We start from the raw sequence: 115,343 nt of genomic DNA, 5'->3' as shown, positions 1-115,343 counted from the left end.
TTGTTGATCTCTTAGCCGAACAGGGGCTAGGGGTGACATGTAAGGAACTCCAAAGCTTTTGATCTGGACCATGTGTACGCCTAAACAAATAAAGGCTAAAATTACTCCATACAGCCCATAAACCCCCGCGATCATCATAATGGGAAAACGAAGAAGCCGGATTCCGATACTGCCGCTGTACTGCGGGCTTGCAAAGGACGCAATGGCAGTAAGACCAACAACAATAATTAGAAAAGCACTTACAACCGCCGCCTCGACAGCTGCTTGTCCAATAACCAGGCCGCCTACAATCCCAATAACCTGTCCTATCCCTTTGGGTAGCCGCAGACTTGCCTCACGTAATATTTCCAATGCCACTTCCATAATCAAAGCCTCCACAAAAACGGGAAAGGGAATCCCTTCCCTTGAGGCAACGATAGATATGACCAGCTCAGGCGGGATTAATCCAGGATGGAAAGAAATGAGTGCAACGTACAACGAAGGCAGGAATGTTGCAATGAACAAAGCCATTAAACGAAGCATACGGAAAAATGTTCCTAAAGGAAAACGCTCATAATAATCCTCTGGGGATTGAGCCAGCATCCAGAAGGTCATGGGAGCAATTAGGACAAAAGGGGTGCCATCTAGCATAATGACAACCCTCCCTGACATTAAGGCCGTTATCGCTTTATCCGAGCGTTCAGAGGCTTGAATCTGGGGAAACGGAGACCATGGATGTTCCTCGATCCATTGCTCAATAACCCCGGTATCAGAAGCATCATCCACATCAATCGTCTCGACTCTTCGCTTCACTTCCTGAACTAGCTCCGGATTTGCGATATCCGATATGTACAAGATTGCTAATTTACGGGAGGATCTCCTTCCTATGGTTATTTTGTCTATTCTGAAACTAATATCTTTGATGTGCCTTCTAACCATTGCCAGGTTACTTTCCAAATCCTCAATAAAACCTTCCCTTGGTCCTCTAACCAAAGTTTCGGTGCTGGGTTCATCAACACTTCGCGAAGGAAATTTGCCTGTAGAAGCAAAAAAAACATCATCCGTTCCTTCGATCAGCAGACAAGTATATCCCGATAATACTTTGCTTACACACGTCTCAAGGTCTGTCCCTTCTGTCATATCGATCGTAAATGCTGTCTGCTGTATCAACTCCTCCTTTATTTTCTCAGGATTAACTGGGGAGTGGTTTTCACGGACTCCAGTTAAAATGAGCGGCTTGACGATTTGTTCGTTAATCATACTTGTATCCGCAATACCGGAGAGATAGATCATAATGACATGAATTCCCGTTTGGCCTACATTCATTTTTTTGAAGACGACATCAGGAAGATGACCCAGGGTCTTTTTTAGATGGTCCAATTTCGCCTCGAGTGGTCTTGCCAATGACGTTTCCCCCTTCAAAAAACTTAAGCATGATATGCATGTAATATGTGTAAAATAGTGATAAATATTCATGAATCCTTTTGTACAGTACAAGAAAAAAACGAACACCTAATGGTGTTCGTCTCTAGTCATACATAACGTCATATGAACTTAATCAGAATGAGATCATTTTTTGAACTCGTAAAAATGTTCCTCCAGCATACTCAAAGAAAGCTCGGCTGTAGTGGCTACCACGATATCCGCACCTTGCATTTGCGAAGGCGTTCCTACACCAACTGCGAACATCCCGGCGCCCTTGATCGCCTGAATGCCGGCCTGTGCGTCTTCTATGCCGATACAATCGGCAGGCTGAACGCCCAAATTCGCAGCTCCGGCGAGGAAAATTTCTGGGTCAGGCTTGCCATTCCGAATGGACGTAACATCCACCACACTGTCAAAATAGTGTGCTAGCTCCAGCCGATCCAGTATAAACGCTGCATTTTTGCTCGCAGAGGCGAGCGCGATGCCGATTCGGGCTTCACGAAGCTCCTTCAGAAGCGCTTTAATACCGGGAAGAACGTCTGCGGGAGTTAAAGCTGAGATAAGCCGCTGATACTCGGTGTTTTTTTGCATGGCCAGTTCTTGCTTGCCTTCTTCTGATAACGTATCGGACAGGTTACCACGCACTAGTATTTTTTCGAGTGATTCCGTACGGCTGATTCCTTTTAACTGTTCATTAAATTCCCGATCGAAAGGGATGCTGAGCGCTGCCGCCAAGCTGCCCCATGCCTGAAAATGATATTCAGCCGTATCTGTAATGACTCCGTCCAGATCAAAAATAACTGCTTTCATATGCTTTCCCCCTGTCTGGTCCATTTATGAAGCACTGTTCGCCATTAACGATTGCCCACTGGTAATGTGCGTTGGCTGTCCATACAGCTCCAGCGTCAGCGGTTCTCCGTCCAGCAGGGTAATGATTACTTCACCCTCCTGTACGAGAATACTTAGCAAGCGGCCGCGATAGTTGATTTTAAACGTATATTTGTTCCAGTCCTTCGGTAGAAAAGGGGAAAAGCTGAGTGTTTCATTATAGGTTCTCATCCCGGCAAATCCCTGTACAATCGCCAGCCAGCTTCCTGTCATGGAGGTGATATGGAGTCCGTCTTCGGTGTCGTTATTATAGTTATCCAGATCCAGACGGGCCGTCCGTTTATACATTTCGACTGCCTTATCTTCCATTTTGAGTTCAGCGGCCAGCACGGCATGAATCGAAGGAGACAGACTGGATTCATGAACGGTCATTGGCTCGTAAAATGCAAAATTGTGTGCTTTTTCCTCCAGCGTGAACTGGTCTCCAAAGAAATAGAGCCCTTGCAGCACATCTGCTTGCTTAATGAAGCAGGAACGCAGGATTTTATCCCATGACCATTTCTGATTAAGTGGCAGATTGCTCGGATGCAAAGTGGATACAGGCTGCAAATCCTTATCCATAAAGGTATCGTGCTGTACGAAGACGCCTCGCTCTTCATCATACGGATAATACATGTTGTTGATGATATCTTGCCAATGTGCAAGCTCATCAGCTGTAACTGCCAGGCGCTGCGCTTTCTCAGTCGAAATTTGAGGCAAGACCGATAATGTATATTTCAGAACCCATGCAGCCAACGTATTGGTATACCAGTTATTATTGACGTTATTTTCGTATTCGTTCGGCCCAGTAACCCCGTGGATCATATACTGCTGACGACTGTTGGAAAAATGAACCCGATCGGCCCAGAAGCGGCTAATTTCGACCAGTACATCGATTCCGTATTCATGCAGATAAGTCAAGTCACCCGTATAATTGGTGTAATTGTAAATGGCATATGCAATCGCACCGTTACGATGAATTTCCTCGAAGGTAATTTCCCATTCGTTATGGCATTCCACGCCTGTAAAAGTGACCATAGGGTACAATGCCCCTCGAAGCCCTTGCTGGGCTGCGTTATGCTTGGCACCTTCCAATTGTTGGTGACGGTACAGCAACAGATTTCGCGTTACGTCCGGGTCTGCAAGCGCCAGGTACATAGGTACGGCATATGCTTCTGTATCCCAATAGGTGGCACCGCCATATTTTTCACCCGTAAAGCCCTTCGGTCCGATATTCAGACGGGCATCTTCACCGTAGTACGTAGAGAATAGCTGGAAAATGTTAAAGCGTATTCCCTGTTGGGCCTCCGTATCCCCCTCGATTTCGACATCTGCCTTGTCCCAGCGTCTGGCCCAAGCGTCGATATGCTCTTGCTTTAGAGAGGTGTAGCCTTTGTTCACAGCTTCCACGGCAATGCGTTCACCTTGCGGAATCAATGCATCCTTTTCCATATCGCGTGAAGTGGTGACGGCTACAATTTTTTGCAGTTGGATACGGTCCCCTGGCGAGACGTTATATTGATAGTGGCGTGCAGCATACAAAAAGCTCTCTTCCGTCGTCTGCTCATCCTGTCCCTCGGTTACAATACCCATGGTAGCGTTTACGGTAAAGCGCGGAATACCGAAGGGATTATCTATCGTCGTTGTGGACAGACTGATGAATTGCTCTTGAACCTCACGGGCCTCTTCCAGCCAAAATACCTCGTCATAGTTGGTGTCCTCATTTTTCGTATTGCCGTCCAAATAAGGAACAAGCTCAATGCTTAAAGGCTGATCGCTTATATTTTCGACCTGATAATCAATCAGGCATAATTCACGTGTAGTAATGCTCAGAAAACGCTCTGTAGTGATACGAACCTGGTCGTTCACAGTACAAGCGCGCCGCAGGATTCCCTGCTTCATGTCCAGTTCCTGCACGAAATCGCTGATGTGTGCCGCAAATAAGTCCACTTCCTCTTGGTTTACAATCAGACGGATGCCGATGAAATTCATGGCATTGATGACCTTGCCGAAATATTCAGGATAGCCGTTCTTCCACCAGCCTACCTTTGTTTTGTCAGGGAACCATATACCGGAGATATACGTCCCTTGATGATGATCCCCTGAATAAGTTTCTTCAAAATTGCCGCGCATGCCCATATAACCGTTGCCTATGGACGTTAAGCTTTCCTGTAATCGCATGTGTGTGCTATGTAGAGTGTGTGTTGTCAGCTTCCAACTATCTACGTCAAATAATCGGTTGTAAACCATGATTGCGTACCCCTCTCGGAAAATGAGATCGTTGTTTTAACGGAACCAATATATGAGCGAGTTCAGTATATAGTGCAACCGTTTGCCCTGTCAACGCAAAAAAACTGATTTTATGAATATCCACAAAATCAGTTCTTGTTCATTTCTTAGAGATTCATAGTGTCTGGCTTGATTTGCGCTCTACAATTCGGTGGGGAACAATGATGTGCTTGGTCAATTCTTTCGGGTCTTTAATTTTTTCGATCAGACTTTTGGCAGCCTGATAACCAAGGCTGAAGATATCAATATCCACGGAAGTAAGAGGGGGATTCATCAGCTCAGCCAGCATCAAGTTATTAAAGCTCACCATGGAAAGCTGCTCTGGCATGGATACGCCTAACTGAGCAAGCATTTTCTGTACGGCCATGGCTACAAGGTCATCGCTAACGATCATCGCTGTAGGTGGCGGGGAAGCCTGTAATAACGTGCGCATGTCCTCCAGATTAAAGGGCTCCCTAACCACGTATTCTTTTGGTAGAGGCAAGCCAGCCTCTCGTAGCGCATCTTGGTAGCCTCGGAGTCTTTCAAGATTTACGATGTGTTCCTGATCACCGCCAACATAAGCAATGCGCTCATGCTTCAGCCCCGTCAAATAAGTGACCACATCTTTGGCAGCCTGGTAGTTATCGTTGTCTACATGGGTAGTTTCACTGACAAACTGCTGAGGCTTGCCGATGACGGTATAGGGGATTTTCTCTTTATGAAGATACTCCACGATGCTGTCCTTTTGCTTGGAGTACAGGACAATGTAGCCGTCAACGCGTCCGGTCCGGGTCATCAACTTTACGCGGGATAGCAATTCATCACTCGTCTTGCCTGTGACAATCGACAGTGTATAGTTGTGCTCGTTTACCCATTCGCTGATCCCGCGTAGGCTTTCCGGAAAGAAAGGATTCTGAAAGATCGCCACGTCCGATTCAGGCATAATAATGCCTATCGACTGTGTGACACGGTTAGCCAGGCTTTGAGCGGAATAGTTGGGTTCATAGCCAAGCGCCTTCATTTCTTTGCGAACGCGTGCCTTGGTGGCTTCGCTGATTTTGGGGCTGTCTTGAATGACACGGGATACGGTGGAAGTAGCAACTTTAGCACGTTTTGCGACATCTTTGATGGTTACTGCCATCGTCTTCGTCTCCTTTTGCTATCTCAAGCAGAAAATATTATGTTCTATCATACGATATTGCTCCAATTTCAACAAATTAGCGGCTTTTTCGAGTATTTCTATCATCATTAACCAAGATATTTATAACTAGGGTATTGCCAATAGAAAGCGATATCATTATAATAATCGTGCAACCGATTGCATAATATTTTTTATTGAGCACTACCCATGCTATACATACTATAAGGGATGGAGACTGAACGAGCATGAAAAAACTTCTATCATTTGATTTTTGGCAAAAGCTTGGGAAGGCACTTCTTGTGGTTGTTGCTGTCATGCCAGCAGCCGGGATTATGATTTCACTTGGTAAAGTAGTGGCGATGTTGGCTGGCGATATTCATTTCTGGGTGACTGTCGGCGGGGTCATGGAGAATCTGGGCTGGGGCATTATCAACAACTTACACATCCTGTTTGCCGTGGCGATTGGTGGTTCCTGGGCTAAGGAACGAGCGGGCGGGGCTTTTGCGGCTCTAATTGCCTTTGTTCTCATCAATATTTCAACAGGAACGATTTTGGGCGTATCCTCGAAGATGCTAACCCAGGAAGGAGCAACCACTCATACCCTCTTCGGTGCAACGATTCCGGTTAGTGGTTATTTCACCTCTATTTTGGGGGCTCCTGCACTCAATATGGGTGTGTTTGTCGGTATTATCTCCGGCTTTGTCGGGGCCGTGGTGTTTAATAAATACTATAATTATCGCAAGCTCCCCGATGCTCTAGCTTTTTTTAACGGTAAGCGCTTTGTCCCTTTTGTCGTGATTTTATGGTCTGTAATCGTTAGTTTGATCATGTCTGCTGTCTGGCCATTTGTCCAAGGAGGGATTAACCAATTTGGCGTCTGGTTGGCGACTTCGGGAGAGTCGGCTCCTTTTGTAGCGCCGTTTGTCTATGGTACACTAGAAAGACTGCTGATTCCTTTTGGTCTTCATCATATGTTGACCGTTCCTATTAACTATACTCAACTTGGTGGCGTTTACACGGTGCTCACGGGTTCTGGAGCAGGAAGCGTTGTTGCTGGGCAAGACCCGCTGTGGCTGGCTTGGGCTAGTGATCTCAGTGCGCTTCGTGGTACGGATCCGGCAGCCTACAACAGCTTGCTGGGAGACGTAACGCCTGCCCGCTTCAAGGTAGGACAGATGATCGGCGGAGCGGGTATCCTTATGGGGCTGGCCGTGGCTATGTATCGCCGCGTAGATAAAGATAAACGCAGCAAGTACAAGTCAATGATTTTCTCTGCAGCAGCAGCCGTCTTTTTAACAGGGGTGACGGAGCCGCTGGAGTTCATGTTTATGTTCGTAGCGCCCGTGTTGTATGTAGTTTATGCTATTCTTACCGGAATCGCGTTCGGAATGGCTGATATCATACATCTGCGTTTACATTCATTTGGTATGATTGAACTGCTGACTCGATTGCCATTGTCTATAAATGCGGGGTTGGTACAGGATATAATCAACTTCGTGCTGACTTGTGTTGTGTTTGCGGTAGCAACCTACTTTATCGCGTATTTTATGATCGGTAAATTCAAAATGGCTACGCCAGGAAGACTGGGGAACTATACGGATGAGGAGCCCCAAGCGACTTCCGAGGCAGAGAGTACATTAACGGATGGTGTGGCAGCGGTTTCAACTCAAAATCAATTGGCTGCGGATATCATCAAGACACTTGGGGGTGAGCAGAACATTGTCGAGGTGGATGCTTGCATGACCCGTCTGCGTGTGACGGTGAAGGATACAGAAGCTGTCGGGGATGAAAAGACGTGGAAAGCGCTAGGCGCCTTGGGCTTAATTAAAGTAGATAATGGGGTACAAGCGGTTTACGGACCAAAGGCCGATGTGCTTAAATCAGATATACAAGACATACTCAATAGGTGATTAGCTTGAAATTGTTAACCTTAAATGCACATGCTTGGATGGAAGAAAACCAGCACGATAAGCTAAAGCAATTGGCTGCTTTTATTGATGAACAGCAGTTTGATATCATTGCTTTGCAGGAAGTGAATCAGTCCATGGAAGAGACTCCTTTGTCAGCGGACGATTTGGGCGCGTACTATAGTGCAGATCCTGAAGTTGTCATTAAACGTGATAACTATGCTTATGTACTGAATGGGCTATTGTCCGATGCCTATCACTGGACGTGGGCTCCTGCGCATGTGGGTTTTGCCAAATATGACGAGGGTTTGGCGATTCTGTCCAAAGCACCGATTACAGCTACGGTGAACGAATATGTTTCCTCGGTACAGGACTATGACAACTACCGCTCGCGTAAAATTGTGGGCATTCAAACGGTGGTGGACGGAGTGCAGGCCTGGTTTGTCAGTGGGCATTATAACTGGTGGAATGATGAGGAATCCTTCCGCGGACTATGGGATCGTACAATCGAAGTTCTCGCTCCTTTAGCTCCGGCTCCTATGTTTGTGATGGGGGATTTCAACAACGCGGCCGAAGTGCGCGGAGAAGGATATGACTATGTATTGCAATCCGGTTGGTCAGACACCTATCCGAATGCAGTAGTACATGATGCAGGACACACGGTCATCAAGGCTATTGCTGGCTGGGAAAGTAATGCGGAGCCGCTCCGTATTGACTATATCTTTTCCAATAAGACAGTACAGGTTCAATCCTCAACGGTCGTACTGAACGGGAAAACAGGACCCGTTGTATCCGATCATTTCGGCGTTGCAGTCGAGTTGGAACTGTGATGAACACAAAGGAGGCCATTTGCTTATGCAAGTGGCCTTTTTCTTATGGATTTTGATTTTAATCGAATAACATATTGAATAACAATCGCAATCAATACTAATATCATATTGTAATAAAAGGGGGTATTGAGGCTAAAACGGTCCATGAGCGCGCCTGCAATGATTGGAGACACAATGGCCCCCACTTCGGACAAAGATACGACGTTGCCGATAAATGAGCTTCTATTGTCTTCAGGAATAACATCTCCTAGCTGCGAGTAAAAGGAATCCAGATAGCTGGCTCCTCCTATACCTCCGATGAACATCCCTAAGTATACGATCCACGGTTCTGTGAACCACAGAAATAGGATGATTTCCATCATGATCAACAATAGACCGATGATACATAGCAGCAAGCGATCCTTGAGTATATCAGATATTTTGCCAATAAAGGGTGCTGATACAAAGGTTGATATGCCGATGATTGTAAAGGCTACGCTGATTTCTGCTGGACTCCAATGGAGCTTGTAGGTCGCATATACTGAGAAGTATGTTAAAAATATAGCAAATGCACTCATTTCAAGAAAATGAACGGTGGAATAAAGCAACAACTGTTTCGTTAATTTGATTCTTCTCTGCGATTTTTGAAAGGGGGGATGCTGTGGCTGTGGCTTTAAGAGAGAATTAGCGAAAGTCATTCTTGAAACGGCAACGAAGGATATACAGGCAAAAAAAGCAACGAAATAGAATGGAAAGGATAAAGAAAAATAAGAAACGATAACTCCACTTATAAGAGGGCCTAAAATCATACCAGCACCTTCACTGCTGCTGATATATCCATTGAGCGTGCCTCGATTCTCTGCGGTGCTCATATGGTTGATCGTGACTCTGACGAAGACGGTTAGCCCTATAGCCACCAAGCCTTGAAGAAGTCTAAGTATAGATAAAACAATGAAGCTTCCTGCAACCGGGAACAGAAGCATACAAACAATTTCGGCGATGAGTAAGCTCAACCCCAAGCGTTTTGCACCGATCTTTTCATATATTTGTCCTGCCATGCCTCCACCAAGAAATCTTCCCACATAAAACAAAGAAAATAAAATGCTCATGCCAAGTGTAGATATCCCGAATTGCTCTACATAAATAGCAAAGAGTGGAAGGATCATGCTTCCACTCATGTTAGCAATAAGGCTGATCACGATCATACAGGCAATATTACGATTTAAATATAAGTGTTTTACCATATCCTCGGAGCCTCTCTTTGAGCTTGCATTATGGGAACCGTTTTTCCGATGACTCCTGATTATGCATGAACGGCTTCCATTCGCTAGCGGGTTCCTTCATAGGATACGCAGGCGTACTCTACGCTGTGCCTAAATCCCAATGCCATTTTGGAGGTGTGACACGTATGGCAAGGGTAGGTGTGCCTTTAAGCAGGGAAGCCGCCTCCTGGTGGTGGCCAAGCTCCATAAATACGGCGCAGCAGTACAATTTCACCCAAATGATAGGAATTGTGGGAAGCGATATTTCGCAGCAATCCCGCTTTTGTTTCACCTGGGAAATGAGCCAGTGATTCATCCAGTTGCGCGGTTTCGGCAATTTGCACAGCCCGATCTACGCCTTGTAAAAATTCATTAATGACAGCCTGCCATGCCTCTTCGCTTTGCGGTCCAGTTTCTTCGGGCCAGCTTTCCATGACATTGCCCGGAAGCTGGGGCTTCCGTCCTTCCAAATGCTCCAACATAAATTGCTGCCAGTAAATCATATGTTTCAGTAGTTGATAAATGCTGTAGGGCATTTCTGCGTTTTTCTTCCCTGCTAGCTCGACGTTAATATCTGGCAAAGCCCGAGCCACGCGAATATGTCCACGTTCCCCGACCAGTGATTTAACCAGCGCTTGACCGAATAATTGGTTGGCATCCGACATGTAGGATCATCCCTTCTATGAGAGCTTGTTTCTAGCTTAGTCTTATTTTACGATTATACAATTATATTTTCCAAAATGTAAATGAATACGTGGTTTAAAGTAAAGGGCAGAAATCATTTTAATAAAGTAGTTGATAATTGTTCTCAATTAAATTACAATAATATTGTTTCAAGAGAAACAATAAACGACATTTATATGTGTTGTTTAGTATATACGGAAACGTTAAGGGGAGCTTTCTGTATATATATATTGTTTCTGTTGAAACAATAGGTGGTGGGAATAAAGTTTTTAGATAGGGGTGTGAACATGGATTACGAAGTGATTGTTGTAGGCGGCGGACCCGTTGGGATGTGGTTGGCTGCTGAGTTGGCATTGGCGAGGGTAAGCGTATGTGTAATTGAACGTTTGGAGGAGCCTATTCGCCAGTCGCGTGCGCTTACGCTACATCCACGGACACTTGAGATGTTTGATATGCGTGGATTGAAGGAGCGGTTTATGAAGCACGGCAGACCTATACGTACAGGTCACTTTGCAATGCTGGATACCCGCTTGGATTTTTCTGCGCTTGATAGTTCCTCCAATTATACATTGTTTATCCCACAGGTGATTACAGAGCAGTTGATTGAGGAGCATGCGCTCAAGCTGGGAGTTATCGTCCATCGTGGCATGGAAGTGGTATCTGTACGGGAGCAGGAGCAGGGCGTAGAAGTGGTGAGTGTACGCGCGTCTGGACCACAAGCCAATGTATCGGTGATGACTGCTGCCTATGTCGTAGGAGCGGATGGGGCCGGTAGCATCGTGCGGAAACAAGCGGGGATTGCTTTTCCGGGCACGGATACTACTCTGACTGCTGTATTAGCGGATGTAGAGTTAGCCAATCCGCCTGAAAATGGCGTACATTCCGAATATAGTAAACGAGGCGGGGTGATGATTGCCCCCGTGTCTTCAGGTATTTATCGGGTTATTTTGACTACACTTCGATTGATGGATGTCCCGAAAGACGCACCTGTAACGCTGGAAGAAGTGCGCACAGAGCTGTACGATCTGCTTGGTACAGATCTTGGCGTATCCAATCCTCGCTGGTTATCTCGATTTGGGAATGCAACGCGGCAGGCGCAGACCTATCGTAAAGGGAGAATCCTGCTAGCAGGTGATGCTGCGCATATCCACTTCCCGGCAGGCGGACAGGGAATGAATGTTGGCTTGCAAGAGGCTGCGAATCTGGGATGGAAGCTAGCAGGAGTGATTCGTGGCTGGGCTCCAGACACGCTGCTGAATAGCTATCATGACGAACGCTATCCGGTTAATACGCAGTTTTTACGGAATACCGAGGTTCAGACCCGCTTAATGGATTTTACGCCTGCTGTCTTGGCGCACCGCCAATTACATGAGGAATGGTTCCGCCATCCGGAAATTAATCGGTCTATGGCAGAGCAGATTAGTGCACTGGATGTATGTTATCCAGGGGCTGGCAATATACCGCAGCATCCGCTGAACGGGAAACGGTTTGCTGATTTTGAATTGCGGTTGCCTAACGGAGTGACATCGTATGCTTACGATCTTCTTCATGAAGGCCGATTTGTACTTCTCCATCTTGCACAGGATACTAAGGTATCGAATGAGTTTCGCCATATCTCACTTTCACATATTTCATATGTGGAGGCCATAGCTGAAGAATTGCCCGTTGGATGGAGAGATGTGCATACGGTTCTCATCCGTCCGGATGGGTATATCGCTTGGGCTGTTTCTGTGAAACAAACGGATATATTGAGTGTTATTAAGGATGCATTATCACGTTAATATAAAGGAAAAAGGTATGATCATGACCATATTGTTTCCTGCGAAACAAATGTGGGCTATAATGAAAGGAGGAGTATGCCAAAGGAGTGACTACTTGTTCGTATGGAGAAGGCGACATCGGTTCAGCATGTCTATGATTTGCTTATTAAGATGAATCACCAACTGGAGCAGCATCAGCAGAGAGAGGGCATGATCTTTCTCGAGGAAATCCGCGAGCACTTTGACGGAATGACTTCGCTCAATATGACGGATGTGCACGTTATGGATTGTATTGGGAGGCATGAGCCGATCAATGTTACAACCTTAGCGGAACGAATGGAGCTGAGCAAGGGGACCGTTTCGAAAGTTAGCACCAAGCTGCTCAAGGAAGGCTGGATTCGCAGAACCCAGCTGAACGACAACAAAAAAGAGATTTATTTTCGGCTAACCCCGTTGGGGAAAAAGCTCTTTCTTGTACATGAGCGGCTGCATGCTAAGGCACAGCATCAGTTATTTGAATTTTTAGATCGTTACAGCTCGGAAGAACTAAATGTCTTGAAGCGTCTGCTGTCCGATGGTGTAGGTTTCTTGGAAGCTATGGAGTAGCAGAAGATGAGTCTCAATTCCAAAGGACATTTAAATCATCGACAATGTGCACCTGTTTATTCTTCATGTGATAGCTACATGGAGAGATGCGGGTGCTTTTCTTTTAATGCAATAGCCGTTTTGCTTCCATATAGAGCACCTGCACGAACTTTTTCGTATTAATGCGGGCTTGAGATAGTGAAGGCTCCACATTGTTTTGCAGTTCCAACATTTTTTTGCGGATTTCTGTAAAATCAAAAAACTTGGATGCATAATTTTCAAACTTAGGATGGGTATAGTCGGTCAGCCCGAGCGATACAATATGGCTTAATGTCTGGAAAATAGCGCGGCGGACACGCTGCTCCGATGCCTTGATTTCCTTGCTTAGCTCTATTGCTGAAGCTGAGTCTCCTAATCGTTTCAACGCTATATTGGCAAATATATCCTTTAGCGAGGGAAACAGATAGGGGGATAGATTGCCTGTTTCCTCCTCATATTGGTCCAAGTATTCCAACATATCCAGTAAATCCACACTTCCGGCTTCGCCGATCATTCCCATTTCGGAGAGCAGAAACTGTCCCGAACTCACAATGTTTCGGGTCGGTTCCAGTGTCGCTGATGGGCCATTCGATGTGAACATCGACAGTCCTTGCAGTGTGCGCTGGATATCTGTAATCGATTGCTGCATACGCAGGCGTTCGGTTACTTTTTGGATAACTGCAATAATTTCCAGTCGGTTTAAAGGCTTGGCAATATAATATTCAATACCGAGTGAGTACGCCTCACCGATCATGTTTTTGGATTCAATCCGAGAAATCATAATGATTTTTCCGCTAAATTGATCACCGAGTGCACGCACGGTCTGAATGCCGTCACGAAGCGGCATCAGCAGGTCAATCAGCAATACATCAATTCGGTTCAGCTCCAGCAGGCCGCTATTCACGTAGGAACCATCCTCCGCTTCCCCAACAACCTCTCCTAAACCCTCGTCTTCAATAATGTCTGCCAGCATAGAACGAATCCCCTGATCGTCATCTACAATATAAAAACGCATCCGGGCTATCTTCCTTTCTCCGTCAGTTTCCGTAAAGGTAATATGATTCTAAAAGTGGTCTGTAATCTATCTGTATGCTCATCTTCATTCTGTAGTAGTTCAAGCGTTCCATCAAGACTCTCCGCGACTTCACGCACATAAAATAAACCCATGCCGGTCGAAGGCTGTCCTCCCTCATCATACTTGGTCGTGTATCCCGGTGTGAAGATCATTTCCCGTTTGCGCTGAGGAATACCTGGACCGTTATCGGTGACACTAAAGGATATTATATCCTCTTGTCCTGGTAGAAAATGAATCGAGACGTCAATCCTTCCACTGTCTTTCATCGCTTCTACTGAATTGGAGGTCAGGTTGTTAATTAGAGTGAGAACTGTATAAACATGCAGTTTGGGCAACAAAGGATCGAAATTCAGCGTGAAACGGATAGACTTGCCTAGCGATTGGGCGTATTTGCTGTTCGTTCGGACGATCAGCTCGCCGAGTTCCTGTGAGGTCATATAATGCACGTCGCTTTCCGAATCAATGAGCTTGGACAAACCGGCAAAAATCCGCTGGCTGTCTTTTTTAATCTCATGGACTTGTCCGGAAATACGAAGTGCCTGTCTGGCGTAATGTTCTCTATCTTTCAGAGATTCATCCTGCTGCAGCTCGCGGTATAGCTCATAGCTTTCACGGGTGATTTGCTCTGCATGTGACAAAGTTTTGCCTAACTGGACTGACTCCTCATACAAGTCCGATACCAGGAGTAAAATTCGCTCCGTTTGCTGTCTTTGTGCCTCTTCATGCTGAACAGATTGATTTAATCGAATCATATTATAGAACCCAAGCACAAAGAAGCTGCGGATCATGGCCATAAAAGCCACTTTGCTGATCTTAACGATGTCCCAGAAATCACCATCAATGCTTCGCCGTACACTAAGCTCCGCCACACTTGCGGCAACCTCAATTCCCACAGAGAGGATGCCCACACGCAGTGCGCGGTAAGGCTCAGCATTAATGTTAAGAACCTGAAAGAGCAGGCCATAAACCATATAATAAAAAAAGGTAGGTCCATGCAAGGTCATTAATTCTTCAAAGGAAGAGCCGGGATGAAGGTAATGATTGAGTGAAATACGAAATGCAACTACTGCTATCCCTGCAAACACTCCCGATAATGCAGGTGGAATATGACGTATAGATAACAGAAAGAAAAAAAATACGGGCGTACCAAAGCTGAGACGAAATGTATTATCGAACGGGTGAATATTCAACTCACCTGCTAGGGGTACAAAGATAAGCATCAGCAGGAAAAGAAGGGTATTTAGCTTCATCCATATTCACCTCCGGGTATTTGTTTCAGAAAGTCAATGTAAGATAAATTCACAGGCTTAGCATTAATACTTGTGAATTTATAGAAAAAAACAAATACATGTGTAGATAACTGTCGGTTTTTATAGTTCGGATTGTAGTATAAATAACATCATTTGAATATTAAGAGCTGCATACTGCAAAAATATACAAACCAGCCAGGGGGGACATGAAGTGAAAAAGATTAATTTAACAATGCAAATCTTTATCGGTCTGGCTTTAGGTATTATTGTTGGTGCCTTATTTTACGGCAATTCAGGGGTGGAAGTCTACTTAAAGCCGATCGGTGATATTTTCATCCGCTTAATCAAGATGATTGTCGTACCTATTGTAATCTCAACGCTCATTATTGGTGTAGCCGGCGTCGGAGATATGAAGAAACTGGGGAAACTCGGCGGGAAGTCGATTCTGTACTTCGAAATTGTAACGACCATTGCGATCCTGTTTGGTCTGCTTGTTGCCAATCTGGTTCGCCCCGGTGAGGGCGTGGACATGTCCCACCTGGCCAAGAGCGATATCCATTCCTATGTGGAGACTGCGGAAAAGTCAGGCCATAACTTTATAGATACGATTGTGCACATTGTACCTACCAATGTTATTCAAGCCCTGGGCGAAGGAGATATGCTGGCTATTATATTCTTCTCTGTATTGTTCGGATTAGGAGTAGCAGCGATTGGTAACAAGGGCAAGCCTGTGCTGAATTTCTTTGAAGGTGTAGCCGACGCCATGTTCTGGGTAACCAATCAGGTCATGCGCCTCGCTCCGTTCGGTGTATTTGCACTGATTGGCACGACAGTGGCCAAGTTTGGATTAGCCTCGTTATGGCCGTTATTGAAGCTTGTACTGTCAGTGTATGGCTCCATGTTACTGTTTATTGTGATTGTCTTTGGAATTATCGCCAAGCTTTGCGGTACCCGTCTCTGGACTATGGTTAAAATTTTGAAAAGTGAGCTGTTGCTTGCATATTCGACGGCCAGCTCGGAAAGTGTCCTGCCTAAGATCATGGAGAAGATGGAGAAATTCGGGTGTCCGAAGGGAATCACATCCTTTGTCATTCCGATCGGATATTCTTTTAATCTGGACGGCTCCACTCTGTATCAAGCACTGGCTGCAATTTTCATTGCCCAAATGTATGGCATTGATTTGCCGATCACGACCCAAATCACGCTGGTACTCGTGCTGATTATTTCCTCCAAAGGTATTGCAGGCGTGCCGGGCGCTTCCTTTGTCGTGTTGCTCGCTACGCTGGGAGCAGTGAATCTCCCGCTGGAAGGTCTGGCCTTTATCGCTGGTATTGATCGTATTCTGGATATGGCGCGTACGGTAGTCAATGTTTTAGGGAACTCGCTTGCGGCTGTAGTCATGTCCAAATGGGAAGGACAATATGATAAAGAAAAAGGCGAGGAATACGTTGCTTCAATTAAATAAGATACATTGAACCGAATAGTGGATACCAAGAGCACCTTTGCGAAGTAATGCAGAGGTGTTCTTTTTGTTTCCAAACTTGTTAACACACTTCCTTTTTCGACATTTTTCGATGTTTTTTGTATGGATATATAGGTATATGGACACGAAAAATAAGTCTTAATACCTATGTGATTATAGATTTATTTATAATGATTCTTAATAAAATTCCGATATTAAATTATACCGTTTTATATAACTGGCTTAGAAGGGAAGATCATATATGTTTCTCAAGAAAAATGAGTCTCAATCACTTGCTCCTTTAGTAGAAGAAAGCCGCAAACTCTCACAAAGAATACAGCAAAAGGATTATTCTGCTGCAATACAGGTTTCCTCAGCATCTCCTGAAATTCAAGAAATCGCAAACAATGTCAACCAAGCGATAGAGTCCATGAAAAATGATGCTCAACATGTTGATATCCGTTTGAAGCTTGTTACTAAGGCGATAGAGATTGGCTTATGGGACATGGAGGTCATTGCGGGTGATCCCGTCAATCCAAGTAATACGTTCACATGGTCAGAAGAATTCCGTTCTATGCTGGGATATCAGAGCGAAAAGGAATTCCCCAATGTATTGGACAGCTGGTCATCTCGACTACACCCCGAAGACTATGACAGATCTTTGGCAGAATTGTCTGATCATTTACTGGATACTACGGGAAAAACCCCTTATGACGTACAGTATCGTTTGAGGCTGAAGCATGGAGAATATCGCTGGTTCCGGGCTACCGGAACGACGATCCGTGACCAGCAGGGAGTGCCACTTCGTATTGCGGGCGCTCTGTTGGATGTGCACGATCAGAAGATTAAGTCAGAGGAGCTTCAGGCGCTAGTTACAAGATATGATCTCATCAACCGTGTTTTGGTGGAGGCGCCATATGACGTCATTCTGGCTGATGGAGACATTGAGAACCCGGATAATATATTTTGGTGGTCCCAGCAATTTCGCCATACCTTGGGCTTTAGGGATGAGCAGGACTTCCCGAGTGTACTAAGCAGTTGGAGTTCACGCATACATCCTGACGATGCCGAGCATGCGTTTAAGGCTGTAGTTGATCATTTAAATGACTATTCAGATCGTACGCCATATGATATGGTATGTCGCTTACAAAGTAAAAATGGAGAATATCGCTGGTATCAAAACAGTGGAAGAAGCATACGCGATAGCAAAGGAGTGCCTATTCGCATTGCCGGAACCATCCGTGATATCACAGTGGAAAAGGAAAAGCAGGCTGTTGCAGACGAGCTTACGCTCAAAATTCAGCATCTATCCGATTCCATTACAGAAATGGTGAACGGTGTTAACTCGGTTAGTAACCAGGCACAGGAATTGGCTACGGCTCAAGAGCAATCGACAGAGGCAGCGAATCAGGCCAAAGTCAGTGCAGAAGAGACGCAAAACATTTCGAACTTCATTAAAGAGATTGCGAATCAAACGAATCTATTGGGTCTGAATGCTGCAATCGAGGCATCGCGTGCAGGCGAGCAGGGACGGGGTTTTGCAGTAGTTGCAGATGAAGTCAGAAAACTTGCCATCCATAGTGCGGATGCGACCGGGAATATCGAGACCAGTCTGGACGAAATGAAAACACTCATCGAGCGAATTCTGCACAACATCGGGAATATGTCTACGCTGACACAAACACAAGCCGCGCTAACACAGCAAGTCAATGCATCTACGGACGAGATCAACAGTATGTCCAAAGCTTTGTTGGATTTTGCGAGAACGATGTAAGGCTTTAGACTTCATGTAAATAGTAGACCGGGCCATAGGCTCGGTCTCTTTACTGCTTTTGGTAGATGAACTATACTTTTGAGGATCAATCTAAGATGACCTCAGAGTAATTTCATGTGGAAAAGAGGAAGCGATTTGAGCCTACTTAGTTCAATATTGGTTGGAATTGTAGCGCTGGAGCACGTGTACATTTTAGTATTGGAAATGTTTTTGTGGACGACTCCACGCGCGATGCGTACGTTCGGTACCTCGAAGGAACTGGCAGGAGTGACCAAACCCTTGGCAGCCAATCAGGGGCTGTATAACGGATTTCTGGCTGCTGGATTGGTGTGGGGCTTGTTCTATCCCAATCCTGTGATCGGGCGGCAAATCGAATTATTTTTTGTCATTTGCGTAGTAGTGGCTGCAGTGTATGGTGCATTAACGGCTAATAAGTCTATTTTATTAAAGCAAGGTCTGCCTGCCATCTTGGCATTAATCAGTTTGCTGGTCTTCTAAAAGACGCCCTTAACGGGTGTCTTTTTTGCTAATTCGATCACATAATGTCTGCAATGCTAATGACAAGGGGAATAAACAGTTTTTGAACGATTGTAAATCCGACTATTCCGATTTATAATATTTTTCAATACATACTTAAAGAATTTGGAGGCTAGAGCGATGCGTCGTAATTTGACAGGTATATTCGTATTCATCGTATTAATGTTGGTAGTAAGTGCATGCTCCGGCGGAAATTCGGGATCTTCGTCTGCGACGAATGGTAGTGCGTCTGGCACAGATGCAACTACAGCGGATAACGGACAGCCCAAAGATGGTGGCAGCCTGATTATCGGCGTGCAAGCCGATCCGGTGGTGCTGAATCCGAACTATGCGGGTGACCGGGTAAGTCTGACGATAGATCAAGCGATATTTGCACCTTTGTTCCAAGTGAACAATGGCAAGAAGACGTTTTATTTGGCAGATAGCCTGACTCCTTCGGCAGACAAGTTGACCTATACACTAAAACTGAAAAAGGATCTGACTTGGCATGATGGCGAGAAGCTGACAGCTGACGATGTCGTTTTCACGATTAACAAAATTTTAGATGAGAAGCAGCACAGCTTCTTGAGAAGTAATTTTATGGTCAACGGCAAGTCGGTACAGGCGAGCAAGGTTGATGATACGACGGTGGACTTCAAGCTTCCTCAGCCAGCCCCAGCTTTTGAGGCGGCCCTGGTACAGGTATCCCCGATTCCGAAGCACATTTTTGAGAATGAAGCGGATATTGAGAAAAGCACGAAAAACAACACTCCGGTTGGATCAGGTCCTTTCAAATTTAAAGAGTACAAAACTGGCGAGTACGTTACACTTGAACGGTTCGATAACTATTTTGGCGGCAAGCCGCATCTGGATTCTGTGACATATCGAATTGTTAAAGATTCGAATGCTGCCAATTTGGCCCTGCAAAATGGTGAAATCAATGTAAACTATCTCGACCCACAAAACGTAGACACCATTAAAGCGACAGATAAGTTTGACATTTTCCCTTACAGCGAAGGACGCTTGGCATACCTGATGTTTAATGAAAACAGTGATACGAAGCAGTTGAACAAAAAAGAAGTACGTCAGGCACTTTCTTATGCACTGAATCAGGATGAATTGATCCAGGTATCGTATGGCTCCAAAGATTATGCAGATACTGCAAAGTCCGCTTTGACACAGGATGTACTGTATCACACGAATGATGTTGCATTTTTCAATAATGATGTGAACAAGGCGAAGGAGCTGCTGAAATCGGCCGGCGCTGAAGGGCTGAAGCTGCGCATTATCATTCCGGGCGGCAACAAGGTACAGGAAGCACAGGCGCTGTATATCCAGCAGAAGTTCAAGGATATTGGCGTTCAGCTGGATGTGAACAGTATGGATTCCTCAGCGTGGTCGCAAAAATTCGTTGATACGAATGCCAAGGATTTCGATCTGGCGATCAGCGGCTATATCATGGGGTATGACCCTGATGCGTATCGTATTTTGTATAGCACGGGATCGTCCTCCAACTATTCGCATTATTCTAATAAAGAAGTAGATAAGTTGTTGGAAGAGGGCGCGGGTGAGTCGGATACGACTAAACGTGGAGAAATTTATAAAAAGGTACAAGAAATTTTGGCTGATGATGCGGTTATCTACCCGATTGCATACACCAAAACGATTGTGGCCTTCGACAAGCAGTATGGCGGTATTGATCAGGCTGTGTTGAAGCCGGTCGTGATTTTCGAGGATTTGTCCAAAATTTATCACAAATAAGACAGGGTTTTCAAAAAATAAGCTGGGGTAACCAGCTTATTTTTTTCGAAAACAGCAAGGGGAAGGAAAACGTATGAGACAACTCATCGCCAGAAGGTTGCTGCAAGTTATACCGATGCTATTTTTTGTGTCCGTCGTCTGCTTCGGCTTGATCAAGCTGGCTCCAGGTGATCCGGTTCTCTCTTTTGTTACACCGAATATGCATCTGGAAGATATTGAAAGAATGAGGCATAGCTTGGGGCTGGACCAGCCCGCTTATGTACAGTACATATTATGGCTTAAAAAAAGCCTGACAGGAGATCTAGGTTATTCGCTAATTAATCATCAGCCTGTACTGGATCAGATTCTCGACCGTCTCCCGGCGACAGCGGGGTTAATGGGCGCCTCCATCATACTCGCTGTGTTGATTGCAATTCCACTTGGTTTGATTGCTGCGGCCAATCGGAATCGCTGGATCGACAAGCTCATTAATCTAATGTCGTACATCGGTATTTCTGTCCCATTGTTTTGGCTTGGCATTTTGCTTATTTATCTATTTGCAATTTATTTGCATTGGCTTCCAAGTACAGGGATGCGTACGATCGGAACGGACTCGGTGCTGGATGTAATCAAGCATGGAATTTTGCCATGTTTTGTACTGGCCTTTGGCTTTCTATCTGTCTATGTGAGGTACATCCGTTCCAGCACGATTACGCAGCTTAAGGAAGAGTACGTGCAGATACAGTACGCGTTCGGATCTGGACAGCGACTGGTTTTGTTCCGACACGTGCTCAAGCATGTGCTGCTGCCCATCATTACGCTGCTTGGTATGTCGGTTGCGGATCTGGTAGCGGGAGCCATTGTGACGGAGACGGTATTTTCCTGGCCGGGTATTGGCTCGCTGGGCATGACGGCTGTAAAAGGAATGGATTATCCCGTCATTATGGGGATTACTTTATTTTCCGCTTTGCTGCTGATCCTGGGCAATCTGCTGGCAGATATCTTGTACAGCATGGCGGACCCGAGAATTAAATCAACGAGGTGAAAACATGAATCGGAGCAAATGGCGCAACATCGGGATCGAGCTGATGACGAGCAAAATGGGCGCCGTCGCCCTCATACTATTGATCGTATTCTCGCTGGGAGCGATTTTCGCATTTTTATCACCGCAGGACCCGAATAAGCTGAACGTACTGGAGCGCCTCCAACCACCGGGAGGCGCACACTGGTTTGGAACGGACGATTACGGTCGGGACTATTTTACAAGAGCGCTGTATGGCGGTCGTGTATCCTTGCTGGTGGGCTTTGCCTCTATGATTATTGCGACCAGTATTGGTGCAGTGGTAGGCATTGTGAGCGGCTATTTTGGCGGGTGGATTGACAACCTGCTTATGCGGATTTTGGAGCTAATCATGTCGATTCCGTCTTTTCTAGTTATATTGCTGCTTAGTGTGTTTTTGAAGCCAGGCGTTGGCAATATCATTGTCATTATCGCCCTGCTCATGTGGATGAATATTGCCCGGGTGGTGCGGGCAGAGACGATGACGCTGCGCGAACGGGAGTATGTGCTTTATGCCAAAGCTTCCGGACAAAGTACATTTGGCATTATCCTGAAGCACATCGTTCCCAATCTGATTCCAGTCATTATCGTAGGAGCGACGAACAATATCGCTTCAGCCATTATGATGGAATCATCACTGAGCTTTCTCGGCTTTGGTGTTCAACTGCCGAACGCTACGTGGGGCAGTATGCTGAATAATGCCCAAGGTTATATTGCACAGGCACCATATATGGCATTGTTTCCGGGACTGCTTATTTTACTGACCGTGTTGAGCTTTAATGTACTGGGAGATGTACTGCGTGTAGGCTTTGAGCCCAAATTAGTAAAACGGTGATTCACAGCATAGATCCATTAACAATGGCTCCAGGAGCGACAGGAAGGGGCGAAAACACAATGACAGAACATCTGCTGTCTGTCGAACAGCTGGAGGTCTCGTTTTTCACTCGTGAGGGGGAGAATCAGGCCGTTCGAGGGGTTAGCTTTCATATTGATGCTGGAGAAACGGTAGGAATTGTAGGAGAATCCGGTAGCGGCAAAAGCGTTACGGCGAAAGCGATCATGTCGATGATTGCCCCGCCCGGCAAGCGGCTGAACGGCGATATCCGTTACCGTGGAGAAAGTTTGACCGCGCTGACAGAAAAACAATGGCGTAAAATACGCGGTAACCAAATCGCAATGGTGTTTCAGGACCCGATGACTTCGCTGAATCCAGTCAAAAAAGTAGGCTATCACCTGGTCGAGGTGATTCGTAGGCATCGAGGACTGAGCAAGGAAGCAGCTACGCAGGCAGCTGTGGAGCTACTGCGACAGGTAGGTATTACTGAACCGGAGCGTCGAATGAATCAATACCCGCATCAATTCAGCGGAGGGATGCGCCAGCGGGTGATGATCGCAATGGCGCTCTCGTGCAGCCCGGAGCTACTGATTGCTGATGAGCCAACTACAGCGCTGGATGTGACGATTCAGGCGCAAATTTTGGAGCTGCTCAAGACGCTCAAGCAGCAATCTGATATGGCGATTGCCCTGATCACCCACGATCTGGGCGTCGTCGCTCAGGTGTGCAGCCGTGTCATCGTAATGTATGGCGGCATGGTGATGGAGGAGGGGCGTGTGGACGATATCTTCTATCGTCCTGGGCATCCATATACGCAGGGTCTGCTGCGCTCTGTACCCCAGCGTACGAACGGCTTCCGTGAGCGGCTGGTGCCGATTGAGGGCACGCCCCCGGATCTGGTGAACCCGCCATCAGGCTGTCCGTTCATGGAACGGTGCCCGCACGCGTTTGCCCGCTGTGCGGAGCGGCCGCCGATGGTGGAGCTGCGCCCAGACCAGCGAGCAGCCTGCTGGTTGAACGAGCCGGACGCCGTGCCTGCCGGAGTCTACGAGACGTCCGAAGCGGGTCGTGCAGAGGAGGGGAATGACGGTGAATGAAGCGTTGAGAGAGGCCAACCATGTGGCGGGTGAGGATCAGCCCTTGGTGGAGGTACACCAGCTTAAGAAGCATTTTGTGACCGCAAAGGATTTGTTAGGGCGCAGCTCCGAGGTGCTCAAGGCGGTTGACGGCGTAAGCTTCCACATCAAGCGTGGCGAGACGTTCGGACTGGTCGGTGAGTCCGGTAGTGGCAAATCGACAGTTGGACGCTGCCTGACACGGTTATACGATTATACGGAAGGTACGGTACGCTTTGACGGTCAGGATATTTCCAAGCTGAATGACAAGCAGCTCAAGCCGCTGCGTCGGCGTATTCAGAGCATTTTTCAGGACCCATATTCCTCGCTTAATCCGGGTATGAACGTGCTTGACCTGATTGGTGAGCCGATGGATATTCACAGATTGCATCAGGGCAGTGAGCGTAAGGATGCCGTAGTGACTTTACTGGAGAAGGTAGGGTTGAAGCGGGAGCACCTGTACCGCTATTCGCACGAGTTTAGCGGCGGTCAACGCCAGCGGATTTCCATCGCTCGTGCCTTATCCGTGAATCCCGAGTTCATCGTCTGTGATGAACCGATTTCGGCCCTGGATGTGTCCATCCAGGCGCAGGTCATTAACACGCTGGAGGATCTCCAGCAGGAGTTCGGGCTGACGTATCTGTTCATCGCTCATGACTTGTCGATGGTGCGGCATATTTCGGATCGTATTGGCGTGATGTATCATGGACGGTTGGTGGAGGTAGCTGATGCAGATGAACTGTATGAGCAGCCTGCTCACCCCTACACACAGGCGCTGCTCTCTTCCATCCCTGTGCCTGATCCGAGAGCGGTCGGCGAGCGGCAGAATAGCTTGGCTCAACCCGACGGTTCATGGGTATGGGACAAGGATAGCAACGATGCTGGCGAGCTAAAAGAAATTAGTCCCGGACATTATGTGGCGTACCCGGTTAGCCGTTAGGTTAAGATTGGTTGTACGTGTACATAACCCATAGGAGGTAAAAAACGATGACTGAATCAACGAAAAGAGTACGTATTTCCCAGTGGGACGCGCTCATGCTGGAATCTTTACGTTCATTAGGCTGGTCCCCTGAGGAACTCATCCGTCGGGTGCAGCAAAATGAGCTGCCAACGGACGGACAATTCGATTATGCGGAGCTTGCCACCGGGCTGGCGGCCAATGAACCGGAGGTGTTTGTCAGCGCGGTAACAGACGGGTATCAGATCAAATATAATACGATCCGTGGCATTCGTACGTGGATTGCCGTGGCGCTTGGAGGTGAGCCAGAGCTGTCTCTGGAGGAAGGAAGCGAAGCTATCACATCCGAACTGACGCAGGCCGAATATGATCGGCTGGAGCAGGTGCTGTCGTTAGGTTGGGTCATTCAGGAGGTACGGCCCGCAACTGGCGATACTGCAGGATTGTACCGCATTGTGCCTGCTGCACAGATTAAAAGTTGACTTTGTAGAGCTCGTTCTGCAAAAGCAACAGATGTGGAAGGTTGCGGTATAAATGTTACTATAAGACATAATCTTTCTGGATAATACTTTATTTCGTTTTTTTATTATGAATAAATATATATAAGGGGATTTCACCTAAATATATGCGAAATTTACATCAAAACAAAAAAATCTATTTTATATAATGGTGAAGTGTTCGGGAATTCAAAACCCCTGTGAAATATGGAGCAAAAAACTCGTTCGTGACTAATGTAGTTTATTTAAACGTAGTAGGTAGGATTCTTCTAACTGGCTATTATACCACCTAAGAGATAAGAGAGGGCGTAAAGACGAATAAACTGACTATGCAGGAAGCGCATGATCTCATATTTGCTATATGAGGAACTAGTAATTGTATAAATATTTTGCTATAGGCTAAGCCAGTATGTTTAAAATTTTTTTACCAAATTCCGAAACATTTACTGGGGAAAATAGGCGATATAATTAGGTTGATGTGAGAGTGTCTAGGCCGATTAGGTGCACCGGTTTAGGCACTCTCGCGCTTACCTATCTGCGGACAGAAGACCCCGATTTAGAAGGTGTGTGGATTGAAGCACTACGTTATTCATAATGTCTATGCGCAATAATTTAGAAAGACATAGCCTTTTTTGGTTTATTTTTTGTTCGCCTGGGATATCAATGAAGAAATTTGTTGGATCAACTAGTTTTTGTCCCTGGGTTATTTCCTTCCCATTATTGTCAATGACACTGTAACTGATTTCTCCAATGGCGGACATAAAGTTAAAATGGGCTACTCGATTTTGAATCGTAGGTCTCAGACCATCTTGTTCTAATAACTTATATGGCAAAAAAGATAGACCATTGCTTTCTTTTTTTGTTGAGTCTAAGCGTGCCGTCTATATTAATTCAACATGATCGTTGCTAGCTTTATAGAAAGAGATTACATCCATTTCCTGAATGAAAAACGAATCTGATTTACCTTCAGGAAAATAATAGTCTGTGTTTAGATTTTCGTACCCTTTGGGGGTAAATCTTTTAAATTGCTAATTTTAGGGAGTTTGATTACTGCTCCTCTGGATACATTAAGCTTATCAGATGTATATTTCTTTTTTATTTCATTGCTTGCCTTTGCTACATATGCCGTTTGAGATTTTTGATTCCAGGAGACATACGCACCGGATGAATCGGCTATAAATCGCAGAGGCACCATAACTCGTCCGTTTCTCAAAGTTGGATCAACAGGCAATGTAATTTTTTTTGAACCAATGGTTATATTTTTTTGTCCAACTTTCAAAATTGTTTTTTTACCACTACGATCTATTATCACTGTTTTAGTAGTATTATTCCATGTAATGGATACCTCGGGTAAACTTTGAACAGCATTTAACGGGACCATCGTAGTGCCGTGAGATTGATAAACATCATCAGAGGGGATATTCAAATTATTTACGATAATATGTACCGAAGAAGCCCATACTGCTCCCGCACTTAAAGTAAGACTCAAAACCAGAAATACATGCAATTTTTGAGATGAAATTCATTCTTTTTACCTCCAAAAATGTATTTGTTGTTATGGATGGATAAAAAAGATAAATGTTGCCTCCGTTTAATTATTATAACATAAAATGGATTATATGAATCAAATTCCGTGACTCTTCTTACTGTTGTAGATCCTTGTTTTAGTATCTGACAGGCTTACTTTATTCCTGATTTTCCCTTAAACCAGTGCAGTTCCGGAAATCTTGCTTCACACTCTAATTTATTAATATAAGATTGTAACATCACTTTGTTATCAGATTCTTCCGCAAAAGAGGGCTGGAAGAGGTTAGGACTGCATTCCATAGAAATTTCACGTTTGTGATCACGTCTTTCCCAATACCGTATTCGCTAAGCAATTCTATAAAGTTAGCGTCTATACTGTTCAATAACTTCTAACGAAATTTACCGCCCTTATGTTCATACGTGTACATAGGGGAGGGAGTTATCAATTTAGTTAACAACCGTTAAATAGAATGAACATCCCTTCTTCTTCGCCTCTACTTCCATAGCACAATGATGGAACGCAGCGGAATCATGGTACTGCCCTGTGCATGCATACATGATGATTAGCGTAGCGGTTCATGATGTGTGCTTGCCATCTTTGATTCCGCCCACGGCTCTTACGCTCCCTGGGCTGCGTGAAATGAACGACAGGAACGTAAAGCGTTTTGGCCGGGGTGTTCTCGCCCGGCCTAAGCGTCTCTAATTATCGGCGTGAATAACGGACCAGCGGTGCGTACTGACTCTTAGGCGGGCGTTCTTGCCTCCTTAGAGTCACTAGCATGAGCCAGCTTCCCTGCTCGCTCCCTTACTTGCCGATCAGCGAGCCTATTTGCTATAGATACCCCGGCCGGTTAAAACCAGCCTTTAGGGTTTCAAACGGCTCATAAAAAAAGGGGTGTTCCTGGATTGATCCAGAAACACCCCTTTATCGTGACAAATTACCTTCTTTTGAGAAGTATGTTTATTTTATGAAAATTCTAAACAGATAATGTATAATAATTGTAAATGGAGTGAGAGGAGAGAACTATGCTGACGAAGCTGAAGAATCCCATTTTTCTTATTTTGATGATTTTCTTGGCTACCTTCACGGTGCGAATTGTATATAATAATCCGCCCGACTATATTTATGATTGGTTGATGGGTGCATACGCCGTTCGTTTGATTGGTCGAACGATGTACGAAAAGTATCAGAACAGTCATAGAACCAGTATTATAACCGACACGATTGTAGAACTGATTATGCTTATGATCTCACTTGGAATTATCCTATTTTTATTTATGTCACAAGAAACATGGTGGCATAAGTCGCTTTTTCTCATAGCAGAATCATATTTCCTCATTTACATCGGCATAAATTCTAAAGAAATCATAAAAAAAGGGTGGAATTGATCCACCCTCTTTTTTTGTGTGTTACTTCTTAGGCTACATCATAGGAAACTGTCGTATAGTAAGTGTAGTATCCCATTGTCGGGCCTTCATGCCATTCCATCCAAATTGTTGACACTACTTTGAATCTGTTGAACTGTCTAGGATTGTCGATAAGATTTTGCAGCAGGCCTACAAAATCCTGTCTTTCAGTATAGGTACTGATATCACGAAGAAGGGCTGCACCAGCTACAACTGTAGTAATAGCCCCAATCCATGCATAGACCACAGGCGGAAGTTTTGCCTGAATAGCTTTAGCACACATTTTAATTCCAAATGAACCGATTGCCCATCCTAATGAAGAAGCCGATTTTCCAGTATATTGTTCGACCATTTCCTTTAATTGATCTTTTGAAAGATATTGTGTGTGTTGAGAATGAACTTGTGCCATATTTAACTACCTCCAAATTTTTTTTAGACGAGAATTGATGGAGTCGCTGACATCTAAATGGCTCCACATTTATTTGATATCAGTCTTCAATTCCCTTTCACTTATGTAGGTGATTTAAGGCTGTAAATTACAACCAAATTGCGGAAACTGCGAAGACATAACCTTTTGAGATTCATGTACTTTGCCCGATTTATCCCCTACACTTATATAGGAGTTGGGGAGTGTAACTACACAACCGCACAATGAATTTTTTTCTGATCAAAGAAAATGCCTTTTGAACTGTTTAGCCCATGCTGAAGAATGTCGAAGCAAAAACGAAATAAGCTGCTTCCGGTAGGTTCCAGAAACAGCTTTCGATAAAGGATTTCTTATTTTTTCATGATTAGTTTAAGAAGTTGGGTTTTCATACTCTGAGTAGCATCCACTTTTGGCATACGTAAAAGTTTGCTTAATCGTTTAATATCTTGATCGAAATATTGAAAGATTGCATTCATGGCCTCTACATCGGATTGGGTTTGGGCAAGTTTTACTAACTTTATAAACTCATCATCTGACATAATTCGCAAAGAGCCTTTTTCTTCCATTTGTTCACCGCCTGTTGAGTGATTTTGAGTTCTCTGGCTACCTGGGCCTCTGTTTTGTCGTTTATGTAAATTTCATAGATGACCTTTTTGCTTGTTTCACACTCTAATTTATTAATATAAGATTGTAACATCACTTTATTATCAGATTCTTCCGAAAAAGAGAGTTGGAAGAGGTCAGGACTGCATTCCATAGAAACTTCACGTTTGCGATCACGTTTTTCCCGATACTGCATTCGCCAAGCAATTCTATAAAGTTCGCGTCTATAATGTTCAATGGCTCCCAACGAAATTTACCTCCCTTATGTTCATATACGTGTATATAAGGGAGGGAGTTATCAAATTCTATTTAACAACCGTTAAATAGAATGAAGATTCCTTCTTTGTAAAAAAATATATTTTGTTTGCTGTTATTGTAACATTATCGAAAATCTCCTTTTTGCTCTTGCAGGCTGTGATAAGTGAACACCAGGGGAAAATATCTTGCAGCGAAGCAAGTCATGTTCCTAGATTTCTTCAAGAACCTCCTTACTTCTCTTCAAAATTCCTAGGGATTTAGCCTTTTACAGGGGCACGACGATGGAGTGCAGCGGAATCATGGTGCTGCTCTTTGCATGCATACAATGTTGATTAACGAAGCTCCGGCGTAGCGTCTCATGATGTATGCATGCCCTCTTTGATTCAGCCCACAGCTCTTACGCTCTGTGGGCTGCGTAAGACGAACGACAGGAACGTAGAGCGCCTTGGTCGGGGTGCTCTCTCCCGGCTTAGGCGCTCTAGTTATCGGCGTGAATAGCGCCCCAGCGGTATATACTGGCTCTTAGATGGACTCTCTTCCCGCCTTAGAGCAGTAGCATGAGCCAGCCTCCCCGCTCTTGTCTTGGCTCACTCCCTTACCTACCGATCAGCCATTCTACTTGCTACAGATACCCCGGCTGGTTTTAACCAGCCTTTAGGGTTGCAACCGGCTCATAAAAAAAGGGTGCTCCTGGAATGATTCAGAAACACCCTTTTATTGCGAAAAATTACCTTCTTTTGCGAAGTATGTTTATTTTTATGAAAATATCAAATAGATAATGTATAATAATTGTAAATGGATTGAGATGAGAGAACTATGCTGACGAAGCTGAAGAATCCAATTTTCTTATTTTGATAATTTTCTTGGCTACCCTAACAGTGCGAATTGTATATAATAATCCACCCCATTATATTTATGATTGGTTGATGGGTATATACGCCATCCGTTTGATTGGTCGGATGTTGTACGAAAAATACCAAATTAAGCATAGGAGCAGTAATGTAACCGATACGATTGTAGAAGTGATTATGGTTATGATCTCATTGGGAATTATCCTATTTTTAATTATGTCACAAGAAACATGGATACATAAGTTGCTTTTTCTAATCGGTGAATCCTATTTCCTCGTTTACAGTAGCTATATTTTTAAAGAGATCATACTAAAAAATAAGGAAGTGAATTGATGAAGAATCGAACTATTAAGATTGCAGTTGTTATTGTTTTAGTACTAGCATGGGGCATTTATGGCACTTATTATTTTTTGAATTTAAAGACCTCTATTCAAAAAGCTGTGTTAGATCAGGTCGATATGGATAATGTCTACCTTCAGATCATAAGAACGCACACTAAAATTACTAATGAACCAACCGATTATAACGTGCATGTGATGGAAAAGAGTGGAGTTAAAACAATATTGGATCAATTATCTGGCATTGAGCTTAAAAAAACAAACGGAATGAATAACGGGGATAAAGTTCCTTTTTACTATACTATTATCATCCGCCCGAAAAGCAATCAGGATTCAACATCGAAGTATGAAATTACATTTAAGAATAATAAGTTAGTATCTATCTTTGATCAGGAAAAAAATAATAGGCAGGAATATATGATAACAAACGAATTCGACTACCATTCGTTCAAAAATTCAATCGATAAACTTTTCCAGAAGGAGTAGTTAGTTTGTATAAAAAAGGTCGGTTGTCAAACTCAACCGACCTTTTTCTCAGTTATTTGGGAATCATTCTTAGAAAACTTCCCATCCATTTCCGGAGTGTGCTTTTTGCACAACGCCATTACCCGAAATAAAACGGATAACGGTACCGTCTTGTAGAGTGTACTCAAGGAACGGGAATTTAATCTGATAAAGATCGTATCTTCCACCGTAAAGGGCAATTTGATTGTTGATTTTATCAATGCCCGCAATACCGTTGCTAATGACATTTTCGACTGTCGAACCCGTGCCTGAGGCAAATAGCGTAGAGGCGAGGGAAGCAATTCCCATTGCTACCCCTACTGGTGTGCTTGCAACGAAGACCAGCCCCAGAACCGTAGCTGTTATTCCTGTCAGCCCTGCTACGATTGCAGCTGTGTTGGCGGAACCACCTCTGAAATTCCCGCTCTCTAATGCGACACGTTGTGCTTCACTCATTTTTAGTAATTGATACGGACTTGCCGTTACTGTTGCTGCATACTCTCGTGATCTTGCCATAATATATCAACCTCCTGATTTTTTGTGAGGAATTGATGGAGTCGCTACCATCTAAATGGCTCCACATTCTTTGATGCTAGTCTTCAATTCCCTCTCACTTATGTAGGTGATTTAAGGCTGTAAATTACAACCAAATCATGAAAATTGCAAAGTACATAAATTTTTTAATTCATGTACTTTGCTCGATTATCCCCTACACTTATATAGGAGTTGGGGGCTGTAACTACACAACCGAATATGAATTTTTTCTAGATTAGGAAAATTCCCCTCTGAATTTGAATAGCCCCTCTAGCTAGAATAGGTGCTGGGATAAATCTTTAATTTATCCTGTATTATGGTCAAGATGTGAGAAGAGTTGAGGAGTCCTTTTCAACTTGACTACAGCAAAAGCTAAATAAGCTGCCTCTGGTAGAGTAACCACAAGCAGCTTATCGCCAAGGACGCATTATTTTTTCATGATGAACTCTAGAAGTTCAGTTTTCATGGTCTGGATGGCATCCTCTTTTGGCATCCGGATAAATTTACTTAATCGTTTAATATCTGGATCGAAATATTGGAAAATTGCATTCATAGCCTCTACATCAGATTTGGTTTGAGCGAGTTCTACTAATTTCATAAACTCATCATCTGACATAAATCGTGAAGCGCCTTCTTTTTCCATTTGTTCACCGCCTGTTGTGTAATATGGAGTTCCTTGGCAACTTGGCCTTCTGCTTTATCGTTTATGTAAATTTCATAGATGACTTTTTTACCTGTCTCAGACCTTAATCTATTAATATATGATTGCATCATTATTTTGTTATCAGACTCTTCCGAAAACGAGGTTTGAAAGAGATTAGGCTTGGATTCTAAAGAAATTTCACGTTTCCGATTGCGTTTTGTACGATACTGCATTCTCCAAGCAATTCTATAAAGCTTGCGTCGGTAATCTTCGATAGCACCCATCTGAAATTTCCTCCCTTTTATTCATATACGTACATATAAGGTAGGAGTTCTCAAAATCAATATAACAACCAATTTATAGAAGTAATATTCTTTTTTTAGCGAATATAATATTATTTTGAATTATTTTGAGACTATTTGAAATTTCAGTGTAGAAACCATTGAAATTCTGTAAAGGGTTTGGGCGATATGGGAAAGCTACTACTAGAAGATCAAGTGTATGCTGGTATGGCTGATGAGCAGGAGCAAAAAGAATCATTTCCGGCAAGCGGAAGGAACCGCTGTTGCAAAAAAGAACAGATGAAGTCAAACTCTCTTTTTTTATGCTATATTTTATACATAAAAAAATAGAGTTGAGGTGCAGCATGACATCAATGACGATTGTCGATCCATCCGTCAAACCAGGAATAGTGGCTTATCAGGCAAGTAGTGAAGATCAGGCTGAGATTCAGGAGTTAATTTTAAAGACGGCCAGATGGCTGCACAGCAAGGGTTCCACGCAATGGGGCAAATTACTAAAAGGAGAAGATGATCACAATCTGGGTGGCGCTATTTCACGCGGAGAAGTGGTTATTTTCCGAACCTCAGACGATCATCGCTTGGCAGGCGCAGTGATCTTGCAGCAGCAGCCCAGTGCTTGGGATTGTAGATTGTGGGGATTAGACGGGATGAATTCCGAGGGAGGTACCTCCGTGTATCTGCATCGTTTGGTTGTAGATCGCGATAACACGGGAAAGGGACTGGGCCGTGAGCTTATGCAGTGGATTGAGCAAGGTATCCGCTTCGCAGGCAAGGATCGAATCCGTCTGGATTGTATTGCGGGCAATGACAAGCTTAGCGGTTTTTACCAACAATGTGGCTATACTTATATAGGCGAAACAAATGGCTATAACACTTTTGAAAAGATGCTAATAAAGTCATAGAAAACGGAATCATAATTGGAGGAATACAAAAGAAGGAAGCAGGTGATCTGCATTCTTCTTTTTTTGTTGTGCAGACCTTTACGTCCTCGTGATGTCTTTCTCTTGGTTACTGTCATATCAGAGCCACTCAAAAGAAAAAAATTTATATAAAAATGAAAATGGGGATATCGCGCTTTCTCCTTCTACATATGATGATAGGGAAAGTTTTGTAAGCGCTTTAAAAAAAGGATGATATACAACCATGCGAAGCTACAGGAGGCGGTTAAGGTGGACAATTACATGAGTTGGATAAAAATTGGATTTTTCCTCAGCATTCTGTTTTTACTTGCAACGGCATGCAGCACTTCCCCCAAAATAGAGAATACAGATGGACAAAAGGTGCGGCTTGCTATGCAGGTTTGGGGTAACCCTGCGGAGGTGAAGGTGTATCAGCGGGCACTGGATGCATTTGAAAAAGAGAATCCGAATATCGAAGTTAAGCTGGTACCAGTACCGGGAGACCAATATGAGCAAAAGCTGTTGACACAGCTACAGGGAAGTCGCGGACCGGATGTCTTTTATTCATATGAGTCGACGATTGCGCGTTTGATCGGAGCAAAACAGGTGCAGCCTTTGGGTGAATTTTTAAAAAGTGAGGCAAGTGACGTGAAGGCCGAGGATTTTCCGGAAGGATTATGGGGTCCGGCCAAGCGTGATGGGGAAATCTATGGGGTCACTCCTGACTCAAACCCGATGGTCATGTACTACAACAAAAAGGTATTTAAGGAAGCAGGTGTGAAAACACCGCAGGAATACTATGATGAGGGCAAGTGGAACTGGGACGCCTTTGAGGAGGTTACATCCAAGCTGAAGGCCGCCGGAAAGCAGGGCTATATTGCGGAAAACTGGTGGGCTCACTGGTATTCATGGGTGTGGTCGAATGGTGGCCGGATCTTTGATGAACAAGGCAAGTATGTGCTGGACCACAATGAAAAGGGCAAGGAAGCGTTCGCTTTTATGTACGATATGGTGAAAAAGGGAAATGCGGTATACCTTGGCTCACTCCCAAAAGGGCAGGGGGCAGATGCCATGTTCATGTCCAATCAGGTCGGCATGCTGGCGGCAGGAAGATGGCTGGAGCCCTTGTTTAGCCAAAATAAAAGCCTCGACTTTGATTATATCTACTGGCCCTCCAACACTGGTAAAAATGAGCCTGTCGCCATCCCGGTTGCATATGTAGCTGTCAACAAAAACAGTCCGCATGTACAAGAGGCCATGAAGCTGGCAGCCTTCTACGTCTCTGTGAAAGGACAGGAGGTGCGGCTGGTTGAAGGTGGCAATGCCATGGGTACGCTTGCTGCCGCAGATGAGAGCATCATGAAAAAGGCGACGATTGAGCACTCGGGCTATCTGACTGAGGGACGTGATAAAGGGCATGCTTATGGTTCTGCATTGGCGTATGATGCACAGGTGCCGGGGTTGAACTCCGATATCACGGAAACCATTGACCTGATGTTCCTGGGCAAGCAGGATGCTGCGACAACTATTGAGAAGTTGAACCAGATCATATCCAAGGCGGTCAAGTAAACACGGGATGTGTCGTGACCAGGGAGGAAGGTGACAAGATGCAGAAAAAGCATCAAGCGCTGTGGGGCTATCTATTTATTGGCCCCCAGTTTCTTGGTCTGTTATGTTTTTCACTGCTGCCCTTGCTGTATGCGTTTTACTTAAGCTTTGTCAATTGGGATGGTTTTGGGGTGCCTTTGTTTGTCGGCTTGGACAATTTTAAAGGTCAATTATCTGATCCTGATTTTTGGAAGGCACTCATTAATACAGTGTACTATATGGTGCTGGTCATTCCGGTGGGGATTGTGTTGGCTCTGCTCGTAGCTATCGTACTCAATAAAGTGAAGGGCAGGGAAATCTATCGCTTGTTTTTTTTCATGCCTGTCGTAACCAGTTCGGTATCGGTGGGGGTCATCTGGATGTGGATACTGAATGGTGAATTTGGCATTTTAAACCACTTGCTGCGAGCGATTGGCATTGCAGGCCCGATGTGGCTTACCGATACGCATTGGGTGATCCCGTCGATTGCTCTACTTAGCATATGGCTGGGACTGGGATACAACATGGTCATTTTTTTGGCAGGACTTCAGGGCATCTCCAAAAGCTATTACGAGGCAGCCGAAATTGACGGGGCCAGCAAGTTCCAGCAGCTAAGGTATATCACATTGCCGCTGTTGTCACCAACAACCTTTTTTGTCACCATCATGATGGTCATCAGCTCTTTTCAGGTGTTCGATCAGGCGTTCGTCATGACAAACGGCGGGCCAGCCAAAGCAAGCTATACGCTTGTGTATCACATTTACGATCAGGCATTCATTGATTTCACGATGGGAGAAAGTGCGGCAGCGGCAATGATTTTGTTCGTGATTATTCTCATATTTACACTGCTGCAATTTAAAATGCAAAAGAGGTGGGTGCACTATGGAGATTAGTTGCAGAGGCAGGATGCTCCTGCGCCATGTGCTGCTCGCTGTCGGCTCTTTAATCATGTTTTTTCCATTTCTATGGACCATCCTCAGTTCTTTAAAGGATATCTCTCAAATTTTTGTCGTTCCGCCACAATGGATTCCCGATCCGTTTGTATGGAGCAACTATCCGGCATCGCTGGAGGCCATGCCCTTCGTGCAGGCGTACATGAACAGCTTTTACATTACGTTTATCATCGTGACAGCGACGCTGATTAGCGCATCTATGGCAGCGTATGCCTTTGCTAAAATCCGTTTTCCGGGTTCGGATATATTGTTTATTTTGTTCCTCGCTACGATGATGGTGCCTAAGCAGGTAACGATGATTCCGCTATACTTGGTGATGGATCGTATCGGCTGGCTGGATACGCATTGGTCTCTGATTGTACCTGGAGCCTTGTTTAATGCATTCGCGGTGTTTTTGCTCCGTCAATTCGTCATGGGAATTCCACGCGATCTGGAGGAAGCAGCAGTCATGGACGGGGCGGGATACATTCGCATTTACTGGAGTGTCATTCTGCCACTCATTCGTCCGGCATTGGCGGCGATCGGGATTTTCACCTTTTTGGGTGCCTGGAACAGCTTTCTTGATCCGCTGATCTATCTCAATACACCAGAGAAATTTACAGTTCCACTTTTGCTCAACAATTTCAAAGGCCTTTATACCGCCGATTGGTCACTGATGATGGCAGGTACCACCATCTCTGTCGTCCCGGTGCTCATCGTCTACATCATTGCCCAAAAGCAAATTATAGAAGGCATTACCTTAACAGGTATCAAGGGGTAGGGGCTTTTCCCTACTCCTTTTTATGTGCTTTCCGATACTGTAACGGAGTACGCCCGGTGAAATGCTTGAATACACGGCCAAAGTGAGCAATGCTGTCAAAGCCCGTTTTTTCAGCAATGGCGGTCACTTTCCAGTTTGTTTCCTTCAAATACGCCCGAGCCTGCTGGACCCGTACATCCTGAAGATACTCGACCAACGTAAAACCTGTGGTCTGCTTGAAAATGCGGCACAGATAGGTGCTGCTAATATAAAAGTGTCCTGCCAGTTGCTCCAACGATAGCTTCTCGGCATAGTGGATATGCAGATACTCAATCACCGAGTACACGCGCTGCTGCTTCTCGCTGCGCTCAGGCGCTATGGTGTCCGGAGCCGTTGATTGTATGCGGCGGATTCGTATCAGTAGCTGCAGCAGCAGGCTTTGAAGATACATATATCGGTAGGCATGCTCTTGATGGTATTCATCCAGCATTTGCTGGAACAGATGCTCCAACTCGCGTTGTTCTGCTGCAGAGGGGCGAAGCAAAAAGCTTTTTTCAGGCAATAGCAGGTGATTCTGATCGCCGGATGGAGTGACAGACGTGGACGAGCCTACAAACGCTTCATCAAAGTTGATCAAAATTCGCTCATGGCTGCCGTTCCCTTTGTTACTCGTACGGTGGAAATTATGTTTGCTGATCCAGATCAGATCGCCCTTCTGTAGTGCGTATACACGCTGATTAATGTAGTAGTAACGCTCTCCTGCCAGCAGATAATAGATTTCATGCGCTTGATGGACATGGTCGGCAGACATGCTAAACGGCACCATCCGGAGCGCTTGCTCGATAGCAAAATGGGGAGTGGCGATCATAACGACGTGCTCCTTTATGAAAATATTCATGAGGATAATATATGCATACTTTTTGGACCGATTCACAATAAAAGCGAAGATTTCGCTCTTTCTTATACTATAAAATAGAAGTAATTCATGTAAAGGGTGTGAACCTATTGGCTAAAATCAAATATGCACTTGTGGGCACCGGAGGAAGAGCTGAATTTTTTTACGGTGAAGTTGTTACCGTTTTCAAAGATACATCAGAGCTAGTCGCGTTCTGTGACGTCAACCAGACGAGAATGGACTATGCCAATCGGCTGTTGCAAGAGAAATACGAGCACCAGCTGATTCCAACCTATAAAGCTCACGAATTTGATCGGATGATCGCGGAGGTGAAGCCGGATATCGTCATCGTCACTACCATTGACCGGGTGCATCATCGGTATATTATCCGGGCGATGGAGCTGGGCTGTGATGTCATTTCCGAGAAGCCGATGACAGTTGACGAGGACAAATGCCAAGACATTCTGGATGCTATAGAACGCACGGGACGGAAACTGCGCGTCACCTTTAACTATCGCTATGCCCCGCATAATACGAAAATCCGTGAGGTTATCATGGACGGGACACTGGGTGACATCTTATCAGTCAATTTTGAATGGCTGCTGAATACCCAGCATGGCGCGGATTATTTCCGCCGCTGGCACCGGGACAAGCGCAATAGCGGCGGTCTGTTGGTGCACAAATCAACCCATCATTTTGATCTGATGAACTTCTGGCTTGGCTCGAAGCCGGAGACGGTGTATGCGCTGGGTGATTTGAAATTTTATGGCCGGGAGAATGCGGAGCAGCGTGGCGTGACGGAGTTCTATCAACGGGCTTACGGCAGCAAGGCGGCGGAGAATGACCCTTTTGCCTTACACCTGGATCGTAACGAGCATCTAAAAAGTATGTATCTGGATGCGGAGCATGAGGATGGATATGTGCGGGACCAAAGCGTATTTGGCGACAATATCAGTATCGAGGATACGCTCAGTGTCATGGTGAAGTATCAGAATAAAACGGTAATGAACTATTCACTGAACGCTTATATGCCTTGGGAGGGCTTTATCATCGTATTTAACGGCACCAAGGGACGGATGGAAGTTCGGGTGTCCGAGCAATCCTATGTTAATTCCGGTGGCAGCAAGGCAGATGAGGGGGCGCTAAAAGAGAAAACCATCACGATCTATCCTCACTTTGCAGCACCTTACGAGGTCGAAGTAGAGGAAGGCGTGGGGGGACATGGCGGAGGAGATCCGGTCATGCTGCGGGATATTTTCGATAAGCCGGCAGAGGATCGGTTTCATCGTGCGGCCTCCCATATTGATGGCGCATGGTCCATTTTAACAGGCATCGCTGCCAACCGCTCTATGCGCACAGGTCTGCCGGTGAAGGTGGAGCAACTGGTGCGATTATAACGATGGTAAGTAGACAGCAACTTTAATAACAAGAAGCCTCCTCTATCAGATGAATGAGGAGGCTTCTTGTTTGTATTATATATAAGGCGGCCTTTATATTTGGTTTATTATATAGAAACCATAGAAACAGTATCAAGATTTAATACTGACAGCTGGGATCCTGTTCCTGTACCAGTAACTTGGAATTCTAAATTAAAGACTGAACGGCCTAATAAAGAAGCTGCTGGAATAGTCAAACTATAACTTTGGTATCTTCCTGAAGGAATACTTATGAGGTTTAGTACTCCACCTGAAAATGTGCTACTTAGAAGTCTAACCCGGAGGATACCAGTGGAACTTGGTGATTCAGCAAAAAATGTTAATCGATATGAACGAAAGGGACTTAGAGAAAGAGTTTGAGTTAATGATGCACTTTGACCTGGCAGAACCGAATAGCGGGCATTTGCCCTGCCTGTATGAGGGCGAACGCGCGCGAGAGATACATTACCTACAGGGCGCCATGGCGAAAAGGAACTATTTTCAAAACTCCCGTTACGTACTTGAGTAACTCTAAATTTAGTTTGATGTTTAGTTCGATATCTAAGAATTGGAGGGACAACTTTTTTAGTCCGGCGGCTAACTCTTTTAACAGACATCTTGCCAACTCCTTTACTATAAATAGTTAGTATAAAGTATGTGGCTCTCATTTAGAGAGTGTTAGTTATCGGCACATAATTTCTACTATATTCCCGTTTATATTATAGTGAGTGACAAGGCAACCGGTGGGAAAGACACAGTGAAACTACCCGAAAGAGGGGGGCTGTGTCTCTTGATCTGATCGTGAAGATTCCTGACGCTGTGATGAAGATGGTCAGTATTACTACTGGCCTGAAGACTTTGGTCCAGACATATTTTATTATTTATCGGTCTTCAGCTCACGGGTTCCCAGCTGTTGTACAGGACGATGGTTGTCGGGAAAAATGGCAGCAAACTGATTGATTTGGTCTGCCGACATTTCAATAGGCTGTTCCAATACCGTCCAATTCACATGTTCTGTACATGGCGGGGTAGTCAGTGATCCGTTGTAGCGAACGGAGTGCAGGTCTTTTGGCAGCAGCGAGGCAAGATTTATTTCTCCCTCCAAGTTCGCTTCTTGAGAGATACCTTTTGGCAGTTTGGACCAGATGCGGTTGAAGGCCTTGTTTTCTTTGCCACTTTGTATAAGAACCCCTAAGACAGCTGTGCTTCCGTTGTCGCTTTGATGAACAAAATGAAGCTCCATTTCAGCATTTTTACCGTCTATTTGGTGTTCACTTGGATGATGAAAATGGAACTGCTTTAAGGTGAATGTAGTGCCGTCCACGACAATATTATTGCTGGGACTAGCCGCATTGACTTGGACGGTATGTCCATTATTTAGTATGGATACTTTAGTGGTTGAATAATGAACCTGCAACGGCTGCTGCGTATGCGAAGCTTCCAGATGGGAATGCTCTATGTTGATGGGAGATTGTTCCTGACCGTTACCACAAGCGACAAAATCCTTTTCCAGCTCCCCCCAATGCTCCGGTCCTTCATCCCCTTCGTAGGACCAGTGCGGGCTTTTCTGAACAACTGCATGAGCGTTGTTAGCTGATGACGATGATGCGCGAGTAGTACTAGAAGTGGCGGGTGATGTACATCCTGTTACCGACAGTGCCAAGATTATGGAAAATATGCTGAACAAGCAACCTCTCCAATGTTTTTTCATGTTTCTTTATCCTTCTTCCAAATAGAGTATGTGAAACTTTTTACATTGTAAATTATTGTACAAAGTTCCTGCAAGGGTACAAGGACTTAGGAAAAAGGTAGAAATGGTTGCTTATTATTACCGGGGTGTAGAGAGAATAATGGAGTGGTGAAATTTTGTTTGTCCTCTTTGGGGGAAGTAACTATAATAGTGGGGTGTGCATTACAAAATAATTCCATATCCACTCAAAGGAGAGATCTACATGAAAGCAGCAATTGTTACAAAAGACAAGAAAGTTAGTGTAGAAGAGAAACCTTTGCGCTCCCTGAAACATGGGGAAGCGTTAGTCCAAGTTGAATATTGTGGGGTTTGCCACACAGATTTACACGTAAAAAATGCAGATTTCGGTGATGTCACAGGCAGAGTTCTGGGACATGAAGGTATTGGGAAAGTCATTGAATTAGGTGAAGGAGTGACCAGTCTTAAAATTGGCGATCGCGTAAGTATTGCCTGGATGTTCGAAAGCTGCGGTCACTGCGAATATTGTTTAACCGGACGGGAAACTTTGTGTCGTGAAGTTAAAAATGCCGGATACACGGTAGATGGTGCAATGGCAGAACAATGTATTGTCACAGCTGACTATGCGGTCAAAGTACCAGATAATCTTGATCCTGCCGCTGCGAGCAGTGTAACTTGCGCAGGGGTTACAACATATAAAGCAGTTAAAGTAAGCGATATCAGACCAGGACAATGGATCGGTATCTTCGGTATCGGCGGCTTGGGTAACCTGGCTGTGCAATACGCTAAAAATGTATTCAATGCTAAAGTTGTAGCCTTTGACATCAGTGATGAAAAACTCGAACTGGCCAAAAAAATTGGTGCTGATTATATTGTTAACAGCATGAAAGAAGATCCAGTCGCCCGAGCTAAGGAATTAACGAACGGTGCTGGTCTGGATGCAACCGTGGTTACTGCTGTTGCCAAAACACCTTTCAACCAAGCTATTGACGTTGTGAAGGCTGGCGCGCGTGTCGTAGCTGTAGGTCTTCCAACCGATAAAATGGATCTGGACATTCCGCGTCTGGTTCTGGACGGCATTCAAGTAATCGGTTCTTTGGTCGGTACTCGTGAAGACCTTAAAGAAGCGTTCCAGTTTGCTGCAGAAGGTAAAGTTGTTCCTCTTGTACAAAAACGTCCGCTTGAAGACATCAATGAAATCTTCGAAGAGATGGAGCATGGCAAAATCCAAGGACGTATGGTCATTGATTTCACAAAATAAAATGATGTCCAATTCGTAACTCATGAATTCTAAGAGAGAAAGCGCCTGCTGATCTAGTGCAGACGCTTTTTTTTGCTTTACAGCTTATTCAGAATGTTATCCTCCAAAACCGCAGATTTATCCCCGTATTCTTTAATAATATGTCTTTCTCCCCAGGCACAAAGTGAATCCAAAATGCTTTTCAAACTACATCCATATTCACTAAGCTCGTACTCCACTTTGGGTGGAACCTGATTATAACTAATCCGATTGACAATGCCGTCTTCCTCTAATTCACGAAGCTGTTGAGTCAGCATTTTTTGTGTTATGGAAGGCATCATGCGCTTTAATTCACTTGTCCGCATTTTTCCATGAGTCAAATGACACAGAATCACACACTTCCATTTTCCCCCGATCACCTCTAATGTCGCCTCAACAGAGATATTGTATTTTTTCTTTCCCAATGCCGATCCCTCCGTGTATGTCGCCTCTAGGGTACTTTTTGGTACCTATATCACTAAAAAGTACGTACTGTTCATAATTGATTGAATAACTCATAATAACATCTGCTGGTCGAAGATTACTATAGATAGGAGTGAAAAACATGTCGCCAGAATCCAAACGAAGTATCTGGCCATTACTGGCTTTAGCCGTAAGCGCCTTTGCCATTGGGACCACTGAGTTCATCAGCGTAGGATTGCTTCCCCTGATCGCTGAAGACTTGCACATATCCGTAACAATGTCCGCACTAACTGTAACGCTGTATGCATTAGGGGTTACCATTGGGGCACCTGTGTTGACCTCGTTAACATCGAGTGTTCCTCGTAAAACGCTACTGCTGTGGATCATGATTGTGTTTATAGCAGGCAACAGCCTTGCTGCGGTCTCTAGTGGAATCACCCTGCTGCTGATTGCACGTGTCATCTCGGCGTTCTCCCATGGAGTGTTCATGTCCATCGGGTCCACCATCGCGGCCGACCTTGTTCCCGATGATCGGCGGGCGAGTGCCATTTCGATTATGTTCTCCGGCTTGACCGTTGCCACCGTGACAGGGGTGCCGTTGGGCACCTACGTGGGGCAGCAATGGGGTTGGCGGGCTGCATTTATGGCTATTGTGATCGTCGGTGTTGTGGCCCTCATTGCTAATCTGATTCTGCTGCCCTCTACGCTCCGAAAAGGGAATAAGACTCCTTTCAGCGAGCAGGTCAAACTGGTTACGAATGGTCGCTTGCTACTTGCATTTATCATTACTGCCTTGGGATATGGGGGCACATTCGTCGTGTTTACTTATTTATCTCCATTACTTCATGACATAACCGGTTTTGGAGAAAATACGGTAACGTTCATTCTCTTATTGTATGGAATCGCCATTGCTATCGGGAATGTCATCGGTGGAAAAGCTGCGAACCGCAGACCGCTTTCAGCTTTGTTTTACATGTTTCTGATTCAAGCTGTGATCCTGTTTCTGCTGTGGTTTACCGTGCCATTTCAAACGGCAGGTCTGGTGACGATTTTCTTTATGGGATTGCTTGCGTTTATGAATGTGCCTGGTCTACAGGTGTATGTAGTTATGTTAGCCGAACGTTTTGCACCCAAAGCGGTCGATGTCGCCTCTGCTGTTAATATTGCGGCCTTCAATGCAGGGATCGCAATCGGAGCATATGTGGGAGGTATTGTGACAGATTCAATGGGTCTCATGCATACAACTTGGGTCGGTGGGGTAATGGTTTTGGTGGCGGTTCTACTGACAGTCTGGAGTCGTATGCTCGAAAAAAGGGATACAACCGCCTTGGTAGGCTAAAACTTTTAAAAAATAGAGAGGAAGATACAAAATGACACAAAACCTACAAAGCACAACAACATTGCACAACGGAGTTCGCATGCCTTGGTTTGGCATCGGGGTATTTAAAGTAGAAGAAGGTTCAGAGCTGGTCAATGCTGTGAAGGCTGCTGTAAAGCATGGCTACCGCAGTATAGATACAGCGGCAATCTATGCGAATGAAAACAGTGTAGGACAGGCTATTCAGGAAGCCCTCTCGGAGAATAATCTGTCCAGAGAAGAACTATTCGTCACCTCCAAAGTGTGGAATGCAGATTTAGGCTATGAAGAGACACGAGCGGCTTATGAAGCAAGCCTAAACAAACTGGGACTGGACTATCTGGATCTATATCTGATTCATTGGCCGGTTCAAGGGAAGTACAAAGAAGCTTGGAGAGCTTTGGAGTCCTTGTATAAAGAAGGACGGATTAAGGCCATCGGAGTCAGCAACTTCCAAATTCATCATTTGGAAGATCTCATGCAGGATGCAGAAATCAAGCCAATGGTCAATCAGGTGGAATTTCACCCGCAGCTAACCCAAACCGAGCTGCTGCAATTCTGTCAAAAGAACAACATCCAAATGGAAGCCTGGTCCCCGCTCATGCAGGGTCAATTGCTCGATCATCCGGTGCTGCAAGACATAGCGAACAAGCACGGTAAATCGGTGGCTCAAGTGATTTTACGCTGGGATGTACAGCAGGGAGTCGTCACTATTCCCAAGTCCACCAAGGCGCATCGAATCGTCGAAAATGCCGATATTTTTGACTTTGAATTGACGCGTGAGGATATGGATCAAATTCAGGAGTTAAATGCCAATCTTCGGGTAGGTCCAGATCCGGACAACTTTGATTTTTAAAATTCAGTCCATCATAAAACGCCGTTTCCTTCTTCATGGAAGGGACGGCTTTTTGTGCATAGTGAAACTGAAGCTACAGCAATCCAATCCTGCCATATGGTATTATAGAATTATATGAAATGAGAAGTTTTGGACGCTTATGAAAATGAAAATCTCCGGGGGACCTCATGAATAAGACAATTGCAGATATAGCCCAAATGGCTGGTGTATCCAAGAGCACCGTATCCCGTTTTTTGAACGGCGGATCTGTCAGCCTGGACACTAAGCGTAAAATTGAAAAGGTGGTTAAGGCCACGGGGTATGTGCCCAATACCTTTGCCCAAAGTTTGAAGGCAAAACGAACCAACATTATCGGAACCGTCGTGCCACGGCTGGATTCCTTTGCGACATCCCATACGTTAATGGGGATTGATGAGGAGCTGCGTTCCCAACATTACCAGATGCTGATCTCTAATACGAGTCAGGATGTAAAGCGTGAAATCGAAGCGATCTATGAGTTCGCACGACAAAAAATTTCAGGCATCATTCTGCTGGCTGCTCAAATTACAGACGACCACCTGACCGCGATTCGAGACATCAGTATTCCGGTATTGCTGGTAGGCCAACAACATGAGCAGATCCATAGCCTTATCCATGATGATTATCGTGCCGGATATGATATCGGTGCATATGTCCTGTCACAGGGCCACCGTGAAATTGCCTATGTCGGTGTTACTGAAAGGGACGTTGCTGTCGGTGTGCAGCGCAAAGAGGGCTTTAGGCAGGCTGTTCGCGATGCGTTATCTGCTACGTGTTATACGGACGAGGCGATGCGAGCCGCAGGATATGATATCAGGTACTATGAAACCGGGTTTAAAATGTCCGATGCACGGATTGCTGCATCTGCCATCTTAGACCAATTCAAGCCATCGTTGATGGTGTGTGCTACGGATAATATCGCGCTTGGGGTAATCAACGCGGCTTATTCCAGAGGAATTACCATTCCGTCGGATTTGTCGGTCACTGGCTTTGGGGGATACGATATTACGGAGGTCATTCACCCTGCGCTAACAACTGTTCAATACCCGTATATGGAGGCTGGACGTGTAGCAGCCCAAAACATTGTACGGCTGGTAGAACATAAAACGGTAGAGCAAGTTACGGTCATGGATTATACCCTTATTGAAAGAGAAAGCGTTGACAAACGCTGAGCAGGTGGATTATAATTTCTTCGAAACCGGTTCCATTGCACTCTTGCACAATTGGAATCGGTTGCAAATCCATGGATGAGTATATTTTTTTCATTGTATAGGAACCGGTTCCGTTTATTTTTTTCATTACATTGGAACCGGTTCCCAAAAATCTAAGTTTTAAAAAAATGAGGTACACCTATGAAAATGACAAAAGAACAAAAGTATCGATTAATCGAGCAGGCTGAGCCCGGTGAAATAGCAGGCTTGCAGAAAAAGGTGGAGCAATGTCCGTGGCGGCAGTCGTTTCATATCCAACCACCGACAGGCTTGCTCAATGATCCGAATGGATTTTCATATTATCAAGGCGAATACCACTTATTTTATCAGTGGTTCCCACTAGGAACCGATCACGGAATGAAATATTGGTATCATTTGAAATCCAAAGATTTGGTCACATGGCATAGTGCAGGCATTGGCATCACACCTGGAGACTACTTCGACTCGCATGGGGCTTATTCCGGCAGCGCGCTGGAGCATGAGGGCAAATTATACATGATGTATACAGGAAATACACGTGACGAAAACTGGATCAGACATCCTTATCAATGCATGGCTGTTATGGATGAGAGCGGTCACATTACCAAGTGGGAGCATCCTGTTATTGGCCATGTGCCAGAAGGTTATACAGACCATTTTCGTGATCCCAAGCTATGGAAGGACGGCGATAGTTTCTACTGTGTGATTGGTGCACAAAGAACAGATTCAACAGGCTGCGTTGTCCTTTATCGTTCAACGGATCTTCACACTTGGCAGTTCGAGGGAGAACTGAGCACGGGGCTGGAATCGTTTGGATACATGTGGGAATGCCCGGATTATTTTGAACTGAATGGAGCGGGTGTGTTGGTCTTTTCTCCACAGGGCTTGGAGCCTTCAGGGGATGAAAACCACAATATTTATCAATCGGGCTACGTCATCGGCAAACTGCTGGATACAGAGACAAGAACACTGGAGCACGGCGCATTCCACGAGCTTGATCGGGGCTTCGACTTCTATGCACCACAGACGATGATTGACCCGCAGGGGCGTCGTATTATGGTGGCCTGGATGGGGCTGCCGGATATCGAATATCCGACAGATCCGAACGGATGGGCCCATTGTCTGACGTTACCGAGGGAACTTACGCTTCATGAGGGAAAACTCTTGCAGCGACCTATCCCCGAATTAACCACACTGCGTAGAAATAGTGAGGATCGGGTAGCTGACACGTTGTCCTCAGAGAGCAAAACCTACGAAGGATTTAAGGGTACTGCCTATGAGATGATCTGCGAAGTAGATCTTTTGGATGCCAAGGCATTCGGTATTGAATTCCGTGCGAGTGAGACGGAGAAAACGGTGATTAAATATAATGCCGTTAGCCGTAAACTTGTATTGAATCGTACGCAATCGGGTGAGCCTGTAGCCACTTCGTACGGTGAAGTACGGCAGTGTGCATGGGACAAGGATCATATTAAACTTCATCTGTTTGTAGATACATCTTCAGTTGAGATTTTCGTCAATGATGGGGAAGAAGTGTTCACCAGTCGTATTTTTCCGCACCCAGAGAGTGACGAAATACGCTTTTTTGCCGACAAGGGAGAGGCTCTCTTCCAAGCGGTAAAATGGAATTTTACATGAGTAGGCTAATTCATCAAGTGGATCGTTAATCATCAAACATAACGGAATGAACGAGGGGATGAACATCATGGCGGAAAACAGAGAGATAGCTAAAGAAGTGATCGAGGCGATCGGTGGAAAGGAAAATATCGCTTCGTTTGCTCACTGTGCAACGCGCCTGCGCATTATGGTGCATGATAAAGAGAAAATTGATCAGAAAAAGGTTGAGGAGATCGACAAGGTTAAGGGGGCTTTCTTCAATTCAGGTCAATATCAAATTATTTTTGGTACAGGAACGGTAAATCGGATTTTTGATGAGGTTGAAAAGCTTGGCGTGACGGGTTCATCTAAAGAAGAGGTGAAGAGTCAGGCGAAAAAGGAGGGCAACGTCTTCCAGCGGTCTATCCGCACCTTTGGCGACGTGTTTGTACCGATTATTCCAGTGCTGGTCGCTACGGGGTTGTTCATGGGACTGCGCGGTTTGCTCACTCAGCCGCAAATTCTCGCATTGCTCGGCATGACGCCGCAGGATATTTCACCTAACTTTTTATTATATACACAGGTATTAACGGATACGGCTTTTGCCTTTCTGCCTGCTTTAGTCGCATGGTCAGCCTTTAGAGTATTCGGCGGCAGTCCGGTGCTGGGTATCGTTCTCGGTCTGATGCTGGTAAACCCAGCTTTGCCTAACGCGTATAGTGTTGCGGACGGCTCAGCCCATCCGTTGACGATGTTCGGTTTTATTCCTGTGGTGGGCTATCAAGGCTCGGTATTACCAGCCTTCTTCGTGGGCTTGATCGGAGCCAAGCTGGAGCGGGCGCTGCGCAAACGGGTGCCTGAAGCACTGGATCTGATTCTCACACCATTTTTAACATTGTTGATTATGATCACTTTGGGACTGTTTGCTATCGGTCCAGTTTTCCATTCACTTGAAGAATGGGTGCTGCACGGAACCATATTTGTACTTGATTTGCCTTTCGGTATTGCAGGGATCGTCATCGGCTTTTTGCATCAGATTATCGTCGTTACAGGTGTGCATCATATATTTAATTTCCTGGAGATTCAACTGCTTGAAAAGAACGGCGTAAATGCCTTCAATGCTATTATTACCTGCGCAATGGCTGCACAGGGAGCTGCCTGTCTGGCAGTTGGTCTGAAAACGAAGGACAGCAAGCTGAAAGCGTTGGCGCTTCCTTCTTCGTTCTCTGCTTTCCTAGGAATTACAGAGCCGGCTATCTTCGGGGTCAACCTGAGATATATGAAGCCTTTTGTCATGGGTCTCATCGGCGGAGCGGTTGGTGGTTTTATTGCTTCGGTCTTGCATTTGGCGGCTACAGGGATGGCGGTAACGGTTATTCCAGGTACGTTGCTCTACATGAACCATCAGCTTCCGTTTTATATTTTGGCGAACTTGGCTGCTATGGCAGTATCCTTTGTCCTGACTTGGATGTTTGGCTTTAACGATAAAATGCTGGACAAAGTCAAAACAGCGGGTTCCTCCAAATAATATCATTCAGTCAGCACCAATATACGCAGATTCATGCGTGTAACTATAAATATAATGGTCGCTTTTACACGGAGCGCTCTTGTCCCTTAATGAAAAAAAGGATAACTAGAGCAGCATTCGATGTGAAGCGGCCATTTTTTTATCTGTGAAATTCTGCTTCAGGCTATCAGATTAGACGATGGAGGAACGTTCATCCAGAAACTCGGACGGGGAACAGCCTGTTAAGCGTTTGAAGATCCGATGAAAATAGGACACATCACTATAGCCCACATACTCCGAGATTTCACGAATCGTTAGCCGCGACTCCGTCAACATGTAGATGGCGGTTTTAATACGTTGCGTATGTACATGCTCGCTGATCGTTTGGCCTGTAACCTCACGCAGCAGTGTCGCGGCATAATTGGGAGTTTTGCGGATGGCATCACCAAGCTCTTCTTTGGTTACCTTTTCCCTGTAGTGATTCTGAATGTACTGTTTCATATGTTCTACATGCCGTTCTTTATCGCGAGGAACGGTACCTTTGTCCCATTCCTGGTTCATATAAATCATGGCTTCGGTCAGCAGACAGTCAGCCATCAGGGCGTAGTAGCTTGGGTGTTCAGTCCATTGATAATACATCGATTTGATCCGTTCATGCAGCAAATCGTAGCATCCGGGCTTGATCCATAACGGCTGGTCTGTATTCAGTATGGGAAGTGTACTGTTCGTACATGTTTTGCGGCAATGTATCACATACTTGGTATGGAAAAGCGTAGGAATGCTCTTGCCATAGTAATTCAGATGAGCGGGTAAAAGCAGTGCTTCACCCTTGCCCAGAATGATCTTGCTATCGTTCACCCAATATACACATTTGCCAAAGGTGACCAAAATGAATAGCAAGTCATCGTTGTCGGTATTTGCACCAGCCTTTTCATACCAGTCTACGCCATTGTCCTGCCGTATACCCGTCAATGTAATCACAAAACTCACTCTCCAATGTCTTCAACATTCATCATACTGTAATACATTCATCATACTGTAATACATCCATCATACTATAGTTCATAGTCTTGGTGAACGGGTACAGGTAGAATAGGACTATATAAGTTTAATGTAGATAGAGAAGCAAAGTGGAGAAGAAGTTATACAGTAAAGACATTCAGGAGGATGACATTACTATGCTTAAAACGAAAATTATTTGTACTATGGGACCTGCCTGCGACTCCATTGATTTGTTAAAAGAAATGATCCAGGCTGGTATGACTGTAGCTCGCTTGAACATGGCTCATGGGGAGCTGGAGGATCATGTTAAACGTATTGAAAATGTGAGACAGGCAGCGAAGGAAATGAATACCTGTATCCCTGTCATGATGGATATTAAAGGACCGGAAATACGGATTGGCAAGCTGAAAGAGGCATCTGTTCTACTGAAGCCAGGCAGCCAGCTCATTCTGACCACGGAAGAAATTTTGGGGGACGAGCATCGTATTTCGGTGAATTACCCAGATATGCCGAAGGATATCAAAGCAGGTGACCGTATTCTCATCGACGACGGTTTGGTTGATCTGACTGTAACCTCCATCGAAGGAACCGAGATGATTTGTAATATCGTAAGCGGTGGTATTCTGAAGCCGAGAAAAGGTGTGAATCTGCCAGGGATTCATACAACTCTTCCAGGCGTAACAGAGCGTGACGTGAAGCACATTCAATTTGGGGTGGAGCAGCGTATCGAGCTTATTGCGGCTTCTTTTGTGCGTAAAGGCGACGACATCCGTGAAATCCGTGAGATTTTGAAGGGACATCATGCCGAGCATGTACAGATTTATTCCAAAATTGAAAATGCCGAAGGTATGGAAAACCTGGATGATATCATCGAAGCTTCGGACGGTATTATGGTAGCTCGTGGCGACCTGGGCGTGGAAGTGCCGATTCAAGACGTGCCTGTGATGCAAAAAGAAATGATCGACAAGTGTAATCTGGTCGGCAAGCCCGTTATCGTTGCTACTCACATGCTGGAGTCCATGCAGGTGAACCCGCGTCCGACAAGAGCTGAAGTTAGTGACGTGTTCAATGCCGTTATGCAGGGAGCTGACGTAGTGATGCTGTCGGGCGAATCTGCTGCAGGTAAATACCCTGTTGAATCCGTACGGACCATGGCTGCGGTAGCAGCCAGTGCAGAATCACAATTGGATTACCAGGAGCAGTTCGATAAGCGCAGAGCACGCCAAAGCACCAACATTACTGAAGTCATTAGTCAGGGTGCGGTGAGTTCGTCTCTGGAGCTGGATGCCAAAGCGATTATTACCTCGACTGCTAGTGGATTCACGGCTCGTATGGTGTCCAAATATCGTCCGAAGGCACCGATCATTGCGGTTACTCCGAATAACACAGTATTCGCTAAAATTTGCCTGTTGTCCGGTGTATTCCCGATTAAAGGGGATAAGGTAGCCACAACGGATGAAATGTTCGAATCTTCCATCCGTAACGCGCTGAATGCAGGATATATCCATAAAGGAGATACTGTAGTCCTGTCAGCAGGTGTCCCTGTCGCTGAGGCAGGCACGACCAATCTGATTCGGGTTTATCAAGCGTAAGTTACATCAAATACAGAAAAGGCGCTGATCCTCTATGGGTTCAGCGCCTTTTTGATGTTCGGTCGTGTCTAGGCTTACAGCCCGAATACACTTTTGGCAACGACTTGTGTCAGTTCTGCCTTATGGGCTTGGTATTGCTCTAGGGTAATGCTCTTATTGGCCAGTCGTTGATCCAACTGCTCCGTCAACTGAGCTACCTGTAGATCAACGATAGCCTGAGCATCCTGATTATGGGTTTGTGCAATATCAGCCAAGGTTTGACCATTATATAACGCATCATATAATTGCTCATCCGAGGATATACCCAGTGCTTTCAACAGATCATCATCCTTTGAAGCTTCATTGTCCTGTACATGCAGGGCTCTCTCTGGAGCCAGTGCAGCAGCATTAGCCCGACTTCCCCAAGTAGATGACTGACCAATAGATAACGCCAGCAACAGTGTGCAGATGACCAACATTCGTTTTCGATTCATAAGTGTAAATCTCCTTTTGTGTTTCATTAAATTTCTGACGGGGTGGAACGGTATATGGATATCCAACGGGAGTGATGTTTATGCCTTTAGCCCATCCGGCTTATGTAGTTACCAGATTCTTAAATACATCATACACGCCCAATCTTAGCGCCAGCTTAATACTCGTTTAAAATAAACTAAAAGAGGAGATTGTAAACAGGTAGCGCTAAAAAAATTCGCAGATAACGAAAAAAGAGTGTGATTTACCCTTTGGATGCTGTTTTTTTCTTTGACCAGATTGTTCGTATCCCATGAATACAGAGCAGCAGTAAGGGGAAAAACAACCCAATGGATAGAGAATAGGGAATCCACGTCTTTGTATCATAGGTTTGTTGGTAAGGGACATTAGGGTACACGATGATGGACAGGATGACTAATAACATCCCGAGAGGAAGCACCAGTTGCCGATCGCTTTTCAGACAAAAGATTTGGGCTATTGCTGTCACTGTGGTGTGCATATACAGCGTGATTCTAAAAAAAAGTGAAATAAACCACATTGTAGCCATGATGGCTTCGATGCGCTGTAGAAAGTTGCCAATGCTAATTTTTTTGGCTAACGCATAGCTAGGATATATATTTCTTGCCGTTAAGTCAGGACCAAATACCAAAATTGTCAATGCAACCACCACGACCAGCATTAATCCGCCAATCAGGCTTCCTATGAAAAAAGCTTTACGGGTTTGATCGGAACGATTTATAGAAGAAGGGAAGATCATGAGCAAAATAATATGAGGTATAAATACTGTGCTAACAAAGGACAGGGCAGCAGGCCAAATCGGCCCTACTCCTGCCTCCAATACAGGTTGGACATTTTCCAGCTTAATGTTGGATACCACTAAACCTACAAAAGAAATATACAGCAGAGTAAATAAAGGAAACAACAGTTCGGCCGAACGAGCCAGGACTTCGAGACCCAGCCGAGCAGCGAATACTATGATAAGTGCAAAAAGAATATTCACCGCTAGAATCGGCGTTTCCGGTATCATTTGAGTAGTCATAAAATTTCCTAAATAAAATAACACCGGTACAGGAGCATTAATGAATAGTAGGGTGAAAAATAGAAAACCTACGGTTTTGCCTAACCATTTTCCGAGTAGGGTTTCCATCATCTCAACCAGGGTCATCTCTGGATAAAGCGCCGCAAGCTTGCTGTACATATACAAGATAAGAAGCCCAGCCCCGACCCCCACGAGCGCGGCAATCCACGCATCTTGTTTGGCTACAAGTGCCATCCCTGAAGGGACGATGAGGATTGCACTTCCGACCGTAAATAAAGCAGATATGATCATGATTTGTCGTGCTGAGATTTTGATTTGTGCGGGCACCCGTTTTTCACCTCCTCTTATTTTATTAGGCCCATATGGATCAGGAAATTGCTGAATGGTCTATATATGGCTGTTATCCAATCCAGGGGGGTGGGAATGAGCCAGTGTAATACCTTGGCACAACTAATTCCGACCGCAAAAAAGAGTAGGATGAAAAATAACCAAAGCTCTTTTTTAAATCCTTTTTTCCACATGTCGGGGACTTCAATTAAGCTAATTACAGCAGCGACGAGGAATATGCCGATGATTTTTACGATTTGAGATAGCACTTTGCAAAACACCTTCTTTTGTGGAGTGAGGAATTACTCTTTCATATCATTAATAAAGGAGCTACCAATGGTGCCCAAGCGCCGAATCTTGAAATCGACTTTGATCGTTACGGGTAATTCTGTAAAGTGTTCCTCATCCCAGTTTTGTTTCAGTCTGTTCCAAGTCTTCGGGGCAGCGCGGTGAATGGCTTCACCGAATCCGAATATGTCCGTTTTGTACGATTGTTGGGCCTTTCTAACTGCCGACTTCATAATATTTTCTATTTTTTCTTCTTCTTGCTTTTCAATGTCATAAATCGTTCCTACCTTGGTCAAATCGAGGTCAGTACACTCGACTTCTCCCACGTTGGCCTCAACCTGCATTTTAATATGAATCTGGGGCTCTCCCCTATAGGTGCTTCCTTTTACAGTGGTTTGGGTGCGAATGATTTCGGAGACGACTTTGCCGCCTCTAGGGCAAGCAACGTAACCGACAGAGCTTTGCACTTTGCCAAGGATAAAATTATAGCCCCTACTTTCAGTTTCATCTAACCATCCGATTAGTCGATCTTTTCTGAATACAGCAAGTCCTGAATACTGTAAACGACTGAACGGAGCGATCTTTTGCACATTGTCGCTGGTTTCTCCCATTTCTTTATTGCCAATGATCCGAAGTCCTGTCAACACAGGCTGCTTTCCTTCACTAGTCATAGCTGCAATCAATTCATCCAAGGTTACCGTCGTACTAGGCGACCAGTTTTTCTGTGATGTTTCCAGGGAAGAAAAAAGGTCATTGGCGGGAATCGGATTTAAAGGCGTCATAATTTTCAACGTATCCTCCGCACTAACGTCCTTGGACACTACAATATAAAAATCAGTGCGGAACTGATGATATCTGGAGAGTAAATCTAAAGATTTTGCCATCCCTTCGGCAGCTAACGACTCACCGATAACACATATGCGCAGGTGAGAAAAATACATTCTCCGGGGACTAATTGTTGTTATTTTTCGGATCGCTTCAAATATGGTGTCCGCCTCCTCTGTATACAAGGTGGCTGGAGCCCCGCCTCCTGCTCCTTTTTTAGCCGATGCCTTGCCAGGGTCCACCACTTGGATAGAGACCCGGAATTGATCTCCTTGCTTATCGATTCCCATACCGACGGCGATGGCTAGCTCATTCAACTCTCTACGATTCCAACAGCCTGTCAGAAGTAAGACGAGTGCAAGAACCAGGAAGAGAAACGCCTTCTTCCGCTTCATGATGATCCACTCCTTTCTGACGGTTTCTCTTTTTTCTATTCCCGTGATTTGCGGGGCGGAGTGCTGTTTCGACGTTTGACATTTTTCTGATCGACTAACCGGGGACGTGACATCATCATCCAGTGAGGGAATCGAAAGATGGTATCTTTGGTGTCTGCCGGTATGAGAGGTGCAAAAGGAGTCATATAGGGAACGCCGAATGAACGAAGGCTGCACATATGCAGGATCAGGGCAATGCCTCCGACGATAATTCCGAACAGCCCAAAGGAAGCGGCAAGCCCCATTAAGGGAAACCGCAGCATGCGAAAAGCGATAGACATATTGTAGGCAGGAAGAACAAAGCTGGAAATAGCAGTAATCGATACAACAATAACCATTGCCGCAGATATGATGCCCGCCTCGACAGCAGCTTGTCCAATGACGAGTGTGCCGACGATAGAGACGGCTGCCCCAATGTACTTGGGCATGCGAACGCCAGCTTCCCGCAATATTTCAAATGTCAGTTCCATCATGAGTGCTTCAATAAAGGCAGGGAAGGGGACCGCTTCGCGCTGTGCTGCTAGACCGATTAGCAGTGAGGTCGGCAGCATTTCCTGATGAAACGTAGTGATGGCAACATATAAGGACGGACCGAGCAAGGAAATAAAAACTCCGGTATAACGAAGGACACGGATGAAGCTGCTAATGTCTGCACGCTGATAATAGTCCTCCGCCGCATGCAGGAAGGAAACAAATAATGCAGGCACGACAAGCACAAAAGGGGTACCATCCACTAGGATCGCAATTTTTCCTTCCAGCAGCTCGGCGGCGATCACGTCTGGGCGTTCTGAATTGTATACTGTCGGAAAGGGGGTGAAGGTTTTGTCTTGGATTAATTCCTCGATATACCCGCTTTCGAGAATGCCGTCTACATCTATGCGATTCAATCGTTCATGTACTTCCTCAACCAATTTAGGGTTCACAATCCCCTTTATATACATGACAGCGACATCGGTCTGGGTTACACGACCGATTTGTTTGGTCTCCAGCCATAGATTCGGATCTTTAATTTTACGTCGAATCAAGGCTGTGTTCGTACGCAATGTCTCAGAAAATCCTTCCCGAGGCCCACGGACGACATTTTCTGAGGCAGGCTCGGTGACCCCCCGATCCTTCCATCCACGTGCGCTGGCCGATATTGCCTGCGTCTCACCCCCAATCAAAATGATTGCATCCCCCGACAACAGCGCGTTATATAAGGCTTCAAAGTCATTAATATCCTGGATGCTGCCAATAGTAAGGGCGTAATCTTTCAACATTTGCATGACGTTAGAGGAAGCTTGAATCCGGCATTCCACGTCCTTGGACAAGCTGCTGTCCAGCATCATTGATTCCATAATGAAGTCGGAGACTATATTTTGGTCCACCAAACCGTCGGTATAGAGGATCGCAATGGTCTGGTCACCGTCCTTGCCGATTCGAATTTCTCTTATGACGATGTCGGTGCTGTTGCCGAGCGCTTGTCTGATCTGCTGAAGATTGGTTCCGATATTTGCACTGAGCTGTTCTACGGAATGTTCAGACTTACTCTCGCTTTGCTGAACGGGTGCCTTTCTAAATTTGTTAAGGGGGGTTCTTTTCCGAAAACGCATGCACGTTCTTCCTCTCTTTGAGGATACTTTTTAATCCAGTATGGACGCTGGAGTCTCTTGGTAAACTTATAGCTGTAATTTCGATAGGGGAGAAGCGGGTATAAAAAAACCTCCTTCACAAAAGTGAAAGAGGTTTTAGACCAAACTACATCAAATTACAATTTAGGATTTTTCCCATACTTATTGTCGCCAGGCTGACTGTCTAGGCATGCGAATACAAGCAGTACAATACCACCGAATGGCACAAGAGCAATCAGAATCCACCAACCGCTTTTACCCGTGTCGTGCAGTCTGCGAGCAAGAACTGCCAAGGATGGCAACAGGACAGCCAGAGAGTAGATGAGAGTCAATATTGGAGTTAAGCCCAAAAGACCATCGATCAGACCGACTATAAAACTGGCAATTACACTAAATAGAACAAACATCCAGTATTCTGTACGTCTTGCTCTACCTTGGAATCCTACATAGTTTTTTAATCCATTTAAATACCATTGCATATATTTTCACCTCCTCATAAAATGTAAATATTTGTATTATATTCATCGTAAAACAATTCTTTTTAGATATATCGGCAGGTAACATATAGAATTTTACTTGTCAAATTATAACTTTAAACTAGGAATTAAAGCAACACATTTATTAAGGTTAATAATTAAACGAATAATTCGTAAAAATATAAAATTACATATTGAATTTTCCATATTCATTGAATAATATAGAGATACGATTAACCGCCAGGTTTGAATCGTCCTTCTTAACAAAAGGAGGTTTTATTTTTCATATTGGTTGAAAGCGCTTTAATTCAGAGAGGGGGATGATCAGCATTTAATTTAAGAGTGGAGAAGTTAATACAAACATAATCCTGACCGTCTTATTCATTATTGTTTTATGTTAGCAGGAATGTTCAAAACGAGAGGAGATTGATTTATGAAGCAATTATTTGTTCGTAAAGTAACGGCTGCTTCTCTGGCAGGTGCACTGTTGTTGCCTGCTTCTTTGGTGGGCGCCGAGTCCACACTCAATTCAGATACAGCTGGGATTCAAAGTCTGGAGCAAACCACCCTTCAAGCTCAAGGTCTGGATAACATTTTAAGCCAAAGTAAAAAGGCTGTTTCCTTCAAGGAGACTTCCGTACATGATCCATCCATCCTGAAAGTGAAAGATACATTTTACATTTTTGGTTCACATCTGGCGGCTGCCAAATCCAAAGACCTCATGAATTGGGATACAATTGCGACAGGTGTGGCAAATGGTAATGCATTGATTCCCAACGTCAAAGAGGAATTAAAGGAAGCGCTGGATTGGGCGCAGACAGACACGCTGTGGGCAGCGGATGTCATTCAACTGGCGGATGGCAAGTTTTATATGTACTATAACGCTTGTAAAGGAGACTCCCCGCGTTCAGCTATGGGCCTAGCGGTTGCTGATAAAATTGAAGGACCTTATAAGAATAAAGGAATTTTCCTGAAGTCCGGTATGTGGGATCAACCGAGTGAAGATGGGACGATCTATGACGCAACCAAGCATCCCAATGCCGTAGACCCTGACACCTTCTATGATAAGAACGGCAAGCTGTGGATGGTATATGGCTCCTACTCCGGAGGCATTTTCATTATGCAGATGGATGAAAAAACAGGGAAGCCTTTACCAGGCCAAGGCTACGGGAAAAAACTGACGGGCGGTAACCATGCTCGTATGGAGGGGCCGTACATACAATACAGTCCACAAACGGACTACTATTACTTGTTCCTGTCCTATGGCGGATTGTCAGCGGATGGCGGATATAACTTGCGTGTGGCTCGGTCCAAAACACCGGATGGTCCTTTCTACGATGCTGAAGGCAACGACATGATCAAGGTTAAAGCGAATCCTGACAAACCTCTTTTTGATGACGCTTCCATTGAGCCATACGGCGTCAAGTTAATAGGTAATTACCTAATTCCAAGAGAAATTGGTGATCCGGGAACAGGGCTGGGTACAGGCTATGTGTCGCCCGGACACAACTCGGCTTATTATGATCCCAAGACGAAAAAGCATTTTGTCATTTTTCATTCCCGTTTTCCGGGGAGAGGTGAGCAGTTTGAAGTGCGGGTACATGAAATGTTCATGAACGCTGACGGTTGGCCTGTAGTTGCTCCTTATCGTTATTCAGGAGATGAGGATTCACTGAAAAAGCTGTCAGAGAAGGATGTCATCGGCCAATACTCGTATGTAAATCACGGGAAGGAAATTTCGGCCAATATTAAGCAAGCTGTTACCGTCAATCTGGATCACGGTGGCAAACTGTCTGGTGGAGTGAACGGTACATGGAAGCTGGGGGCAGACAATCAGCTGGAAATTACAGCAGATGGTGCGAAGTACAAAGGGGTATTCCTGCGGCACCGTGATCCAGACACGGGAGCCAAAACCCTTGCTTTTACCGCACTGTCCTCCAAGGGTGTTGCAGTATGGGGTTCGCTAAAGCCTGACCTGAAGGCCAGCAAGATTGTAGCTGCGGTGCAGAAGGATCTGAGTCTAGGCGACACAAGCAACGTTTTTTATGATCTCACGCTACCTACTCAAGCTGCACAAGATACCACGATTTCGTGGGAATCTTCCCGCCCTGAGATTATTTCTGTCACTGGTGAAGTGTACCGTCCAGAAGCCGGTTCCCAGCCTGCAGCAGTTACATTGACGGCGACTATTAAAAAGGACAAAGCTACAGCAAAGAAAAGTTTTAGTGCCATTGTTCCCGAGCAGGCTCAAGGCCCTCAGCTCGCACGTTACTCGTGGAGTGAGGATCAAGGAACTTCGGTTGTCGACAGCACATATAATCAACTCGACGGTAAGGCCTATGGTGGTGCCATATGGGATAAAGATGGGAAGCTTGGCGGTGCTCTTGCCCTGAACGGCAAGGATGGTTACGTGCAGCTGCCCAACACGGTAACGGATGCGAAGGACTTTACCTTTTCCGCGTGGGTGAACTGGAAGGGCGGAGCCGCTTGGCAACGGATTTTTGACTTCGGCAACGGCCAGGCTCGTCATATGTTCCTCACCCCTTCCCAAGGAAGCGGTGTACTCCAGTTTACAATCCATGAAGGTACGGATCAGAGCCTGCTCTCCAAATCATCAATACCTCTAAACCAGTGGACCCATGTGGCGGTTACACTGGAGGGGAATACAGGGAAGCTGTATGTAAATGGTGAAGAAGTAGCTGTAAATGACGGTATTACCTTTAACCCTAATGAGTTGCTGACAAACGAAGCGTATCTCGGTAAAAGCCGCTTTGTCGCTGATGCCTACTTTAACGGCAGCATGGACGAGGTACAGTTATATAACAAAGCGCTGACAGCAGAGGAAATTAAAGCACTAGCGGATTTGTAATTAAAATGAGCAAACAAAGCAGGGGATGGACTTTTTCTCAAGAAGTTCATCTCCTGCGCAACGTTGTGTATATTTATTTCTTGATTACTGGTATAATAGGAAGCAATTGCGGATATAATGTTTTAAGTAGGCGTTAATGACTCACTCTTGTCTAATGGAGACAGCTTGAGGCAGCAATAGATGACATAAGCACTCTGCATAAATTAAATTCTCCAGTGCTTGCGTTTTCAATACACTTATGGTAATATGAGTATATTGAAATTGTGACCTGAGATTCACATATTGTAGAGGGTTATTGTTTTAGGTTGAAATAACCTTGTGCAATATGTGAATTTTTATTTGTAAAAAATAAAGGTCATATAAATATATTTTGGAGGTAATTCCATGCAAACAGGTACAGTTAAATGGTTTAACGCAGAAAAAGGTTTCGGTTTCATCGAAGTTGAAGGTGGAAGCGATGTATTCGTACACTTCTCCGCAATCCAAGGCGAAGGTTTCAAATCTTTGGACGAAGGCCAACGCGTAGAATTCAACGTAGTTGAAGGAAACCGTGGACCACAAGCTGAGAACGTTGTAAAACTGTAATTTTAAATTACAGCCTACTTCAGATGCCCCGAACATAGCGTTTGGGGCATTTGTTTTTATCTGTTCACAAGACCGTTTTTGAACTGATTACATCTTATCGCTTTATAAATCATGAAGAAAGAGGGATGTTTATGTACAATTCACGGAAAAAGCCAATGGATGAAATTCCTGAGGAAATTACAACTGTTTGGAATTGCGCCAGTGATACATGCAACGGCTGGATGCGGGATAACTTCGCTTTTTCTGTCGAGCCGACATGCCCCATTTGCGGTTCTGCCATGGTGAAGGGCGAGAAAAAGCTGGCTGTTTTAAACAATACGAGCTTTAATCATACCAAACAATCCTAAGCGGATACATGTTTGTAGTAAAAGATGCCCCATAGCCATAACGGCGCTGAGGCGTCTTTTTTGTTTTTCTGAGAACAGGCTTTCAATTAGGGTGTATAGAGGATGGGGATAGTATGCTCAGTAAGGTGGAATTAAATTCAGGTAGTGCCTCATAAAATACACCGTGACCACTTCGTTCGAAAGGAATAAGCCTGGAGCCGGCAATTCCTTTTTGAGTTTGGAGCGCTAGAGGGAAAGGGCAGACCCGATCCAGCTTGCCGTGTAGAATCCACGTAGGCACGTGTATACATGGCAAATCGGGCCGTAAATCAGAGTCACGCAGTGAATACAAAGTACAAGCCATGCTATGAACCGAAGCCGCAAAGCCCTGATCACGTAACCAGTCACGTAAACTCTGGCTGACGGGTTTGGCGAACAACATTTCGCCAAATGATGTTACCAGTTGCGGACGATCTGTATAGGCTTGTGTGATGAGTTTATCTACCTCTGCGACAGGAGTGCCGTAAGGAAAGTCGCTGGTTGGGGTAAACCGAGGCGTGGCAGCTCCGATCAAAATTAGCTGATCAACACCCCATCCCCTATGTCTGCTCATGTAGCGCGTGACAATTGCTCCCCCCATAGAAAAACCGATTAGCCGTATATGGCTTAATTGAAGGGCCTGTATAACAGCCAGGAGATCGTCTGCCAGTCGATCATAATTGTAGCCATGCCATGGTCGATCAGACTTCCCGAACCCCCTAAGATCTACTTGAATACAGCGGTATCCGTAAGCAGGCAACAGGGCAACCTGGTATTCGTACATTCGATGGTCCAGTGGCCAGCCGTGCACCATCATAACAGGGATGCCTTCTCCTATATCTTCTACATACAGCTTAACGCCACGTTCCACTTCAATATAATATCCCATGATGCTCCCCCCTTTAAAAATCACGAAATTTCGTTCTCTCTCACATATATGTAGTCAGGGCTTAGCTCATTCGAAAAAGGGGTGAGGTCGTCGCTATACAAGTATAAAATTAGTAAAATATGTATGTCATCCTGCATGGGGATAGGATATACTTATGGAATGAAACAGCATTGGGAGAGTGGAACAATGACACCATCAAAAACATTAAAATGGATTACGGGCGGATTGGAGCTATTTTTTGCTATTCCTGTTTTGGGCGGGTTGCTCGTCATAAATTCTGCGTATACTGTATTGTTCTTTATGTTGATTTTCCACATTGTTACGTTGGTACTATCGGTGACTAATAAAGAGACTTATTATGGATCTATTTTAGGGATTGTGACCTCGGTTGTTGGGTGGATTCCATTTGTAGGCTGGTTAATGCACCTGCTCTCAGGCATATTTTTGATGATTACCGCAGCCCAACAGCCGCGAGACCATTATCGTAATCGCAATCCCTACGATGATTATCGCTACTAGGGCCAATATCGCCTCGAAATGATGGAAGATCCTGTGGAACAGGATCTTTTTTAGTTATGGAATCTTCCCATGATTATGGTGTTGTAGTATTGACCATCTGAGAGAATCTTGTCGTTTTTTAATAACCCTTCGATTTCAAATCCATGCTTTTTATAAAGTTCAATGGCTTTATTATTGGTTTCTAGAACTTGTAGGCTCATTTTCTGGATGCCGTTAGAGTCTGCCCAGGAAATAGACTCTTTCAAAAGATTCGTCCCGATTCCATACCCCCAGAAATCCTTTAGTACACACACACCGAATTCAACTTTATGAGCGAATCGACGCAGAACATGACCTTCACATCTTGAAAATCCAACGACTTTATCATGAACGACCGCAACTAAAAATAGATTTTTGGCGTGCTCTGTATCGGCTTTAATAAGCTGTTCAAAACCGGATGTACTTATGAATGCTTCTCCCTTTTCTCTGTCTAAATTTTCAGTCTCTCCATCCATCCGTAAGCGGATTTCAGACAAATTCATCGCATCTTGAATCATAGCCGATCTAATGATATAGCTTACTCCTTGTACATGAAATTCCTGTTTATTTATTTTCATTACATACTCCTTTTGCTGAATCAGGATAAAAAGTGTGATCTCTGGCTTAAGTTAGTTTACCACATATTGTATCAAGTACATGAAAAATAAGCCTGTCCTCTTCTGTTGTATCGTAGCAGAGGGCAGGCTTATTCATTCTCGATCCGTACAGGGAGGCCGGATGGAGATTTATTATTGTGGAGTGGCTGTGTCAGATTAACAAATGGTTCTTATGAATGTGACTTATCGAGCTACAGCTTTTGGAAAACAGAAGCTGTAGCTATTTTTGCTTAGCAGAGGCTTGAGCTGCATTTGGCTTAGCAGGTGCCTTAGCCGCATCTGTTTTAGCTGGAGCTTTACCTGCTTCTCCTTTAGCCCCGTCTACTGGTGGCTTAGAGGGCTTAACGCCATTCACCATATCGGTAATCATTTGCTTCAGATTGGAAACACGCTGATTATATTCGCTTGCGGTAATCTTGCCATTTTGTTTTTCCGTAGCGAGTTTTGACTTCATATCCGAAACCATCACATCAATTACGGAGTTTACGCTCACGCCTTGTGCTTTGGCGATCGTAGCAAGGGATTTACCAGCCTTCAACTGTGTATCCAACTGACTGGAGGACAATTTCAATAGTTTCAGGAGAGCCTTGTTCTCAGCATAGTTTCCTCCTGCGATTTGTGGACCGTTAGCATCGCCAGGGTTTCCCTTAGGTGCCTGTGCTTTGCTTGCAGTAGGAGCCTTCTCAGGTGTAGTTGAAGCAGCATGGGCTGCGCCTGTGGAGTACAGCGCTCCGCCTCCTAAAAATGCCAACGCCATCGTTCCGGCCAAAATTGCTTTCTTGGTGCTCTTCATCTTCATTTTCCACCTTTCGTTTATGGTTTGTTTGGTACGTGATACATCATAAGGGATTAACTTGAATGCTATCTGAGCGCAAGCTGAGCATTTACTGAATGGAATTTGGATGGCAGGACTAGCATTTTAACGAATTGCTATTGTATTACGTGTATTAAGTGATATAATACACTAAAGGCACGATAGATACAGCCGAATTAGGGGGAAACACCCATGGAAGAACAACGGGTTGGCTCGTTCCGATTTTTAATAGACTTTAGCCAGCCATTATATGAACAAATATTAAATCAAGTACGAAGCTCCATTGCTAAAGGAGAGATTGAAATGGGAAGCAAAATGCCATCTGTGCGTGATCTGGCGCAGGAATTGCGTATGAATCCGAATACCGTGATGCGGGCGTATCAGGAGCTGGAACGGGACGGATTGACTGAGAAGCGACGCGGTCTGGGTACGTATGTAACTTCGTCCAGTGAGCGGATTGCCAGCTTTCGGGAACAATTGGCTATGTCGTATATCGAACAGTTTCTCGGACAGATGAGCAGCCTGGGATTATCCTGGGAAGATGTACAGCAATATATAAGAAGCCGACAGGACGGAGATCACAAGGAAGGAGGCGAAAAGGCATGACGGAGTCTGTGGTAACCGCAAAGCAACTGATGAAGCAATATGGAAATAAAAAAGCATTGGACCAACTGGATGTCGTCATTCCAGCAGGACGTATTGTAGGTGTGCTTGGGCCCAATGGCTGCGGGAAGTCCAGCCTCTTTCGAGCCATCACGGGGTTAATTCAGCCGGACGGGGGCGAGCTTCAGGTGCTGGGCCAACAGCCTGGCTGGGAAACCAACCGGAATATATCCTATCTTCCTGACCGGGCACGCTGGTATCCCAATCATACAGTTCAGCAGACGCTGGAATGGGGGAAGTCCTTTTTGCCTGGCTTCAATCTAAAGGATGCCTATAAACTTGCTGACCATATGGATGTGGAATTGGAGCTAAAGATGGCCGGGTTGAGTCGCGGACAGGAGGCGCGTGTGCTGCTGATTCTGTGCCTGGCACGAGAAGTACCGCTTATGATCCTGGATGAACCTTTTGTAGGCATTGATGTCCTCTCTAGAGAAGCGATCGTAGCTGGGATTATTGATTATTTGGAGGATCGGCAACAATCTATACTCATTAGCACACATGATATTCAGGAAGTGGAAGGCTTGTTTGATTACACGGTCATGATGGACCGCGGGCGAGTGATATGGTCTGGTGAATCGGATGATCTGCGTGCAGAGCATGGCTCGCTGAACCAGGTGTTCCGCAATTTGTACAAAAGGGAGTGGAAGGCGTGAATTCATCCGGGCTGTTCAAAGATTTAATACGCCATGAATTTCGAAATAAAGGAAGCTGGAGAAAGCAAAGCCGCAATCGACTGCCCAGATCGTGGAGACTTGTATATTTCTCACTATTTCTAATTGCAGCGTTCGCGATTTCCTTGTACTTCGCTCTTCACAACCAACTCGAATTGACAAGGCTGTGGTACGTCACCCTGGGCTTGCCGTACATGATTGTTTTCATGGGTGTGGGAATGCTGAGAAGAGAATGGGAAAATGACACCTACGGATGGTGGCTGACCCTTCCCTATCCGCGTATGTGGCTAATTAGCGCCAAATGGATTGCTGCTATTTTACAAACCATTGTCGTGATATTGCTCTTGTTTGTAGTAGGTTCTCTATACGCGCTGTTTATCTCATCGACCATACAGGCTTATACGTTTGCGGATGCAGCGTCTTTTATGATAGCCGGCTTAAACTGGTTTGTAATGATTATCGCCTTTACGCCGTTGGTTATTGCGCTGGGTCTGCTGACGGCCAGTACCAAATACAGCACCTTGCGGCCGCTTAGCCCAATCCTGTGGATTCTTTTGATGGGTGGAGGAAGCGTCTTTTATTGGTCAGGCGATCAGCGGATTTATGAGCAGTTTCATCATGTTCACAACGGACAGTGGTTTCCTTTTACCTGGCATTTTCCGGTTGCGGTGTTGATTAGTTGGGTTGCTGCATATGCATTGATCCGCTTGAACGCTTATTTGCTGGAGAAAAAACTGTCGATTTAACTTAGGATAAATGACTCTATATTAGAAAGGAATTTCACCATGGCGACAATCTTTATCTATGCATTGATGGCTGTTCTGGTGGGTCTGATGATTTGGTTGAGAACCAAAAGACGAAGGGGCCCGGTAAAGGGAAAAGGATTTCGGATTTTGCTTCCTATGTTTATCGCTTTCCCAGCTATGATGATATCGGTATATCAATTGATGCATATTCCTGGTCAAACGTACGCGCCTCCCGCCTTTTGGGAGCTGCTGGTTGCTGGGTTATTAGGGGCTCTGTTTGGCTACGTTATTTTGCTGCATACGGCGTATGAAAGACGAGATGACGGTCTCATCTATCCCAAGCCGAACCAATATTTTAAGTATATTATTATCGCTATTATTTTGATTCGGGTTGTTCTGACTCAATACCTCAGTAGTTTGGGTACGACCGAAATTAGCATGCTGGCCATTACGATGGCGCTGGTATATATCTCAATCTGGCGAATTGGGAGCTTTATCAAGTTTCGGAGGACGTTATCTGTATAACAATATGAATGAGGTAACAGCGGCTTTCTATTCAAAAAACGTCCATTCGCTTGGTGATAGGAGCCGCTTTTTTTGAGCTAACTTCATTAGTACATGTTATTTATAATAAAATGATGAGGATGATCATACATTGTTATTGCTTTCCATATCCTTTATTCGAAGGTTTGTGACTTGCATGACAACGGTCATAAGTATAAAAATTCAAAGGAGGGTTAATAAGGTTTCAAATGATTTAAATGGGGTTTAAAGTTAGATAGGTGGGGAAGAGTTCATACCTTCGTAGTTAACTGCAACCACATTAGTTACATAAAGAGAAATTGCGTTCCATACTCTATTTTACAGGTTGAGAGGGGCTTACATTCATGAAAAAACATACGGTTACTGCTGCACTTGCTGGCTTGCTCGTTCTGTCTTCTGCTGTACCGGCTTTAGCAGCCGACGTAAAACCTACTACGGGTATCCAGGTTTGGGTAGATGGCAAGAAGGAGGCTTACAAAATTGCGCCTATCGTGAGAAATAAGCAGGTGTTGATCCCCCTGAGACAATTGGCTACTAGTTTAGGAATTCCGCTGGACGCCAAGCATATTACATTCAATACGGCGCGTCAAAGTACGACGATTCGTTATGATCAAGCGACGGTTGTACTGGTATCAGGCAGTCCGGAAGCGCAAATCAACGGGATTAAGGTACCACTGTCCACCTCGACCATTTTGACCAAGCAAGGGGTAACCTATGTACCAGTTGATGTCGTCAAAGAAGCGTGGGGCAAGCAAGTGATTTGGGACCCGGCCAGCCAGACCTTGCAAATCGGGGTGAGTAATAAGGATAAGGTTGTAGAGATTCTGAAGAGCTTTGAAACGGGCGATACGAAAGCAGCTGAGGCTTGGATCAGCAAAGATCAGTACATTCAGCATAATCCGAGCTTTGCTAGCGGGAGAGATGCCTTTTTGCAAGGGATTAGCCAATCCAAGGGAGCCAATGTGCTGGTTGAAGTCCAGCGGGTTATTCAGGATGGCAATGATGTAGCAGTACATTATAAAAAGTCTATTGCAGGGAAAACGAGCATTGCTTTTGATATTTTCCGCTTCGATAGCAATGGTAAAATTGTTGAGCATTGGGATAACATGCAGGACTCGGCTCCAACCAATCCAAGTGGACATACCATGATTGACGGAACAACACAAGTCACGGATCTCAACCAAACCGAGACAAACAAGACGCTGATCCGCAAGTTTGTAGATGATGTGCTGGTTGGCAAAAATCGTGCAGCATTGGAAAGCTATTATAATGGGGATCAGTACATTCAGCATAATCCTCTTTTTGGTGACGGTGTATCCAGTCTGAAGCAAGCATTATCCGCTACGGGTCAAGGAGCTTCTATTGGATATGATCAGGTGCATATGGTTCTTGGAGAAGGCAACTTCGTGCTGGTTGTAAGTGAACTGAAATCTCCTAAGGGAATCTCAGCCGCTGTCTATGATCTGTTCCGTGTGGAGAACGGCAAAATAGCCGAGCATTGGGATGTAGTTCAGGAGATTCCAGCTAAAACAGAGTGGAAAAATACGAACGGTAAATTTTAAAGAATACGCTCTCGTCGTGTGATCTGATTGGCACTGTCCAGACCGTCAGGTTCCTGTTAAAATGGGGCAAACATATCAGGGGGTTGGACGGTGGAAGACTTGAAGCAACGTGTGGGTTGCCTGCATGCGCATCATTCGAACATTGCCTATGTGGAACGAGCTTTTGCTTCTTATGAGGTGGAGCTGGTACATTTTGTGGAACCGGGACTTATGCGCCGGGTATCGTCGGATCCGCATTTTTCTTCAGATGATGCCAGTCGCAAGGTAGAAGAGCAGCTGAGCTGGATGTCTCAAAGCGATCTAGACGTTATTTTGATAACGTGTACGAATTATATTGCTTTGGCGGAGAAGGCTCAAGGGTCAATGCCCACACCAATTGTCGCACTGGATGAGCCTCTATTTCATGAGATGTGTGATGATTTGCTGCCACGAACCTTGGTATTCACGAATCCGGCTACCGTAGAGGGCACGATGAAGCGTCTTTATCATACGGCCAATCTATTAGGCAAGCCGGACCTCTCTTCTTTAATAGAGGTCAAGGTGGTGGAGGGCGCTTTTGAACTGATTATGCAGGGACGTAAAGATGAGTATGAGGAATTGCTGGTTCGTTCATTGCATGAATTGAGGAAGACTGATCCCAGCAGAGGGCTGGCTGTAGCACAGTTATCGATGGTTGATGCTGCGTTGCAGGTGGAGCTGGAGACAGGGCGGACGATTGCCAATCCCTTACGGTCGTTGGCGAATTTACTTGAGGTTTTGTTAGGTTAAATAAGTATAGCTAAAAGAACTTCCTACCCATTTTGGGACAGTGGAAGTTCTTTTTTTTGGAAGTGGGTAGGTGGGGGCACTTCTGTACGATTCATTAGTGCTCCTGCTGGTCTTGGGTGATGAGCGCCGCGCCTGCCGATTCTCTTTGGACAAGCGTAACGTACAACCGTTCATGCTCCACGTCTTCCCCGGCAATGATTTTGAGAACCTGTTCAGCGGCTACAGCGCCCCATTTGCGCTTGGAGTAGTCTATCGTTGTCAGCCGGGGCTGAATATATTGCGCCAGCTCGATATTATCAAAGCCGACGATATGAATATCCTTGCCAATGGTAAGCTCTGACTGAGCCATTCGATTGTAAAAGCCTACGGCCATTTCATCATTGAGACAAAATACAGCTACAGGTTCCGAATCTGGGCGAGCCTGCTGCTGTAAAATGATCTCAGCCGCCTGCTCACCGCCCGATTTCTCGAAATTGCCGTCAATTTCAATCATCTCGGCGACGCCGCTACGCTCAATGGTCTGCTTGACCGCCTGCATTCGCTGCCAGGAATCATAAGAACCTTCTGGTCCGGTCACAACATATAGCTTGCGGTGTCCCAATTCCAATAGATGCTCTATGGCGAGCGCGGCACCTGCTTTGTTATCCAGCAACACCTGGTTAATGTTAGGATGATTCAGTTCGCGGTCCAATACGACAATTTTATGTCCGCGCTCGGCGTAGTTCAGCAACTCCTGACTATCAAACGTCTGATCCAGTACGATGGCACCGTCAATCATGCGTTCTGGCAGCATTCGATGTGATTGCTTGCCGCTGCAGACAATGAGGTCATAGCCCTTGCGGTTCAAAATTTCCTTGATGCCGTACAGCAAATCTCCATAAACGTCTCCGCGAAAATCAGTCAGGAATACGCCAATAATTTTGGTCTGCCTTTTCTTGAGATTCCGTGCGGCGGCATTGGGCACATAGTTAAGCTCTTTGGCAATGGCCAAAATACGTGCGCAAGTCTCTTCTGTTACCTTATCGCTACCGTTCAAAGCATATGAAACGGTAGATATGGAAACGCCCGCCTGTTTGGCGATATCTTTAATGCTGACCACAACGTCACCTCCTTGTGTTCGTCTTATATGTGCTATTGTATATGGATTATTAACCACATAGCTATTCAAAATGTCGTAGCTCTACATGCAAGCAGCAAAGGGCGATCCCGCAAGATCGCCATTCCTTTGTTGCCTATACCTGATTTTGCTTATGCATCATTCGATTTATAAAATAATCTCCAGACGGTGTACACCATCATGTTCTACTAACGCCTGCTCGAAAGCCTCACGTTTGATGCGCAAGGCACCGGAACGATAGCGATTATCATCAGCTGGCTCACTTTCCAGAGGGGCACCGTTCAATACTGCACGGCCTTGCTCACCGCTCGTATGCTCTTGCAGCATGCGGTAGACGAAGGTGATTGGCTTTCCTGCAAAGGAAAATTTAAATTCCAATCCGTCGAGATCGTCCGGCAGCACAGGGTCCAGGATCAGGTCCTCGCCTGACTGACGAATACCAAGGACATTCGATATGAGCTGATTCATGTAGATTCCCGGACCGCTGGAATAGATTCTCCAGCCACCCTTGACGGGTACGGCTCCTTCCCGCAGTTCGCCAAACCGTTCCTGTGCTTCATAGCGGGTGTTAAATTTACCGTCCGAGCTGCTGAAATACGCGTTGCTTTGGCGCCATTCGGCATTCGGTACGGTTGCACGGATGCCGACCGGATTGATGAGCTTCAGGCTGTGCCAAGCGTCATCCTTGCGTCCTAACTTGGCCATGGCTTCCACAAAGCGGATATGAGCGTGCACATATTGCAGCCCGACCTCACGTCCAAAGTTGGCCGCTTGCTCTGCGCGCTTGAAGTGCGAACTCACACCGCCATCATATTGAGCAGGGCGGTTCATCAGACGCACACCATCCGGGCAGAGGAACTGCTCGCGGATGAGCTGCTCATGAGCCAATGCTTGCTCAGGCGTGAGCAACTGGCTGATCATGCTGCGTGTCATCGGCAGCAAACGGTAGTGGATTCCCGTCTCGGTGTCGGACGGATGGAGCATGAGCTTGGGTTGACCGGGCTCTTCCATATATACAAAGCCTGGAATAATTCCGCTCTCCAGCATGTAGCGATTGAAGTCTTTACGGATGCCGTTCGCCATCTGATGTAAATCTTGTGCAATCTTATCCGCTTCGCTTACTACATTTGCTGGAGCTTGCTCCAACGCAGCAGCAAAGTTACGAATCACTTGGTAGGTGAGTGCAACCGTCCAACTGCTCGCCATGTATTGCTTCAGTTGCGCATTGGCTGGCTGGAGAGTGTCATCCCAATCGCCATCGCCATAAGCCGATAAGTACGTATCATGCAGGAAATTCTCTCGAATATATTCGATTTCCTTCAGGGCATGTTCCATAAGGGTCGCAGTCTGCTTGGTATAATCGAAAGTATGCCGATGGGTGTAAGGCACATTTTCTCCCAGAATACTGTAATCACGGGTAGCGGTCAAATAATCGCCCAGTACCTTGAGCGGCCAAACGATAATATCCCCATGGCTTTCTTCTTGCTGCACGTGAGTATAGTTGTCAAACATAAACCATTGCGGCCAGTTTCCGCTGTCTTCATACTGATGGCTGAATACAGTTAGCAAAATGGAACGAACCTCATCAAAATTTTGCACTGCCGAAAAATATTCGACAGGCCCCTGACATACATCACGTGTTCCCCAGGCTGCTCCGCCGTATTGCTCCAGACCGTGAGGCACAGAGTAGTGGACGAGCATGTTGTGGGTGTACCACCAGGCCACTGCGTTCACACGGAATAGCTCGCTGGTTTCCTGTTGGCCAAGCGTCAGATGGAAGCCATTCATAAGCTCGGCAAAATACTCCCGGTAGCGCTCGCGCTCATCTTCAAAGGAGGCGTGTAGCTCCTTGTGTGCTCGGTCCTTCCCGGTCGAACGGCCATGCAACCAACCTTGTACAGTGCAGGTCCATTCGCTGCTGTCGCCCAGTTCCAAAACGACCAGGGATGCATCAGGAGAGGCTCCACCCTGTAGCAGTGCTTGAGCGTCGCTCACATGCTGTAATGGAGCGCCCTCTACGTGCATTCGGTAAAGCAGGTCGGGATAGGCCTCGGCGCTCAGGGGAGCGGAATCAGCTCTAAAGAGCAGGTCGTCACCTTCGCGTTCCATATGAAACGGAAGCTCATATTCGTTCACATGCATACACATTTGCTGAGTGATCAGGAATGGATAGGCTTTACCACTTGCCGAGCGCATGTGAAGCCGCACTTCTGGGCTATCAGCATTCGTATGGTTTGTAATAATGAATGTATCGTCAGCCGTTTTGTAATACCAGCGCACATAATTAAAGCCAATCTCAAACAGGGAAGGCATGGTGAGCAGGCGATATTTTCCTTGAATTCCGACGTAGATACGTTGACCGGATGTCTTAGGAATGTTGAGCGCATTACGAACGTTGGTGATCATTTTGTTGAAATTCGTATTGCCGATCACGAGCTGGGAATTGAATACCCCGTACATATAGGAAGTGGTTGTAATGGTTTCTTCCTTACCTCCAGAGTAATGCCCACCCATTAAAATGTGTCCGTGAGGACGCTCTACACGAAGCTCTTTGGATTTGAGTACGACATGCTCATAGCTATCCGTGAAAAAGGAAAGTAGTGTATCGCCATCCCGTTCTTCTTCCTGGCGTTTCGGGAAAAGCTGATTCACTTCGGCATCGGTCAAGTCCAGTGTGCGCAGCGGTTCACCGATGGTTTGAGCTGGGGCCACACGCCCTGCCTGAAGATCACTTGCCGCGTGTGCTGGTATGCTGGTCTCAGAAGCGTCCGCTAGAACGGTAGCTACTTCATCGCGTGCTTTGGTTACCAGGTCCTGATACTCCAGCTTCGTCACTGCAGCCGGATGGCTCGGCTGGAACAGACCGTAAAACGTAAAGCGAGCTTCCCCAGCGAGTTTTACCCGCTCAGATTGCAGCGCCGTATAAGCGAATTCGTATTGATACACTTCATTGGCGAGCGTGTCGCGGCGCAGTGCTTCCGGCTCATTCGTTTCCTTGTAAGAAAGTCCAAAGAACTGAAATCCGTCTGTCGAGTAACCAACAGTGCGGGTTAACGAGCCTTGTTGAATGTATGGGAATGCCTGACTTTGAGGCTGGTTTTGACGTGAGCAAACGGTATAGCCTCTTTGTTCATCATGATAGACAGTATGGTCAATATATTGAGACAAATAAGCTTCATTACTGCGCACAGCAGCGGTATCGGCAATGCCGATATCCTGACCGTACACAATATCTGCTTCAACATCATCGCCCTGTAGGGTTACATCCCAGAACCATACTCCCAGGCGGCTGAGTGTGAAGGTCACCTGATAGCCTACACCGGCAGTGAAACCTTCCCATATAATCTGCTGATCCGTTTGTCGGATTACGCCGGGCGAACGAACTCCCAGCAGAGGAGTGATGCTTACGCCGGAAGGACGATACAGTCTCAAGTACAGATTGTTCAGGGAACCATCGACTGAATTGGTCAACAGTTGGTTGATCATCGTTGAGCCGTGAGCGATCTTGTACACATCACCGCTGCTTAAGAAGGTAAAAGACAGGTCTCCGGCCCGCAGCAAAATATTTTGGTCTAGACTTGTATTCATCAAAGGGAACGCCTCACTTTCCTGTTTCTTTTACTAACCGAAAACGGCCTTCAGTAGTATCTCGGCTGTTAGGTCCTGTAAAGACGGCGAATTCACCGCTGTCACTGTCAAAGCTCAAATCTGCATGATGATAGCGCAGCTGAGGCTCGGTCACTGTAAACTCCACTTCCCGGCTTTCGCCTGGAGCAAGCAGGATTTTGCAGAAATCTTTCAGTTCCTTCATTGGGCGAACCGTATCACCGCTGATATCACGGACATAGAACTGAACGGTCTCCTCGACTGGACGTGTTCCTGTGTTCGTTACCTGCACTCTAACGGTCAGTTCTTGACCGGGAATAAGAGTATCGCCTGAAAGTTGTAAGCTGTCATAGGCTACATCGGTGTAGCTCAGGCCATAGCCGAACGGGAATAAAGGTTCGTTCGGTACGTCTAGATATTGAGACACGTAGCGTTCTGTTGTGTTCGGATCTAACTGCGGACGTCCAGTATTAAAATGATTGTAATACACTGGCACCTGTCCGACCGATTGCGGGAAGGACATCGTCAGACGACCCGTAGGTTCAGCATCACCATATAACAAATCGGCAATTGCCGCGCCGCCTTCGCCACCAGGGAACCAGGCTTCCAGTACAGCGTCTGCTTCTTCAATGACGCCGTGCAGATCCAATGGACGACCATTAAACAGTACGGCTACCATGGGCTTGTTCAGTGTCTTCAGGCGTTTCACCAATTCCAATTGAGCCTGCGGCAGGCGAATATTTGAACGGCTGCCTGCTTCACCACTCATATCTGAGCGCTCGCCAAGCGCTAGTACGATGATCTCTGCTTGACTGGCAGCATGCAGAGCTTCTGCATATTGCTCCTCTGTTATGTTGTCTACAGAGCATCCTGCCGCTACCGTGAGCAGCGAGGAGGATATTTTCGATTGGAATCCATCAACAACACGAATGGCTTCCTCTTGTGAACCGCTCCATGACCAAGAGCCCAGAATATCGCCGCTCTCTGCAAAAGGCCCGATCAATGCAATATGTTGATTGCGATTCAATGGAAGCACAGAATCATTTTTGAGCAGCACGCATGATTTAATGGCTAGTTCTTTAGCAACCGCACGGTGGGCTTCGCAGAATACCACTTCACGTTCACGCTCAGGGTCTGCGCCGCGTAGCGGATTCTCGAACAAGCCCAGCTTTTGTTTGAGCTTCAATATACGCATCACGGCTTCATCAACGAGCGCTTCATCCAGCTGTCCGCTGCGAATCAACTCAGGCAGGTGCCCATTGTAGCAGGAGGTCATCATTTCAATATCTACGCCTGCCAGCAATGCTTTTTTTGCTGCCTCCCGTTCATCCTCGGCGATGCCGTGAGGAATAAGCTCTTTGATCGCGGCCCAATCCGAAATGAGTACACCGTCAAAACCCCATTCATCACGAAGCAGATCACGCATCAGGCGCTTGTTGCCCGTTGCCGCTACGCCTTCTACGGTATTGAAGGACGTCATCACCATTTCGCAGCCTTCATCTAAAGCAGCTTTGTAGGAAGGGAGATAATACTCTCGCAGCTGCCATGCAGATACATCTACGGTATTGTAATCACGTCCGCCTTCACCGGCTCCATAAGCAGCAAAGTGCTTCACGCATGCGGCTACCCGCTCGGTATCATTCGTCAGATCATTACCCTGAAATCCGCGCACAAACGCACGGGCAAATTGACTGTTGAGATAAGGGTCTTCCCCAGTAGATTCCATTACACGACCCCAGCGTGGGTCACGTACCAGATCGACCATAGGAGCGAATGTGACGTGAACACCGGATACGGCTGCTTCCCGAGCAGCGATAGTAGCGCTCTCTTCTGCAAGTTCCATATCCCATGAGCAACCCATAGCCAGTGGTATAGGGAAAATCGTTTTGAAGCCGTGTACAATATCTGCCATAATTAAAAGCGGGATACCCAGACGGTTTTTACTCAAATGAGCCTGCTGAACACGAATTGCTTCCTGGGCTCCTGCAAGGCCGAGCACGGAACCAACGTTGTGAACCGTTTGCTCTGTGATGCCGAGAGAAGCCATAGGCCCAGTAATTTGGCCCTCTGTACCCGCTTCTTCAAAAAAGCCACCCACAAGCTGAAGCAGTTGGTCAACTTTTTCTTCAAGAGTCATGTTTTGTAAATAGGAATTCAGGTGTTGTTCCATCATAATCCTCCGTAAGCTGTATGGTTGGTAAAACAGCTCTCTTTTTCAGATTCATGAGATTTTTTGGATAAAGTTGATTCAAAAAAGTGCTGAACAGGCTAATAGCTAGTATAGAAGCATAATCTTCTGTTGTATTATTAATCGAAACGTTTCTATTGTTGGACTCAGTTGGATTATATACGCTTCCAAATAGAGAGTCAAATGCAAAACGGGGGTTTTTTATAGGACAAATAGCGTAATAAAGATTGAAATAAATGAAAAAGAGATGCGATTCCAAGTAAATAAAAAATAATATCCCTATTGAATACGGTTTCAATTTGTTCTATAATGACTATCGAAACGTTTCTATTGATGAGTATGGTCCTTAGGCTTTAAACATAATTGTTATAACGGTATGCTTTAACTGCTATGTATTTGCATGTATCAGGATTTTGCGAAATTCGATTTTAGTCGCTCCAAATTGCAATATTTGGACATTGGAAGTCGCTTATTGAATTTTTGCAAAATTCATGTGCTTGAATCCGTTATCATATTGCATGATCGGTAAACTGATCATCTCGGGAGGAATTCGTATGATGAAAAGAACATTGGGGATCATTTTGGCAAGCACCTTATTACTGGGGGGTGCGCTGGTAGGTTGTTCATCCAAGGATGATTCGTCGGGCAAAGATGCAAATGGCAAGACGACCATCACCATGTGGGGAATGGGAGCGGAAGGGAAGTTGCTGCCTGAAATTGTAAAAGATTTTGAAAAAGAAAATCCAGATATTCACGTTGATGTACAGGCGTTGCCTTGGGATAACGCTCACGACAAATTGCTCACGGCGGTTGCCTCAAAATCAGGTCCAGATGTTGTCCAGCTCGGTACATCATGGGTGCCGGAATTAGCATCTGCGGGTGCACTAACAGACATCACGCCTTACATCAGCAAATACCCTGAGCTTGAAGCGAAAAATTTCTTCAAGGGCGCTGTGAGTACGGCTCAATTTGAAGCTAAACCGGTCGCCGTACCTTGGTACACTGAAACGCGAGTTTTATTCTATCGTTCGGACCTACTGAAACAGGTTGGATACAATGAAGCACCTAAAACGTGGGAGGAACTGTCTGATGCTGCTCAAAAACTAGCGGCTCGGGGTAAAGGCAAATATGGTATCTCCTTTAGTGCAAAGGAGCAGTCCATGGGCTTTATGTTTGCTCTCCAGAACGGTTCCAAGCTGGTTGACGAGCAGGGCAATCCGCTATTCAACCAAGCACCGTTTGTAGATGCTGTGAAGTATGTAAATACCTTTTTCCAAAATGGCTCTAACGCAGTGGATATTGGAATTGATTCCGTTCAAGGTTTGCAAGGCGAGGGGATCGTTCCAATGTTTATCAGCGGTCCTTTCATGATTAAAGAAATCAAGAGCAAGGCACCAGAACTGGAAGGCAAGTGGAATATTGCGGAGCTTCCTGGCAAAGTAAACAACCTATCCGTTTTGGGTGGAGCTAACCTTTCAATTATGAAATTCAGCAAGCACCCAGAGGAGTCGGCCAAATTCCTGGCTTACATGAGCAAACCAGAAACACAACTGAAATGGATGGAGCTGTCCAGTAACTTGCCTGCGACTACTAAATCGTGGGAAGATGCCAAACTGAAGAGTGATCCGATGCTTCTGACGATTCGCAAACAGCTGGATCATTCCGCAGCATTGCCGCAACTGGCTGCATGGGAAGAGGTTTCTCAACAATTCATCAAGAGCTTTGAGCGTATTTACCGCGGTCATGCCGATGTACAGAAGGAAATGGATGACTTTAATCAGCAGGCTGCAAGTATAATGAAAAAATAATGATCCATATCCGTCATTGTCAAAGGGAGTGAAGGCATGAAAGGAAGCTCGCAGAAGCTTGCGCCATACTTGTTTATCGGTCCCTCCATCATCCTGTTAACGCTGTTTTCGTTATTGCCGATACTACTGGCGCTCGTGATCAGCTTCACGGATATGGATCTGTCCGGACTCGTTAATTATGAAAGTATTCGCTTTATAGGATTGGAAAATTACACGAACGTGCTTTTGGACCCTTCCTTTTTGAAGTCCATTGGGAATACGTTGTTTTTTGTTATCATTGGCGTTCCGCTGGTGCTGATATTTTCACTCAGCATCGCGATTCTGATTAACATGGGTAAATCACGTGCTTTCAAAGTATTCCGCGTCGTGTTCTATCTGCCGTCCGTAACGAATGTGGTTGCGGTCGCAGTGGTTTGGAGCTATCTGTATAATCCGACGCTTGGATTATTCAACTACGTACTTGGTCTGGCGAATTTGGGTCCCGTCCCATGGCTGACCGATCCAACAGTAGCGAAAATTTCGCTGATTGTGTTAGCGGTTTGGCGGGGCATCGGTTTAAACATGATTATTTTTATTGCGGCTATTAAAGGCATTCCAGGCTCTTATTATGAAGCGGCCCAGCTTGACGGGGCCAATACATGGCAGCAAATTCGTTATATTACGCTGCCGCAGCTTCGTTACGCTATTTTCTTCGTGTCCATCACGACGATGATCGGCTGGCTGCAATTTTTCGAGGAACCTTTTGTCATGACCAAAGGGAAACCGCTGGACGGCACGCTGACGGCATCCTTGTTCATTTACAATAACGGCTTCCAATTTAGTAAATTCGGGTATGCCGCGGCGGGATCGTTCATTCTGTTCTTCGCGATCATCGCGGTAACGCTGATTCAGTTCCGTTTGCAAAATAAAGCGGAGTCCTGATAGAGAGAGGTGATGAGCGTGAAAACAGCTGTTCAGCAAGCCCGCGCCAATACGCGCAGTGGTGAAAAAACATTTCAATGGTTCGTGGCGATTCTCCTGACTGTGGGAGGTCTGTTGATGGTGCTGCCTTTTGCGTGGATGATTTTATCCTCCTTTAAGACAGAGGGCGAGGTAACCAAAATTCCTCCAACCATCTGGCCGGAGCATTTTACACTGGATAATTTTAAAATCCTATTCGATAGCATGGCGTTTGGAACCTACCTGACGAATACGCTGATCATTGTCCTAGCTTCCTTCTTCGGATTATTCCTTAACGCTATGGCGGGTTATGGTTTTGCCAAATTTCAGTTTAAGGGAAAAGGTTTCCTGTTCTATCTGGTGCTGGCAACCATGATGATTCCAGGTCAAGTGACGATGATTCCCGTCTATTTGATTCTAAACCAGATGGGGTTGACCAATTCCATGCTGGGGATTGTGCTTCCTGGATTGGTGGGCGCGTTCGCGATCTTCCTCTTCCGGCAGTTCATGTCCGATATCCCGGAAGAACTGCTGGAGGCGACACGACTTGATGGAGCAGGGGAGTTCCGCACTTTTTTACAAATCGTGCTGCCCATTTCGACGCCGATTATTGCGGTACAGGCGATCCTGACCTTCATCGGTGGATGGAACAGCTTCTTATGGCCGCTCATTATTTCGAACGATGAGAAGCTGTACACCTTGTCCGTAGGTTTATCACTGCTCAAGGGACAGAACGAAAGTCAATTTGCCCTGCAAATGGCGGGCTCGACCTTTATGGTCGTTCCGATTATGATTATCTTCATTATTTTCCAAAAGTATATTATCGAGAATTATACAATTTCGGGAATTAAGTAGGGGTATAGGGTGAAAGCAAGTTTAGTCACCAGAACGAGTAGCTGAGCTTCTCTTTAGGAGAGAAGCTCAGCTTTTTTGCTTTACATGGATATATTTATATATGAGTTAGACAATATTGATGGGATAATGTGCGAATATGAAAAACGATGATAAAACATACAAAAACATACAAAAACATACAAAAACATACAAAAAAATCTGATATACCTCTAGTATTATTATTTAGAAGAGAAATGGTGGTTTTAAGATGAATGTATCTTTTACATCATCTCACCAATCGCCGTTCCACACCTCAGATAAAGATAACAACCAACTTGAACTACGGCATTCCCTTCCCCCTCAGGCTGAAAGGAAGAGTATAGGCAAGCCGCAGCATTTGGAATGGATGAGGAAAGTAAAAAAGAAGCTCAGGAAGATAAGAAGGAACAATATACGCACCAGACTGCAGAGGAGCATAAGCAAAGTCTCATTACTTATACGATGCATAATATTGTATCAGCAAACAACCAACTGAAGAATCCCAAAATCACTAAAATGGAACAAATTACATTAGGGAGCGAAGCAAAGGGTTGGGAGAACACTAACCCTTCAAGATCAACTGCTTTGCGTGAGAAGGCAGAAGGTCTTAATGAGGAAATTATGGCGATTGCCTCGAATATCAACGAGTGCATTAGTAAAGCAGTGAATAAGGAACCGACGATAATAGATGGAGATGAACCAAAGGATGAGAAAGAATTAGAGGTTGGTAGGGTGTGGACTGAACAAGAGCTCAATGCTTATGTGAATTCGTCTTAAGACGAAGCTAAGAATGCAGGTGTGAAGATTATTATTGCAGTTTGATTGGGCTATTATGTATATGGTACACCAATTATGAGGGTGCTTTCTGACAAACAGTATCGTTCGAAGAAGCACCTTCGTTTACTCTAATAAAACGATCAATAGGACTATTATGATTTAGTAAAGAGGCTATTTGCTAAATAGATTTGTTTATAAAATGAAGTGTTCAGAAATACGTAACCAAATGCTTATCTTTTATTATTAAATACTTAATATATATATTAAGTATTTAATAATAATGTTGACTATAGTGATTATGGTGTGTTATATTGAAAGCGTTAATAAAATGGCTTGTTAGCTTTAGGTACAACAAATTTTATTTTCGCATTCAGAGAGGATGGTTTAGGTGGCAGCAGCTGTAAAAGCAAAGATGATCGTAGACAAGTCTTTTCGTATTGCTGAAGTCGATAAACGCATTTATGGTTCTTTTGTAGAGCACCTCGGGCGTGCTGTATATGGTGGTATTTATGAGCCTACTCATTCAACTAGTGATGAAAGCGGTTTCCGTAATGATGTTAAAGAACTGGTAAAAGAACTAGATGTTCCTATTATACGCTATCCGGGCGGTAATTTTGTATCCGGTTACAATTGGGAGGACGGCGTTGGCCCTGTCGCATCCAGACCTAGACAGTTAGAGCTGGCGTGGAGAACGGTCGAACCGAATGAAGTAGGGACGAATGAATTTTTTAAATGGGCCCAGGATGTTGGCTCCGAAGTAATGATGGCGGTGAATCTGGGTACGCGTGGTATTGATGCGGCACGTAATCTGGTGGAATATTGTAACCATCCAGGTGGCTCCTATTGGAGTGATTTACGTCGTAGTCACGGTGTAGAGCAGCCACATAAGATTAAAACCTGGTGTCTTGGTAATGAGATGGACGGTCCATGGCAGATTGGTCACAAGACAGCAGAGGAATATGGTCGTCTGGCTGTAGAATCTGCAAAAGCTATGAGGCTGATTGACCCTGACATTGAACTTGTATCCTGTGGAAGCTCCAGCTCCACGATGCCGACGTTCCCGGAATGGGAGGCAACCACACTGGATCATACGTATGAGGTAGCTGACTATATTTCCCTGCACCAATACTACGGCAACCATGACAATGATACGGCTAATTATCTGGCACGTTCTATGGACATGGATCATTTTATTCGTACAGTCATTTCGACTTGTGATTATATCAAAGCGAAGAAACGCAGCAAGAAAAAAATGATGCTCAGCTTTGACGAATGGAATGTGTGGTACCACTCCAATGATGCGGACAAAAAAATTGATCCATGGTCTGTGGCACCACCGCAGCTTGAGGATATTTACAACTTTGAAGATGCATTGTTGGTCGGCAGCATGTTGATTACGTTCCTGCGTCACGCAGACCGTGTAAAAATGGCTTGTATGGCTCAACTGGTCAACGTTATTGCACCAATCATGACCGAAAATAACGGAAAAGCGTGGAAGCAAACGATCTTCTATCCGTATCTGCATGCCTCCCGTTATGGTCGTGGGATATCGCTGATGCCTGTAGTGGACTCCGAAAAATACGACTCCAAAGACTTTACAGATATTCCTTATCTGGATAGCGCTGTAGTTTATGATGAAGAGGGAGACGCGCTGACGGTCTTTGCAGTGAACCGTCACTTGTCTGAATCGCTGGAGCTGACGGTAGATGTACGCAGTTTTGAGGGTTACCGCATTGTCGAGCATACTGTACTGGAGCATGATGATCTCAAAGCGACCAACAGCCCAGCTGGTGAAAAGGTTACACCTCATAACGGTGGCAATGCCAAGCTTGAAGACGGAATTGTAAAAGCCCATTTGGGTAAAGCCTCGTGGAACGTGATCCGTCTTGCTAAGTCTCATTAATTCTCATTAATTCTCTTTCTAAAAGGAACGCACTAGGCTATGCCTAATAAGTCCGCATTCTCTCTTGTAAGGCTACTACAAGAGAGAATGCGGGCTTTTTGTATAAAATGAGTCATTTGTCCCTCCATCGATCTAGTGCCCGAAAGGAAGGGATAATTTTAATAAATATTATGTTTATTCCTAAATTTAACTAGGCAAAGATGATCCTTATTCACTAAGTGTTCGTGCTTCATTCATTTTTGTGAAGTTAATTAGACCCAGGTCCGACATTCCCGGGTGAAAAAAGACCCTGTTATACCGTTGTCAATGAATTGATATCTGAAACGAGGGTGTGTAATCCGACTTAAATCCACGTTATACTTTAAAAAGTGGCTATTTATTAAAAAAGATGGCTGTAGCATTTCGAGAAAGGAATGATCTCTATGAGTCAAACGGACGAATATCGTTTTCAAGTGAATTTGGGCGGCATGATTGATATTTTGGCCAATCATTTATATAGCAGTCCACGAGTGTTTATACGTGAAATACTGCAAAATGCAACAGATGCGATCACAGCTCGCAAGGAGCTGGGGAAGGCTGCTGCTGAAAGTAAACCAATGAAAGAAGACAATACTCTTGGAGATACAGCTTTTGAGAGTAACGACTATGAAGGCAAAGTCATCGTGGAGCTATCCGGTGCCGGGGACCAGCAGGTATTGATGATTCAGGATAATGGGATTGGATTGTCTGAAGAAGACATTCACCGGTTTCTGTCGATCATCGGGCAGTCTTCCAAGAAGGGAGCTGACTTGCTGACCTCGGAGACTTCATTTATCGGGCGTTTTGGGATTGGTTTACTGTCTTGTTTTATGGTGAGCGATGAGATTGTAGTACTGACCCGTTCGGTGAAGGAAGGCGTCTCTATGGAATGGAAAGGGAAGCCGGATGGGACATATACAATTCGTCGATTAGAGACCCCATTGCCTACAGGGACACAAATTTATTTGCGCTGCAAGCCAGGGAGCGAGTTTTATTATGAGCCAGCTCAGGTGAAAGATTCTTTATTTTATTATGGAGCCTTGCTTCCCTATCCTGTCCTGCTGTCTGTAGACGGGGAGACCAAGCAGGTCAATCTTCCATCGACAAGCTGGATGCAAGACCCGGAAGAATTACGAAGCCGCCGCGGTGAGGTGCTGGATTTAGGCTATCGTCTGATGGGTGAGCGCTTCAGTGATTTTATACCGCTACGGACAGCATCGGGTAGAACAGGCGGGATTGCATTCATTTTGCCTCGCAGTGTTAATCTGAACAGCAAGCGGCTGCATCGGGTGTACCTGAAGCATATGCTCGTGTCTGACAAAGCGGAAAATGTATTGCCAGAATGGGCATTTTTCATTAAAAGCCTGATTTGGACAGATGAATTGCAACCAACGGCATCACGTGAATATTTTTATGAAAATGAGCAGCTTGATGCGGTTCGTTCTGAATTGGGGACCTGTATTCGCGAAGAACTGCTACGCATGGCGGAATATGAGCCAGACCGCTTGCAGCACTGGATTCGTTTGCATGAGCTGTCCATGAAGGCGCTCGCGGTTGAGGATGATGAGTTTCTGCGGATTATGCATCGCTGGTTTTCCTTCGAAAGTACATTTGGGCGGCGCGAGCTGAGTGAACTGATCCGAGAGGCGGGCGGACGTCCGCTCCATTACACGGCGACCGTGGATGAGTATCGCCAGATTACGCATGTGGCGGCAGCGCAATCGATGCTGGTGATCAATGGCGGATATATCTATGATGCAGAAATTTTGGATAAGCTGCACTGGATCGACGCTACCCTGCAAACAGAGCGGCTCAGCCCTGAGGATGTATCTTTATCATTTACCGGACTGACGCAGGAAGAGCACACAAAGTATTACGGTGTGCTGCGTGTGATGGATGCTGCATTGCAGCCAATGCGTTGCCGTGCTGAGTTGAAGCGTTTTGAGCCTGCGAGCTTGCCTGTGCTTTACACCATTTCACAGGATGCACTAACCTTGCGCTCCATGGAACACACAGTTGAAGAGACAACTTCACTTTTTTCCAATGTGCTAGATAGTCTAAAAGCGGGAGTCCAGCAGAACGCGGGCTACTCGACCTTGTATTTTAATTTCAACAACCCGGTAGTGGCGCGAATTTTTGAAGCTACTGATACACAGATGATTACGGCTGCCACAGAAATGATGTATGTGAATGCACTTATGATGGGTCACTATCCGATGAACCGCAGTGAGCTGGAGCTGATGAACCGGAGTGTGCTGCATTTTATCAATTGGGGATTAGGGAACGGACAGAATACGTAATTGCGTAATAAAGGAGGATTCAAATGGAAGAGACGATATATGAATTGATGGAGCAGGCGCAGGATATGCCCGGAGGGGCGGCGAAGCTGGCGATTCTGGAAGAGGCTGTTCGCTTGGCGGATACTTCAGGTTTGAAGGAGCTCGCTTATGAAATTCGGGGAGAGATTGTAGACTGTGCTATTTTTAACGGATATCCATTGAAATCACTGATTGCTTTTTCATGGCAGCTGGGTCAATTTGACCAAAATCCAGAGGAGTACGACCCCGTTGAGCTGTTGTGGAACTACAAATGGATACTCGGGAAGGTGTGCAGCTTTTCCAATATATCGAAGACTCAAATCGAAGATTTGGTGGAGGATATGCGCAGACGTTATGCCGAATACGGGTATAATGAGCGTCCATATTACTATTATAAGTTCCGCATCGCGATGGACATGGGGGAACTGGATGAAGCACGGCGGTATCTGGATATGTTCCGCGTGATTGAGCCAGACAGTATGAGCGATTGTGAAGCCTGTGAGCAGAGCCAGATGGTGCGGTTCTATTACTTGACCGGAGAAGACGAGCAGGCGCTTGCCGTGGCAAAACCGATTTTATCGGGACGGATGAGATGTGCAGAAGTACCGCATGTGACGCTCTCGCAGGTGCTATTGCCGCTGTATCGTCAAGGCGAGGTTGATCAGGCGAAGGAGCAGTATCGGAAAGGCTATCGCCTGGTTCGTGATGACCGAGACTTCCTGAAAACGATCGCAGAGCATATTGAGTATTTGACAGTTGCAAATCCGATTGAAGGCATCGGAGTGGTGGAACGTCATTTGCACATCGCACTGGACTATGAGAGCGGATTGGAGCAAATGTATTTTTACGCAGCGATGGTGGGGTTGCTGCAAAAGCTGGATACTTCGAGCAAACTTCGTTTGATTCGGATGCCTGCGTCTTTTGAATGGGGCAAACAGGAACGTACATTAGAAGAGATCATCGCATATTTTAAACCTCTGGCAGAGTCAGCAGCAGCCGAATTTGATCGACGGAATGGGAATACATTTTATTCGGATTGGATCGGGAAGATTGTTCAACCAGCGTAGAAGAACAGGCATCTGGGATGAATATTTTATACAGCCCAAACAATGAACGAGTACAATGTTCTTGTTTGAAATGACAGGAGGGATTAGATCGTGACTATGACCCAGAAGGTGATTAATTTTGCACATCGCGGAGCTTCAGGGGTATGTCCTGAAAATACGATGGTGGCTTTCCGCCATGCGTTAGAACTGGGAGCAACGGGTATTGAAACGGATGTGCAGCGTACCCAAGATGGGCATTTGGTGCTAATTCACGATGAGTCGCTGGAGCGCACGACAGGCTGTCCACTAGATGTAAGAGATATCACGCTGGAAGAATTAAATAAACTGGACGCAGGCAGTTGGTTTGATGAGAAATTCCGAGGCGAGCGGGTACCGATGCTGGATGAGTTATTGGAACTGGCCCAGTCCTCGGATACCATTATTAATCTGGAATTGAAAAATAGCGTTCATCTCTATCCAGGGATGGAGGAAGAGGTTATTGCCGCTGTGAAGCGTTTCGGATTGGAAGAGCGGGTGATCTTATCCAGCTTCAATCACGAATCGCTCGCGCTCTGTGCGCAGATAGCCCCTGAGATCAAGACGGGAGCGCTATATATTGAAATTATGGTTCGCCCATCGGAATATGCAACCCAATTCGGGGTTACAGCACTTCATGCCTATAAGCAAGTGGTTACACCAGAAGCTGTGTCTGAGGCCTTGGCATTAGGTGTCGTCTACCACCCATGGACGGTGAATGAGCCGGAAGAAATGGAACGTCTGCTGGAGGCTGGAGTGAACGGCATCATTACAGACTACCCAGATCGATTGGCGCACATTCTAGCTGTCCACTCTTCTTAAGAGGAAGGCGCAGCAAAACTACACTACTACTAGAGATTGTACGGAAATAGTAGTAGAAATGTATTGAATGAAAAAAGACTCTCCTACGTACTCGCTTTCACGAGACAAGGAGAGTCTTTTTTTGCTTGAGCCGAAGAGAATATGATCACGACAATTTTGATCCCGTTCTATTTGATGCCAAGTCTCATACGATAGCTGAACAGGATATCCAGTGTTCTGCCTTCAAAATGATTCTCTACCAGCTTCACGAAGCGAGCTATATCGTCATCAAGTGTTCGATTGCCAAGTTTGAAAAGACTCTGAATCCCCCCTTGGCTAAGAGCGAGCCCAGTATAACGAGCAGCGTCACATTGCTCACGATTGTGGAAGACAATCTCCCGAGTATAGCGAAATTGTCCGCTGCGGTGCAGATTAGCTAGATGCTGATCTTTACTCCATTTATGAGCTCGTTGCTCTACTGGCGCTTCCTGTTCCAAAACGCCATCCGCTTTGGTGATAAGCTCTGTATAAGCTTGCTCTATCTGCCATTGCAGCACTGGAGGCCAGTCACAGTCAAAGGCCGCAAACACACCGCCTTGAGCCAAGACCCTGCCTGCTTCCTGAAGCGTGCTCTCGGGGTCCATCCAGTGAAAGGATTGAGAGCAGGTAATGACGTCTACAGTGCTGTCCTCAAAGGGCAGGTTGTTGGAGAACCCGCTCTCGAAGGAAATAGCTCCTGCCATTGTCGTTCCTGCTCTCTCCAGCTTGCGCTGCGCTATTCCTCTCATGTCCGGGTTAGGCTCGATGCCGACGATTCGCTGAGCGCTGTCTTTCCATATGAAAGTTGAAAGTCCGGTACCGCAGCCAATATCGGCAACTAGCTCTACGTTCCGATCCAGATAGCGGCTGATGATTTCCACCACGAGTGATGGCGCTTCTGGACGGTGCTGATCGTAGTTGTCGGCAAAGCCATTGAAACGATCCACATTACTTTGCAGATTTCCCTCAGGAATCATAGGGTCTTTTCCTCCTTAGCTTCGGCCGGGCGACCGAACAAATTCCGATGTTCTGTACTCTTACATTGTACAAGTTTATGTGCTTAACCAGCTACTTTTGTGTTTTCACAACATCATCGGATTTCGGTGGAGGAAAGTCTCCTATTTTATCATTGAAGCAAGTGCCCACTCACGCATCATGGAGTCAAGCATTGGACGCAAATCTTCGCGCTGCATGCCCATGTGGAGCACCGCTTCCAGATAGCCGGCTTTATCACCAATATCGTAGCGTGTGCCCTCCAGCTCCAATGCGAGCAGCTGGTTCTGCAATGCTACTTGATGCAGAGCATCTGTCAATTGGTATTCACCGCCCGCTCCAGTCGACATGTTCTCTAATATGGAGAAAATAGAAGGCTCCAATACATAGCGACCAATGACCGCCTGTCGCGAAGGAGCATCTGCTGGAGCAGGTTTTTCAACAAGTCCGCCGACTTCATGAATAAGACCATTCTGGCGGATAGAGTCAATAATGCCGTATTTACTTACATCCTGTTCTTCCACTGTACGCACGCCGACCACTTGCTTGCCAGTGGCTTCGTAAACATCCATCATTTGACGAATCGCCGGAGTGGAGGAATTCATAATATCATCGCCCAGTAACACGGCGAAGGGCTCATCGCCAATGAACTGACGTGCGCAGCGTACCGCGTGCCCCAAGCCGAGCGGCTCTTTTTGACGGATATAGTGAATGACTGCTTTGCCCCCGATGCTTTGTACTTCACGCAGGAGATCATATTTACCCTTGCTCTCCAGTACTTGCTCCAGCTCTACGGACTTGTCAAAATGGTCTTCGATGGCTTTTTTATTACGCCCCGTAACGATAATGATGCTCTCAATTCCGGACTTGATGGCTTCTTCTACGATATATTGAATCGCTGGTTTGTCTACGATGGGAAGCATTTCTTTCGGTAAAGCTTTCGTAGCTGGCAAAAAACGGGTACCTAAACCGGCGGCAGGAATAACGGCTTTTGTAATTTTTCTCATAGGGACTCACTTTCCTTTCGGGATGGGGAACCGAATACCCAGTATCGGCTCCCGATATAATTGATGATCATTCCGGCTGCAGTGGCGATCAGCTTGCCTAAAGCAAGCGGCAGCTCGGTTTCAGTGTGAAGCACTTGCAGCAATAAAGAGGTTATCCCCAATACGATGAGGTTGATGACGATAAATTTGAGTAATTGACCTTTGTTTGTGTTGTTAGCTTGTTGTTTGCTGAATGTCCATTTGCTGTTCAAAATATAACTGTTGGCTGTGCCGCAGCTGTACGAAATGATCTGCGCCACCACGACCGGCACTCCGGTCCAAGCCAGCAGCATGAAAATGATATAATCTACACCCGTATTCACCAGACCTACGATGCCAAATCGGATCATAGGAAGCAGCTGGGCTATGCGACTTCTCATGGGTTAGGCTCCATGGCCGGATTTGGGTCCAGTATATACCGCGCTGTTGCCGCGTACTGTACGTGCACCCGAAATCAGACTGTCACGGGCTCCTTGCATGTACAGGGAGTCGCGTTGTTCAGGAACCTTCATAGCATGCGTCGGACCGTTATCGTATTGTCCACCCAAACGCTCACGGACAATGTAGAGCGGACGCGCTTTGGTTTCGTCATAAATCCGTCCAATATATTCACCCATAATACCGAGGATAATCAGAATCACCCCGTCGAAGATCAGGCTGATGCTAATCATGGATGACCAGCCTTTCATCACATAGGAATCGGTGAAAAGGTTAAGAAACAATACATACATCAGATACAGGAAGCCGGACATGGACAAAAGTGCGCCGATATACCCTGCCAGCTTGAGCGGCTTAATCGAAAAGGATGTGATCCCGTCGAGACTGAGCTTGATCATGCGTTTTAGCGGATACTTGGTTTCGCCTGCGAGCCGCTCATCGCGCTCATATTCAACAGCGGTTTGTTTAAAGCCGATCCAACTGACCAGGCCGCGTACGAATCGGTTATTTTCCGGCAGTCGTTTCAATTCATCTATGACCTTGCGATCCATTAGGCGGAAGTCGCCGGTGTCGACCGGGATATTAATATCCGTTGATGCTTTAAGTACGCGGTAGAAGAGGCTGGCAGACCATTTCTTGAAGCGAGTTTCGCCATTGCGTTTGAGCCGTTTGGCGTAGACGACTTCATAGCCTTCCTTCCACTTGTTAGCCATCTCAACAATCAATTCCGGCGGGTCCTGGAGGTCGGCGTCAATGACGACGACCGCCTCTCCCACCGCATAATCCATCCCGGCGGTAATAGCTAACTGATGACCAAAGTTGCGAGAGAAATCAATCAATACAATCGTGTCATCTCTGAGACTGAATTCCTTGATGAGCTGGACGCTGCGGTCCGAACTTCCATCATTGACGAAGATCAGCTCATAGGGCTCACCCATTGAGCCCATGACTTGTTTCAGCCTCCGATAGGTTTCCGTAATAACGGCTTCCTCGTTGTACATTGGAATAACTATGGAATAACGGATGGGTTCACTCATTCGTAGTTCCTCCTCATTTATAATGTGATTTCGTATAAAGTACCGCTTCCGCCACGCTCGTCTCCGCCAGGTCCGCCTTGGCCATCCTGAGCGCTCGCATTGCTGTTTGTGGTGTCGTTTCCGCTGTCGGTTGCTTTCACTGCTGTACTTGTTTCTTCTGTTGTTGTTTTCCATTCATCTGTAGGGATTTCTTTGCCGTGTTCCTTGATCCATGCATTGACTTCGGAGTTGCCGCCGTCCGGTCCACCGCCGCCACCAGAAATCATAAAGTATTTCACTTGCCCACTTTCAACCAGCGCCTTGATTTTATCGACGGTATAGACCGGATCGGAAGACACAAAACCGTTCATAATAATTACCTTTTGTCCGGCTTCGATCAGGTAAGGAGCGGCTGTTGAATAATTACTTGCTGCGAAAAGATAGGTTTCACCTGTATTGTTTTTTTGTAAGTAGCTCAACGTTTTTTGATCTAAACTTTGACTGCCGTTCGGGCCTCCCATTCCTCTGGAGCGGGTAGAAGATCTCTGTTCCGTGTCAGTACTTGTTTGTGTGCTTGAAGTATTTTCGTCAGAGCTGGAATTGTCTGCATTATTGTTCTGGTTATTCGCTTGTTTCTCTTCAGCTTGTTGTCCATTGAAACCTGAACCTCTGTTGCCGTCATTGCGGCCTGGCATTCCGCCACCGCCGCCGCCAAATTGAGTCGGTCCAGCTTGTGGAATCATGCTGTTGCCACCGTAAACGATTGGTGTCAATGCCCAGTACACAGGGCCGATAAACATAGCAAGTACACTTGCAATAATGGCATATCTTGTGAACTTCTCGGATTTCATTCGTGCTACTACCAGAAGTGCTGTGCCGATGATCCCTAGGATCAATACCGCGATGGACCAGCCGCTACCGATGGTGTCGTTGTAATTTTGTAGAATGAACCAGCTAAATACCGATGTTGCCAATACTGCCACGGGTAACAGCCAGGAGAGCCAGTTGGAACGCTCACGATACTGCTGCCACAATTCTACGAACCCTGCTCCAAAGAGCGCTGCAATCGGTGGTGCAAGCATAATCAGGTAATAATGATGGAAGAAACCTGCTACGCTGAAAAATGCAGCTACGGGAATCAACCAGGCGAGCCAGAAGATAACCTCTTTATATTTCTGTGTGATATTACGGCGTCGAATACCGGCAAGCAAGCCGATAGAAGCAATGATTACGAACGGAAGTAGCCAGCTGGCTTGGCCTGATAGGGAAGATTGGAACAACCGCAAAGGCCCCTTTTCACCAGTACCGAACATGCCGCCACCGGAATTTCCACCCGGGCCACCACCAGGACCACCCTGTCCGTCTCCACCAGGAGCGCCTTGTCCGTTCCCACCGAATCCGCCCGGTGGCATTTGACCACCTGCACCAGGTCCGCCTGCTGTCATGTTGTTGGCACCAGAATCATCTGTAGTGGTAGTGCTGTCGGATGATGGAGTTGTCTGGATCTGATCCGTGTTCGTATTGTTGCTATTGGTTGCAGCGTTGTTGTTCTGCTCTGAGCGTTGACCGCCACGATTTCCACCTGTTCCCTGATCTCCTGTCAGGCGGGACAGGCCGTTATAACCGAAGGCCAAATTCAGTACAGAGTTGGTTCCGCTACTCCCCATATAAGGACGCTCATCGGCTGGAGTGGAGTCCACTATGACTGCCCAAGAGAGCGATACAATCAAGAGGACTACTGCCGAGCCTGCCAACGTAATTGCTTTACGTTTCCAGTTAAACTTGGAAGCCAGCAGATAGAACAGGCCCAACGCCGGAACGATCATATAGGCTTGCAACATTTTTTCGTTAAAGGCGATGCCGACGACTGCAAAAGCAGCCAGGACCAACCCGGTTTTGCTATTTTTAAGGCCTCTGAACAATAGCCAAGTTGCGAGCAATAATGTGAAGACCAACATAGCGTCAATGTTATTCGTGCGGCTAACCGCTACGGCTATCGGTGTTGTTGCCATGGCGAAGGCAGCCAGGCGTGCGGCCAGTGTACCAAAGCTCGGTTTGACGAGTAAGTAGATAAGCAAGACCGATCCGACCTGAGCCAGCGCCTGTGGCAGGATTACGCTCCATCCGTGAAGTCCGAATATATAGGCGCTCAACGTCTGAATCCAGAACACCACTGGCGGTTTGTCTACCGTTACCGATCCTGCAGAATCAAGTGAGGCGAAAAAGAAATTATGAAAGCTCTGCAGCATGCTTGCTACTGCCGTCGTGTAGTAGGTGTTTACGTATTTGTCTTGCCAGATGTTGTATCCGTTCAAAAATGCGGATATCAGCATAATGATGATCAGGGGGATGTCCGCCCTGGTCTTGAACCATTTCTTAATCATGTTCATTCCACTCCCTGTGAAAATTCTTTGTTTTTATTCCGTTGTTCTAGCCGCTATCTTCAGGACTGCGGAATGACCAGTCGCTTCCGATCTTGGCCCGGTGAACTACCGGCTTGCTATTATCATGCCATACGTACCTTAATGAGTTCTGAGCGCTCCCTGAACGTTAGCTGAAAGCTGAGATGAGGTGCTTTTTTTACGGCAGGATTCAGGTATATTAGATACAGGTTAAAATGAACCGACTTTTAATGTGAGAAAAATGCGCCAATATGAAAGGGAAGATTAATGATGAATCCAATACACGGAGTTAAGATTATGCTGGCGGACGATGAGCCTCATATTTTGCAATTTTTAGAGCTTGGACTGATTAATGAAGGGTATGAAGTCAGAACCGCCGAGAACGGGAGTGCAGCGCTCGATCTGGCTAGAGAGTTTCGCCCGCATGTAGCGGTGCTGGATGTGATGATGCCGGAAATGAATGGTTTTGAGGTATGCCAAAGTCTCAAGGAGACAGAGGATAACATCGCAGTTATTATGCTGACAGCCAAGGATGATGTGGACGATCGGGTAAAAGGGCTCAAGCTCGGCGCGGATGATTATATCGTAAAGCCCTTCAGTTTTAACGAACTGCTGGCTCGCATTGAAGCGCGTTTGCGAAATCAGTTCCCAGACCTGTTGGGGGAAGTGGTTCACGGACCCTTTCAAGTGGATGACCGACGGAAGGAGATTCGCTATCAGAACCAGGTGCTGGAGTTATCGCCTACCGAATACGAACTATTGAAGTTTCTGGTGTTGAATCACGGAATTGTGCTGAGTAAAAGTCGTATTTTGGACCGAGTCTGGGGGTATGATTTTGGGGGCGAGGATAATATTGTGGAAGTGTATATTCGCTCCTTACGTGAAAAACTCAAAGATAAGGAGCATCGGGTCATTCGGACGCTGCGTGGTGTTGGGTACCGAGTGGATTTGTTATGAAGGCGGGAGGGAAAAGTCGGAGAAAATATGCGCTTCGTTCTCTCCGGTCCCAGCTTTTGGCCAGAACCTTACTCATTTTGGCTTTATTGCTCGTATTGATCGGTTTTCTCCAATACTTTTTAATGAAAGATTTTTTGTATCGCAGTCGGGCGGAAGCTATGGATACACAGCTGAATTCAATACCTGCCGATTTATTGATTAAGGATTCGCAGGAAAAGAACGGGGCTGGGGTCACTGTTCCTCAAGATGAGACCAATCGGAGAAGTAATCGACCGGGACCATTTCTGTTTTGGCCGGATATGTCGCTTGCTTCTATAGGTATAGACGGCACCTTCCAGAGCTTGTCCAATGAAAATGGACTTAAACCGCCGCGCCTCACCACTCAGCAGTATCGAGCAATGCAGCAGAGCAAGCGCATGCGTCACGGCTATCAATTAATTACGGATGCTCAGGGAAAAGAACAGCTGGTTGTGTTTCGCCCACTCGGACCACCAGACCGTTCGTCAGGGTTACTTCAAATGGGCGTATCCACGAATTCTATGCAGGCGCAGTTGATCAATCAACTCCGCACCTTTATTTTATTGTCCCTGATTGCACTTGCGATTGGTTTAGCACTTATGCTTCCTGTGCTTCGCCGCACATTGGTTCCTCTTTCCAGAATGGTCGAGGCAGTCAAACGTATTGATGCGGGCAATTTGGACGAGCGCTTTGACGCAGAGCAGGGTCAGTATGAGGTAGATCGCTTGGCAGTTTCATTTAATGGAATGCTGGAGCGGTTGGAGCATTCTTTTGCTGCCGAGCGGGAATTGCAGATGCAAATGCGACGATTTATTGCGGATGCCTCCCATGAACTGCGTACCCCGCTCACATCCATTCACGGTTTCTTGGAAGTGCTGCTTCGTGGAGCAGCCTCCAATCCAAAGCAGCTCCAATCAGCACTAGAGAGTATGTATGGTGAATCCAAGCGGATGAATAAGCTTGTCTCTGATTTGCTATTGTTGGCTAAGCTGGATCGAACACCGGAGTTGAAGCTGGAAGACATATCACTAGATGCATTGCTGCTGGAAATGAAACCGCAGCTCCTTATGCTGGCAGGCACACGTAAGGTAGTTTTTGATATGACAGCAGGTGTACGGGTATTGGCAGAAGGCGATAAGATCAAACAAGTCGTGCTTAACCTGTTTCACAATGCTGTTCAACATACCGATATGGAGAAGGGCGTGATCCATGTCAACCTATCGGCTGGTAAGAAACTGGCAGATATTCAAATTCGTGATAATGGACCCGGCATGGAGAAGGAACAGCTGGAGCGGATATTTGAGCGATTTTATCGTGGAGATGAATCGCGTACACGCAGCTCAGGCGGAGCGGGCCTTGGTCTGGCTATTACACAATCGATCGTGGAAGCTCACGGTGGGAGCATTACAGCTGAAAGCACACTGGGAACGGGGAGTATATTTAAAGTAACGTTGCCTTTAGCAGGAACAGTATAGTATCGCAGATTATGGTCTAACATAAGAATAGCCCCCCAAACCGCGACTTTGGTTAAATAACGGCTTGGGGGGCTTTTTTAATTGTTAGTTAATCAGCGCAGCTTTTTTTAAAAGTACATGCAGCACCTTGGCAGATGCCTCACGTGTTGTAGGCGCATTCGGCTGGAAGTAGGAAGAGCCTTTGATCGTGGCTCCGTTAATAATACCTGCTGCACTTACTTTTTCAATACTGTCCTTGGCATAGCCTGCAAAGGATGAAGTATCATGGTACGGTGTGCGTGCAGGACCATCGGTTGCTGTTTTGATTTGAAGCAAGTCCACTGCTTTGCCCAGCACAACAGCAATTTCTTGACGACTGATATTTGCTTGCGGATCAAACTTGTCGTTATTGCGACCTGTAATCAATCCGGCCTCATATGCGGCTGCCACATCCCCGGAATACCAGCTACCTGCCGGAATATCACTGAATGGTGCAGCAGTACCTGGTGTCAGGCCAAGTGCCCGGGTGATCAAGGCTGCAAATTCTGCACGCGTCACGTTTTGCTTCGGTGAGAATGTTGTATCGGTTGTGCCGTTAATTAGCAACTTATTCGCTAGCGATCGAATTTCGGATTGGGCATACGACGATGAAATATCTTCAAAGCTAACAGGACGTGTCGCCGCTGCATACGTGGAGAAGCCTGGACGACTTACCTTAACGATGGTAGATCCATCAGCTTGCTTGGTGAAGGCGGATGGAACAGGATAGACATTTCCATTCGCCGTATAGAGCACACCGGCTGTATTAGGATCAATTTGACCAGGTACGGTAAAGGATCGGCTAATGAACTGTCCTGGGGCCACTTTGAGCGCTTGATTCTTGCCACCAGTGACAACGTTGACCTCAAACCCTACCGGGGTGCCGATCACATTCGAGCCTTTAAGCTTGCTTGTAAATGTGCCGCTCGCCTCTGCCTGGCTACTGATGACCACTTCAATGCCTGCACCTTCAGGTGCATTTTTTAGAGCAGATACCGGCAATGCCAGGGAAGAACCTGTATTGCTCACAATCAGGCTGCTTCCTGCTGCGGCTTTGCCCAGTGTTGCCAGCTGTGACGAAGTGAGTGATGCCTTAGTCGTTTGGCCTGCTTGGCTAGTAGCCGACAATACGATAGCTGTCGGACTGGAGCCAGCTGCTGTCACGGTAGCCTGCAGATCTGCATCAGCTACTGTCAGTGACTGTACATTATTGTTTAACGCAACGGCTGTAGGCACAGTTTTTACAGCTTGTCCTTGCTTCACTACGCTTTGCAGTGAAGGTGCAGATGTAGCGACAGGGGTGGATGTATTCGTTGCAGCAGAAGGTGTAGTATTGCTTCTGCCGCCACCTCCACCACCTCCGCCGCCGCTACTACCACCGGATGCGGCACTATTATCCACACGGATCGATTTCGTGGCAGTGAACAGTTTAGGACCATCGGTATTACGTTCAACTTCTCCCTTTTCATTCAGTTCTGGAGAGCTGACTTCCAGCTTGTACACGCCATCCTTCAAGTGTTGAATAACCGGCTGACCGTTAGCATCCAGAACAGGCTTGCCATTGTCATCAAATTCAACATAACTTCCGTTAATCCCCTTAAAGGAATATGCGCCTTGTTTGAGGCGAGCGTTAGCTCCTTGTTCTTTGGTAGTGGCAATCCCATCAATCAGACCGATTAGCTTATCATCTAATCCGTATACATAGAGCGCGATCTGATTGGTTTTATCTGTGGTCAGACGGAAAGCCAAATCTGTTGTGCGCTCCGCACCTGTACGACTTGGATAAATAATCGGGTTCGTGAAACTTAGATCCTGCAAGCCGAAACCTGTCGTTGGATTTTCTTTGCCGACATGCACAACGAACGGAAGATGAAGTGTCGGTTGTCCAGCGCTTTTTAAAATAACCTCTCCTTCATATACACCTGTAGCTGCACTCGAACTTGGTTGTACAGACAGGAAAAACGGTTGTGACTTGCCAGGTTCTGCCGAGATGGCTCCATTCGCGCCAACACCCTGCAACTGAACGGCAATGTTGCTCACATCAGGGGTAGCAATAGGCTTAGTCGGATCAGAGGTGACATTATCATGTAAAACGTAGCTGGCTTCATACTGCACAGGGTTTGCGGATAAGTTTTTGAGCTGAAGCTGGATCTGCTTCGCATCACTACCCGGTCGTAACACCCCGAAGCTGGCGGAAGGATTGTAATTCACAACCTCCTGCCGATTAAAGTTCTTGTCAAGAATCGTAATCTTTTCAACGGTTTCCAGTAGGGCTGGAGTCTGAATCGCATTTGCAATGTTTACAAGACCTGCACCTTGGGAATACACATCATATTGGATTTTATCCTCATCAAAGAGTGTAACTGAAGTGTTTGCCAGAGCAGCGCGGATATCAAACGGTGTCCAGTTCGGATGCTGCTGTTTCAGCAGCACGGCAAGTCCAGCCACATGCGGAGATGCCATACTCGTTCCGTTGCTGCGTTTGTAAGCTTGCTCATAGGATGCATCCGGATAGAACTTGGCGAAGGCAGGGTACGTCGACAAAATGCCAACACCCGGTGCGCTTACGTCTGGCTTGATACTCAGCAGTTCATCTCCATTGGGTCCGCGGGAGCTAAATCCCGCCATGGTATTACCAGGATTGTCAGTACGACGATACTCTTCTCCAAAAGCAATAAAGAATTTTTGTTTGTGGTTTTGGCTTTCAATGATTTGTCTTGCCAGTGCTCTACCTTCTTTTCCTGTCATGTCAAAGGTAGGGATATAATCTACATTGTCTCCTTGATTTGAATTAATGTAACCATCGTAACCAGGGATAGCTTCACTCAGATTGGCTTGTGTGCTGTCGCCAGATTTTGCTTGACCATTAAAAATAATAATAGCCTTTGCACCATTTTGTTGTGCGTTTGCGATCTTGTCTACGAAGCCCAAGACGCCACGCGATACGATCACAACCTTATCTTTTACATCTTTAGAAGTGAAATCATCTGGATATCCCAAATTGGCATAAACTAATTCCAATGGTTCTGTCCCCAAAATAGAAGAAAAATCCTCATGAAATGTTTGCCAAGCCATCATATTAAAATTGTAATAGGTATCTGATGTAACTGTTAAAGGCTTTTCATCATCACCATAGGTTACAAGATTGACGGATGCTTTATTTGAATAGCTATGGCTCGGTGAAGTGGCTGCACCAACGGAAATCGCTAGTTGAGATGTTGCGGGAGAACCCATGGAATAAAAATAGGGTCCTTGTTGTGCAGCGTTACCGTTCGCGATGACCGCGACTACCCCGGAAAGTACCGCATTATTGATGGCGATGGCATCCGGGGAGTTGGGATCTTTTTCAGAATCTGAGCCCAGCGACAGGTTGATGACATTCATGCCATCCTTGACAGCACGTTCAATACCGTCAATGACCTGAGCCGAGGAACCGGAGGAACGACCGGTCTTGGTATTGCGTCCAAGCACCTTATACACGTATAAGTCCGATTTATAGGCAATCCCTTTTTGCACAATATCCGAGGATTTATTTGCGGCTTTCCCGGCAATGGTACCGGAGACATGAGTCCCATGTGTCGTTCCACTAAAACCTGTGCCGTACGGATCATTCTCTTTTTCAAGGAAAGGTTCCTCGTAAGGGTCGTTGTCCTGTTCAAAAGAGTCATATCCGCCTTTGTAGGCTTCTTTCAAATCTGGATGCTCATAATCAATACCGGTATCAATAACCCCGACCTTGATTCCCTCGCCATGCAATCCTTTGGCCCAGGCTTCAGGCACACCAATTTGGTCCAGTGGTGCGTTGTCATAAGTGGCTTCATTGGCTGTAAGTGTTGGCGGGTCCTGCACGGGGATGGAATAATACGTTTTGTTTTCGTGAATGGATTTAACGCCTGGTAGTTTAGCCAATTCTGGAATTTTATTGGCTGGCACTGTAACCTCCAGTCCGTTAAGCACCGTATTGTACTGGTAATTCACTTGAAGGGAAATGCCGTGCTCAGCGGCTTGGTCTACGAACGTTGTTTGCTCGGTGGCGATCGCAGATTCGGCTTTTTGCTCGGATTGAGCGGTGAAAGCTTTGGCGCTTGAACGTGCGGCATATTTGTCCACAGCTAGGGGCTCACCATCAAGCTGTACGATGACTCTGACCTGACGAGAGGAGTCTGTGCTCAGCTCAGGTGAGATAAAGGCTGGAGCCGACTCAATAGTTAATGCTTCCTGAGCTTTTAAAAATGAGTCGATTGGCAGATCTGCAGTAGCGGCAGAACTGAAAGACGGTAGAGATAAGCTTACCGTCAAGGCAAGAGCGAGTGATACGACAGGTATTTTTTGCAAAATGATCGGCTTTTTCAAAGATTTCCCTCTTTTCAATCAAAATATGATATCTCTACATACTAGGATTTGAAGCCACTGCCGTTGTTCTCACGCCTCCCTTAATATCTAAAATAATAGAATTGACCACTGGTGACTAACTTGCCAGTTTTGAGGCATATCTTACCATATTGGTGGGATATATTACTATATGTTTTTTATATTTTTAGAAAAAATAAGGTTAACTTCACATATAGATTCCATGGAAATGTTATGAATTTACTAGATTATTTTTGAAATCAATCGAAGAGGAATGGGAGAATGCAAGATTTAATGATATAATCTGCATTGGAATTGTTGAGGTTACACAATCACGTAAAATGCTTAAGGTGAAGGAGTCGATTATGTTGGCAAAAACATTGATTTTTGGGCATAAAAATCCGGATACGGATACCATTTGCTCAGCTATTGCTTATGCAGACTTGAAAACCAAACTGGGCGCGGACGTAGAGCCGGTTCGTCTGGGCGAGGTTAACGGGGAAACGCAGTATGCGCTGGATTATTTCAAAGTGAGCGCGCCGCGTCTGGTTGAGCAGGTTGCTGCCGAAACAGACAGCGTCATTCTGGTCGATCATAATGAACGTCAGCAAAGCGCGACTGACATTGACAAGGTGCGCGTAACTGAAGTCATCGATCACCACCGGATCGCTAACTTTGAAACAAGCCAGCCGCTGTACTTCCGTGCTGAGCCAGTAGGTTGCACAGCCACCATTTTGAACAAGCTCTACAAGGAAAATGGTGTAGCCATTCCCAAAGAAATCGCAGGTCTGATGTTGTCCGCGATTATTTCTGATTCCCTGTTGTTCAAGTCCCCGACTTGCACAGATCAGGATGTAGCCGCTGCCCGCGAACTGGCTGAAATTGCTGGTGTGGATGCAGACCGTTACGGTTTTGACTTGCTTAAAGCGGGTGCTGATTTGAGTGGCCACACGATTGAGCAGTTAGTAAGCTTGGACGCCAAAGAATTCCAGATGAATGGACGCAAAGTGGAAATCGCACAAGTGAACGCAGTAGACGTAAACGACGTATTGTCCCGTCAAGCTGATCTGGAAGCTGCTTTGTCCCAAACCATTGCAGCCAAAAATCTTGATCTGTTCTTGTTCGTCGTAACAGACATTGTGAACAGTGATTCCATTGGTATTGCGCTGGGAAGCCAGGCTCAGGCAGTTGAAAAAGCCTACAATGTACAGTTGGATGACAACAAGGCTGTTCTGAAAGGCGTCGTATCGCGCAAATCGCAAATTGTACCTGTATTGACTGAAGCTTTTAACAGTTTGTAATGATAAAAAATAAGCCTCCTGAACCCGACTGCATGAGGGCAGTGGAAGTAGGAGGCTTATTTTTATTTTTATTTCTTCAGCTCTGCCAGAGTGTCCTCGATACGAAATTCAAATGCCAACTTCAACTGGTCGCTCATCAGGTGCCAGGCACTTTCAGCTACAGCGAGATCCCCGCTATGAGTAAAAGCATGTGCGGCGCCCATATATTTCTTATATGTTACGGGCACATCCGCTTCAATCAGCCGCTTGGCGTACAGCTCAGCTTCCTCAGCCAAGGAGTCCAACTCGGCTGTTATGATCAGCGCAGGAGGAAGATCATGCAGCGATTCTGCATAAATAGGAGAAACCAACGGATTTCGTGCCTCATCTGGCGAGCGCAAATAGCTTTCATTGAAGATTTTTGCCACGCGAGGCGGGATCGCCTTCTCAAATTGGGGCTTCAGCTTGGGATCTGTAGCAATATCCAGTGATGGGTAATCCAGCACCTGATACACAATTGGGAATTCTTTGCGATCCCGGGCCATAAGACACAGCGCTGCTGCAAGATTACCTCCTGCACTATGTCCGCCGACCGCAATGCGTTGGGGATCGATGTTTAGTACGTCAGGATGCTTGTACACCCATTGGGTCACATCATAACTTTCCTGTAGCGGAATAGGGAATTTATGCTCCGGGGCCAAGCGATAATCGACATTAACGACGACACAATTCGCTCGTTCGGCAATGACCGGGCACCAGGGGTCATCCATTTCAGCGCTGCCCATTATGAATCCGCTACCATGAAAATTGACGAATACAGGGAGTGGATCAGCAGACCGGAGGGAAGGTTCATATACAATTACCCTGGAATCACCTACAGAGGTGGGGATCATTCTCTCAGTCCGATGTACTTTGGGAGCATGCGAAGGCTTAAAATCGGATGCTGTTATCATTCGACCAGCCGATCTGCGGGCAAGTTTGACGAACAGATTTTGTCTTAGTCTTCGCACCATTTGTCTTTCTCCTCTCTGAGGGCGCTGGGGGTGGTTAGACGCGAACCTTTAACATCTTCAAAAGCATCTCGTACGCGTGACAAATAGGTCTGAAACTGGCAGAGTTCCGATTCAGTAAAGTCTGACATCAGACGTGAAGCCAGCCCTATGAAAAAAGGGTCCATCTGCTGGATTTTACTTCTTCCTTTATCATTCAGAGAAACAAAAACTCCCCGCTTGTCATTGGGATCGTCGTATTTATTTATGAATCCTTCTTGCTCAAGAGAAATGACCATAGAACTGATGGCTGCCCGGCTGACACCCATCTTTTCAGCCAACGCTGAAGGAGATGACATTTCATCTCTTTGCGCAGAAAGTACACAAAGTGCAATATATTGCCCATAGGAGAGACCAAACTCACGTGAACGTTTTTCCATATTTTTTCTTATTTCGTATGTTATAGAAAATAAATCTACCAAAACACCAATCGGTTTATTGCCACCTGGAAATAGGTTATAGGCCAGTTGACGAATTTCGGAGTCCAAAAAAAAGAACATGCGATCCACCTCGATGTAGTTAATTAGTTAACTGTAATTTAATTAACCACTGGTTGCAATGATTTATACAAACTTTGTTCTGCATTTTTTGAAAAAGTATCGGCAAAACGTCACTTCCAGGGTCCGATGCACTGTTCAATACCTTGATCCACAAGAGCTTGGATGGAGGGCTGACGCAAGGTACGTCCTTCTTGCCACCGCCACTCACTATATTGAATTTTGGCGGTAAACATGGGCTTCACCCAAAATGCGTCTTGATGCCGATCCGGTTTGTTAATAAAAGGTCGCTCCGATAGAGTATGTGGCATCAGGCGCTCGGTAAGCTGACGCCAATCTCCACGAGTCAGCTTACCTGTACCCACGTGCCCGATATAGCGCAGCATTCCTTGCTTATCATACTGGCCCAGCAATACAGCGTTGATCACACCTCCGTTCAGGGTATAGCCACCGATAACGGCAATGATATCGCCATAATTTTTGACCTTGACCCATCGTCTGTCCTGTCCGCCCAATGTGTAGGGACTATCCAGTTTTTTGCACACAATACCTTCCATTCCTTGGCTGCACATAACCTGAAAAAGAGCCTGTCCATCAGGATGAGCAGGAGCCAGTTGGATCCGTTCATTCGGTATGATGATCTGATGCAGCAGTTCAAGCCTTTCCTGTAACGGTTTGCGATGAACCCATTCCCCATTTAGATATACAATGTCAAACAACATGTAAGTAGCGGGTACGGCTTCATAGGCTGCCTGAATTCGCTCCGTTCGGCGAATCAGATCCCGGCGCATAATTTCATGGAACGACGGTTTACCGTCGGCACCAAGTGCGATCATCTCCCCGTCCAGTATGACTGAATCTGCCCTACAGTAGGAGGAGAAGCGAGCAAGCTCCGGGTACAACAGCGTTCGTTCATGCTGCTTACGATTGAACAGACGCGTGTTGCCCTGGTCGTGATACGTTAAAATTCTTGTACCGTCCCATTTTATTTCGTAACGCCAAGGGCCTGCATCTATAGGGACTTTTTCACTCAGTTCTGGTTCAAACGGGATGACAGGTTTCATTTCCGTACCCAATACAGCACCTCCCTTTACCTTAATTGGAATAAATATAGTGTCGACGATAGTTCCTTTTTTATGTATGGATGTTTCGCTGTCCCCTAAATAGGGGAATGATAAGGATATCTAGCGTGGGTAACAAGTGAATGCAGCGTTCGTTCGCATGGAGTCGTTACGGCATTTCTTCAGTCAGAAAGGGGATTGGTCTCATGAGACAAATTCGCGAGGAGGACCATGCAGTAGTCATGGTGGATGATGGACAGGTAGTTGCAGAAGTAGGTTATAAATCTGTAGATGACCACTCTCTGGTCATTGACCATACATTTGTATCTGAACAGTTACGGGGTCAAAAAATTGGCAAGGAGCTCATCGACAAAGTTGTTGCTATGGCGAGGGAACAGCATAAAAAGGTGATCCCGGCTTGCTCGTATGCGCTGGCTCTGTTCAAGCGCCATCAGGAATACAGTGACGTCTGGCAGCAATGAATATTGCTATCAAGGCGCGTTATTGCATAGCCGACACAACACCGGAGTGGGGAACGATCCCTTCCCGGTGTTTTTTGTGTGCATAAAGCTTGTAAAATGAATGCATTCTACCGTTGATATTGGGAAGTAAGAGTGGTTCCCAAATCGATGAAGCATATTTCCTGGAGAATGGCTGTGAAATTGTTCATACTGTTGTCACTTCACAGGCTATCTATGAGTTCTATATAATATATTATGGTTATGACCGCAAAAATAACGAAAACCTGAATTTAAACGAAGGAGACGCTCATGATGAATAAAGCGAGTGAGGACAAGCAGTACGTTCCAACGAGCAATCGTAATTTTACAGCCTTGATTATCACCGTTTCCATTATAGCCAATGTGATTATTTTGCTGCTGTTCTTTTCGCCGATCGGATACCAGGGGAGTGTTAGTTTTGATCTCACTATTTTCCCAAGGTTGAATGCGATTTTTAACAGCTTCACATTTATTTTCTTGGTGGCTGCATTGGTTGCGATTTTCAAGAAAAACATTAAGGTGCATAAAACCTTTATTCTGCTGGCCTTCGCCAGTACCGTTTTGTTTTTATTTTCCTATCTGACCTTCCATTACATTTCACCGGAAACTGCAAAATATGGCGGTGTGGGTATCCTTCGGCCGATTTACTTTACGCTGTTGATTTCGCATAGTATACTCGCGGCGATTATCGTACCGTTGGCGCTATTCACAGTTGTATGGGGATGGACGATGCAGGTAGCAAAACATCGTAAAATTGCCCGTTGGACGATGCCTATTTGGCTATATGTGAGCTTGACTGGAGTTTTGGTGTACGTTTTCATGGCTCCATATTATTAATAGATATGAATCCTCTGTGGGTTGATTTGGCAAACATGGCGTCTCTATTGAAGAGGCGTCTTTTTTGTATCCAATAAAAGAAAAATTATTCCTTCTAAATTTATTTTATTGAAAAAATGTTCCTTCTATAACGGTATTTCTGTTATAATTTACCTTAATCAACTAAGAACAAGGGGGTCACCATGTGACAAAGAAAGCGAAAGGCAGGTTACGGTTGCTTGTATCTATGCTGGCGCTGGTTGTACTGCTGAGCGGCTGCGGTGGCGGAGGCTCAAAGCCGGAAAAGGTAGACGGAGGGAAAGTGACACTCCAATTTTGGACCATTGCGCTACAACCTACATTTACCCCGTATTTTAATCGGGTTATTGCCGATTATGAGCAGAAGAACCCTAATGTCAAAATTGATTGGAAGGATTACCCGTATGATGCAGTGACCAATAAGTTGTTGACGAGTATCGCTAGCAACAGCAGTCCGGATGTAGTGAATCTCAATACGGAATTTGCTAGCCAAATGGGCTCTAAAGGCGCTGTTGTTGATATGAATGAACACTTGTCGCCTGAGGAAAAGGCTGCTTATTTCGAAGGTATTTATAATTCGACTGTTATTAACGGTAAAGCTTATGCACTACCCTGGTATACAGGCACGGAAGTGCTTTACATGAATACAAAGCTAGTTAAAGCTGCTGGATTGGACCCTGCCCATCCGCCCAAAACACGGGAGGAATTGTCAGAATGGGGCCGCCAAATCAATAGAAAAATCGGTAAGGCCGGCTATGCTCAGCAGCTTGTATCCAAGCTTTTTGCGGTTGACGGTATTCCTATCTTAAATAAAGAAAAGACAGCAGCTGCATTCAACACACCAGACGCAGTCACCATGATTGATAATCTAAAAAAACAGATGGAAGATGGTGTCGTGCTCAAGGAAGATGCTGACTTCTCACAGCAAGTGAAATATTATGCCGGAGAGCAGGTTGCCTTCGAGCTGGCTGGCCCAACGTTCATTAATTTTATCAAAACGGCAGCGCCGGACGTATATAAAAATACGATTGCTGTTCCCGTCCCAACCGGCAAAGCTGATTTGCGGCTTTCCAACTCTATGGACCTGGTCGTACCTACCAAGTCTGCACATATAGACGAGGCGGTGAAATTTGCTGTTTTCTTAACAAATGCAGAGAGTCAAACGGCATTTTCTAAAGAGGCCAATACACTACCTTCCACGAAAGAATCGATTAAAGACCCGTATTTTACTCAGTCTGACCAATCATTAGAGGCACAAGCCAAGGTAGTATCTGCACAAAGCTTGGATAAGGCGACAGATTATATGGTCGGTGTGCCTAATGCCAAGGATGTGAACAGCGCGATCGCGCGAGCCTTGCAAAATATTTTATTGAACGGAAGTAATACGAAGGAGACGCTTACTGCCTTGGAGCAGGAAGTGAATGATATTTTAAAGCAATAGGTATGACAGGGGAGTAATGCGAATACTCCCCTGTTCATTTATCAAAATCAGGTGGTGATGCAGCATGATCAAATGGTTGAGGTCGGAGTCCTTTACGGCCTGGGCCTTTATGACGCCGGGACTGTTATTGCTTGCCGTCTTTGTATTTTGGCCTATTATTTACAGCATTCCGCTGGCATTGACGGACTACTCTGTCATATCAGATACCCATTTTGTCGGCCTGGATAATTTTGAAGCAGCGTTTAAGGACCGTAACTTTCTTATTTCGATTTGGAACTCATTGTTGTACGTGCTCATTGTTCCCTTTCTTCAAATATTCTCTATCCTGATGGCTGTGCTGGTGAACAGTCGTATCCCCGGAATTAAAATATTTCGTACGACCTACTACATCCCTGTTGTGACTTCGATGGTAGCTGTGGCCTTAATTTGGAGCTGGCTGTTGGGCAATAACAGCGTAGTGAACTATTTGCTTATACAAGTCGGTTTGATTAGCAAAGACATACACTGGTTATCGGACAGCAATTTAGCCTTGTATGTACTGATGTTCATCACGATGTGGAAGGGACTCGGGTATTATATGATGCTCTATCTGGCAGGATTACAAAACATTCCTCAAGATCTGTACGAAGCCGCTAGGGTGGATGGAGCCAGTCGATGGCGTCTGATTGTTCATATTACACTTCCGCTGCTGAAGCCATACGTTCTGTTTTGTACCCTCATATCGCTCATGTCAGCTATTCGCGTATTTGATGAGGTATATGTGTTAACCAAGGGTGGACCGGGAACGGCCACGTTGACATCCAGCTTGTATATTTTTCAAAAGGGGATGGAGCAGTTTAATTTTGGGTACGCTTCGGCACTTGGCTTAATTGTCGGTGCAATGATTGCGGTACTTAGTATTATTGTATTCCGATTCAATAGGAAAGGCGGTGTCAATCCCTATTGATGAATCTACAGAATGATAAAATGCTACGCTCGTCTCTTCCTAAAAAAGAAAGCAGTCGCATCATGCGTAGTCTTGGTCGAGTGATCAGAATGACGGTAATGTATGTGCTTTTAGTGCTGCTAGCCCTCTTTTTGATGGGACCGTTTCTATGGCTGCTTAGTGTATCCCTCATGCCAGGCCGTAATATTTTTTCAACGCCGCCTGCGATCTTCCCGACCTTTATTGATTTCAACAACTATGTTCAGGTGTGGCAGTTCATGGATTTTCCTAAATATATGCTAAATACGGTCATCATTACGGTGTTGGGCGTTGTGCTCAATGTGGTACTGGCCAGTTTGACGGGATATCCCTTGGCTGTGTTTCGTTTTAAGGGTAAAAATGTGGTGTTTACGCTGCTGATTGCTACAATGATTATTCCTTCTTACACGGCATTTATTGTGCATTATCTGACCATTCAAGGGCTTCATCTGGGCAATACATATATGGGTGTGGTGTTGCCCGGGGCAGTCTCTGTGTTCAACATTTTTCTAATGCGGCAGACGTTTATTCATATCCCCGCCGATGTGCGTGATTCAGGTAAAATGGATGGCGCTTCGGAGTTTCGAATTTGGTGGCAGCTGGTGCTTCCACTGGTCAAGCCGGCGCTTGCTGTGATTTCTCTGTTGGAGGCCATGTCGTTCTGGAACAGCTTCCTGTGGCCTATCGTTATTCTAAACGATACGGAGCTATACCCGCTGGCAGCTGCACTTACGTATCTCAATGGTCAGTTTGCCTATAATTTTGGCTGGATTGCTGCAGGCACAATGATTTCGGTATTGCCGATCATTATATTGTTCCTGTTCACGCAGCGCTATTATATGGAAGGCTTGGCGGGAGCGGTGAAAGGATAATTCAGAAGTCTCGGCTACGGAGAGCCCGTAAATGGAAGGAGACGATTGCGATGGAACTGTCCAAAAGAATGAGACCTAATTCGGATGTAGGGCTAATACCACAGGAGGTTCAATATTATTTTCGTGATGTGTATGACAGTGGGGACAAACTGGTTATCGCTGAACCGAACCTGATCTGTGAACTGTCCTCTCGCTTTGCAATGAATCAGGAGTATGAAGGTGTGCTTGACCCCGAGGGACCGATCCGACTCATTGCACCTCCGGGGCCCGGTGTTCCGACTGAAACAAGGGGAAGCGTGCAGTTGATGCTCGAATATGACGGAACGCTTACTGCCGATGGATATCGTTTGGACATTCAGAAGGAAGGGAGAATTGAAATCCATGCATCCAATAAAAGAGGGCTCAAATACGGCATGGATGCCCTGCATCTCCTGCTTCAAGTAGAACAGGAACGATGTACGTTGCCGGTGATGTCTATTCGGGATGAGCCCTCCTTTCCGGTCAGAGGAATCATTGAAGGCTTCTACGGGAAACCGTGGAGTTTCGCGGATCGGCTGGATGCCGTCCGTTTTATGGCTGCGCATCGGATGAACACGTTCATGTATGCTCCCAAGGATGATCCCTATCATCGTGAGCTATGGAGGGAACCGTACCCTGAGGAGATGTTTGCCCAAATCTGCGAATTAAAGGAAGCCTGTGAACGACACGAGATTGATTTTCATTATTGTATCAGCCCAGGGAATGACCTGAACTTTGGCAGCGATGAAGATTTTCTCAAATTGACGGAGAAGCTGGCAGCCATGATAGCGATAGGCGTACGTCATTTTTCTGTATTAATGGATGATATTGATTACGTCCTTAAAGGGGAAAATCGGCATTTGCTGGGCCGTTCGGGTCACGCTCATGTCTTCTTGACGAACAAGGTTCATACTTGGTTGGCTGAACGTCTGCCTGAATTTACACTGACAGTCTGCCCTTCGGAATATTGGTCCTATTGGGATACCGAATACAAAAAGGATTTCCGGGAGCGATTGCATCCAGATATTAAGGTATTCTGGACGGGATACTTTGTATTTGCTCCACAGATTGGTCGCCAGCATGCTGCCGATAATCATGCATTCTATGGGCATGAGCTGTGGTTATGGGATAACATCCCGGTGAATGATTGTGACCATGATCGGTTATTCCTCGATCCGCTGCGCGGACGGTATTCCAGGCTTCCAGCTTGCGGACATACCGGCATGGTGGCCAACCCGATGAACCAATGGGAGTGCTCCAAGGTGACGCTCATTACGATGTCCCACTATATGTGGAACAGTGAGCGTTATATGCCGGGGCTGTCATGGGAATGGGCTGTGCGGGAGTTAGCGGGGGAGCATGCAGATGAACTGATGTTTTTCTGTCGCCAAAACAAGAACAGCCGACTGGGCGGCAACACGTATGAGGACGTGGACCTTGCCTTGCAAATGCGCGATATCCCTGCGCTGGATATCTACTTCGAGCGGCTGCTTCACGTTGTGAGCGTCCTACAGAATATATCTGCCAATGATGCGGCGGCAGGCTTCGTGGCACAGGCTACGCCTTGGCTGGAACGTGCCAAGTTGGATGTGGACCTGTGGCAAGTGCTGCGCCAAGCTGCGCTAGGCAACGAGCGCCAGAACGATGTGCAGTCGCTAGGAAACCTCATGCAGAGCGAAGCAACTGGCGGACAAAAGCCGCCGCCTCTGACGGACGAGGCCGTGGACGAACTACGACGCGGTATCACGGCTTGCCTAGAAGCAGAGACTCGACTGGGGAGCAATCCGGCGATCCGTGCCGCCGTGCAGTGGGGCTATGTCGATCAGGATGAACAAGGCAAATATCGACTGATCTTGTGAGAATTGGTGATGGTTAAGAAACAAGACAGCATAGCTGCCTTGAAAATTACCATTTGCCGTTAGAATAACGGTAATTTCCAGGAGAGGTGGAGCGTATGGTGAAGCCAAATACCCGATTACTTTTTGTACCGCTGGATGAGCGGCCCTGCAATTATCAATTTCCTTACTTACTAGCACAGGGCACAGACCTTGAAATGGAGCGCCCTCCTTTAGAATGGATGGGACAAAAGAAAATCCCTGGTGATACGACCAGGCTATGGACGTGGCTCGAAGAACGTGCGGCGACTGCTGATGGAGCGATTATTGCGATGGATACGCTGCTGTACGGGGGAATCGTACCCTCCCGGCTACACGGAATGTCGAGTGAGCAGGTCAGGGACAGGGCTAATCGTCTTCGCAGGTTGAAGCAGCTATACCCGCAACTGACTTTGTATGCCTTTCAATTGATTATGCGTTGTCCGCAATACTCTTTGGCTGATGAGGAACCAGACTACTATGCTGATTGGGGTCGTGAGATATTCAGAAAGGGTTTCATTGAGCATCGTCAGGAGCTAGTGATTGCTACCGCAGAAGAGTTGCTGGAATTAGCGGACATCGACGAGCGTTTGCCTATAGAGATTTTAGACGATTATCTAGGGCGTCGCCGTGTGAATTTGGAAGCTAATCAAGTAGCACTGGAACTGGTAGCAGAAGGCGTGATTGATTTTCTGATCATTCCACAGGATGATTCGGCTCCCTACGGCTATACCGCCAAGGATCAACAGCGACTAAGAAGTCGTATTTCCGAGCTTGGGCTAGATTTGAAAGTATACATGTATCCGGGGGCAGACGAAGTGGGTTGTACGTTGCTAGCTCGTTGGGTGAATCGGACGAATCATGTAGTTCCACTGGTATATCCTCGATTGTCTGCTTTGCAGGGGGCGTTCGTGGTCCCGCTTTTTGAGGATCGTTATTTTTACGAAACGTTAAAGTATCAGATTATAGCGGCAGGTGGGCTGATTGCTTCCTCAGCAGCGGAGGCTGATTTGATTTTGCTGACCAACACACCTGGTGACACGATGGCAGAAGCTTCATCCCAGCAGCATGCGATGGCCGGATATGATGTACATCGGAATCTGGTAGAACTGGTGGAGTACGGTGCTCATATGCAGCATGATGCCAATAAACATATTGCAATTGCTGATGTAGCTTACGCCAACGGCGCCGATCTCAAGCTGCTTAGACTATTGAAGCAAAAAGGACTGCTTTTTAAGCTGGCAGGCTATGCAGGCTGGAATACCAGTTCTAATACGCTCGGTACCGTCATTGCCCAGTCCATGCTTTATGTTCGCTATGGTCCTACGGAGGAGCACCAGGATTTTCTGGGGCTACGCTACGCTGAGGATGCCTGTTATTGCGCTGTGGTACGTACAGCTATGAATAATGGAATTGTGGAGCAGATGGGTTTTAACAAGTTTATGCTTGATGGACCTAGAGGATCGGTAGCTACAGTTATTCGCGGACGGCTGGAGCAGGCGCTCGATGAATATGTGAACGGGCCGGAGGGTCGCGTGGAAATTACAGATTGCTACATGCCGTGGAACCGAACCTTTGAAGTTGGATTGACCGTTCGGCATTATGCTGAGGAGAGGGAGTGATTCCTATGGAGATGGAAGCAATATTATCCAAGGTTCGGCATGGACTGATCGTTTCCTGTCAGGCGCTACCTGGCGAACCGTTGCATGGAACAGATTTTATGGTCAAAATGGCACGTGCTGCACAGGAGGGTGGAGCTGTAGCGATTCGTGCCAATGGTGCATCGGATGTACGTGCGATTAAACAGGCGATCCCTCTACCAGTCATTGGTTTGATTAAACGGGATTATGATGATTCTGATATTTACATTACGCCTACCCTCCGTGAAATGGAGGAACTGGTGGAGGCAGGTGCGGATATCATTGCGCTGGATGCCACATTACGATCGCGCCCAGAGGGGGGCAAGCTGAAGCAACTCATAGATTACGCTCATGAGCACGGAGTCACCTCCATGGCGGATATATCGACACTGGAGGAGGCGCTTCATGCGGCTTCCCTTGGTGTAGGCTGCGTGTCCACGACGTTATCCGGTTATACGTCATATTCTATTCAGATAGATGGTCCAGACCTGGAATTGGTGCGGAGAGCATCAGAGCTGGTTCCTGTTCCTGTCATTGCAGAAGGCAGATTCCATGATCCGGCACAAGTAGAGGAAGCATTTCGGCTGGGTGCACATGCAGTGGTTGTAGGCTCGGCGATTACTAGACCCCAATTGATTACGCAGCGGTTTGCCGATGCCGCAAGGAAGGCAGTGAAATGCATCTATGGAGATGAACGACCGAATTAACACGTATTATCCTTCATTAACGAAATCGGAGCAAAAAGTCGCTTTGTGCGTACTGGAGTGCCCCGCTGACATCATATATTTCTCCGTGACGGAGCTGGCTGACTTTGCAGGTACAGGCGAAACGACGGTTATGCGTTTTTGTCGGAAAATTGGTTTTAAAGGGTATCAGGATTTCCGACTGTCGCTGGCGCAAAACCAGACTTATCGAAAAACCGATATGAGCGAGGAGAACATCGACCCAGATCACGAACATGATATTACCCGCACGGTGTATCACAATATGCTCGATATTTTGCACTCCAGTATGGGGCTCTTGGACCGTTCGGAGCTTAGTCGTGCGATAGCGTGTCTCGATCAAGCGGGTTATGTTCAATTTTTCGGTGTAGGTGCATCGGGAATTTCCGCACAGGATGCTAAAAACCGATTCTTGCGGATTGGGCGGCGCGCCGAGGCTGTGGCAGACGGACATATTCAGTCGATGATGGCCGTGTCCATGAGCCCTGGTGATGTCGCTATTGGCATCAGTGTATCAGGAAGTACACTGGATACCAACGACATGCTGCACAAGGCCAAGCAGAACGGAGCAACAGTTATCGCAATTACGAATTATGCAAAATCACCTATTACCTCCATTGCAGATATTGTTTTACTGACCGCAGGGAAGGAAGCTCCGATAGAAGGCGGTTCAATCGGCGCCAAAATCTCACAGCTATTCGTGATTGACCTCATCTGCGAAGGACTTGCTCGCAAGCACACAAGTCACACCAAACAGATGAAGGAAAAAACAGCGAGAGCGGTGATTGAACGAAGTTATTGAAATTCTGCGATTGCGGATTGGAATAGGGCACGCTCCGACAGTTCATCATGTTTTTCTATCCATAGAAGGTTTGTGCTAAGAGCTCGTAAGGTTTTATGTGGGGGAACAAGGAGGATATGGTGGTGGCAGTTGCATTGAACAAAGTCATTGGGATCGACATTGGAGGAACTTCCGTAAAGGCCGCCATAGTGGCGCGGGATGGATCGGTACTTGATGAAATTCGAATGGATACAGATGCCTCACGTGGGCGTGAATGGGTGTTGTCGCGTGTGTCTGAGGCTGTATTCGGACTGATGCGTTCTTTTGGAGATACCAGTGTGAGTACATCTATAGGCATAGGCGCTTTAGGCATTGCTACTGCTGGCAGAGTGAACGTGGAGAGCGGTGAAGTTGTATATGCCACAGATAACCTGCCTGGCTGGCAGGGTACATCCTTGGTGGAGTGGGCTAGAGAAAAGCTGGCTCTACGTGCGGTTGCAGATAATGATGCGAACGCTGCGTTACTTGGAGAAGCGTGGCAGGGAGCCGGGAAGGGCAAACAGCGCTTGGTCATGCTCACCTTGGGAACAGGGGTCGGAGGCGCGTATATGGAAAATGGCCTCTTGTGTAGAGGGGCCCACTGGAGCGGCGGCGATTGGGGGCACAGTATTTTATTTCCCGAAGGTCACCCTTGTAATTGCGGGAAAAAGGGATGTGCCGAGCAATACGTATCAGGTAGTGCCCTGTTACGTCGAGGCAGTGAATACACCGGACAATTGTACCGTTCGGGGAACGAGATTGTGACAGAGGCCGCTCACGGCAATCTGAAGACTATTCAGGCACTGGATGACTACACGGCAGATTTAGCTGTGCTTCTGGCTAATATTTCGGTGACCCTTGATCCTGAGTTGATCATTGTTGGGGGAGGAGTAGCGGATGCGGGAGAGGTATGGTGGCCCTTGCTGGAAAAGCATTTGTACCAACTGGGAGTTCAAACAGAAGTAAGTCGGGCAATGTTGGGCAATCGCGCTGGATTCATCGGCGCTGCTAGACTAGCTTTTGAAGTGATGGAATCTTAGTACAAAATGAAAGGGGAACGAACCATGACGCAAAAACGGCTTGATGCCGATGTTGTTGTGATTGGCGGAGGTCTGGGAGGGACATCGGCAACCCTTGCGGCGGCGAAAGCTGGTATGAGAGTCATCATGACAGAGGAGACGGACTGGTTGGGAGGGCAATTAACTTCACAGGCTGTTCCCCCAGATGAGCACCGCTGGATCGAACAGTTTGGTTGCACAGCAACATATCGTCAGTTCCGCAATCGTGTACGCGAGTATTACCGTCAGAACTATCCGTTAACCGAAGAAGCCTACAATGATCCGATTCTTAATCCTGGGAACGGCTGGGTAAGTCGTCTGGCCCATGAACCACGGGTAGCTCTACAGGTGCTTGAGGATATGCTTGCTCCTTACTTAAATACGGGACGCGTTCGTGTATATTATCACACCGTGCCTATTGCTGCTCAGACAGATGGGGATTGTATTACTTCTGTTACCGTCCGTACCTCGCATAACCCTGATCATAAGAGTGGCCTCAGAGTGCTGCATGGAACGTTTTATCTGGATGCCACAGAGTGTGGCGATCTCCTTCCCATGGCGGGTGTGGAGCATACGAGTGGAGCAGAGTCACGGGCTGCAACGGGGGAGCCTCACGCACTGGAGTGTGCTAATCCTCTTGATATGCAATCTATCACACATGTGGCTGCTGTAGACTATATCCCCCAGGAAAGCTTCATTATAGAGCGACCGCAGCAATACGATTTCTGGAGGAATTATATCCCGTCATTTTCCCGTTTTCCGATTTTGAGCTGGTTTGCTACAGATGCAGATGATACCAGTAAGCTAAAACAGTTCACATTATTCCCTAACGATCAGGGTATTGTATCCTTATGGGATTATCGTCGTATCGTAGATCCTTCCATATGGAGCGAACCGCTAAACGATGGCGAGGTTACTCTTTTAAACTGGGCGCAAAATGATTATTACCTAGGACCATTGATCGGCGTCACCGCTCAGGAGCAGGCAAAACATCGCGAAGGAGCGCGTGAGTTGACCCGTTCATTAATATATTGGCTTCAAACTGAAGCTCCCCGCTTAGATGGAGGTTTCGGCTATCCAGGAATTCGACCACGGGGTGATTTTCTTGGGACTTCTGACGGGCTGGCTAAAACGGCTTATATTCGCGAGTCGCGTAGGATTAAGGCCAGGTATACGATCTCAGAGTTTGATGTAAGTCGTGAGCTTCGGGGTAAGGAGGGACCCAAACGGTATTCAGACAGTGTAGGTGTGGGCAGCTATCATTTAGATCTTCATCCGACTACGGTATCTCAGCGAACCTTTTATATCCCTAACTATCCTTATGAAATTCCATTGGGTTCACTGATTCCTGTGAGAGTTCGTAATTTACTTCCTGCTTGCAAAAATATAGGGATGACTCAAATAGCCAATGGTTGCTACCGGCTGCATCCTACAGAATGGAATATAGGAGAAGCGTCGGGAAGCTTGGCGGCTTACTGTGTCTCCAACGGAGTATATCCTTTTGAAGTGAGTCGGTCAGAAGAACATCTTGGACGTTTTCAAAATATTCTTCTTCGCCAAGGTGTGGAGCTACACTGGCCAGCAGAGGTGTTCGAACCAGAGGGAGTCACCAGCTAGTGAGGGGGCAGCTAGCCCCTTGACTGATTTAACGTAGCAGAAAATGAGTGGATTTATTCATAAAATAAAAAAATGAAGAAAGTGCTTGCTAAGTTGCTTGGATATGTGATATATTATTTGGGCTGACAACAAAACAGCCGTTTCAAAAGAGAATAAGCAGGGTGAAATGATCTTCGAAAAAAAGAAAAAAAATAACCCTTGCAATTTTGGAATGAACATGATATGATCTTATAGCTGCTGAAAAACGCAGTGAAAAAGAATTTGATCTTTGAAAACTGAACAACGAGTGAGTAAATTGATTTTGTTCGCAAAATCAAACAATGAGATATTTTATCTCGTCAGTTTCAAAATGAGCTAATCGCTCTTTCTATAA

General features: G+C 46.0%; 99 protein-coding genes (1 of these 99 running past the window's edge). 59 read left to right on the top strand and 40 right to left on the bottom strand.

Annotated features, from left to right (window positions below; translation table 11 throughout):
* From HFD99_RS17730 to HFD99_RS17715, 4 genes are all read right to left on the bottom strand, one after another.
* On the bottom strand, positions 1 to 1,383 hold the 5' portion of the coding sequence (locus HFD99_RS17730) for a spore germination protein (RefSeq protein ID WP_016820174.1). Its footprint begins 96 nt before the window's first position; the window shows 1,383 of its 1,479 coding nt (coding positions 1-1,383); its start codon is at positions 1,381 to 1,383; the stop codon falls past the left edge of the window.
* A gap of 165 nt (positions 1,384 to 1,548) precedes the next feature.
* A complete protein-coding gene (gene pgmB, locus HFD99_RS17725) occupies positions 1,549 to 2,214 on the bottom strand; it encodes a beta-phosphoglucomutase (RefSeq protein ID WP_016820175.1) in 666 nt (221 codons plus the stop codon).
* Positions 2,215 to 2,238: 24 nt separating this feature from the next.
* On the bottom strand, positions 2,239 to 4,521 hold the full coding sequence (locus tag HFD99_RS17720) for a glycoside hydrolase family 65 protein (RefSeq protein ID WP_167440967.1): 2,283 nt from the start codon (positions 4,519 to 4,521) through the stop codon (positions 2,239 to 2,241).
* Positions 4,522 to 4,675: 154 nt separating this feature from the next.
* The gene (locus HFD99_RS17715) at positions 4,676 to 5,683 is read right to left on the bottom strand and encodes a LacI family DNA-binding transcriptional regulator (RefSeq protein WP_017425636.1); all 1,008 of its coding nucleotides are present in this window, start codon (positions 5,681 to 5,683) and stop codon (positions 4,676 to 4,678) included.
* A gap of 245 nt (positions 5,684 to 5,928) precedes the next feature.
* On the opposite strand from HFD99_RS17715, the gene HFD99_RS17710 reads away from it, so the two are divergent.
* Positions 5,929 to 7,593 carry a PTS transporter subunit IIBC gene (locus HFD99_RS17710; protein WP_016820178.1) on the top strand — a complete coding sequence of 555 codons (1,665 nt, stop codon included), beginning with the start codon at positions 5,929 to 5,931 and terminating at the stop codon, positions 7,591 to 7,593.
* Between the two features lie 5 nt (positions 7,594 to 7,598).
* Positions 7,599 to 8,420 (top strand): endonuclease/exonuclease/phosphatase family protein, encoded by an 822-nt coding sequence (locus HFD99_RS17705; protein ID WP_025363744.1) that lies wholly within the window; start codon positions 7,599 to 7,601, stop codon positions 8,418 to 8,420.
* Positions 8,421 to 8,443: 23 nt separating this feature from the next.
* Here the strand turns inward: HFD99_RS17705 and HFD99_RS17700 are convergent, their stop codons facing one another.
* Together HFD99_RS17700 and HFD99_RS17695 are read right to left on the bottom strand one after the other, a co-directional pair.
* Positions 8,444 to 9,703, bottom strand: coding sequence for an MFS transporter (locus HFD99_RS17700; RefSeq protein ID WP_342030473.1), 1,260 nt, complete (start codon positions 9,701 to 9,703; stop codon positions 8,444 to 8,446).
* A 125-nt stretch (positions 9,704 to 9,828) separates the two neighbouring features.
* Complete coding sequence (locus HFD99_RS17695; protein WP_016820181.1) at positions 9,829 to 10,326, bottom strand: DinB family protein; 498 nt, start codon at positions 10,324 to 10,326, stop codon at positions 9,829 to 9,831.
* 306 nt (positions 10,327 to 10,632) lie between these two features.
* On the opposite strand from HFD99_RS17695, the gene HFD99_RS17690 reads away from it, so the two are divergent.
* Positions 10,633 to 12,126, top strand: a complete 1,494-nt coding sequence (locus HFD99_RS17690) for a monooxygenase (RefSeq protein WP_025363746.1) — start codon at positions 10,633 to 10,635, stop codon at positions 12,124 to 12,126.
* Between the two features lie 102 nt (positions 12,127 to 12,228).
* On the top strand, positions 12,229 to 12,711 hold the full coding sequence (locus HFD99_RS17685) for a MarR family transcriptional regulator (RefSeq protein WP_025363747.1): 483 nt from the start codon (positions 12,229 to 12,231) through the stop codon (positions 12,709 to 12,711).
* Between the two features lie 103 nt (positions 12,712 to 12,814).
* Here HFD99_RS17685 and HFD99_RS17680 read toward each other — a convergent pair whose 3' ends face one another.
* Together HFD99_RS17680 and HFD99_RS17675 are read right to left on the bottom strand one after the other, a co-directional pair.
* Positions 12,815 to 13,744: a response regulator gene (locus tag HFD99_RS17680; RefSeq protein WP_016820184.1), complete on the bottom strand. Its 930-nt coding sequence runs from the start codon at positions 13,742 to 13,744 to the stop codon at positions 12,815 to 12,817.
* A gap of 5 nt (positions 13,745 to 13,749) precedes the next feature.
* Positions 13,750 to 15,054, bottom strand: coding sequence for a sensor histidine kinase (locus HFD99_RS17675; RefSeq protein ID WP_016820185.1), 1,305 nt, complete (start codon positions 15,052 to 15,054; stop codon positions 13,750 to 13,752).
* Positions 15,055 to 15,265: 211 nt separating this feature from the next.
* Here HFD99_RS17675 and HFD99_RS17670 point away from each other — a divergent pair, with 211 nt between their 5' ends.
* The 9 genes from HFD99_RS17670 to HFD99_RS17630 all read left to right on the top strand — a co-directional run bounded on the left by HFD99_RS17670 (position 15,266) and on the right by HFD99_RS17630 (position 24,996).
* On the top strand, positions 15,266 to 16,519 hold the full coding sequence (locus HFD99_RS17670; RefSeq protein WP_016820186.1) for a cation:dicarboxylate symporter family transporter: 1,254 nt from the start codon (positions 15,266 to 15,268) through the stop codon (positions 16,517 to 16,519).
* Between the two features lie 259 nt (positions 16,520 to 16,778).
* Positions 16,779 to 18,290 (top strand): methyl-accepting chemotaxis protein, encoded by a 1,512-nt coding sequence (locus tag HFD99_RS25970; protein WP_025363748.1) that lies wholly within the window; start codon positions 16,779 to 16,781, stop codon positions 18,288 to 18,290.
* A 135-nt stretch (positions 18,291 to 18,425) separates the two neighbouring features.
* Entirely contained in the window at positions 18,426 to 18,788 is a 363-nt protein-coding gene (locus tag HFD99_RS17660) for a DUF1304 domain-containing protein (protein WP_016820188.1), read from the top strand.
* 159 nt (positions 18,789 to 18,947) lie between these two features.
* Positions 18,948 to 20,567, top strand: coding sequence for an ABC transporter substrate-binding protein (locus tag HFD99_RS17655; protein WP_025363749.1), 1,620 nt, complete (start codon positions 18,948 to 18,950; stop codon positions 20,565 to 20,567).
* Between the two features lie 73 nt (positions 20,568 to 20,640).
* Positions 20,641 to 21,591 carry an ABC transporter permease gene (locus HFD99_RS17650; RefSeq protein ID WP_025363750.1) on the top strand — a complete coding sequence of 317 codons (951 nt, stop codon included), beginning with the start codon at positions 20,641 to 20,643 and terminating at the stop codon, positions 21,589 to 21,591.
* A 4-nt stretch (positions 21,592 to 21,595) separates the two neighbouring features.
* Positions 21,596 to 22,441, top strand: coding sequence for an ABC transporter permease (locus HFD99_RS17645; protein ID WP_016820191.1), 846 nt, complete (start codon positions 21,596 to 21,598; stop codon positions 22,439 to 22,441).
* 59 nt (positions 22,442 to 22,500) lie between these two features.
* Positions 22,501 to 23,538: an ABC transporter ATP-binding protein gene (locus tag HFD99_RS17640; protein ID WP_025363751.1), complete on the top strand. Its 1,038-nt coding sequence runs from the start codon at positions 22,501 to 22,503 to the stop codon at positions 23,536 to 23,538.
* Positions 23,525 to 24,496: an ABC transporter ATP-binding protein gene (locus HFD99_RS17635; protein WP_185093996.1), complete on the top strand. Its 972-nt coding sequence runs from the start codon at positions 23,525 to 23,527 to the stop codon at positions 24,494 to 24,496. The genes HFD99_RS17640 and HFD99_RS17635 overlap by 14 nt, the downstream gene beginning before the upstream one ends.
* A gap of 47 nt (positions 24,497 to 24,543) precedes the next feature.
* Positions 24,544 to 24,996 carry a hypothetical protein gene (locus HFD99_RS17630; RefSeq protein ID WP_039276613.1) on the top strand — a complete coding sequence of 151 codons (453 nt, stop codon included), beginning with the start codon at positions 24,544 to 24,546 and terminating at the stop codon, positions 24,994 to 24,996.
* Positions 24,997 to 25,999: 1,003 nt separating this feature from the next.
* Here the strand turns inward: HFD99_RS17630 and HFD99_RS25765 are convergent.
* Positions 26,000 to 26,500 (bottom strand): copper amine oxidase N-terminal domain-containing protein, encoded by a 501-nt coding sequence (locus HFD99_RS25765; RefSeq protein WP_225164830.1) that lies wholly within the window; start codon positions 26,498 to 26,500, stop codon positions 26,000 to 26,002.
* Between the two features lie 1,064 nt (positions 26,501 to 27,564).
* Between HFD99_RS25765 and HFD99_RS17620 the strand changes: the two genes are divergently transcribed.
* On the top strand, positions 27,565 to 27,927 hold the full coding sequence (locus HFD99_RS17620; protein ID WP_039276615.1) for a hypothetical protein: 363 nt from the start codon (positions 27,565 to 27,567) through the stop codon (positions 27,925 to 27,927).
* 28 nt (positions 27,928 to 27,955) lie between these two features.
* On the opposite strand, the gene HFD99_RS17615 is transcribed toward HFD99_RS17620, so the two are convergent.
* The 3 genes from HFD99_RS17615 to HFD99_RS17605 form a co-directional block, all read right to left on the bottom strand.
* On the bottom strand, positions 27,956 to 28,354 hold the full coding sequence (locus tag HFD99_RS17615; RefSeq protein WP_017425652.1) for a hypothetical protein: 399 nt from the start codon (positions 28,352 to 28,354) through the stop codon (positions 27,956 to 27,958).
* 368 nt (positions 28,355 to 28,722) lie between these two features.
* Entirely contained in the window at positions 28,723 to 28,938 is a 216-nt protein-coding gene (locus tag HFD99_RS17610; protein WP_225164831.1) for a hypothetical protein, read from the bottom strand.
* Positions 28,890 to 29,222, bottom strand: coding sequence for a hypothetical protein (locus tag HFD99_RS17605; RefSeq protein WP_017425654.1), 333 nt, complete (start codon positions 29,220 to 29,222; stop codon positions 28,890 to 28,892). Before HFD99_RS17605 ends, HFD99_RS17610 begins: the two co-directional genes overlap by 49 nt.
* Positions 29,223 to 30,416: 1,194 nt before the next feature.
* On the opposite strand from HFD99_RS17605, the gene HFD99_RS17600 reads away from it, so the two are divergent.
* Positions 30,417 to 30,908 carry a hypothetical protein gene (locus tag HFD99_RS17600; RefSeq protein ID WP_025363753.1) on the top strand — a complete coding sequence of 164 codons (492 nt, stop codon included), beginning with the start codon at positions 30,417 to 30,419 and terminating at the stop codon, positions 30,906 to 30,908.
* Between the two features lie 69 nt (positions 30,909 to 30,977).
* Here the strand turns inward: HFD99_RS17600 and HFD99_RS17595 are convergent, their stop codons facing one another.
* From HFD99_RS17595 to HFD99_RS17585, 3 genes are all read right to left on the bottom strand, one after another.
* The gene (locus tag HFD99_RS17595; protein WP_017425658.1) at positions 30,978 to 31,442 is read right to left on the bottom strand and encodes a hypothetical protein; all 465 of its coding nucleotides are present in this window, start codon (positions 31,440 to 31,442) and stop codon (positions 30,978 to 30,980) included.
* A 445-nt stretch (positions 31,443 to 31,887) separates the two neighbouring features.
* On the bottom strand, positions 31,888 to 32,103 hold the full coding sequence (locus HFD99_RS17590) for a helix-turn-helix domain-containing protein (protein ID WP_225164832.1): 216 nt from the start codon (positions 32,101 to 32,103) through the stop codon (positions 31,888 to 31,890).
* The gene (locus HFD99_RS17585) at positions 32,055 to 32,387 is read right to left on the bottom strand and encodes a hypothetical protein (protein WP_025363755.1); all 333 of its coding nucleotides are present in this window, start codon (positions 32,385 to 32,387) and stop codon (positions 32,055 to 32,057) included. Before HFD99_RS17585 ends, HFD99_RS17590 begins: the two co-directional genes overlap by 49 nt.
* Positions 32,388 to 32,749: 362 nt before the next feature.
* Here HFD99_RS17585 and HFD99_RS17580 point away from each other — a divergent pair, with 362 nt between their 5' ends.
* The 4 genes from HFD99_RS17580 (at position 32,750) to HFD99_RS17565 (ending at position 36,604) form a co-directional block, all read left to right on the top strand.
* The gene (locus HFD99_RS17580) at positions 32,750 to 33,307 is read left to right on the top strand and encodes a GNAT family N-acetyltransferase (protein ID WP_025363756.1); all 558 of its coding nucleotides are present in this window, start codon (positions 32,750 to 32,752) and stop codon (positions 33,305 to 33,307) included.
* A 267-nt stretch (positions 33,308 to 33,574) separates the two neighbouring features.
* On the top strand, positions 33,575 to 34,873 hold the full coding sequence (locus HFD99_RS17575) for an ABC transporter substrate-binding protein (RefSeq protein WP_025363757.1): 1,299 nt from the start codon (positions 33,575 to 33,577) through the stop codon (positions 34,871 to 34,873).
* Between the two features lie 38 nt (positions 34,874 to 34,911).
* Positions 34,912 to 35,784 (top strand): carbohydrate ABC transporter permease, encoded by an 873-nt coding sequence (locus tag HFD99_RS17570; protein ID WP_017425662.1) that lies wholly within the window; start codon positions 34,912 to 34,914, stop codon positions 35,782 to 35,784.
* Positions 35,774 to 36,604 carry a carbohydrate ABC transporter permease gene (locus HFD99_RS17565; RefSeq protein ID WP_017425663.1) on the top strand — a complete coding sequence of 277 codons (831 nt, stop codon included), beginning with the start codon at positions 35,774 to 35,776 and terminating at the stop codon, positions 36,602 to 36,604. The genes HFD99_RS17570 and HFD99_RS17565 overlap by 11 nt, the downstream gene beginning before the upstream one ends.
* Before the next feature lie 10 nt (positions 36,605 to 36,614).
* Here the strand turns inward: HFD99_RS17565 and HFD99_RS17560 are convergent, their stop codons facing one another.
* The gene (locus HFD99_RS17560; RefSeq protein ID WP_025363758.1) at positions 36,615 to 37,451 is read right to left on the bottom strand and encodes a helix-turn-helix transcriptional regulator; all 837 of its coding nucleotides are present in this window, start codon (positions 37,449 to 37,451) and stop codon (positions 36,615 to 36,617) included.
* Positions 37,452 to 37,588: 137 nt separating this feature from the next.
* Between HFD99_RS17560 and HFD99_RS17555 the strand changes: the two genes are divergently transcribed.
* Positions 37,589 to 38,875: a Gfo/Idh/MocA family protein gene (locus tag HFD99_RS17555; RefSeq protein WP_017425665.1), complete on the top strand. Its 1,287-nt coding sequence runs from the start codon at positions 37,589 to 37,591 to the stop codon at positions 38,873 to 38,875.
* 107 nt (positions 38,876 to 38,982) lie between these two features.
* Here the strand turns inward: HFD99_RS17555 and HFD99_RS17550 are convergent, their stop codons facing one another.
* Both HFD99_RS17550 and HFD99_RS17545 read right to left on the bottom strand, forming a co-directional pair.
* Complete coding sequence (locus tag HFD99_RS17550) at positions 38,983 to 39,510, bottom strand: hypothetical protein (RefSeq protein ID WP_123796654.1); 528 nt, start codon at positions 39,508 to 39,510, stop codon at positions 38,983 to 38,985.
* Positions 39,511 to 39,770: 260 nt separating this feature from the next.
* Positions 39,771 to 40,604: a carbonic anhydrase gene (locus HFD99_RS17545; RefSeq protein ID WP_025363760.1), complete on the bottom strand. Its 834-nt coding sequence runs from the start codon at positions 40,602 to 40,604 to the stop codon at positions 39,771 to 39,773.
* Between the two features lie 241 nt (positions 40,605 to 40,845).
* On the opposite strand from HFD99_RS17545, the gene adhP reads away from it, so the two are divergent.
* The gene (adhP, locus tag HFD99_RS17540; protein WP_016820203.1) at positions 40,846 to 41,862 is read left to right on the top strand and encodes an alcohol dehydrogenase AdhP; all 1,017 of its coding nucleotides are present in this window, start codon (positions 40,846 to 40,848) and stop codon (positions 41,860 to 41,862) included.
* 77 nt (positions 41,863 to 41,939) lie between these two features.
* Here adhP and HFD99_RS17535 read toward each other — a convergent pair whose 3' ends face one another.
* Entirely contained in the window at positions 41,940 to 42,305 is a 366-nt protein-coding gene (locus HFD99_RS17535; protein ID WP_013368959.1) for a winged helix-turn-helix transcriptional regulator, read from the bottom strand.
* A gap of 140 nt (positions 42,306 to 42,445) precedes the next feature.
* On the opposite strand from HFD99_RS17535, the gene HFD99_RS17530 reads away from it, so the two are divergent.
* The 5 genes from HFD99_RS17530 (at position 42,446) to HFD99_RS17510 (ending at position 48,848) form a co-directional block, all read left to right on the top strand.
* Positions 42,446 to 43,642 (top strand): MFS transporter, encoded by a 1,197-nt coding sequence (locus tag HFD99_RS17530; RefSeq protein WP_016820204.1) that lies wholly within the window; start codon positions 42,446 to 42,448, stop codon positions 43,640 to 43,642.
* A 31-nt stretch (positions 43,643 to 43,673) separates the two neighbouring features.
* Entirely contained in the window at positions 43,674 to 44,516 is an 843-nt protein-coding gene (locus tag HFD99_RS17525; RefSeq protein ID WP_019685849.1) for an aldo/keto reductase, read from the top strand.
* Between the two features lie 167 nt (positions 44,517 to 44,683).
* Positions 44,684 to 45,706: a LacI family DNA-binding transcriptional regulator gene (locus tag HFD99_RS17520; RefSeq protein ID WP_025363761.1), complete on the top strand. Its 1,023-nt coding sequence runs from the start codon at positions 44,684 to 44,686 to the stop codon at positions 45,704 to 45,706.
* Between the two features lie 180 nt (positions 45,707 to 45,886).
* Positions 45,887 to 47,362, top strand: coding sequence for a glycoside hydrolase family 32 protein (locus HFD99_RS17515; RefSeq protein ID WP_167440966.1), 1,476 nt, complete (start codon positions 45,887 to 45,889; stop codon positions 47,360 to 47,362).
* Positions 47,363 to 47,429: 67 nt separating this feature from the next.
* Positions 47,430 to 48,848 (top strand): sucrose-specific PTS transporter subunit IIBC, encoded by a 1,419-nt coding sequence (locus HFD99_RS17510; RefSeq protein WP_016820208.1) that lies wholly within the window; start codon positions 47,430 to 47,432, stop codon positions 48,846 to 48,848.
* Positions 48,849 to 49,019: 171 nt separating this feature from the next.
* On the opposite strand, the gene HFD99_RS17505 is transcribed toward HFD99_RS17510, so the two are convergent.
* Positions 49,020 to 49,808 carry an AraC family transcriptional regulator gene (locus HFD99_RS17505; protein WP_016820209.1) on the bottom strand — a complete coding sequence of 263 codons (789 nt, stop codon included), beginning with the start codon at positions 49,806 to 49,808 and terminating at the stop codon, positions 49,020 to 49,022.
* 197 nt (positions 49,809 to 50,005) lie between these two features.
* Between HFD99_RS17505 and pyk the strand changes: the two genes are divergently transcribed.
* Positions 50,006 to 51,421: a pyruvate kinase gene (gene pyk / locus HFD99_RS17500; protein WP_016820210.1), complete on the top strand. Its 1,416-nt coding sequence runs from the start codon at positions 50,006 to 50,008 to the stop codon at positions 51,419 to 51,421.
* A 74-nt stretch (positions 51,422 to 51,495) separates the two neighbouring features.
* Here pyk and HFD99_RS17495 read toward each other — a convergent pair whose 3' ends face one another.
* The 5 genes from HFD99_RS17495 to HFD99_RS17475 all read right to left on the bottom strand — a co-directional run bounded on the left by HFD99_RS17495 (position 51,496) and on the right by HFD99_RS17475 (position 56,894).
* Complete coding sequence (locus tag HFD99_RS17495) at positions 51,496 to 51,894, bottom strand: hypothetical protein (protein ID WP_016820211.1); 399 nt, start codon at positions 51,892 to 51,894, stop codon at positions 51,496 to 51,498.
* A 242-nt stretch (positions 51,895 to 52,136) separates the two neighbouring features.
* Entirely contained in the window at positions 52,137 to 53,258 is a 1,122-nt protein-coding gene (locus HFD99_RS17490) for a GerAB/ArcD/ProY family transporter (protein WP_167440965.1), read from the bottom strand.
* Positions 53,259 to 53,560: 302 nt separating this feature from the next.
* On the bottom strand, positions 53,561 to 54,766 hold the full coding sequence (locus HFD99_RS17485; RefSeq protein ID WP_019685855.1) for a Ger(x)C family spore germination protein: 1,206 nt from the start codon (positions 54,764 to 54,766) through the stop codon (positions 53,561 to 53,563).
* 35 nt (positions 54,767 to 54,801) lie between these two features.
* A complete protein-coding gene (locus HFD99_RS17480; protein WP_167440964.1) occupies positions 54,802 to 56,397 on the bottom strand; it encodes a spore germination protein in 1,596 nt (531 codons plus the stop codon).
* Between the two features lie 155 nt (positions 56,398 to 56,552).
* On the bottom strand, positions 56,553 to 56,894 hold the full coding sequence (locus HFD99_RS17475) for a DUF805 domain-containing protein (protein ID WP_017425676.1): 342 nt from the start codon (positions 56,892 to 56,894) through the stop codon (positions 56,553 to 56,555).
* A 430-nt stretch (positions 56,895 to 57,324) separates the two neighbouring features.
* Here HFD99_RS17475 and HFD99_RS17470 point away from each other — a divergent pair, with 430 nt between their 5' ends.
* The 3 genes from HFD99_RS17470 to HFD99_RS17460 all read left to right on the top strand — a co-directional run bounded on the left by HFD99_RS17470 (position 57,325) and on the right by HFD99_RS17460 (position 60,692).
* Entirely contained in the window at positions 57,325 to 59,760 is a 2,436-nt protein-coding gene (locus tag HFD99_RS17470) for a LamG-like jellyroll fold domain-containing protein (protein WP_025363766.1), read from the top strand.
* A 384-nt stretch (positions 59,761 to 60,144) separates the two neighbouring features.
* Positions 60,145 to 60,345 carry a cold-shock protein gene (locus HFD99_RS17465; protein WP_007428290.1) on the top strand — a complete coding sequence of 67 codons (201 nt, stop codon included), beginning with the start codon at positions 60,145 to 60,147 and terminating at the stop codon, positions 60,343 to 60,345.
* Between the two features lie 131 nt (positions 60,346 to 60,476).
* The gene (locus HFD99_RS17460; protein ID WP_013308357.1) at positions 60,477 to 60,692 is read left to right on the top strand and encodes a cold-shock protein; all 216 of its coding nucleotides are present in this window, start codon (positions 60,477 to 60,479) and stop codon (positions 60,690 to 60,692) included.
* An 82-nt stretch (positions 60,693 to 60,774) separates the two neighbouring features.
* Here HFD99_RS17460 and HFD99_RS17455 read toward each other — a convergent pair whose 3' ends face one another.
* Positions 60,775 to 61,599, bottom strand: a complete 825-nt coding sequence (locus HFD99_RS17455) for an alpha/beta fold hydrolase (protein ID WP_025363767.1) — start codon at positions 61,597 to 61,599, stop codon at positions 60,775 to 60,777.
* A 186-nt stretch (positions 61,600 to 61,785) separates the two neighbouring features.
* On the opposite strand from HFD99_RS17455, the gene HFD99_RS17450 reads away from it, so the two are divergent.
* A complete protein-coding gene (locus tag HFD99_RS17450) occupies positions 61,786 to 62,118 on the top strand; it encodes a hypothetical protein (protein ID WP_016820215.1) in 333 nt (110 codons plus the stop codon).
* A 50-nt stretch (positions 62,119 to 62,168) separates the two neighbouring features.
* Here the strand turns inward: HFD99_RS17450 and HFD99_RS17445 are convergent, their stop codons facing one another.
* Together HFD99_RS17445 and HFD99_RS17440 are read right to left on the bottom strand one after the other, a co-directional pair.
* Positions 62,169 to 62,714 (bottom strand): GNAT family N-acetyltransferase, encoded by a 546-nt coding sequence (locus HFD99_RS17445; protein WP_025363768.1) that lies wholly within the window; start codon positions 62,712 to 62,714, stop codon positions 62,169 to 62,171.
* 259 nt (positions 62,715 to 62,973) lie between these two features.
* The gene (locus HFD99_RS17440) at positions 62,974 to 63,546 is read right to left on the bottom strand and encodes a hypothetical protein (protein ID WP_025363769.1); all 573 of its coding nucleotides are present in this window, start codon (positions 63,544 to 63,546) and stop codon (positions 62,974 to 62,976) included.
* Between the two features lie 213 nt (positions 63,547 to 63,759).
* On the opposite strand from HFD99_RS17440, the gene HFD99_RS17435 reads away from it, so the two are divergent.
* From HFD99_RS17435 to HFD99_RS17410, 6 genes are all read left to right on the top strand, one after another.
* Complete coding sequence (locus HFD99_RS17435) at positions 63,760 to 64,173, top strand: GntR family transcriptional regulator (protein WP_039276624.1); 414 nt, start codon at positions 63,760 to 63,762, stop codon at positions 64,171 to 64,173.
* The gene (locus HFD99_RS17430) at positions 64,170 to 64,883 is read left to right on the top strand and encodes an ABC transporter ATP-binding protein (RefSeq protein ID WP_039276627.1); all 714 of its coding nucleotides are present in this window, start codon (positions 64,170 to 64,172) and stop codon (positions 64,881 to 64,883) included. The genes HFD99_RS17435 and HFD99_RS17430 overlap by 4 nt, the downstream gene beginning before the upstream one ends.
* Positions 64,880 to 65,647 carry an ABC-2 transporter permease gene (locus tag HFD99_RS17425; protein WP_017425682.1) on the top strand — a complete coding sequence of 256 codons (768 nt, stop codon included), beginning with the start codon at positions 64,880 to 64,882 and terminating at the stop codon, positions 65,645 to 65,647. The genes HFD99_RS17430 and HFD99_RS17425 overlap by 4 nt, the downstream gene beginning before the upstream one ends.
* A gap of 39 nt (positions 65,648 to 65,686) precedes the next feature.
* Positions 65,687 to 66,172 carry a cytochrome c biogenesis protein CcdC gene (locus HFD99_RS17420; protein WP_017425683.1) on the top strand — a complete coding sequence of 162 codons (486 nt, stop codon included), beginning with the start codon at positions 65,687 to 65,689 and terminating at the stop codon, positions 66,170 to 66,172.
* 362 nt (positions 66,173 to 66,534) lie between these two features.
* A complete protein-coding gene (locus HFD99_RS17415; protein WP_025363770.1) occupies positions 66,535 to 67,752 on the top strand; it encodes a stalk domain-containing protein in 1,218 nt (405 codons plus the stop codon).
* 90 nt (positions 67,753 to 67,842) lie between these two features.
* Entirely contained in the window at positions 67,843 to 68,520 is a 678-nt protein-coding gene (locus tag HFD99_RS17410; protein ID WP_080690709.1) for a hypothetical protein, read from the top strand.
* Positions 68,521 to 68,614: 94 nt separating this feature from the next.
* On the opposite strand, the gene HFD99_RS17405 is transcribed toward HFD99_RS17410, so the two are convergent.
* The 3 genes from HFD99_RS17405 to bglX form a co-directional block, all read right to left on the bottom strand.
* A complete protein-coding gene (locus tag HFD99_RS17405; protein ID WP_025363772.1) occupies positions 68,615 to 69,619 on the bottom strand; it encodes a LacI family DNA-binding transcriptional regulator in 1,005 nt (334 codons plus the stop codon).
* Positions 69,620 to 69,784: 165 nt separating this feature from the next.
* A complete protein-coding gene (locus HFD99_RS17400) occupies positions 69,785 to 73,225 on the bottom strand; it encodes a GH36-type glycosyl hydrolase domain-containing protein (protein ID WP_167440963.1) in 3,441 nt (1,146 codons plus the stop codon).
* Between the two features lie 13 nt (positions 73,226 to 73,238).
* On the bottom strand, positions 73,239 to 75,413 hold the full coding sequence (bglX, locus tag HFD99_RS17395; RefSeq protein WP_025363774.1) for a beta-glucosidase BglX: 2,175 nt from the start codon (positions 75,411 to 75,413) through the stop codon (positions 73,239 to 73,241).
* A 572-nt stretch (positions 75,414 to 75,985) separates the two neighbouring features.
* On the opposite strand from bglX, the gene HFD99_RS17390 reads away from it, so the two are divergent.
* The 8 genes from HFD99_RS17390 (at position 75,986) to HFD99_RS17355 (ending at position 85,971) form a co-directional block, all read left to right on the top strand.
* Positions 75,986 to 77,239, top strand: coding sequence for a sugar ABC transporter substrate-binding protein (locus tag HFD99_RS17390; protein WP_025363775.1), 1,254 nt, complete (start codon positions 75,986 to 75,988; stop codon positions 77,237 to 77,239).
* Between the two features lie 36 nt (positions 77,240 to 77,275).
* Positions 77,276 to 78,160 carry a carbohydrate ABC transporter permease gene (locus HFD99_RS17385; protein ID WP_025363776.1) on the top strand — a complete coding sequence of 295 codons (885 nt, stop codon included), beginning with the start codon at positions 77,276 to 77,278 and terminating at the stop codon, positions 78,158 to 78,160.
* Positions 78,161 to 78,178: 18 nt separating this feature from the next.
* Entirely contained in the window at positions 78,179 to 79,033 is an 855-nt protein-coding gene (locus HFD99_RS17380; protein WP_025363777.1) for a carbohydrate ABC transporter permease, read from the top strand.
* 381 nt (positions 79,034 to 79,414) lie between these two features.
* Positions 79,415 to 79,828 carry a hypothetical protein gene (locus HFD99_RS17375; RefSeq protein WP_225164835.1) on the top strand — a complete coding sequence of 138 codons (414 nt, stop codon included), beginning with the start codon at positions 79,415 to 79,417 and terminating at the stop codon, positions 79,826 to 79,828.
* 388 nt (positions 79,829 to 80,216) lie between these two features.
* Positions 80,217 to 81,731: an arabinosylfuranosidase ArfA gene (gene arfA / locus HFD99_RS17370; RefSeq protein WP_016820228.1), complete on the top strand. Its 1,515-nt coding sequence runs from the start codon at positions 80,217 to 80,219 to the stop codon at positions 81,729 to 81,731.
* A 422-nt stretch (positions 81,732 to 82,153) separates the two neighbouring features.
* Positions 82,154 to 84,049, top strand: coding sequence for an HSP90 family protein (locus HFD99_RS17365; RefSeq protein WP_167440962.1), 1,896 nt, complete (start codon positions 82,154 to 82,156; stop codon positions 84,047 to 84,049).
* A 23-nt stretch (positions 84,050 to 84,072) separates the two neighbouring features.
* Positions 84,073 to 85,134, top strand: coding sequence for a hypothetical protein (locus tag HFD99_RS17360; protein WP_045244965.1), 1,062 nt, complete (start codon positions 84,073 to 84,075; stop codon positions 85,132 to 85,134).
* Positions 85,135 to 85,224: 90 nt separating this feature from the next.
* Positions 85,225 to 85,971 carry a glycerophosphodiester phosphodiesterase gene (locus HFD99_RS17355; protein WP_045244966.1) on the top strand — a complete coding sequence of 249 codons (747 nt, stop codon included), beginning with the start codon at positions 85,225 to 85,227 and terminating at the stop codon, positions 85,969 to 85,971.
* 167 nt (positions 85,972 to 86,138) lie between these two features.
* Here the strand turns inward: HFD99_RS17355 and HFD99_RS17350 are convergent, their stop codons facing one another.
* From HFD99_RS17350 to HFD99_RS17330, 5 genes are all read right to left on the bottom strand, one after another.
* Positions 86,139 to 86,966: a class I SAM-dependent methyltransferase gene (locus HFD99_RS17350; RefSeq protein ID WP_017425699.1), complete on the bottom strand. Its 828-nt coding sequence runs from the start codon at positions 86,964 to 86,966 to the stop codon at positions 86,139 to 86,141.
* 141 nt (positions 86,967 to 87,107) lie between these two features.
* The gene (galU, locus tag HFD99_RS17345) at positions 87,108 to 87,989 is read right to left on the bottom strand and encodes a UTP--glucose-1-phosphate uridylyltransferase GalU (RefSeq protein ID WP_017425700.1); all 882 of its coding nucleotides are present in this window, start codon (positions 87,987 to 87,989) and stop codon (positions 87,108 to 87,110) included.
* The gene (locus HFD99_RS17340; protein WP_117290295.1) at positions 87,986 to 88,408 is read right to left on the bottom strand and encodes a GtrA family protein; all 423 of its coding nucleotides are present in this window, start codon (positions 88,406 to 88,408) and stop codon (positions 87,986 to 87,988) included. The genes galU and HFD99_RS17340 overlap by 4 nt, the downstream gene beginning before the upstream one ends.
* Positions 88,409 to 88,411: 3 nt before the next feature.
* Complete coding sequence (locus HFD99_RS17335) at positions 88,412 to 89,503, bottom strand: glycosyltransferase family 2 protein (RefSeq protein WP_090890762.1); 1,092 nt, start codon at positions 89,501 to 89,503, stop codon at positions 88,412 to 88,414.
* A 17-nt stretch (positions 89,504 to 89,520) separates the two neighbouring features.
* Positions 89,521 to 91,866, bottom strand: a complete 2,346-nt coding sequence (locus HFD99_RS17330; protein WP_123796655.1) for a glycosyltransferase family 39 protein — start codon at positions 91,864 to 91,866, stop codon at positions 89,521 to 89,523.
* Between the two features lie 288 nt (positions 91,867 to 92,154).
* Here HFD99_RS17330 and HFD99_RS17325 point away from each other — a divergent pair, with 288 nt between their 5' ends.
* On the top strand, positions 92,155 to 92,841 hold the full coding sequence (locus HFD99_RS17325) for a response regulator transcription factor (RefSeq protein ID WP_016820237.1): 687 nt from the start codon (positions 92,155 to 92,157) through the stop codon (positions 92,839 to 92,841).
* A complete protein-coding gene (locus tag HFD99_RS17320; RefSeq protein ID WP_123796656.1) occupies positions 92,838 to 94,334 on the top strand; it encodes a sensor histidine kinase in 1,497 nt (498 codons plus the stop codon). The genes HFD99_RS17325 and HFD99_RS17320 overlap by 4 nt, the downstream gene beginning before the upstream one ends.
* A gap of 84 nt (positions 94,335 to 94,418) precedes the next feature.
* Here the strand turns inward: HFD99_RS17320 and HFD99_RS17315 are convergent, their stop codons facing one another.
* Positions 94,419 to 98,705 (bottom strand): S8 family serine peptidase, encoded by a 4,287-nt coding sequence (locus HFD99_RS17315; RefSeq protein ID WP_123796657.1) that lies wholly within the window; start codon positions 98,703 to 98,705, stop codon positions 94,419 to 94,421.
* A gap of 362 nt (positions 98,706 to 99,067) precedes the next feature.
* Here HFD99_RS17315 and HFD99_RS17310 point away from each other — a divergent pair, with 362 nt between their 5' ends.
* Positions 99,068 to 100,003 carry a manganese-dependent inorganic pyrophosphatase gene (locus HFD99_RS17310; protein WP_016820240.1) on the top strand — a complete coding sequence of 312 codons (936 nt, stop codon included), beginning with the start codon at positions 99,068 to 99,070 and terminating at the stop codon, positions 100,001 to 100,003.
* 68 nt (positions 100,004 to 100,071) lie between these two features.
* Here HFD99_RS17310 and HFD99_RS17305 read toward each other — a convergent pair whose 3' ends face one another.
* The 3 genes from HFD99_RS17305 to HFD99_RS17295 form a co-directional block, all read right to left on the bottom strand.
* Positions 100,072 to 100,995 carry an alpha/beta hydrolase gene (locus HFD99_RS17305; RefSeq protein ID WP_123796658.1) on the bottom strand — a complete coding sequence of 308 codons (924 nt, stop codon included), beginning with the start codon at positions 100,993 to 100,995 and terminating at the stop codon, positions 100,072 to 100,074.
* A complete protein-coding gene (locus tag HFD99_RS17300) occupies positions 100,980 to 101,531 on the bottom strand; it encodes a MarR family winged helix-turn-helix transcriptional regulator (protein ID WP_016820242.1) in 552 nt (183 codons plus the stop codon). Before HFD99_RS17300 ends, HFD99_RS17305 begins: the two co-directional genes overlap by 16 nt.
* A 110-nt stretch (positions 101,532 to 101,641) precedes the next feature.
* Positions 101,642 to 102,604, bottom strand: a complete 963-nt coding sequence (locus tag HFD99_RS17295; protein WP_019685886.1) for an ATP-dependent DNA ligase — start codon at positions 102,602 to 102,604, stop codon at positions 101,642 to 101,644.
* 191 nt (positions 102,605 to 102,795) lie between these two features.
* On the opposite strand from HFD99_RS17295, the gene HFD99_RS17290 reads away from it, so the two are divergent.
* The 11 genes from HFD99_RS17290 (at position 102,796) to HFD99_RS17240 (ending at position 114,970) form a co-directional block, all read left to right on the top strand.
* Positions 102,796 to 103,071, top strand: a complete 276-nt coding sequence (locus HFD99_RS17290) for a GNAT family N-acetyltransferase (RefSeq protein WP_013369011.1) — start codon at positions 102,796 to 102,798, stop codon at positions 103,069 to 103,071.
* Positions 103,072 to 103,359: 288 nt separating this feature from the next.
* The gene (locus HFD99_RS17285; protein WP_013369012.1) at positions 103,360 to 103,926 is read left to right on the top strand and encodes a DUF420 domain-containing protein; all 567 of its coding nucleotides are present in this window, start codon (positions 103,360 to 103,362) and stop codon (positions 103,924 to 103,926) included.
* Positions 103,927 to 104,110: 184 nt separating this feature from the next.
* Positions 104,111 to 105,385: an ABC transporter substrate-binding protein gene (locus tag HFD99_RS17280; protein WP_016820244.1), complete on the top strand. Its 1,275-nt coding sequence runs from the start codon at positions 104,111 to 104,113 to the stop codon at positions 105,383 to 105,385.
* A gap of 64 nt (positions 105,386 to 105,449) precedes the next feature.
* Entirely contained in the window at positions 105,450 to 106,331 is an 882-nt protein-coding gene (locus HFD99_RS17275) for a carbohydrate ABC transporter permease (RefSeq protein ID WP_016820245.1), read from the top strand.
* On the top strand, positions 106,331 to 107,221 hold the full coding sequence (locus tag HFD99_RS17270; protein ID WP_016820246.1) for a carbohydrate ABC transporter permease: 891 nt from the start codon (positions 106,331 to 106,333) through the stop codon (positions 107,219 to 107,221). The genes HFD99_RS17275 and HFD99_RS17270 overlap by 1 nt, the downstream gene beginning before the upstream one ends.
* Positions 107,222 to 107,271: 50 nt before the next feature.
* Positions 107,272 to 109,098 carry a protein O-GlcNAcase gene (locus HFD99_RS17265; RefSeq protein ID WP_167440961.1) on the top strand — a complete coding sequence of 609 codons (1,827 nt, stop codon included), beginning with the start codon at positions 107,272 to 107,274 and terminating at the stop codon, positions 109,096 to 109,098.
* Between the two features lie 95 nt (positions 109,099 to 109,193).
* Entirely contained in the window at positions 109,194 to 110,735 is a 1,542-nt protein-coding gene (locus HFD99_RS17260) for a DUF4127 family protein (RefSeq protein ID WP_167440960.1), read from the top strand.
* A 5-nt stretch (positions 110,736 to 110,740) separates the two neighbouring features.
* Positions 110,741 to 111,460 carry an N-acetylmannosamine-6-phosphate 2-epimerase gene (locus HFD99_RS17255; RefSeq protein WP_167440959.1) on the top strand — a complete coding sequence of 240 codons (720 nt, stop codon included), beginning with the start codon at positions 110,741 to 110,743 and terminating at the stop codon, positions 111,458 to 111,460.
* Complete coding sequence (locus HFD99_RS17250) at positions 111,438 to 112,277, top strand: MurR/RpiR family transcriptional regulator (protein ID WP_016820250.1); 840 nt, start codon at positions 111,438 to 111,440, stop codon at positions 112,275 to 112,277. Before HFD99_RS17255 ends, HFD99_RS17250 begins: the two co-directional genes overlap by 23 nt.
* Before the next feature lie 116 nt (positions 112,278 to 112,393).
* The gene (locus HFD99_RS17245) at positions 112,394 to 113,335 is read left to right on the top strand and encodes an ROK family protein (protein WP_225164891.1); all 942 of its coding nucleotides are present in this window, start codon (positions 112,394 to 112,396) and stop codon (positions 113,333 to 113,335) included.
* A gap of 24 nt (positions 113,336 to 113,359) precedes the next feature.
* A complete protein-coding gene (locus HFD99_RS17240; protein WP_167440957.1) occupies positions 113,360 to 114,970 on the top strand; it encodes an FAD-dependent oxidoreductase in 1,611 nt (536 codons plus the stop codon).
* Positions 114,971 to 115,343 lie beyond the last annotated feature (373 nt).

Origin of the sequence: Paenibacillus sp. EKM301P (genome assembly GCF_011800295.1) — a bacterium.
Classification (GTDB): domain Bacteria; phylum Bacillota; class Bacilli; order Paenibacillales; family Paenibacillaceae; genus Paenibacillus; species Paenibacillus polymyxa.
This window is presented reverse-complemented; position numbering and strand designations above follow the sequence as displayed.

What these genes read in the sequence shown, in the direction of transcription:
- HFD99_RS17300 (WP_016820242.1), bottom strand. Translation starts at nt 101,531, where the DNA reads ATGTTCTTTTTTTTGGACTCCGAAATTCGTCAACTGGCCTATAACCTA.
- HFD99_RS17570 (WP_017425662.1), top strand. Translation starts at nt 34,912, where the DNA reads ATGCAGAAAAAGCATCAAGCGCTGTGGGGCTATCTATTTATTGGCCCC.
- HFD99_RS17290 (WP_013369011.1), top strand. Translation starts at nt 102,796, where the DNA reads ATGAGACAAATTCGCGAGGAGGACCATGCAGTAGTCATGGTGGATGAT.
- HFD99_RS17515 (WP_167440966.1), top strand. Translation starts at nt 45,887, where the DNA reads ATGAAAATGACAAAAGAACAAAAGTATCGATTAATCGAGCAGGCTGAG.
- HFD99_RS17610 (WP_225164831.1), bottom strand. Translation starts at nt 28,938, where the DNA reads ATGGAAGAAAAAGGCTCTTTGCGAATTATGTCAGATGATGAGTTTATA.
- HFD99_RS17450 (WP_016820215.1), top strand. Translation starts at nt 61,786, where the DNA reads ATGACACCATCAAAAACATTAAAATGGATTACGGGCGGATTGGAGCTA.
- HFD99_RS17680 (WP_016820184.1), bottom strand. Translation starts at nt 13,744, where the DNA reads ATGCGTTTTTATATTGTAGATGACGATCAGGGGATTCGTTCTATGCTG.
- HFD99_RS17695 (WP_016820181.1), bottom strand. Translation starts at nt 10,326, where the DNA reads ATGTCGGATGCCAACCAATTATTCGGTCAAGCGCTGGTTAAATCACTG.
- HFD99_RS17620 (WP_039276615.1), top strand. Translation starts at nt 27,565, where the DNA reads ATGCTGACGAAGCTGAAGAATCCCATTTTTCTTATTTTGATGATTTTC.
- HFD99_RS17335 (WP_090890762.1), bottom strand. Translation starts at nt 89,503, where the DNA reads ATGAGTGAACCCATCCGTTATTCCATAGTTATTCCAATGTACAACGAG.
- HFD99_RS17640 (WP_025363751.1), top strand. Translation starts at nt 22,501, where the DNA reads ATGACAGAACATCTGCTGTCTGTCGAACAGCTGGAGGTCTCGTTTTTC.
- HFD99_RS17685 (WP_025363747.1), top strand. Translation starts at nt 12,229, where the DNA reads ATGGAGAAGGCGACATCGGTTCAGCATGTCTATGATTTGCTTATTAAG.
- HFD99_RS17495 (WP_016820211.1), bottom strand. Translation starts at nt 51,894, where the DNA reads ATGAATCGAAAACGAATGTTGGTCATCTGCACACTGTTGCTGGCGTTA.
- HFD99_RS17415 (WP_025363770.1), top strand. Translation starts at nt 66,535, where the DNA reads ATGAAAAAACATACGGTTACTGCTGCACTTGCTGGCTTGCTCGTTCTG.
- HFD99_RS17245 (WP_225164891.1), top strand. Translation starts at nt 112,394, where the DNA reads ATGGTGGTGGCAGTTGCATTGAACAAAGTCATTGGGATCGACATTGGA.
- bglX (WP_025363774.1), bottom strand. Translation starts at nt 75,413, where the DNA reads ATGGAACAACACCTGAATTCCTATTTACAAAACATGACTCTTGAAGAA.
- HFD99_RS17330 (WP_123796655.1), bottom strand. Translation starts at nt 91,866, where the DNA reads ATGATTAAGAAATGGTTCAAGACCAGGGCGGACATCCCCCTGATCATC.
- HFD99_RS17465 (WP_007428290.1), top strand. Translation starts at nt 60,145, where the DNA reads ATGCAAACAGGTACAGTTAAATGGTTTAACGCAGAAAAAGGTTTCGGT.
- HFD99_RS17595 (WP_017425658.1), bottom strand. Translation starts at nt 31,442, where the DNA reads ATGGCAAGATCACGAGAGTATGCAGCAACAGTAACGGCAAGTCCGTAT.
- HFD99_RS17480 (WP_167440964.1), bottom strand. Translation starts at nt 56,397, where the DNA reads ATGCGTTTTCGGAAAAGAACCCCCCTTAACAAATTTAGAAAGGCACCC.
- HFD99_RS17400 (WP_167440963.1), bottom strand. Translation starts at nt 73,225, where the DNA reads ATGAATACAAGTCTAGACCAAAATATTTTGCTGCGGGCCGGAGACCTG.
- HFD99_RS17710 (WP_016820178.1), top strand. Translation starts at nt 5,929, where the DNA reads ATGAAAAAACTTCTATCATTTGATTTTTGGCAAAAGCTTGGGAAGGCA.
- HFD99_RS17350 (WP_017425699.1), bottom strand. Translation starts at nt 86,966, where the DNA reads ATGATTCCTGAGGGAAATCTGCAAAGTAATGTGGATCGTTTCAATGGC.
- HFD99_RS17645 (WP_016820191.1), top strand. Translation starts at nt 21,596, where the DNA reads ATGAATCGGAGCAAATGGCGCAACATCGGGATCGAGCTGATGACGAGC.
- HFD99_RS17325 (WP_016820237.1), top strand. Translation starts at nt 92,155, where the DNA reads ATGAATCCAATACACGGAGTTAAGATTATGCTGGCGGACGATGAGCCT.
- HFD99_RS17600 (WP_025363753.1), top strand. Translation starts at nt 30,417, where the DNA reads ATGAAGAATCGAACTATTAAGATTGCAGTTGTTATTGTTTTAGTACTA.
- HFD99_RS17520 (WP_025363761.1), top strand. Translation starts at nt 44,684, where the DNA reads ATGAATAAGACAATTGCAGATATAGCCCAAATGGCTGGTGTATCCAAG.
- HFD99_RS17650 (WP_025363750.1), top strand. Translation starts at nt 20,641, where the DNA reads ATGAGACAACTCATCGCCAGAAGGTTGCTGCAAGTTATACCGATGCTA.
- HFD99_RS17530 (WP_016820204.1), top strand. Translation starts at nt 42,446, where the DNA reads ATGTCGCCAGAATCCAAACGAAGTATCTGGCCATTACTGGCTTTAGCC.
- HFD99_RS17365 (WP_167440962.1), top strand. Translation starts at nt 82,154, where the DNA reads ATGAGTCAAACGGACGAATATCGTTTTCAAGTGAATTTGGGCGGCATG.
- HFD99_RS25970 (WP_025363748.1), top strand. Translation starts at nt 16,779, where the DNA reads ATGTTTCTCAAGAAAAATGAGTCTCAATCACTTGCTCCTTTAGTAGAA.
- HFD99_RS17430 (WP_039276627.1), top strand. Translation starts at nt 64,170, where the DNA reads ATGACGGAGTCTGTGGTAACCGCAAAGCAACTGATGAAGCAATATGGA.
- HFD99_RS17265 (WP_167440961.1), top strand. Translation starts at nt 107,272, where the DNA reads ATGGAACTGTCCAAAAGAATGAGACCTAATTCGGATGTAGGGCTAATA.
- HFD99_RS17255 (WP_167440959.1), top strand. Translation starts at nt 110,741, where the DNA reads ATGGAGATGGAAGCAATATTATCCAAGGTTCGGCATGGACTGATCGTT.
- HFD99_RS17285 (WP_013369012.1), top strand. Translation starts at nt 103,360, where the DNA reads ATGATGAATAAAGCGAGTGAGGACAAGCAGTACGTTCCAACGAGCAAT.
- HFD99_RS17715 (WP_017425636.1), bottom strand. Translation starts at nt 5,683, where the DNA reads ATGGCAGTAACCATCAAAGATGTCGCAAAACGTGCTAAAGTTGCTACT.
- HFD99_RS17340 (WP_117290295.1), bottom strand. Translation starts at nt 88,408, where the DNA reads ATGAGAAGTCGCATAGCCCAGCTGCTTCCTATGATCCGATTTGGCATC.
- HFD99_RS17240 (WP_167440957.1), top strand. Translation starts at nt 113,360, where the DNA reads ATGACGCAAAAACGGCTTGATGCCGATGTTGTTGTGATTGGCGGAGGT.
- HFD99_RS17385 (WP_025363776.1), top strand. Translation starts at nt 77,276, where the DNA reads ATGAAAGGAAGCTCGCAGAAGCTTGCGCCATACTTGTTTATCGGTCCC.
- HFD99_RS17720 (WP_167440967.1), bottom strand. Translation starts at nt 4,521, where the DNA reads ATGGTTTACAACCGATTATTTGACGTAGATAGTTGGAAGCTGACAACA.
- HFD99_RS17565 (WP_017425663.1), top strand. Translation starts at nt 35,774, where the DNA reads ATGGAGATTAGTTGCAGAGGCAGGATGCTCCTGCGCCATGTGCTGCTC.
- HFD99_RS17580 (WP_025363756.1), top strand. Translation starts at nt 32,750, where the DNA reads ATGACATCAATGACGATTGTCGATCCATCCGTCAAACCAGGAATAGTG.
- HFD99_RS17615 (WP_017425652.1), bottom strand. Translation starts at nt 28,354, where the DNA reads ATGGCACAAGTTCATTCTCAACACACACAATATCTTTCAAAAGATCAA.
- HFD99_RS17655 (WP_025363749.1), top strand. Translation starts at nt 18,948, where the DNA reads ATGCGTCGTAATTTGACAGGTATATTCGTATTCATCGTATTAATGTTG.
- HFD99_RS17550 (WP_123796654.1), bottom strand. Translation starts at nt 39,510, where the DNA reads ATGTCTGTTAAAAGAGTTAGCCGCCGGACTAAAAAAGTTGTCCCTCCA.
- galU (WP_017425700.1), bottom strand. Translation starts at nt 87,989, where the DNA reads ATGAGAAAAATTACAAAAGCCGTTATTCCTGCCGCCGGTTTAGGTACC.
- HFD99_RS17525 (WP_019685849.1), top strand. Translation starts at nt 43,674, where the DNA reads ATGACACAAAACCTACAAAGCACAACAACATTGCACAACGGAGTTCGC.
- HFD99_RS17485 (WP_019685855.1), bottom strand. Translation starts at nt 54,766, where the DNA reads ATGAAGCGGAAGAAGGCGTTTCTCTTCCTGGTTCTTGCACTCGTCTTA.
- HFD99_RS17460 (WP_013308357.1), top strand. Translation starts at nt 60,477, where the DNA reads ATGTACAATTCACGGAAAAAGCCAATGGATGAAATTCCTGAGGAAATT.
- HFD99_RS17630 (WP_039276613.1), top strand. Translation starts at nt 24,544, where the DNA reads ATGACTGAATCAACGAAAAGAGTACGTATTTCCCAGTGGGACGCGCTC.
- adhP (WP_016820203.1), top strand. Translation starts at nt 40,846, where the DNA reads ATGAAAGCAGCAATTGTTACAAAAGACAAGAAAGTTAGTGTAGAAGAG.
- HFD99_RS17375 (WP_225164835.1), top strand. Translation starts at nt 79,415, where the DNA reads ATGGATGAGGAAAGTAAAAAAGAAGCTCAGGAAGATAAGAAGGAACAA.
- HFD99_RS17390 (WP_025363775.1), top strand. Translation starts at nt 75,986, where the DNA reads ATGATGAAAAGAACATTGGGGATCATTTTGGCAAGCACCTTATTACTG.
- HFD99_RS17590 (WP_225164832.1), bottom strand. Translation starts at nt 32,103, where the DNA reads ATGGAAAAAGAAGGCGCTTCACGATTTATGTCAGATGATGAGTTTATG.
- HFD99_RS17545 (WP_025363760.1), bottom strand. Translation starts at nt 40,604, where the DNA reads ATGAAAAAACATTGGAGAGGTTGCTTGTTCAGCATATTTTCCATAATC.
- HFD99_RS17510 (WP_016820208.1), top strand. Translation starts at nt 47,430, where the DNA reads ATGGCGGAAAACAGAGAGATAGCTAAAGAAGTGATCGAGGCGATCGGT.
- HFD99_RS17455 (WP_025363767.1), bottom strand. Translation starts at nt 61,599, where the DNA reads ATGGGATATTATATTGAAGTGGAACGTGGCGTTAAGCTGTATGTAGAA.
- HFD99_RS17275 (WP_016820245.1), top strand. Translation starts at nt 105,450, where the DNA reads ATGATCAAATGGTTGAGGTCGGAGTCCTTTACGGCCTGGGCCTTTATG.
- HFD99_RS17250 (WP_016820250.1), top strand. Translation starts at nt 111,438, where the DNA reads ATGGAGATGAACGACCGAATTAACACGTATTATCCTTCATTAACGAAA.
- HFD99_RS17585 (WP_025363755.1), bottom strand. Translation starts at nt 32,387, where the DNA reads ATGGGTGCTATCGAAGATTACCGACGCAAGCTTTATAGAATTGCTTGG.
- HFD99_RS17310 (WP_016820240.1), top strand. Translation starts at nt 99,068, where the DNA reads ATGTTGGCAAAAACATTGATTTTTGGGCATAAAAATCCGGATACGGAT.
- HFD99_RS17305 (WP_123796658.1), bottom strand. Translation starts at nt 100,995, where the DNA reads ATGGTGCGAAGACTAAGACAAAATCTGTTCGTCAAACTTGCCCGCAGA.
- HFD99_RS17445 (WP_025363768.1), bottom strand. Translation starts at nt 62,714, where the DNA reads ATGAAAATAAATAAACAGGAATTTCATGTACAAGGAGTAAGCTATATC.
- pyk (WP_016820210.1), top strand. Translation starts at nt 50,006, where the DNA reads ATGCTTAAAACGAAAATTATTTGTACTATGGGACCTGCCTGCGACTCC.
- HFD99_RS17470 (WP_025363766.1), top strand. Translation starts at nt 57,325, where the DNA reads ATGAAGCAATTATTTGTTCGTAAAGTAACGGCTGCTTCTCTGGCAGGT.
- HFD99_RS17270 (WP_016820246.1), top strand. Translation starts at nt 106,331, where the DNA reads ATGAATCTACAGAATGATAAAATGCTACGCTCGTCTCTTCCTAAAAAA.
- pgmB (WP_016820175.1), bottom strand. Translation starts at nt 2,214, where the DNA reads ATGAAAGCAGTTATTTTTGATCTGGACGGAGTCATTACAGATACGGCT.
- HFD99_RS17320 (WP_123796656.1), top strand. Translation starts at nt 92,838, where the DNA reads ATGAAGGCGGGAGGGAAAAGTCGGAGAAAATATGCGCTTCGTTCTCTC.
- HFD99_RS17435 (WP_039276624.1), top strand. Translation starts at nt 63,760, where the DNA reads ATGGAAGAACAACGGGTTGGCTCGTTCCGATTTTTAATAGACTTTAGC.
- HFD99_RS17560 (WP_025363758.1), bottom strand. Translation starts at nt 37,451, where the DNA reads ATGATCGCCACTCCCCATTTTGCTATCGAGCAAGCGCTCCGGATGGTG.
- HFD99_RS17690 (WP_025363746.1), top strand. Translation starts at nt 10,633, where the DNA reads ATGGATTACGAAGTGATTGTTGTAGGCGGCGGACCCGTTGGGATGTGG.
- HFD99_RS17360 (WP_045244965.1), top strand. Translation starts at nt 84,073, where the DNA reads ATGGAAGAGACGATATATGAATTGATGGAGCAGGCGCAGGATATGCCC.
- HFD99_RS17420 (WP_017425683.1), top strand. Translation starts at nt 65,687, where the DNA reads ATGGCGACAATCTTTATCTATGCATTGATGGCTGTTCTGGTGGGTCTG.
- HFD99_RS17260 (WP_167440960.1), top strand. Translation starts at nt 109,194, where the DNA reads ATGGTGAAGCCAAATACCCGATTACTTTTTGTACCGCTGGATGAGCGG.
- HFD99_RS17675 (WP_016820185.1), bottom strand. Translation starts at nt 15,054, where the DNA reads ATGAAGCTAAATACCCTTCTTTTCCTGCTGATGCTTATCTTTGTACCC.
- HFD99_RS17635 (WP_185093996.1), top strand. Translation starts at nt 23,525, where the DNA reads ATGACGGTGAATGAAGCGTTGAGAGAGGCCAACCATGTGGCGGGTGAG.
- HFD99_RS17440 (WP_025363769.1), bottom strand. Translation starts at nt 63,546, where the DNA reads ATGAAGAGCACCAAGAAAGCAATTTTGGCCGGAACGATGGCGTTGGCA.
- HFD99_RS17475 (WP_017425676.1), bottom strand. Translation starts at nt 56,894, where the DNA reads ATGCAATGGTATTTAAATGGATTAAAAAACTATGTAGGATTCCAAGGT.